The following is a 114360-nucleotide window of genomic DNA, read 5'->3' on the forward strand; positions in this document are numbered from 1 at the left end:
AGCGCCCGCAGGAGGTAGGAGTCGAGCACCAGGCCGGCGTCGTGATGCCGCTCCGACAGGGCTCGCAGCCCGCCGGCGAGCAGCCAGTACTGCTGCACCGACGGCTCGTGCTCCTGCGCGACCAGCCGGTCGGCGGCCTCCAGCATCACGGTGCCGGCCGTGTACATGCCGTAGTCCTGGCTAATGGCGCGGGCGTACGCCCCGATGGTCTCGACCTGCGTCACGGTGTCGAGCCCCATTCCGGGCCGCGGGCTGCGGCCGGTGTGGAACTGCACGTCGACAGCCATGAACGGCTCCAGCCGCGCCCCGAACTTGGACGATGTGCGCCGCACCCCCTTGCCGACCCCGCGCACCTTGCCGTGCTCGCGCGTCAGGAACGTGACGATGCGGTCCGCCTCACCCAGCTTGTGGGTGCGCAGCACTATCGCGTCGTCTCGGTACAGGGGCACGTAGCCATTCTGCCCCTAGTCACCGACACTCCGGCACACCCCCGCGGGTCGAGCCTCAGCGCTCGACGAACCGCGTGCCGTCCGGCGTCAGCTCCGGCTCCCACACGAACCGGTGGATCACGTGCTTCTCCAGGACGCTGCGCACGATCAGCGCGACGGTGCCCCAGATCACGAAGAGCAGCATCGTCTGCAGGAAGTTGTTGCCGATCTGGCTGAACCCGGTGAGCGCCAGCGTGGGGATCAGGAACATCAGGCCGAGGAACGCGGGCAGCAGGTGCACGCCGATCCACTGGACCACCGACAGCAGCTCGATCCGGCGGTCGGCAACCACGCCGTGGTAGTCCATCACGTTGACGACGTGGTCGGCGCGCCACTTGGCGACGTGCCGGGCGACCGTCCACTGCGCGTCCCGCGCGTCCAGCGCCGAGCTGCCCGTCGGCAGCCAGATCCCGAGGATCTGGTGGATCTCGGCGGGGGTCAGGTAGCCCTTGTCGAGGATGGTCAGGCTGTGCACGGGCGGCTGCCGGGTGTTGGTCGGCAGCACGAGCGCGGCCAGGAACAGCAGCACGCCGCCGGTCCCGAGCAGCCCCACGAGTGCGCCGGGGAGCCAGGGCAGGAGCAGGGTCGCGGTGGCGAACGCCAGAGCGCCGAGGAGCGCGCAGATGATGCGGTTCTTCATGGTCATGGTGAGTAGGACTTTACCGGCATCTCGTCGTGCGCTGGGGCGATAGGTCCGTTTCGAAACCTAAGTTCCGGCCGCACCCGAGGTTCAGAAGAACACCGTGTCCCGCTTGCCCAGCGGGCGGCACACGAGCCACCAGGCGACGACCTGCAGCGCGAGGATCACGGGCAGCACGACGAGCGCCACGACGCCGAGCGAGGCCATGGCCTCCGCGGAGATCCCGCCGTCGACCAGCCGGGGCCACGCCGCGATCGCCGTGCCCACCACGGGAGCCGCGATCATCACGGTGGTGACGATCACCGGCACCGGTCCGGTGCGGCGTAGGCGCCACGCGACGACGGCGTCGCCGTGCAGCCGCGTCACCACGACCGCCACGATGCCCAGGGCCAGTGCGGCCAGGCCGCTCCCCCAGGCGACGCCGAGCAGCGCGCCCCAGCTTCCGGCGAGCGTGATGCTCGCCACGACGAGCACGACGTCCCACACGTCCCGCCAGACGTGCCCGGGACGCCTGCTGCGCAGCCAGATGCCGGCGTCGCGCAGCGCCCACGACGCGATGAGCGTGATCGCCACGGGATACCCCGCGTTCAGCAGGTCCGCCTCGGCGTGCGGGAACACGCCGATCAGCACCCCGAGCCCGGCCACGAGCCACACCTCTCCCGGCAGCAGCAGCGGCCCGACGGCGGCCAGCACCACGCGCCGCTCGGCCGGCTCGCGTCGCCGGGCGCCGCCGTCCGGGTCACGCTCCTGCAGCAGGGTCGCGCCGGCACCCTGGACGGCGCCGTCGAGCACCACCCAGCCGACGAACAGGACCGTCAGGAAGACCGCCCAGGTCGCGGCGTTCATCGGGCCGCCTCGGGCTCGGGCTCGTCGCGCGGCATCTCGACGACGCCGGAGGCGCCGACAGCTCCGGCGACGCCACCCACCGGGACGGCGCCGAAACGGAGCAGGACGTCCGCACTCGCGCCGTCGTCGCGCAGGACGTCGCCCGCCTCGGCGCCCAGCACCAGGCGGTCGGTCCCGGCGCGGGCGAGCCGGCCCAGCACCCACCAGTCGAGCACCGCGAGCGTGACCATGAGCCCCACGAGCAGCACCAGCGAGGCGAGCACCGCGCGGCTGGACTGGTCGGAGGTCACCTCATCGACCCGGAGCACGCCCTGGATGATCCACGGCTGGCGGCTCAGCTCGCGCACGAGCCAGCCCCCGATCGCCACGACGAACGGCAGGGGCAGCAGCGCGGTGAGCGTCGCGTAGAGGGCGCGGCGGCCACGCATCCGGAACATCGCCCCGGCGATGAGCAGGAACGGAAGCACGAGCGCGCCGAGGAAGACGAGGTCGGCGGTCCGCATCATGATCTCGAGCAGGACGCCGACCGCGACGTTCGCGTCTACGGCTCCGCCCGCGTCGAAGTACTCGAACTGCGCATAGCCGAACGATTGCGCGAACAGCGCGCCGACCACGCCGGTCCAGATGCCGGCCCGCATGGAGTGCCGCCACAGGTCCTCGTCGGGGCCGGTCGGCAGTCGGAGGCCTCCGCCCCTACGCCGCAGGTGCCACGCCGATACCCCGACGAGCACGAACCCGCCGGCCATCAGACACGCCCCCACGACGTGCAGGCTCGACAGCAGCGCCGCCGGGTTGGTGATCATCGCGCCGAGATCCGTGATGCGCGCGACCGGTGCGTCCGGCGGGCCCTCCAGCACGAACCCCACGGGGTTGCGCAGGAATCCGTTGGCCACCATCACCACGAACGCGGACACGTAACCCGTGAGCACCACCGCCCAGAAGATCGCGGCGTGCAGGGCGCGCGGGAACAGGTGCCAGCCGAACACCCACAGCCCCAGCAGCGTCGACTCGATGAAGAACGCGACGAGAGTCTCCACGGCCAGGGGGGCGCCGAAGACCTCGCCTGCGACGTCGAGCAGGCCCGGGAAGTGGAGGCCGAACTGGAGCTCCAGCACGATCCCGGCCGCGATGCCGAGCGCGTAGTTCACCAGGTAGATCTGGCCCCAGAACCGGGTCGCGTTCTCGAAGACGAGCGCCCGGTGGTCCTTCGCGCGTGCCCACCGCGTGTTGAAGATCGCCACGACGGGGCCGAGACCCAGCGTGAGCAGCACGAACAGGAAGTGGACAGCAGCGAGCAGCGCGAACTGCAGGCGAGCGAGTTCAGTGGCGTCCACGCTTCCGAGACTACGTAGCGGGACCGGTCACGGCGAGACGATTCGGGCAGGATCGGGGAAACCCCAGGGAGAACCCCGAACCCGCTGGTAGGGCTGCCCCTACCAGCCCTCGGCCGAGACCTTCAGTCCCGGTGGTCGACGTCGTTCCCGCCGCCCAGGTCCGTGCAGTCCACCGCCGCCGCGGCATGGGCGCGGAGGTACGGTCCCGCGCCGGTGTCGCCGTGCACGGCGGCGGCCAGCGCGTCCCAGTGCGTGCGGCCCACCAGCACGGGGTGCCCCGGTTTGCCGCCATAGGTTGCGCGGGCGAGCGCGCGGCGGGCGGCGTCCCGGTCCGGCGCCGTCCCCAGCACCCGGCGGACGGCGTCGGCCCGCAGGCCGGGCAGGTCCGCGAGGGAGACGACGGCGGCATCGGCCGCGGTCTCCGCGACCGCCGTGAGGCCGGTGCGCAGCGACGCCGCGATCCCGCTCGCCCAGTCCGCCGCGATCACGGACGTGGCGTCGGCAGGCACCAGCTCCTCGGCCTCCCCGGCCCGCGCCCCGAGCACGACGACGACGTCCCGGCATCCGCCGTCGAGCAGCGCCCGGCAGGCGAGCTGGACCCACGGGACGCCGTCGTCATCCCGGGCGAGCGATTTGGGCATCCCGAACCGGCTGCCGGCCCCGCCGGCGAGCACCACCCCGACGGCCGCGACGCTGTCCATGCGCAAGCCTCCCCGCTCAGGTGCGCCCGTACCTCGCCAGGACGAACGACTCGACGATCTGCGCCAGCAGGTACAGAGCGAGCGACGCGAGTGTCACCACCAGCACACATGCCCACACCAGGTTGTTCTCGGACCGTCCCACGGCGTTGACGACCATACTGCCGATCCCCTTGCCGGTGATCAGCCACTCCGCGAGCAGGGCGCCGGTGATCGCACCCGGCACCGAGATGCGGACGGACGCGAACAGCGCGGGCAGCGCCGACGGGAACGCTACCCGGAACAGCAGCGACAGGGGTCCGCCGCCGTACACGTGCACGACATCGGACATCTGGGCGGACACCGAGCGCAGCCCCTGCACGACGTTGACCAGCGCCGGGAACAGCACCACGATCCCGGAGACGACGGCGACGCGGACCAGCTCGTCGGAGAACAGCAGCCGGATGATCGGCGTGAGCGCGATGAGCGGCACCGCACGCAGGATGAGCGCGACAGGCATGACGGCGGTCTCGACCGGCCTGGACAGGACGATCAGGGCCGCCGCGACGATGGCCGCGAGCATGCCGGCCACGAAGCCGATGGCGGCGTCGCCCAGCGTGACGCCGAGCGCCGTGGCGATCTCCGCGCGGGTCTGGGCGGCGTCGTCGGCCGCGAAGAGGAACTCGTAGACCTCGGCTGGTCCCTTGGCGACGAAGGTGTTGTCCACCAGCGCCACCGACACGACCCACACGACGGTGAGGACCGTCAGCATGAGCAGTGCCGTCCCGAGCGCCCTGCCCAGGCCCGCCGCGAGCGCGCGGCCGGTGCCCGCGGCGGCCGAAGCCCGGCCCGCGGCGGCCAGCCCAGCCCGGGCCGGCCCGGTCGAAAACCCGCTCATGCTCGTCCCCCTCCGGTCGACCACGGCACCGCGGCCCGGCCCAGCAGGCCGAACGCGGCGTACCCGATTCCCGCGACGAGCGCGCAGGCGAACATGATTCCCCAGGCGCGCTCGACCATGAGGCCCTGGCCTGCGGCGATGAGCGCCGGTCCGACGCCGCGGTCGACACCGCCGATGTACTCCCCGAGGATCGCGCCGAGGAATGCAGCCGGCGCGGCGATCTTCAGGGCGCTGATGATCTCCGGCAGCGCGGACACGAGCTGCACCGTGACGAGCTGCTTCCAGCGGCCGCCGCCGTACACGCGCACGACGTCGAGCGCCGCCCGGTCCGCGGACCGGAAGCCGAGGACCGCCCCGACGACGGTGGTGAAGAACACCGACAGCGCCGCCAGCACCACCGCCGTCGGCGAGGGATCGCCCGAGTCCGGCGGGCCCAGCACGATGTACAGGATCGGCAGGATCGCGATGGTCGGCACGCAGTAGCTGATGACGGCGATCTGCGAGATCACCGGCTCCAGCCGCGGCGTGAGCAGCACGAGGGCCGCGAGCACGAGCGCCAGGCCGTTGCCCCATGCGAAGCCGATCAGCGCCTCGACGACGGTCCCGCCGAAGTTGTTCGCGTAGAACGCCCAGCCGTCGGCGGCGTACTGGCGCAGCACGCCGGGCGGCGTAGGCATCGACGAGCCGTCGAAGACCGTGACCGCGAGCAGCCACCACAGCGCGACCAGGCCGGCCAAACCGGCCGCGCCGCCGAGCCAGGCGCGGGTGCGGTCAGGCATCGCCGGCCGCGCTCTCGGAGTCCTTCGTCGCGCTCTCCGCGACGTCGGCGGCGGCGTCCGGCGCGGCGTCGGCTGCGGCGTCCGGCGCGAACAGGAGCTCCGACGCGCGGTCGTGCAGAGCGTGAAACTCCGGGCTGCGCATCATCTCGGGCAGACGTGGGCGCGGCAGGTCGACCTCGATGATCTCCTTGATCCGGCCGGGGCGCGGGCTCATGACCGCCACCTGGTCGGACAGGAAGATGGCCTCCGAGATGCCATGCGTGACCATGAGGGTGGTGGCCGGCTTCTCGGTCCAGATGCGCAGCAGCTCCAGATTCAGGCGCTGCCGGGTCATGTCGTCGAGGGCACCGAAGGGCTCGTCGAGCAGCAGCACCGAAGGCTTGACCACCAGGGCGCGCGCGATCGACACCCGCTGCCGCATGCCGCCGGACAGCTGGCCCGGCTTGGCCTTCTCGAAGCCGCTCAGGCCCACGAGCCGGATCAGCTCGGCCACCAGCGCGCGGTCGACGGGCTTGCCCGAGACCTCGAACGGCAGCCGCAGGTTGGACTCGACCGAGCGCCAGGGCAGCAGGGCGGCGTCCTGGAACGCGATCCCGAGCTCGTGTCCGGCGCGGAGCTGCTTGGGGTCCTTGCCGTCCACCTTCGCGGTGCCCGACGTCGCTGGCTCGAGCCCCGCGAGGATCCGCAGGATCGTGGACTTGCCGCAGCCGCTGGGGCCCAGCAGCGACAGGAAGCTGCCCTGGTCGGTGTGCAGCGTGACGTCGTCGAGCGCGGTGACCGTCTTGCGGCCCGAGCCGAACGTCTTGGACAGGCCTGCGATGTGCAGGCCGGTGCCGGCCCCACGCTCCTGGGCGGGGCCGGCGCCGGTCGTGGCTGTGCCGGGGTGGGCGACGGTCTGGTCGGTCACCATCAGCCCTTGAGCTCGGGCTTCTCTGCCAGCAGCTCCTCCAGGAGCGACAGGTCGAAGACGTCCTCCTGGGCGACGTCGATACCGGCCGCCTCGAAGGTCGCCATGTTCTGCGCCAGGAGCTCGTCGCTGATGGTGAAGATGCCGTTCTCGGCGGTCTCGTCGGTGTTGACGAGCTCCTCGCACTGGACGGTGTTCGTCTCGATCTCCTTGTCCAGGTCGAGGTCCTGGTCGGCGCCGTACTCCTCAACGGCGAGCTTCGCGCTCTCCTCCAGCTCCGCGCAGGCGTCCGTCCAGCCCTTGATCTCGGCCTCGAGGAACGCCTTGACCACCTCGGGACGCTCGGCGATGGTCTCGTCGGTGGCGATGATCGACTCGGCGACGAACGGCAGGCCGTTGTCGGCGAAGGGCAGGTTGGTGACCTCGATCCCCTGCGACGTGACGGTGATCGACTCGTTGGTCAGGTACGCGAGGAAGCCGTCGACCTCGCCGTTGACGAGTGGCTGCGGGTCGTACTGCACCGGCACGATCTCGACGTCGTCCTCCGTGAGCCCGTTGGTTGCCAGGAGCGCGGCGAACAGCAGGCCGTTGCCGCCGTCCTGCACGCCGATCTTCTTGCCCTTCAGGTCCTCGATGGTCTCGATGTTCGCGCCGTCCTTGAGGGACAGGATCGTGAACGGGTTCTTCTGGAACGTGGTGCCCACGATCTTGAGGGGAGCGTCCTCGTTCGCGACGACCTGGCCCAGCGTCACGGCGTTGCTGATGCCGAAGTCGGCCTTCCCGGAGGCCACCAGGTTCTCGGTGGCGCCAGGGCCCGCGTTGAACGTGACGTCGCCGAAGCCCGCGTCCGTGTAGTAGCCCTTGCTGTCGGCCATGAACTCGCCGGCGAACTCCGCGTTCTTGATCCAGGAGAACTGGACCGTCAGATCACCGAGGTCCTCCCCCTCAGCGGGGGCATCGTCGCCGGAGGCACACGCCGCGAGAGCGAGCGAGGCAGCGGCCGCGACGGCCGTCAGGCGCAGCGCGCGCCCGGGACGGGAAAGCATCATGAGTGGTTCTCCTGTTGTGCTGGGTGGGGTGAGCCGAAACCCGTGTTTCTCACTCGGAGGACGCTAGGGACGCGTGATTTCGCGCCCGGCGTCCGCCGGTTACGCAGTCGTAAAACGTGGGGGCGCTACCGGATCGTTACCGGGCAGCCGCCTGTGGCGAACGGCGGCGACGCCGTCCGGCGGCATGCGCCGCGATCAGTACGGGGTGCGCGCGGTGTACGCCTGCCACGCCTCGAAGGGTTCGCCCGCGCGCGCGATCCGGAGCTCGACGACGGGGTTCGGCCACGTCGCCCGGTCACGTTCGAGCAGCTCGTAGAACTCGCGGTCGTCGAAGCCCGCCCGCTCGGCGTCGTGCCGGTCCGCGGCGAACACCACGCGGTCGACGCGGGCCCAGAGCGCCGCCGACAGGCACAGCGGGCACGGCTCGCACGACGCGTAGAGCGTGGTCCCGGCCAGCGAGAACGCATTCAGCGCGCGGCAGGCGGCCCGGATCGCCACGACCTCGGCGTGCGCCGTCGGGTCGAGGTCGCGGGTCACGCGGTTCCCGGCGGCCGCCACCTCGACACCATCGCGGACGACGACGGCCCCGAACGGGCCACCGCCGTCGGCCACGTTCTGGCTGGCGACCTCGATGGCACGGGCGAGCCAGGTCTCGTCGTCGCCGCTCACGGCCGCCCCGGACGGGGCTCCGGACGTCTCCATAGGACTGATCACCCTTCGATGCTCGCACCGCCGGATTTCAATCGCGTTCCCAACAGGTCACCCAACCGAAACACTTGTTTCGCCCGCGGTGCCGCGGGCCACGAGACCGGCCTGAGCTCGGTCGGTTGCACGGGCCTTCCCGTGAGTTCGGTCGGTTGCTCTGAGATCGGTCCATCGTTTGACCGATCTCGGTGCAAGGGACCGATCTCAGAGATCCGGCTCAGCAAGGGACCGATCTCAGTACCAGTGTGCTCACCCGATACCGTCACCGGCATGGATACCGCCGCCATCTACGCACACTTCGCCGAGAGCCAGGCGCTGAACGGCGGGTCCCCCATCTACCAGGACTGGGCGCGCGGCGTCGCCGCCGATCCGGAGGTGTGCGCGCTGCTCGACGGCCTTCCCGAGCCCAAGCGGCAGCCCAATCTGCTGTTCGCGGCGGCACGGTTGGTGGGAGCGCCGTCGGACGGCTGGGCCTCGGTGCGGCCGTGGCTGCTGGCCGCGTGGCCCGACGTCGAGCGCACGATGCGTACCCACGCGACCCAGACCAACGAGCCGCGGCGCTGCGCGACGCTCCTGCCGACCCTCGCGGCGATCGACGGGCCGATCGCGCTGATCGAGGTGGGCGCGTCCGCGGGGCTGTGCCTCTACCCCGACCGTTACTCCTACGTGTACACGGCGCCCGACGGCGCCCGGACCCGCCTCGACCCGGCCGGCGGCCCGAGCGAGGTGCTGCTGCCCTGCGCCATCGAGGGGCCGGTCCCCACGCGGATGCCCGAGATCGTGTGGCGCGCCGGCCTCGACCTGAACCCGCTGGACGTGCGCGACCCGGCCGACCTCGCCTGGCTCGAGGCACTCGTCTGGCCCGAGCACACGGACCGGATCGAGACGCTGCGCGCGGCCGCGCGCGTGGTGGCCGCCGCCCCGCCGCGGCTGGTCACGGGCGACCTGCTGGAGGTCCTGCCCGACCTGGTCGCCGATGCACCCGCCGACGCCACCGTCGTCGTGCTGCACTCGGCAGTGCTGGTCTACCTGACGGCCGCGGACAAGGCCGCGTTCGCCGCCACGATGGCCGACCTGCGGCGAGCCCGCGGGGCCGTCTGGCTCAGCAACGAGGGCTGGACCGTCCTGCCCGACGTCGCCGCGCGGCTCCCCGAGGGCCTCTCGCCCCAGTTCATCCTGGCCCGCGACGGCGAGCCGGTGGCGCTCACCGACCCGCACGGCCGCTCGGTCCGGCTGCTGTAGGACCGGGTGGTCGGCGCACCAGCTCCCACAGCCGGTCCCGCTGCATCGGCAGGTCGTGCGGGCGGACTCCCGTGGCGTCCGCTATCGCGTTCGCCAGCGCCGGGGCGACCGGGTTGTACGGTGCCTCGCTCATCGACTTCGCGCCGCGGGGCCCGAGGCGGTCGAACGTATCGGCGAACAGCACCTCGGTGTCCGGGATGTCCGCCACCTGGGGCGCCCGGTAGTGCCGCAGGGTGCGCGTCAGAACGACGCCGTCCCGCACCACCATCCGCTCGGTGAGTGCCGACCCGAGCGCCTGCGCCACCCCACCCTCGATCTGCCCGCGCAGCTGCTCGGGGTTGATCACCACGCCGGCGTCGGCGGCCTGCACCGACTGGAGGATGCGCACCTCCCCCGTCTCGCGATGCACCGCCACCCGGAACCCGTGCACGTTGAAGGCAACGGACCGAGGCGACCCGTCATGGGTCGCTTCAGCAAACACCTCCCCCTTGGCTGTGAGCGTGATCGTTGCGCCTTCGTGTCCGGGTTTAGGCGCAATGTTCGCGCCCACAACCAACGGGGTGGGGGTTTTCAGGTGGGCGCGGAGGGCTGCTGCCGCCTTGTGGACCGCCAGGCCCGCTACCACCGAGCCCGCCGAGCCGAAGGCGCCCGTGTCGTAGCCGGCCGTCGCCGTGTCCGACGGGCGCACCCGCACCCTCGACGTCGGCACGCCGAGCTCCGTGGCCGCGATCTGCGCGTGCACCGTGGTGGTGCCGTTGCCGAACTCGGCGGTCCCGACGTCGACCACGAAGTCGCCGTCGTCTGCCACGCTGACCTTGGCGTGCGTGAAGTGCCCGCGGGGCGGGATGGTCGCGATCATCGCGAGCCCGACGCCACGTCCCTCGGCCCAGCCGTCCGGGGCGACGTCGCCCCGCCCCGAGGCGAGCGCATCCTCGACGAGGTCGAGGCACTGGTCCAGCCCGTAGGACCCGTACTCCAGGTCGCCGTCCACCGGCCGCCCGACGACGAACGGGTCGCCCGGGCGGATCACGTTCCGCCGCCGCATCTCCACCGCGTCGATGCCGAGCCGCACGGCCAGCTCGTCGATCGCACCCTCGATCGCGAACTGCACCTGCCCCAGCCCGTACCCGCGGAACGCCCCTGACGGCAGGTTGTTCGTGTAGACGGATTCGGCGTCGACCCGCTTGTTCGGGGCGCGGTAGACGGCCATGGACTCGTGCACGCCGTGGAACAGGACGCCGGGCGCGTGGTTGCCGTAGGCGCCGGTGTCGGCCAGGACGTCGATCGCGAGCGCCGTCAGGGTGCCGTTCTCGTCGGCACCCGCGCGGACGCCGACCCGCATCGGGTGGCGGCACGGCACCGTGGTGAACTGCTGCTCGCGCGTGAGCTCCCACTGCACGGGCCGGCCGGTACGCAGGGCGGCGAGCGCCACGACGTCCTCGACGAGCAGCTCCTGCTTGCCACCGAACCCGCCGCCGACGCGCCCGGCCACCACGCGGACCCGGTGTTCCGGGAGGTCCAGGAGCCGGGCGAGCTCGTCGCGCACGAGGAACGGCACCTGCGTGGAGGTGCGCACGTGCAGGACATCGCCCTCCTCGCCGCCCGGCGCGAGCCAGGCGCGGGCGCCGTGCGTCTCCATGGCGACGTGGTTCACGCGGTCGGTCGTCCAGGTCCCGCTCACGGTGGCGGCGGACGCGGCGAGGGCGGCGTCGACGCCGTCGTGCCCGGGTTCGGCGTGCTCCTCGTGGATCTGCACGACGACGTTGCGGCCGGCGTCCGCGACACGGTGCTCGGCCGCCGTCCGGCCCGCGTGCAGCAGGGGCGCACCCGGCTGCCGCGCGGCTTCCGGGTCGAAGACGGCGGGCAGCGTCTCGTACTCGACGTCGATCAGGGCGAGCGCCTCGCGCGCCTGCCTGGGCGTCTCGGCCACGGCGACTGCGACCCGCTGGCCCACGAACCGCAGGACCGGGTCGAGCATGCGGGTGTCGTCGGGGTCGTCGAGTCGGTTCTCGTGCCGGGCGGTCGAGTAGAGCGTGCCGGGGACGTCGTGATGGGTGAGCACGAGGTGCACGCCGGGAGCGCCGCGGGCTGCCGTCGCGTCGATGTGCGTGATGCGGGCGTGCGGGTGGGGGCTGCCGAGCACGGCGACGTGCAGCAGGCCGGGCGGTGCGGGCTCGTCCAGGGTGTAGGGCTCGCGGCCGCTGACGATCCGGGCGGCGGCCGGCGCGACGACGGCGCGGCCGAAGGCCTCCCCCGGCTCTGCCACCTCGGTGTTCACGCGGCCGGCGAGGGCGTCCCGGATGGACCGGTACCCGGTGCACCGGCAGAGGTTCCCCTTGAGCGCCTCACCTACCGAGCTCGCCGAAGCAGAGCGCCTGTCCGGGCCTGCCTGGTCCCGCCCGGGCGACTCGGACAGGCGCTCTACTTCGCGGCTCCCGGCGACCGTGCAGACCATGCCCGCGGTGCAGAACCCGCACTGGAAGGCGGCGGCGTCGACGAACGCCTGCTGCACCGGGTGCAGGGCCTCCGGCTCGGCGTCGGGGTCGCTGCCCGGGCCGTACCGGCCCAGCCCGGCGGCCGTCACGACGTCGGCGTCCACGGCCCGGTGGGCGGGGATCAGGCAGGACTGCACGGGGGCGCCGTCGAGCAGCACCGTGCACGCGCCGCAGTCGCCCGCGTCGCAGCCCTTCTTCACCGCGGTGGTGCCCTGTTCACGCAGGTAGGTGCGCAGGCACTGGCCGGGGCGGGGCTCCGCCGCGACGTCGGCGCCGTCGATCCTCATGCCGCGCCGCCCAGCTCCTCGAGCGCTTCGTGCGCGAGGCGCCGCGTCATCGCGGCACGCCACTCGCGGCTCCCGTGCGTGTCCTCGTACCAGGCGCCAGTGCTGCCTATCCAGTCGATCCAGCGGTCCAGCATGTCGTGGTCGCGGGCGTGCAGGCTGAGCGGCGCCGAGACCGATGCGGTCACCGTGATCCTCGGGGCCGGCTCGCCGGCCCGGCCGGTCACCATCGCCGCGGTTCGGCCGGTCGGGGTCAGGGACGCCCGCCGGAACATCGTGCGCTGCCCGAGCACGGCCGCGGGAACCCGCACCTCCCGGAGCACCTCCCCTGGCGCCAGGCCCACGCGCCCGGCGCCCGTGACCAGGTCTGCCACGGCCACCTCCCGGGACCCGGCGGGCTGGCTCGAGCCTGTCGAGGCCTCCGGCGTCCAGACGACCGCCACAGCCGAGAGCGCCGCGAACAGCCCGACCATCGACCCGGCAGGCAGCCCCAGCGCGAGGTTCCCGCCCACGGTCGCGGTCCGGGCCACCTTCCCGGAGAGCGTCAGGGCCGACACACACTCCCCCACGATCCCGAGCCCGCGGTACGGCCCGTCGGACGACGCCCCGAGCCGCCCGGGCCCAGCCAGCAGCTCCTCCAGCGTGCACGTCCCGGCCACCCGCAGCCCCGCCCCGTCGACGGACCACGGCTCCCAACCCATCCCCGTGAGGTCCACCAAGCCGGTCACCCCGGCGGGCACCGGCTCGGAGTACAGGAACGTGCCGCCGCCCAGGAACGCCTCGCCGGGCCGCAGCACGCAGTCCGCGCGCGACCGGGCCACCCGGACCGTGTCGATGTCGATGTCCATGGAGCGCCGGTCACCCCTCGTCGATCTCGCGCAGCAGTGCGTACCGGGCGTCTATCGCCTCGACGCGCTCGGCCGAGCCGTCGAGCACCTCGTGCACCCGGTCGGACAGGACCGCCGTCACGCTCACCGGCGCCACCATCGAGTCGAAGGCGCCCTCGGTGGTGATGGGGCACTCGATCCACCAGGTCACGCTGCCGGCCAGGTGCCGCAGGCTGGAGTCGGCGAGCAGGAGCACGCGGACGCCGTCGGCCAGCAGGGACTCGACCATCGCGGCCACCTTGAACGCGTGCCGGCGGATCGAGACCACCACCACGACGTCCTCGGGGCCGAGCCCCACGAGGTCGTCCGCGAGCGACTGCCCGGGGCCGGGCGCGAGGTGCACCCGCCCGCGCACCTGGATCAGGTTGCGCCGCAGCTGGGTGGCGGGGCCGAGCGACCCCCGGCGTCCGACGACCACGACGTCGCGCGCGGTCGCGAGCGCCTCGGCCACCTCGTCGAGCATGGCGTCGTCCAGCGAGGAGTAGATCTTCTCCAGGTTCTTGACCTCCTGCTCCAGCCGTTCGCGCAGGCCGGGCGAGGGGTCGACGGCGATCGGCAGACCGCGCCCCCGCTGGGCGCGCAGGTGCTCGCGCAGCCCCTCGAAGTCGTCGTAGCCGAGCTTGCGGAACAGGCGGCTCATCGTCGCCTTGGACACCCCGGCGAGCGCCGCGAGCTCCGTGGCGCGGTAGGTCCCGAGGTCACCGAGGTGGTCCAGCAGGGCGTCGGCGGCCCGCCGCTCCTGCGGGGACAGGTCGCGGTAGCCGGCCGCTATGCGGTCCTCGAGCGGCGTGGTGGTCGGCGACGTCATCGGGCCTTCTCCCCCACGGTCTCGACGGGAGGCATCGGGTGCGCGCGGGCGAGCGCGAGCACCGCCGCGGTGTACGCGTCCAGTGCCGCGCCCACGTCCTCGGGCTCCACGTGCTCGTCCGGGTGGTGGCTGATCCCGTCGCGGCAGCGCACGAACAGCATGCCGACATCGGTCACCGCGTCCATCGCCATGCCGTCGTGCCCGGCGGGGCTCCACAGCCCCAGTACCTCGCCCGGCGTGGTCCCGGTTGACTCCGCGATCCCCGTTGCCACCGCGGCCTTCATCCGGTCGGCGCAGGCGGTCGACGGCGCCCGATGGGTCTCGGCGAACTCGAAGGTCACGCCCCGCTCCCTGGCGATCTCCCGCCCGGCCGCCGCGATCTGCTCCCAGAGCTCGTCGCGGCCTGCGTCGGTGCGGCCACGCAGGTCGAGCGTGAGCTCCGCCCGGCCGGGGATCACGTTGACGGCGCCGGGCTGCACGTGGATGTCGCCGACGGTCGCGAGGCAGTCCGTGGCCTTGGCCAGCTCCTCGATCCGGGTGACGAGGTGCGCGGCGGCGACCAGCGCGTCCCGGCGTCGGCTGAACGGCGTGCCGCCCGCGTGCCGGGCCTCGCCCGTGATGGTCAGCACGAACCGCAGCGCCCCGGCGATCGTGGTGACGTACCCGAGCGGCAGGTCCCGGGCCTCCAGCACCGGCCCCTGCTCGATGTGCGCCTCCAGGTAGCCGACCAGGTCCTCGGGGCGGCGGGCGGCGTCACCCACGCGCTCCGGGGCCAGCCCGAACCGCGTGAACGCCTCGCGCAGGGTCACACCGTCGGCGTCGGCCGTCTCCCACCACGCGGGGTCCCACTGTCCCGACGCCGCACAGCTGCCCAGCAGGGCCTTGCCGAACCGGGTGCCCTCCTCGGCGGAGAACCCCACCACCTCCAGCGCGAACGGCAGGGGCATGTCGCGCAGCCGGTGCGCGACGGCGATAGCCAGCACCACGCCGAGCATGCCGTCGTACCGGCCGGCGTCGGGCACGGTGTCCAGGTGCGATCCGAGCACGAGCGCGGGCTCACCCCGGGTAGCCGGTCGCTGGGGCGTGCCGTCTGCGGCACGACGGCCCCAGATGTTGCCCGCGGCGTCGGTCTCGGTGTCGAGCCCGGCGTCGCGCATCCAGGCCTGGACCGCAGTGTTGCCGGCGGAGTGCTCGGGTGACAGGTAGACGCGCTCGAGCGCGTCGGGCCGCGACGAGTGGCGAGTCAGGTCGTCGCACCGGGCCATCACCCAGTCGGTGGTACCGATCTCCGGGACGGGCATGTCGGTCACAGGCGTGCCTCCTTGTTCGCGGCGAGAACGGGGTCGTGTTCCGATGCGGGCGCCTGCGGTACCTGACCCCGTTCTCGATCGGCGTCGTACGCGCCGAGCGCGGCCTCGACGCCGGCTCCCGGCAGGGCGGCGAAGCCGGCTCTGCGCAGCTCTGCCTCCAGGGCTGCCAGGGTCGTGAGCACCGTGTCCCGGCGGGCGTTGAAGCCCATGGTGCCGATCCGCCAGACGACGCCGTGCAGCGGGCCGAAGGACGTGCCGATCTCGATGCCGAAGTCGTCCAGGAGCGCGCCGCGGACGGCGTCCCCGTCCACGCCGTCGGGGATGCGCACCGCCACCACGTTGTGCATCTTGTGCCGGACGTCGCCGAAGACCTCCAGGCCGAGCCCGCGCACCCCGGCCAGCATGGCCGCGCCGTGCTGGGCATGCCTGGCGACGGCGGTCGCCATGCCCTCGGCGGTCAGCACGCGGGCGCACTCGCGCGCCGCGTAGAGCATCGAGGTGGCCTCGGTGTGGTGGTTGAGGCGCCGCGGCCCCCAGTAGTCCATGATCTGCGCGAGGTCGAGGTAGTTGGACACGATCGGGGCGCCGTGCGGCGCGACGTCGTCCGCCGTGCGGATGCCGGCCTCGACGTGCTTGCGCAGGTTGATCGCCGCCGCGGCGGCGGGCGAGAGCGTCACGGGCGCGCTGCCCGACGGGCCGCCCAGGCACTTCTGGAGGCCCGCCGTCGCCGCGTCGATGCCCCACTCGTCGGTGTGGAACGGGTTGCCGCCGAGCGTGGCGGTGGCGTCGACGTACAGCAGGGCGTCGTGCTCGTGGGCGATCCGGCCCAGCTCGGCGAGCGGCTGGGCCATGGTCGTCGAGGTGTCGCCGTGCACGACGGCGACCAGGCGCGGCCGGACGCGGCGGACGGCGTCCTCGATCTGCCCCGGGTCGAAGACCGTGCCCCACTCCGTCTCGATGGTGTGTACCTCGGCCCCGGCGCGGGCGCTGATCTCCGCCAGCAGGTGCCCGAACCGGCCGAACACCGGGACCAGCACCCGGTCGCCCGGCTCCAGCAGGGACACCAGTGCCGCCTCGATGCCGGCGCGCGAGGTGCCGTCCACGAGGAAGGTCTGCTCGTTCGCGGTGTCCCAGACCGTGCGCCACAGGGCCATGGCCTCGGTCATCGTGTCGGTCATGAACGGGTCGAACTGGCCCACCAGAGGCGCGGCCATGGCACGCAGGACGCGCGGGTCGGCGTCGACGGGCCCGGGGCCCATCAGCAGCCGGGCGGGCGGATGTATCTGAGTCACGCGTCTCTCCTCAAAAGCGCCCCTGACATCGTTGAGTGCGGGATCTTCACCCTGTCCGGACCCTCTGACGGGGCGAAGACCCCGCACTCAACGGCGCCGGTGACGGTCAGGCCGTCGTAGGCGCTGATCTTGTTCTTGTGCGCCATCTCCGACGCGCGGAAACTGGTCGTCGCGTCGGGGTCATAGACGATCAGGTCGGCGGCGGCACCCTCGGCGATCACGCCCTTCGGACGCCGGCCGCGGTCCAGGCCGACGAGCGCAGCGGTGTTCGCGGAGGTCCAGCGGGACACGTCGGCGAGGGGCACGCCCCGGCGTCGGGCGGCGTCGGCCAGGGCGAGGAATCCCGCCTGGAGGCCGGAGATGCCGCCCCAGGCCTGCTGCAGGTGGGCCTCGCCCGCGGCCGCGCCCCGGTACTTCTCCTCGGCCGTCGCCGGCGAGTGGTCGCTGACCACGCAGTCGAGGATCCCGGCGCGCAGGCCGTCCCACAGCGCGTCCTGGTTGCCGCGGTCCCGGATGGGCGGGCAGCACTTGAACGCGGCGTCGCCGTCGGGGATGTGCTCGGCGTCGAACACGAGATAGTGGTGGCAGGTCTCGGCCGTGACCGGCAGGCCTTCCTCCTTGGCTTCGGCGATCAGGTCGAGCGCCCGCGCCGAGGACAGGTGCAGCACGTGGGTGCGCGTCCCGGTCTCGCGGACGGCGTCCAGGAGCCCGGCGATCGCCGCCGTCTCGGCCTCGTCCGGGCGGGAGAGCAGGAAGTCCGCGTAGGCGCGGCCGCTCTCATGCGGGGCCGCTGCCAGCGCCGCCGGGTCCTCGGCATGGACGATGAGCAGGCCGCCGAACCGCGCGATCGGGTCCATGGCGTCCAGGAGCTCGGCCGGGCCGAGCGGCGGGAACTCGGGCACTCCCGAGTCGGCGAGGAAGCACTTGAAGCCGAACACGCCCGCGTCCCAGAGGGGTTCGAGGTCGTCGGCGTTGCCGGGCACTGCACCACCCCAGAAGCCGACGTCGCAGTGCAGCTCGCCCCGGGCGCGGACGGCCTCGGCCGCTGCGCGCTTGGCCTCCAGGGCCGCGACCGTCGTGGTGGGCGGCAGCGAGTTGAGCGGCATGTCGACGATCGTGGTGATCCCGCCGAGCGCCGCCGCGCGAGTCGCCGAGGCGAACCCCTCCCAGTCGGTGCGGCCGGGCTCGTTGACATGCACGTGCGTGTCGACGACGCCGGGCAGCACCACCTTGTCGCCGAGCTCGACGGTCTCGCCGACGACGCCGGCTCTGGCCGGGTCAGCGGAGCCCCACCAAACCTGGTGGATCCTGCCGTCCTGGACGCTCAGGACAGCGGGCTGCAGCTCGCCCTCGATCAGTACGCGCTCGGACGCGAGGACCAGGGTCGGCGTCGGGTCTCCCGGTGTCCCGCCGAGGATGACGTCGTCGTCCGAGATCATACGAACCCCCCGATCGTCGCCCAGACGGGGTGCTCGACGCCGTCCTCCGAGCGCTGGACCGCCGCCTCGATGAGCCCGTAGGGCCGGTCCGCGGCGAAGAACACCTCGCCGGGGTTGTCGAGGCCGAACGGCTCCAGGTCGACGAGGAAGTGGTGGTTGTTGGGGCAGGACAGCCGGATCTCGGCGATGTCGTCGAACGCCTCCAGCACCGCCTTGCCCATCGCGAAGACGGTCTGCTGCAGGGCCAGGGAGTGCAGCTCGGCGAAGGTCGCCAGCAGGATCGAGCGGACCGCCGCGAACCGCTCGTCGTACTCGGCGGGGCCCGCGGTCCCGGCGAACGACGGCGCGTAACGCCACCAGGCGGTGACGTCGGTGGCGAGGATGCGGTCGTCGACCTCGGGGAGCGTCGTGTACCGGTCGCGCGGGAATCCGGAGAACTCCGACCCCGTGGACTTGAGCACCGTCACGTCGCGCAGCCCCGCCAGCACGGTCCGGCCCGAGTCGTCGGCGTGCACGAGCGCCGTCCGCCGCTCGGCTGCGCCGCGGACGAACGCGTGGTCATGGCCTCCCTCGGGCCCCGAGCCCGCGCCGGTCGCAATGCGCTCCCAGCCGTACTGCTCGGCGAGCCAGCGACCACCCGTGACCTGCGGCTCGGCGAGGAAGTGCCGCGCGAGCCGCAGCAGGAACGTCTCCGGCGAGCCGACACCGTCCCGAGCGAACGCGTTCATCGTGTTCTTCTGCGTGTCGGTGGCGATGACGCCGGTGTTGTCCCCGGTCTCGTGCGTGGCACGGAAGTCGCCGCGGAGCTGCGAGGTGACGTTCAGGTCGGTGATGCGGTGCCGTGCGGTGTCACGGTCGACGCGCAGCAGCCGCACCTCGGCCTTGCCGTACTGGTTGGGTCCCAGGACTATCGACATTCAGCTCCCCCGGTAGGTCGTGTAGGCGAACGGGCTCAGCAGCAGGGCGACGTGCGTGTGGTCGGGCCCGAGCACGACGTCGAGCACCACCTGCCCGAAGAACGTCTCCCGGTCCTGCGCCCCGAACCAGTCTCCGACGGCGAAGGTCAGGACGTGCCGGCCGGGCGTGACCTCACCCCAGGAGATGCGGCCGTCGGCGTCGGTCTGCGCCTGCCGGTCGCCTAGCGTGACCGCCAGACCGGCGGCCGGCAGGCCGCGGGCGGCGTCGAGCACGTGCGTCGAGGCGGTGCTCACGACGTCGCCTCGGCGGGTGCGGCGGCCGGCTCCTCGATGAGCGCCTCCAGTCGCAGGAGCGCGATCTGGCGCAGCTGCTCGGCGGTCACGAGAGCCTCCGTGGCGGGGTCGTTGGCGAGGCGCTCGGTCAGGTTCGCGAGGATTTCATCAGCCGTGCGGCCGGCGGCACGCACCAGGAAGATCCGGCCGAACTTCGTCTCGTACGCGACGTTACCCTCGGCGATCCGGGCGGCCGTCTCCTCGGCGGCCGTGGGCTGCTCGGTGCGGGACAGGCGCGCCTCGGTGCTGTCCCCCGGCGCGCGCTCGCCGATCCGCGGGTGATGCGCGAGCGCGGCGTCGACGTCGGACGCCGTCCAGTCCGCGGCGGCGCGCATCGCATGCAGCAGCAGGGAGTCGCGGCAGCGGTACGGCCGGCCGGCCACGACGTCGTCGACCCACGCGCCGATATCGGCGCACGGGCGGACGGTCGCAGCGGCGTCCGCGGCGGGCAGGGCGTTGAAGGTCGCGAGGTCCACGGGGACAAACCTAGTTTCAATCTGTCCTGTGCGGTGAGACACGCGTTTCAGATGGGTAAAAACTTCCGTAGAGACCGCTGGGCTCCTGGGCGGTCACGATGTCGGGCCGCGTGGCGAGCAGGTCCGGGGTGGCGCGCGGGTCGACCGCACCGGAGACGATGTCGCCCAGGTTCAGGACGAGGCCGACCCCCTCGGCGTCGATCGCGGCGAGGACCGCCGCGCGCGCCGGTGCGTTGCCATGGACGTCGGAGAGGACGGCGATGCGGGTCGTCCGCGCAGGTTACAGGCGCGGCTGGCACCTGGGCGGGCACCCAGGACGGCGCCCGTCCGGGGTTACCCCGCCCCTACCGGACGTCGTGCGGCATCGTCTCCGACGTGCCGGGCTGCTCCAGGACTCGCTTGCGGGCGGGCCATACCGCGATCAGCAGACCGAGCACCGCGCTGCCGAGGTGCAGCCAGTTGTCGGCGTCGTTGATGTTCAGGTAGTTGATCTCCGGGTTCTCGACCGCGTACAGCCCGTAGACGAACGCCGCGCCGTAGCCGAGCAGGAGGAGCCAGCCGAAGGTGCGCGCAGTGGCGGACGTGACCCAGAGACTGACACCCAGGATCCCGATCACGAGGTGCACGACGTTGTGCAGCGGGTTGACGGCGAAGCCCAGGAGCGTCCGACTCTCGTCGTGCTCCATGAACCCGCTGAACCCGGTGACGATGAAGCCGGCGGCACCGACCAGCAGGAAGACCACACCGACGATGAGGGCGAGCCATTGATGGGCGCCGTGGGCGCTGCGAGGAGCTGTGGAGTGCGCCATGATCCTTCTCCCGTCCATCCGTACTGTGTTTCCACAGTCACGCTGTTCGGGGCCACTCGCACGCTGTTCAGGCCCCGATTCGGCCCGCCAGCCCCAGCAGCGCCCGGTCCGACCCGGCCGGCCCCACGAGGCACGCCCCCGCCGGGAGCCCGGACGCCGTCCCGACCGGCACCGAAACCGCGGGCAGCCCGCCGATCCCGGCGATGCAGGTCAGCAGCATCGTGGCCTCGCGGGCGGCCTCCGCCTCGTCGGGAAGGGGCGCGACGGTCGCCGTCGACGGCAGGACCAGCACCCGCTCCCCCAGCCGCTCCCGGATCTCGTTCCGCGCCCGGCGGACGGCGGCCTGCGCGTCCTGGGCCTCCACCGCGCCGACGGAGCGCGCCCGCTCGAACCGCCCGCGCACCGCCGGCCCGAGCGTGTCCATCCGGTCGGCGAGCCAGTCCCCGTGCACCTCCCACGCCTCGGCGGCCTGGAGCACCTGGAACGCCGCGAGCCAGGCAGGCTGAGGCGCCCAGTCCGCCGGTTCGGCCCCGGCATCCCGCGCGAGCTGCCCGACGGCGTCGCGCACCTCCGGCGTGGCCAGGGCGAGCAGGGCGTCGCTCAGCACGAACGGGGCCGGGTCCGGGAGCGCCGTCGTATCGCCTGGCAGCAGCACCTCTCCCACCCGGGCCAGCGTGGCGGCGTCCCGGGCGAGCCACCCGACCGTGTCGAACGAGGGCGCGAGCGGCAGCAGCCCACCGTCCGGCACGACGCCGTGCGTGGGGCGGATGCCCCACAGCCCTTGGTAGGCGGCGGGCACGCGCACCGAGCCGCCGGTGTCGGTCCCGAGCGCGACGCTCGCCTCGCCGGCCGCGACAGCCGTCGCCGGGCCCGACGTCGACCCGCCGCTGATCCGGCCCGGCGCGCGCGGGTTGGGCGGCGTGCCGTAGTGGGCGTTCGCGCCGGTCAGCGAGTACGCGAACTCCTCGGTCTGCGCGATCCCCACGAGCGCGGCCCCGGTGTCCAGCAGCCGGCCGACGGCGTCGGCGTGCGCCTCCTCGACGGGCGCGGCAGCGAGCCAGGCCGGGTTCCCGGCGCCGATCCGCTGCCCGGCAACGGCGAACAGGTCCTTGACGGCCACGGTCTCGCCGTCGAGCACGCCGGAGCCGGTCGGGGCCGTCAGCGGGCCGGGCTCGGGCCGGACGCGCCACACGCTGGGATCAAAGGTCATGCGCCCATGCTGCCAGGGCCGCCGGCCTTCCCCGGGCTCACACTCACCTCCCCGCGAAGTCCGCCTTGCGGATCCGCGCGTGCACGCCCTTGACCACGTCCACCACCTGGGAGATGTCGAAGTCCGTCGCCGCCGACAGGTATGCGTAGGCATACGCCGGCGACATCCCGTGGCGGGCCTCCAGCAGCGCGATGGCGGCCCGCACGCAGTTCTGCACGGCGACGTCGAGGTCGACGTCGAGCCCGGTCGGGACCAGAAACTCGGCGGTCTCGGCGAGCGGCCCGGCCAGTCTCCCGAACTCCGCCACGGCGTCGGACGCCGGGATCAGGTCGAAGCGCAGCCGCGCCCGCAGGGATGCCTCGAAAGCGGTGAGCGCCACCTCGCCGTCGCCCTGCGCGAAGTGCGGGTCACCGACGTAGGCGAGCGCCCCGGCGACCTGCACGGGCAGGTAGAGCGTGGCCCCGGCGACCAGGAGGTTGATGTCGATGTTGCCGCCGAACGACCCGGGCGGCACAGAGTGCGGGCGCTCGTCGCCCGCGGCGGCGACCCCCATGATGCCGAGGAACGGGTGCAGGTCGAAGCTCACGGTCCGGTCCGAGCCCTCGAACAGCGGCAGGCTCCCACGCCCCGCGCCGTCGGCCCACGAGTCGACCTCGGCGAACACGCTCACGGCGTCCGCGCCGCGCGCGGGGTACTCGTGCGGCAGGGCGCCGCGGCCGTGCCGGTTGGAGATCACCCCGTACGGGACCCGGGGCTCCGTCGACAGCACTCTGATCGCGAGGAGGTCGCCCGGCTGAGCGCCGCGGACCTCGATCGGCCCGGTCACCACGTGTCCGCCGTGCGCGCCCGGCACGCCGGGCAGGCCCGGTAGGCGCTCACCCAGGCGGGAGCGGCGGGAGGTGGCCAGCTCGACGGCGTCGGCCAGGACGGCGTCCTGTGCGACGCCGCGCTCCGCGAAGTACGCGAGCGGGTCGCCCCCCTGGTCCTCGAGGATGCCCTCGTGGGACAGGGTGTCGACCAGCACCTCCTGCCCCGGGTCGACCGCCAGCACCGCACTGTCCGCCGCGCAGGGCAGCCGCCCCCAGTACGCGGTCTCGACGGTGGTGGGCAGATAGGCCGCCCCGTCGGGGACGTCGCTGCCGGGCTGGAGGATGGTCTGCTGGTGCACGGGCCGAGGGTACACATGCGACGGCGCCCGCCCCCGGCGTCGCTCACTGCCGCGGGACCATCCCGGCCTGCCCGTAGACGGTGCGCAGGTAGGCGAGCAGCTCGTCGGCGCCGGGCGGCTCGGGGCGCAGCAGCCGGTACATGATCGCCCCGACCGTCATGTCGATCAGGGCCTCGACGTCCGTGTCGGCGGGCAGCACGCCCTCATCGACCGCCCGGGACAGCACCGTGTGCATGGTGCGCCGCAGAGGCAGGATGTGGTTCTCCCAGAAGGCCGCCATCAGGCCCGGATGCGTGACGCTGGAGCCGAAGAGCTGGGCGAGCATCGCCCGGTAGCCCGGTTCGGCGAGCGTCCGTGCGGCTGCGGGCAGGGCGTCGGCGAGCGCCCGGGAGACCTCCGCGTACGACAGGCCGTCGAGGTCGTCCGCGCCCGGGTTCGGGATCTCGCCGCGGGCGGACTCGACGGCGGCCGCGATCAGCTCGTCCTTGCTTCCCCAGCGCCGGTACACGGTGAGCTTGCCGACGCCGGCCCGCCGCGCGATCTGCTCGATGCTGGTCCCGGCGTGGCCGTGCTCGGTGAACAGCTCGAGCGCCGCCGCCAGGATCGCCTGGTCGGTGCGCGGGTCGCGCGGCCGGCCACGCCCCCGGGTCGGTTCGACGGCGGTCACCGGGCACGCCCGCTCTGCAGGACCCCGGCGAGCCAGGGCGCGGCCGCCGCCGGGTCCGTTCCGCGCCAGGCCAAGTGCCCGTCCGGGCGCACGAGCCACGCCTCCGGGACGCCGTCGGTACGGGTGAGCCGCGCCGGCTCGACGCCGTCCCGGCGTGCCGCGGCCTGGTTGCCCCATCTGGCCACGGGCCCGGCCGCATCACCCGACGCCGGCACGAGCAGCGCCCACTCCCCGCCCAGCTCGGCGTGCAAGCGGGCCGGGCTGCCGTCCGCGCGGACGCAATCGAGGTTCGGGACGCGGTCGCCCACGCAGATCCGGCGGCCCAGCCGGGCAGCCATACGCTCGGCCCGCCCGACCCCCAGCGGCCCCGACCGGTAGCTCACCCCGAGCTGGGAGGCGGTGAACGTGGCCCAGCGCTGCAGCCACGGCTGGTTGAAGATCCGCCCGCGCCGCCACAGGTCGCCGCGACCGTCGGCGTCGGGCATCGGCATGGCGCCGAGCATCCCGGCCGGGTGGACCCAGCCCGAGGTCCCGACCCGGTCCACGTCCCAGTCCAGGTACACGTCGGCGAGGAGGAACCGCTCGCTCAGGCGGACGCCGGGGGCGCTGATGCCGGCGGCGTCGCGGACGGCGCTGCCCGTCCCGTCGCATCCGACGATCCACCGAGCCCAGGCCCGCGGGACCCGCTCCGACCACGAGCACGTCGGTGATGCCGTCGTCTGTCGTGTCGTCTGCTCCTTTTATTAACGGACCGGTACCGTTAACAAAATAACGCCAGGCCGGCCGCGACCGGAAGCCCTAGCCGGACGGCGCGAGCAGAGCCCGTGCCGCCGCACGCGCCGTGGCGAACGCGTCCGGCTGGGCCCGGGTCGTGTGCGCGACCAGCGCCCCCTCGTAGAGCAGGTGGACCTGCGCGCCGAGCCGCTCCGCGTCGGGATGGCCCGCATCGCGCAGCAGTCCGGTGAACGTGCCGAGCATGTACTGCTTGTCGGCCAGGATCACCGCATTGCCGGGGTGCGCCGTCCCGCCGATCTCGCCGTGGGCGTTCACGAACGCGCAGCCGCGCATGTTGGCGTCGGCCCACTCCTCGGCGATCTCCAGCGCCGCCAGCACCTGGCCGGCGCCCGGCTCGAGACCCGCGGAGTCCCGCGCCGCGAGACGCTCGGTGAACCACGTCGCCCAGCGCTCGTGCCGTCGCGTCAGGTAGGCGGCGACCAGCGCGTCCTTGGAGCCGAACCGGTCGTAGAGCGTCTTCTTGGTGACGCCCGCCTCCTCGGCGATCAGGTCGACGCCGACGCCGCGGATGCCGCGCTCGTAGAACAGCTCGCCGGCCGTGACCAGGATCTTCTCGCCCGCCGGCGTGTGCGGGTTGGGGCCGCGTCGCGGCATGAGATGCCTCCGTTCGTCGGGTGCACTGCGAGTATACCGACCTGTATGGTTACCTGGCGACCATGCGAACGAGCCTCCTCCGACACCTCGCCCCAGCCCTGCTCGTGGTGATGTGGAGCTCCGGCTTCGTGGGCGCCACCTTCGCCGCACCGGTCGCGCCCGCCACGACCACCCTCCTGTGGCGCTACGTCGCCGCTGCCCCGCTCATGGTCGTCGCAGTCCTGGTGCTCGGCCGCCGGTACGGGCCGCGCTACCTGCGCCGCGAGGCGATCCTCGGCGCGCTCGGCCAGGCGGGCTACCTCTACGGCGTCTTCCGCGCCGTCGAGGAAGGACTCCCGGCGGGCAACGCGGCCCTGCTCGCCTCGCTGCAGCCCGCCCTGGTCGCCGTCGTCCTGTCGCGCTTCGGCCGGCGGGGCGGACGCCGCCAGGCGGCCGGCCTGGCGATCGGCTTCGCGGGAGTCGCGCTCGCTGTCGGCCCCGACGCCGTCGCCGGGGCCGGCGTGGAGGGAGCGCTCTGGGCGCTCGGCGGCATGCTGTCGCTCTCGGCCGCCGCCGTGCTGGGCGACCTGTGGCCCGCGCCCGAGGAGCACGACGTCCTCGACTCCCTGGCCGTGCAGAGCGTGGTCGCGCTCGGATTCTTCCTCGTGGTGGCGCTCGCGAGCGGTCAGGCCGTGCCACCCGCCGACCCGACGTTCTGGCTGGCGGTCGCCTGGCTGGTGGGCCTGGCGTTCCTGGGCGGTTACGGCATGTACCTGTACGTGCAGCGCACGCGCGGACCGGTAGCCGTGAGCACGTGGCTCTACCTGACCCCGGCGGTGTCGGCGGCGTGGGCCTGGGCCATGTTCGGGGAGCGGCTGCCGCTGCTCACGGTGGTGGGGTTCGTCGTCAGCCTGGCGGGCGTGCTCGTCGTCCGGCCCGCACGCCCCGGTAGCGGGCCGGGGCAGGGCTCACGCAGGACGCCGGACGCCGCGCCCGCCTTGACAGATTGGTAACCTTAGGGTTACCAATAGTCCATGGACGTCTTCGCCGCGCTCGCCGACCCGGTCCGCCGCGACCTGCTCCGGCGGCTCGCGGCGGGCCCGGCCCGCGTGGTCGACCTGGCGTCCGCCCACCCGATCAGCCGCCCCGCCATCAGCAAGCACCTCCGCGCCCTCGGGGCGGCCGGGCTCGTGGTGGCCGACGACGTCGGCCGGGAGCGGCACTACCGGCTCGACCGAGCCGGGCTGGTGCCCGTGTCCGCGCTCCTCGCCGAGCTTGCGCCGGCCCCGCCGGTCAGCGACCGGGCGTTCGACGGGCTGGAGCTCGAGATACGCCGTACGGGCCGGGACCGACAGGCCGCCGAGCGGTCGCAGCAGCCGCAGCACATGGACGACGAGGAGACAGCATGAGCACCGGCACCACCCCCACCGGCCGCAAGGAGCAGCGGGCCGGAAGCACCTATGTGGTCCTGACCCGCACGTTCCGCGCGCCGATCGAGGACGTGTGGGCAGCGGTCACCGAGCCCGACCGCCTGGCCCGCTGGATCGGCCGCTGGACCGGCGACCCGGCGACCGGGAAGGTGCAGGTCCACATGCTCTACGAGGGCGAGAACGTGGAGCCGGAGGAGTACGAGATCAACACGTGCGACGCCCCGACGCGCCTAGAACTCACGTCACACATGGCGTACGACGAGGACACGCCGGCGACCTGGCACCTGGAGCTCGACCTGGCCGAGGCGGACGGCGTCACCACGCTCACGTTCGCCCAGTCCATGGACGATCCCGCCATGGCCGAGAACGTGGGGCCGGGCTGGGAGTACTACCTCGACCGGCTCGTCGCCGCCGAGACGGGCGCCGATCCCGACGCGCTCGACTTCGGCGACTACTACCCGGCGCTGGCCGACCACTACCGCGCGCTGACCACCTGACCGGCCCGCGAGCAGGTCACGAGGTGCAGCCCCAGCGGGCCACGTGGTGCCAGACCTTCTTCAGGTCCTGCGGATGCTGTTCCCCCGCCCGAACGGCCTCGCCGATCACCCGGGCGTCCAGCCACCCGTCCTTCGTGTGCCCGACGGCGACCGTCCGGGCCACGTCCACGATCTCCGGTCCGCGGAACCCGGGGCGCGTCGCCAGCTGATCCACGTGCAGCCGGAGCCCGTGGTGCCACTCGACGCCGACGCCGAGCGCACGGGCGGCGTCCGCCACGGGAGTACCGCGGTAGCAGGGGTCCAGGGCGATCGCGTCGACGTCGTCGGGCAGGGCGATCGGGCCGTGGACCTGGGCCTCGACGTAGTCGTCGAGGAGGTCGTGCGCGCCGGCCGCCGTGTCGGCGTCGGCCAGTGCGACCAGGGGTGCGGGATCGCTCGCAGCGAGGTGCTCGGGCTCGACCGAGGAGTCCGGATAGCAGAACGTCGTGCGGCCCAGCACGTGCGGCCGGAGCCGCAGGTGGGCGGACCCGAAGCGGATCGCGCCGCCCACGGCGCGGCGCCGGTGGTTCAGCGCCCCGTAGCGCGGGCGCTCGTGCGGCGGGGCGGCGTCGTACCGGCCGTCGAACATGCGCCGCTCCCAGCGCCACCGGTCCCCGCCCTGGTGCGCGGTGAGACCACCGTTGCTCGTGCCGGTCTCGAACTGAGAGCGCCAGACGCGGTCGTGCGCGAGGCGCTCGATCAGGGTCTCGCTCCCGTCGGCGACCAGCCGGTCGGGGTGGAAGATGATGGTGACCAGCCAGTCCATGCCAGGAGGCTAACCCGGCGGCAGATTCCGGCGGACCGGGAAACCGGCCGCCAGCGAACGCTGTCGACCCGATCGGTGTACAACAGAAGTAGCCGGTTGCCAACGGCGGCGCCGGCCAGAGCCGGAAGGGTTGCGATCATGCCGAAGTTCATGGACGTGCACCACGGGATGCACGGCATCACTCCCGAGGCCCTGAGAGCCGCACACCAGGCGGACCTCGACATCCAAGCCGACGAAGGTGTCGACTTCCAGAAGGCGTGGGGCGACCCCGACTCCGGGATGGTCTGGTGCGTCTCGGAGGCGCCCAGCGCGGAGGCGGTCAAGCGCATCCACGAGCGCTCCGGCCACCCGACTACCGAGGTCTACCCGGTCCCGGTGGAGGCCTGACCGACGGCCCCACATGTCGGACGCTCAGGTCACCGAAGTGACCTGAGCGTCCGACATGTGCTTGCGCGAGCTCGGGCTCGGGTCAGTCAGCCCTGAACCTCGAGCATCCGGCGGCGAGCGCGGATCATCGCCGCGCCCGCGGCCGTGAGGATGAGCCCGGCGCCAACGGCTCCGCCGAGCTGGCTACCGGTCTCCGCGAGCGCACCCGGCGCCTGCGCCTCGCCGTCGGCGCCGATCGGCGCGACGGGGTTGACCCCGGTACCTGCGTCCGAACCGCCGCCGATCGGCACGATGCTGCCGTCGTCGGAACCGTCGTCCCAGCCACCGTCGCCGGAGCCCCCGTCGCCGGAGCCGCCGTCACCAGGGCCGCCGTCACCCGGGTCTTCTCCGCCCGGGTTGTTGGCGTACGAGGGGCTCTCGAGGAGGTCGTCCACGACGCCGTCCTCGCCGCCGACCCCGCCGATCACGCCGGGCACGTCGCCGCCGCCGAGGTCCTCACCGATCGAACCGACGTCGTTGATGATCTCGGAGGCCACGTTGTCGGTCACGCCCTGCTCGGGCCCGTCGGCGCCCAGGACGTCGTCCACGGCACCGTTCTCGCCGGCCACGGAGTTGACCGCGCCGGTGACGCCGCCCAGGACGTCCTCAACAGGACCGCCGTCGTTGGCCGCGGTCGGGGCCGCCTTCGTGGCGACGACCTCGGTCGACGCGTCCGACGCGCCGCCCGTCACACCCGTCACCACGTCGTCGACGGCGCCGTTCTCGCCCGCCACCGAGTCGACGACTCCGGTCACACCCTTCACGGTGTCGTCGACGGCGCCGTCCTTCTTGGTCACCTGATCGACGGTGTCGGTCACCTGGTTCAGCGTGCTGTTGACAGCACCGTCCTCACCGACGACCGCGTCGACCGTGCCCGTGAGGAGACCACCGAGCCCGCCCGTCGACTGGCCGACGTTCGACGTGCTCTCGTCGGCCGCCGACGCGGACATCGCGCCCGCGACGAGCAGACCGCCCGCGACGATCGCGGTCGGCAGCGCACGGCTGACAAACTTCCTCTTCATGTGTCCCCCTGTATCTGGTATCACTGGGTAATCTGGCGTCTGGAGCAGACGAATTCACTTTGGCGGATATGTCGGGTGAATTCAAGGATATAGGGTATCTTTCCTCCATGATCGTGCCAGGCTCAGGGGCAGCCCCGCAGATCCACCCGCTCGAACCGAACGACCCGCAGGAGCTCGGTGGTTATCCGCTTCTCGGCCGTATCGGCGCCGGTGGCATGGGAGTCGTCTACCTCGCAGAAACCCGTACCGGCCGGAAGCTGGCCCTCAAGGCCATCCTGAAAGAGTTCGTCCAGGACCCGGACTTCCGCACCCGCTTCCGCAGAGAGGCGGCCGCGGCCATGAAGGTCCGCGGCCGGTTCCTCGCCACCCTGATCGATGCCGATCCGGATGCCGAGCAGCCGTGGCTGGCCATCGAGTACGTGGAGGGCCCGTCGCTCACCGCCGTCGTGCAGGCTCAGGGCCCGCTGCCCGAGCCCGACGTGCGCACCATGCTGGCCGGCGTGGCGGAGGCCCTGCGGGCCGTGCACGCGGTCGGCATCGTGCACCGCGACCTCAAGCCGTCCAACATTTTGCTCGGCCAGGACGGCCCGTTCGTCATCGACTTCGGCATCGCCCAGGCATCCGACTCGACGGCGTTGACCCGTACCGGCCTGAAGGTCGGCACGCCGTCCTTCATGGCCCCCGAGCAGATCCGCGGGAGCCTGGCGACACCCGCCGCCGACGTCTGGGCGCTGGGCGCCGTCGCGCTCTACGCGGCGACCGGGCAGCGCGCGTTCGGCGAGGGCGACACCACCGTCGTGTACTACCGGGTGGTCCACGAGGCTCCCGACCTCAGCACCTGCCCCGCGTGGCTCCTCCCCCTCGTACAGGCCTGCCTGTCGAAGGATCCCGACGCGCGACCGGGCCTGCAGGAGGTGATCGACTTCCTGAACGGGGTCGCGGCTGACCACCGGACCGCGACCACGAAGATCGTCCCGGGGCCGGCGGTACCCGATGCTCCCCTGGACGACGACGCGACCACGCTGCGGGACAGCGACGACGACGCCACCGTGCTGAAGGTTCCGGTGCAGCCCTCTCCGACGGAGCCCGCGCCGGAACCCGAGGCACCGCCCGCCCGGCGCTGGCTGTCCCGGCCGCTCACGTGGATCGCGGCGGCCGCGGGGCTGCTCGTCGTCGGCGGCGTCACCACCGCCGTCATGCTGGGCGTGCCCTCCGGCAGCCCTGGGGCCGATCCCACGGGATCGGGGTCGGCCTCCGCATCGGCGGAGGCGTCGCCGGCGGCCATCGACGAGTGCCTGGTGGGCAGGTGGCGGCTCGAGGAGCTGACCCAGCAGGCGGACCTCGGCGGACAGACCGTCGAGGCCTCGGGCTTCGAGGGACGCGTGACGGAGTTCCAGGCCGACGGCACCCAGCTCGTGAACTACGACGACGCCGAGCCGCTGCGCGCCGAGACCTCGGCCGGCGAGTACACGGAGACCTGGACCGGTACGGCCACGTACCCGGTGCGGACCAGCGGGAGCACCCTCACGGCCACGGGCGTGGACTTCAGCGACGTCTCGGTCGTCAAGGCACTCGCCGGGGAGAGCGCCGAGTACCAGCCCAGCGGCGGCGTCCCGGCGGTGGAGTACACCTGCGACGACACGACCTACACGGAGCAGGGCGCCCGCGAGTACGAGGCGACGTACACGAGGATCGACTGACCCCGCCGAGGTAGAACCCTGGCGAGGTAGAACCAGGGCGAGGTAGAACCGCTGCGGTTCTACCTCGCCAGGGTTCTACCTCGGCGCTCTTGCGGGTCAGCTGGCCGTGCGTTCCGCTCGGTTGACCGCCGAGACGATCGCCTTCAGGGACGACAGGGTGATGGACGGGTCGATGCCGACGCCCCACAGGACCTCGTCGCCCACCGCACACTCGACGTACGCCGCGGCGCTGGCGTCGCCACCCTCGGACAGGGCGTGCTCGGTGTAGTCCAGCACCCGTACGTCGACGCCCACCTGCGCGATCGCGTTGACGAACGCGTCGATGGGCCCGTTGCCGGTGCCGGTCAGGGTCAGCTCCTGCCCGCGGTCCAGCACGTCCACCTCGAGGGTGTCCTGCTCGCCCTCCGCCGACACGGCACGCGTGCCGCGCAGCGTGAGCCGGCCCCAGTGCTCCAGGCCGGGATCCGCGCCCTCCTCGACGGGCAGGTACTCGTCGGTGAAGATCCGCCAGATGTCCGCGCCGGTCACCTCGGTCCCCTGGGCGTCGGTCACCTTCTGCACGGCGTGGGAGAACTCGATCTGCAGTCGGCGGGGCAGGTCCAGCTTGTGCTCGCTCTTGAGCAGGTAGGCCACGCCCCCCTTGCCGGACTGCGAGTTCACCCGGATGACGGCCTCGTACGAGCGCCCGACGTCGCGCGGGTCGATCGGCAGGTACGGCACGCCCCAGTCCAGGTCGTCGACGCCGACGCCGGCCGCTTCCGCGCGCCCCGCCATGTGCTCGAAGCCCTTCTTGATGGCGTCCTGGTGCGAGCCGGAGAACGCCGTGAACACCAGGTCACCCACGTAGGGGTGCCGCTCGTGCACACCCATCTGGTTGCAGTGCTCGACCGTCCGGCGGATGCCGTCGATGTCATGGAAGTCGATCTGTGGGTCGATCCCCTGCGAGAACAGGTTCATGCCCAGGGTCACCAGGTCGACGTTGCCGGTGCGCTCGCCGTTGCCGAACAGGCAGCCCTCGATGCGGTCGGCGCCGGCCAGGTAGCCCAGCTCGGCCGCCGCGACGGCGGTGCCCCGGTCGTTGTGCGGGTGCAGCGACAGGATGACGTTCTCGCGGTGGGCCAGGTGCCGGCTCATCCACTCGATCGAGTCGGCGTACACGTTGGGCGTGGCCATCTCGACGGTCGCGGGCAGGTTGATGATGACCTTGCGCTCCGGCGTCGGCTCGAAGACCTCGATGACCTCGTTGCAGATGCGCACCGCGAACTCGAGCTCGGTGCCCGTGTACGACTCCGGGGAGTACTCGTAGTAGATCCGCGTGTCCGGGACGGTCTCCTCGAGCTTGCGGCACAGCTTGGCGCCGTCGAGCGCGATGTCGACGATGCCGTCCTGGTCGGTGCGGAAAACGACCTCGCGCTGCAGCACCGACGTCGAGTTGTACAGGTGCACGATCGCCTGCTTGGCGCCCGTGATCGCCTCGTAGGTGCGCTCGATCAGGTGCGCACGGGCCTGCGTGAGCACCTGGATGACCACGTCGTCGGGGATCCGGTTCTCCTCGATGAGCTTGCGGACGAAGTCGTAGTCCGTCTGGCTCGCCGACGGGAAGCCGACCTCGATCTCCTTGTAGCCCATCGAGACCAGCAGCTCGAACATGCGGAGCTTGCGCTCCGGGTCCATCGGCTCGATGAGGGCCTGGTTGCCGTCCCGCAGGTCGACGGCGCACCAGCGGGGCGCCTTCTCGATGCGCTTGGCGGGCCAGGTCCGGTCGGGCAGCTCGAGGTGGATCTGCTCGTGGAACGGCCGGTACTTCTGGGTCGGCATGCCCGACGTCTGCTGCGGGTTGTCTTCGATGATCCCGCCTGCTGCGCCGTACACGGCTGTCTCGTGAACTCCGCCGGGGGTGGTGGCGGTGATGCTGTTCTCCATCATGTGTCCTTCGCTCGGTGAGGTTGGCCGGCACACCAAGCCTCCGCGACGAGGGACCGACCTGTCTAGGCCTCGTCGCGGCAGCGAAGGAGAAGGCTCACCGTGATACGCACGCGGTCACTGTACCCCCGAACGTGACCCGAACCACCAGCCACGCCCACGATCCGGACGTGTCAGACGCACAGGTCATCAAGTGACCCATGCGTCTGACACGTCGGGGGTCAGCGGCGGCTGCGCAGCGCCGCGTCGACCTGCGGGTCGCCCAGCGCTCCCAGCCAGTCCAGCAGCGCCGGGTAGGTCGACGGGTTGGCGGCGACCTGCGGCCGCAGGTGGGGCGCCTCCTGCACGATCTTCGCCAGGTCCGCCAGCGGGGTGGCCGGGTCGAGCGCCACAGCGGCGGTCCACCTGCCGCCCACGGGCGGCAGCACGGCGGTGTGCCCGGACTCGGAGCCGTAGTCCGACGCCGCGGCGCCCTGCCCTTGTGTCTGCCCCTGTCCGACGGCGACCGGCCGGGTCACCTGCTCCTGGCCCTCGTCGACGGCGTCGGGCCCGGCCGACGAGGCCTGCACGGCCGACTGGCCGCCGGTCGCCGGCCGGATGCGCGCCGTCTGCTGCCCGGAGGCCACACGCTGGACGTGCGCACCCGGCTGTGCGGACGCCACGGGCGTCGCACCGGAGCGCACCGGGGGCATCTTCGCCGTCTCGCCCATCGAGGGGCCGGCGGGCGCGCCCGCCGCCGGCATGTCCTCGACGGTGCGCATCGAGCTGAGCGGGACCTCGCCCGACGCCGGCTCGGCGGCGGACTGCACGGGGACCACACCGCGCTGGGCGGCTGCCGCACCCGCGACGGTGCGCACGGCGCCCGTCGAGCTGACCCGGCGAGGCTCCGCAGGGCGACGCAGCTCGGGGGCGGGCCGCACGGGCTCCTCCGGGAGCGCCGCCGGCGCCACCTTGTCACCCTTGGGCCGCGGCGGGGCCCACACGTAGGCCTGGCTGCGGTCGACGTCGGCGTCCCCGCCGATCCCCGCCGTCTGGAAGTGCTCGCGCACTGCCTTGGGCACCATCAGCGCGGACGCCGCGACGATGGGCAGGCCGAGGGCCATGAGCAGGTCACCGAGGTTCACGCCGAGGCTCGCCCCCGACGTCGCGATGACGACGACGAGGCCGAGCACGCCGGCGATGACCGCCGCGCCGACGGCGGGCACGTGTCCCGTGCCGGGGTCGCGCTGCAGGGAGCGCCGGGCGAACCAGGCTATGCCGGCCACGATGACGCCGAGCACCAGCCGCACGACGAGCGTCACACCGGCGCCGGCCCCGAAGCCGGGGTCGATGAGCTGCACCAGGGCGGCGAGCGCGCTGCACACCGCGAGCAGCACGATGACGTCGAACGCCCGCATCGCCACCCGGACCCAGACGCCTGCCGCACGCTCGGTGCTCTCGTCGTCCTCGGCCTCGGGGTCGCGGCGCACGGCGGGCGCACCGGCGATCGCCGCGGCGAGCGGGAGCAGCACCAGGCCGAACCGGCTGGGGTCGGTCACGCCGGGGCGCATGGACTCCAGGCCGGTCAGCGAGTCGCCGGACGTGAAGATGAAGAGCAGCGCGAGCACGATCCCGGCGGCGACCAGCACCAGCCGCGAGGGCCGGTCGTGCCGCACGGTGCCACCCACCAGGAGCCACGCCAGACCCAGCACGAGGACGAGCCATACGGGCGAAAGCAGGCGTTCGCCCAGCGTCGCGCCGTCGGCGAACTCCGCGAAAGCAGTGGAGAGGACGGCGCCCACCCCGATCAGCACGCCGACGCCGGCGATGCCGAGCCGCCAGGCGCGCACCACCGCGCCGTCGTGCTCGATGGGGCCGATCTCGCTGTCCCGCGGGGTGGCCGCGAGCGCCGCGCCGGCGAGCGCGAGGCCCAGGCCGGTGCCGACGCCCGCGCCGCTGCGCAGGTCGAAGATGAGGTGCAGCAGGCCGATCACGGCCAGCGGGAGCCCGGCGAGCAGGCGTGCGCGGCGCGTCGAGTGCACGGTCCAGGTGGCGGGTAGCACCGCCCAGCGCGCGAGGTACGGCAGGGACAGGGAGGCGAGGGACAGGGCGACGGCAAGGACGACCTCCACCCGGTCCGCGGAACGGTCGGCGACGTTCCACGGCAGCGCGAGCGACACGAGCAGCGCGATGGCGGCGATGGCGTCCCGCACGTAGTCCGCCACGGCGATGTTGGCGAACGGACTGGCGTCTTCGGCGCTCTCGGGCGCGGCTCCGTCCGCGCGCTCGGCCGCGGCTCCGTCGGCGTGCTCGGCCGCGATCGTGGCGACGTACGCGTGGTCGAGATTCTCGGTCGGCGCGCCGTTCGCGTCCTGCGCGCCGTCGCCCGAAGTTCTCTCGTCACGCTCGGAAGCGTGCTGGTCCATCATCCGTTCACTCCTCGATAACGCCGCTGGTCGAGACTGGGGAAGTGTGGTTGGCGGCGCAGGGTCCCCGACGTTTGTACCCGCTCGGAACAGAACCTGTCAGGCTGAACGACGGCGAGTCCGGTCACACCTGCATTTCTGCGCACGTCCATCACATTCGGCGTGGGTAGAACACCACTGTCGGCGCCAGCCGACAGCTCGTCGAGGTCACAGGAGAAAGCAGTGGACTCAACTGCCGCACCGGCACCCCGCACCTGCGACGTCTGGCTCGTTCCGGTCCGACGCCGCGAAGCCTGGACACGCCTGCTGACCGTACCGGATCGGGAGCACCTCGTGGGCCTCGACGATACGGCCACCGAGGTCCACCTGACGTCGCGGGCCGCCCAGCGGCTGATCCTGTCGCGCTACCTCGGGATGGCGCCTGAGGACGTCGTCGTGGACCGGTCGTGCGACCGCTGCGGCGACCCGCAGCACGGGCGTCCGCACGTCCCGGGGGCGGTCCTGGACTACTCGGTGTCGCACACGCGCGCGTGGCTGATGGTGGCCGTGGTGGGCGATGGCCGGGTCGGCGCGGACCTCGATGCCCGTCCCGCCGACCACGACCTGGACGACCTGGCGGCCGCCGCCCTCTCGCCGGCCGAGCGGCGCGCCTGGCGGCGGGTCCCCGCCCCCGACCGGGCCGACGCCCTCCTCGCGTACTGGACGCGCAAGGAGGCGACGACCACGCTGACCGGGCACGGGCTGACGATCCCGCTGCGGGACCTCGACGTGACCGGGCCGCGCCCGACCCTGCTCACGAGCGACCCGTCGGTCCGGCTCCCCCATCCCCGGCCGTACCTGACCCACGTGCCCGCGCCGGCCGGCCACAGCGCGGCGCTGGCGACGACCACGCACGTGGACCAGATCCGCCACCTGCGCCTCCCGGACGCGGTCCCCGACCCCACCGCCCTGCCGAAGCCGGGTAACCGCATCCCCCGCACCCCTGCCCTCCTCACGCCGAGGTAGAACTCTGGCGAGGTAGGACCTGAGCTGGTTCCGTCTCGCCCTGGCCCTACCTCGCCAGAGTTCTACCTCGCCACAGTTCTACCTCGGCGGGGTCAGATGCCTAGCTGGTAGGCGCCCCAGTAGGCCAGGGTCACCAGCAGCGCCGTCGCGCCGAGGACGGTGAGCCAGAAGCCCGTCGAGACGACGACGGCGATCGGCCGGGACGCCGTCGCCCGCGAACCGGTACCGGCCTGCGGAGCGAGCTCCGCGCCCGGGGTGAGCACCACGTGCCCTCGCAGGTCCCGGAGCCTGTTGAGCAGCAGCGCCGCGGCCACGACGGCGACGATGCCGAGCAGCCGCACGCCGATCCAGCCGCCCTGCACCACCAGCGCGTCCTTCTGATAGTCCATCGCGAGCCGCGCGACGACCGCGAGGTAGGCCACGAGGCCGACCGTGGTCGCCGCCGCGCCCACGCCGAGCCCGGCCAACGGTGCGCGCAGGCCCGGGGCGAGGCGCACGCCCTGGCGACCGGAACGACGTCGGGCGAGGCGGCCCGCGAGCGCCACCCCGCCCAGGAGCAGCGGCCCGACGACGACCAGCCCGCCGGCGGTGACGACCACCCCGACCAGCCAGTCGCCGTCGCCGTACCAGTGGGGCTGCGGCACGGGGGCCGCGAGGTAGAGCTGCTCGGGCTGGGCGCCCGCGACCTGCGGCGGGGCCGACGCGGTCCGGGGCAACCCGAGCACCCAGTCGGCGACGTCGGCCGCGAAGTCCGGGTGCAGCACCAGGCCGTCGGGTGTCTCGACGTTGATGCCGTGGTTCGCGTCGTCGTAGATGCGCACGGTGACGTCGTCGGCGTCCTCCAGGAGCTGCCGCGTGCCCTGTTCGAGCGGCATCGAGGCGTCCTTCGTCCCGTAGACGGCAAGGATCGGGTCGTCCTGCTCCTTGAGCCACGGCCGGACGTCGAAGTCCGCGTACTCGAAGCCGCCGCCGGGCAGCTTCATGCCCACCGCGCGCGGGATCGCGCGGAAGACGCCCGCCGGCACGTCGGTGTTGCGCAAGTAGTTGTCGACGGCGTACGCGGCCTGCTGCCGGGGCGGCACCACCGGGGCGGAGACCAGGATCTGGAAGGCGAGCCGGGGGTCCTCCACCATCATGACCGGTGACACCCACGCGCCCTCCGACTCCGCGTACAGCCCCACCTCGTCCGGGTCGACGCCGGGGACGTCGCGCAGGTACGCCACCGAGTGGGCGTAGTCGAGCGCCATGGCCTCGTAGTCGCGGTGCCGCGTGGAGTAGTTGTCCAGCCGCTTGTCGGGCACGAGCGTGGTGATCCCCGCACTCGCCAGCGCGGTCGCGGCCAGCGTGAACGCGTCGACGGCCTTGCCGGTGCCGGCGCCGTGCACGAACACGATGCCGGGCCGGTCCTCGGCGGGCTCGCCGCCGGAACGCCCGCCGGGACTGCCGGGCTCGATCGGCTCGCGGAGCAGCCCGCCCACCTCGATCCCGTCGGCCAGCGGGATCGTCACCGGGGACTCGCGCACCTCGTAGTCACCGGGCGCGCCGGAGTCGGCCAGGGCGCCGCCGATCGCCGTCGAGTCCGTGGCGGGACGCAGGTGAGCGGTGACGGGCGCCGGCTCCCAGGCCGGGCCCGCGACAGCGCCGGTGACGGCGAGCGCGACAAGGATTGCGGCGGATGTGGCGACCGTTCGGAAGAACACCTTCGGATGCTACGCCCGACGATCCGCCCAGCGCCCTTCGTCGAGTGCTGGATCCTCGCCCTGTTGCCGCGGCCGAACGGGCGAGGATCCAGCACTCAGCGGGGTTCGGGCGGGCGGGACGCCAGCATCTCGTCGGTGTCCCAGGTCAGCGCACCCGAACGCAGGTCCGCGACCACCCCGCGCACCCACTCCAGCTCGGCGCGCGTGGTCGCCACGAGGTGCTCGTGCTCGAGCAGGAGCACCCGGGCCAGGCCCCACTCCGCCGCGGACGCCGCCTCGCGCTCCGCCTGTTCCAGCACGGCCTCGAGTGCCGTCGCACGCTCCGCGAGCCGGTCCCGCACGAGGTCCGGCCCGGTGATCGCGAGCACCGCCAGCACCGCCCGGAACTCGGGGAACTCACGCGCCGGTGTGGCCAGGGCGGCGTCCATCCAGCGGCGCAGGGCCTCGCGGCCGTCGGCGGTCAGGGCGTAGACGATCCGGGCGGGCCCGGTGTCGGCCGCCAGCTTCTCGTGGACCTCGATGAGACCGTCGCGGAGCAGCCGCTCGATCGTCTGGTAGACGCTGTTGCTGCGCGCCACGTTGACGACGTCGTCCTTGCGCCGCATCTTGATCAGCCGCTGCATGCGGTAGGCGTGCATCGGCTCCTCGGCGAGCAGCGCCAGCAGCACCATCGCGAGCGGCGAGCGCGGCCTGGAGTCCTGGGTCACGGCGCCCAGCCTAAGCGGGTCGTCAGCTCGAAGAGCCTTGCCATCTTATGGTTACCCATTTTATGGTGGCCCCATGAGAGCAATCATCATCGGAGCGGGCATCACCGGACCCGTGACCGCCATGGCCCTGCAGAAGGCAGGCATCGACGCGACCGTCCACGAGGCGTACGACCGCACCGCGGACGGCGTCGGCGCCTACCTCACCCTCGCCGCGAACGGCCTGGCCGCACTCCGCGTGCTGGGCATCGACCATCGCGAGCTCGGCGGCTTCGACACGCCCGCGCTGGAGCTGCGCGGCGCGTCGGGCCGCGTCCTGACCCGCCTCGCCATGAGCCGCGACGACGACGCCGGCACGGTCAGCCAGACCGTCCGCCGCTCGGACCTCTACGTCCGGCTCCGCGACGAGGCGGTGCGCCGCGGCATCCCCATCGAGTACGGCAAGCGCTTCGTCAACACCACCACGCTGCCCGACGGCGGAGTGGTCGCCTCGTTCGCGGACGGCAGCACCGCCCAGGGCGACCTGCTCATCGGGGCTGACGGCCTGCACTCCCGCGTTCGGGAGATCCTGGACCCGAGCTGCCCGCCGCCGCGCTACACCGGCCTGCTGAACACGGGCGGCTACGCCTCCGGCGTCTCGGTGGACACGCCGCAGGGTCTGTTCACCATGACCTTCGGCAAGCGCGCCTTCTTCGCCTATGCGAACCGCGGGCCGGGCGACGTCTGGTGGTTCGCGAACGTGCCGCGCGCCCGTGCGGCGACGAGCGACGAGCTCGCAGCCTGGACCCCGGACCGCTGGCGCGCCGAGCTGACGCGCCTCTTCGCGGACGACGACGGTCCCGCGCTGGACCTGATCGCCGCCACGCCGGACATCGTCCCGCCGTGGAACACGCTGGACCTGCCGACCGTGCCGGTGTGGCACCGCGGCCCGATCGGGCTGATCGGCGACGCCGCGCACGCCATCTCTCCGACGTCGGGCCAGGGCGCCTCCCTGGCGATCGAGGACGGCGTGCTGCTCGCGCGGTTCCTGCGCGACCACGACGGTCCCGCCACCGCGTTCGCGGCGTTCGAGGCGTCGCGCCGCGGGCGGGTGGAGAAGCTGATCGCCCAGGCGAAGCGCACGTCGAACCAGAAGATCCCGAACCCGTTCACCCGGCTCGTGCGCGACCGGCTGATCCTGCCGCTCGTGGGCAGGGCCGCCGCCCGGACCACCCGCGACTGGGTGACCGACTACCGGATCGACTGGGACGCGCCGGCGGACCAGGCTCCGTTGCGGGCGTGATCGTCGCGGGCGTGATCGTCGCAGCTTCGTACCCGGTCACGGCTGCGTCAGTACACCTCCGTACCCGACGACCGCGCCCGCTCGTAGCGAACCGGGAGCGCCTGCGGGTGCCGCACCCAGGGCGACGGGACCCACGCCAGGTAGTGGTCCTCGACCGCGAGCTCCAGGTCCAGCTCGGTCAGCAGCCGGTTGATGGCCACGCGCGCGATGATCCGCGCCTGCCGCGATGCCGGGCAGCGGTGCGGCCCTACGCCCCAGGCGAGATGTGCCCGGTTGCCGACCTCGTCCCACGTGTCGCCGGTGTGCACCCGGGGGTCCTGGTTCGCCGCGGCCACGGCCATGATCAGGGCGTCGCCCTCGCGGACCAGCTTCCCGTCCAGCTCGACGTCCTGCATGGCGTACCGCGGCAGCGGCGGGTTCGCGACGGGCGCCTCACGCCAGAGGACCTCGTCCAGCGCGTCGTCGAGCGCGATCCGGCCGCCGGTCCAGCGCGCAGCGAACCGCTTGTCCGTGAGCAGGAGCCGCAGGGTCAGCGCGATCCACGCGGTGAGGAACTCGCTCGCCGCGATGAGCGGCAGCGACATGGTGTCGGCCACCTCACGGTCGTCGTGGAAGCTCTTGTGCCGCACGAACGTCGAGGTCAGGTCGGCCCCGCCCGTGGCCCGCCGGTTCCGCACGTGCGCCATCAGGTTGCGCCCCATCCGGTCGCGCGCCTCGGCGGCCTGGCCCGTGTGGTCCATGATGTGCGCCGAGTCGACCATCATCTGGTCGGCGGTCCTCTGGTCGAACCCGAACAGCGCCGTGACGGCGAGGAAGCCGACCTTCTTCGACCAGTCCCGCACCAGGTCCGCCTCGCCGCTGGGCCCGAGCTCGTCGATCAGCCGCATGCTGACCTCCTCGACCTGGGCCACCACGGTCTTCTCGGACAGCGCGGCCAGCCCGTCGTCCAGGGGCTCGCGCAGCCGGCGGCGCTTCTCGCCGTCGCTGTGGTACGAGGAGCTGCGCGGCTCCCGCGGCGAGATCCCGAGCATGGCCGAGCGCTCCGACAGCAGCCCGTCGTAGTGCCAGCGCCAGTTGCGGGGATCCCGGGAGAACTGCGCCTCGTCCCGGGCGATGTCGCAGATCTCGGCGTGGCCCATCACCAGCCACGCCGGCACTCCAGGCTCCATGTCGACGGGTGCCACGACGCCCCATCTAGCCCGCAGGACGTTGTAGATCTCCTGGGAGTCCGCGCCGCCCGTCGTCGCCGACAGCGGGGTGAGCCCCTTCAGGCCCGCGAGCTCGACGGGAGCCGTCCGGGCGGCCACTCTCTCCATGGCACCATCCCAACACAGTGTCCGGATTGCCCGTAATCCTGGCTGCGATATCCCGGGACGGGTGGTCCGAGGCGGCCCCGTCAGGCCGCGGTCCGCGCCGAACCGCAACCTGGAAATCCTCTCTCGGACGCCAGGCCCGCCGAACCGCAAGTTGTCCGTCCCAGCAGTCGGCGAGCCGAAGGTTGCACGTCACTACCGGGCTCGGACGACCTGCAGCCTTCGGTTCGGCGTCGGCACGAGAGGGATGGACGCTCAACGTTCGGTTCGGGGTCAGGGCGCCCGCGGAGCACTGCCGTCGGGCGGGACCTGTCACTGCTGTCAGGACGAATCTGTCCGACGCGCCCGGTCAGAACCCCAGGCGCCGGAGCTGCTTCGGGTCGCGCTGCCAGTCCTTGGCGACCTTCACGTGCAGGTCGAGGTAGACGCGCTGGCCCAGCAGCTTCTCGATGCCCTGGCGCGCCTCGGTGCCTACGGTCCGCAGCCTGGACCCGCCGCGCCCGATGATGATCGCCTTCTGGGAGTCGCGCTCCACGAACAGGTTGACGCGGACGTCCAGGAGCGACGGCTTGCCCTTCGCCGGGTCGCCGGACCCCTCGCGCTCGACGATCTCGTCGACGACCACCGCCAGCGAGTGCGGCAGCTCGTCGCGCACGCCCTCCAGGGCGGCCTCGCGGACGAGCTCGGCGACCATGACTGCCTCCGGCTCGTCGGTCAGCTCGCCGCCCGGATACAGGTCCGGCCCTTCGGGCAGGTGCGAGATGAGGACCGCCTCGAGCTCCTCGACCTGGTAGCCGTCCTTCGCGGAGACAGGCACGATGTCGTCCCACTCGCGGTCCACGGACCGCGCGAGCTGGTCGACGGCGACGAGGTGCTCCATGAGGTCGTTGCGCGGCACGAGGTCGGCCTTCGTCACGACGGCGACGACGGGCACCCGCCGGCGGCCCGTCATCAGCTCGGCGAGCTGCGCCGCGATGTAGCGGTCGCCGGGGCCGATCTTCTGGTCGGCGGGCAGGCAGAACGCTATGACGTCCACCTCGGACAGCGTGTCCCGCACGAGGTCGTTGAGCCGCTCCCCCAGCAGGGTCCGCGGCCGGTGCAAGCCCGGCGTGTCCACGAGCACGAGCTGGGCGTCGTCCCGGTGCACGATCCCGCGGATCGTGTGCCGGGTGGTCTGCGGCCGTGCCGACATGATCGCGACCTTCTGCCCCACCAGCGCGTTCGTCAGAGTGGACTTGCCGGCATTGGGGCGGCCCACCAGGCAGGCGAACCCGCTCCGGTGTTCCGTGGTCTGGTCGCTCACGAGGTCACTTCCTTCTGGTCACGCTTCTGATCACGGTGGTCCTGCTGATCGGGACCACCGTTGCTGTCTTCAGGCTCGGCCGCCTGCTCCGTGCGGTGCACGAGGATCGTCGAGATCTGCTTGCGCCGGCCTTCCACCCGCTCCGCCTCCAGGTGCACGCCGCCGACCTCGACGGACGAGCCGGCGAGCGGCACCTTGCCCAGGACCTTGGCGAGCAGGCCACCGGCGGTGTCCACGTCGTCGTCGTCCAGGCGCAGGTCGAACAGGTCGCCGAGCTCGTCCACGGGCAGCCGGGCCGGCACGCGCAGCACACCCCCGCCGAGGTCCTCGACCTCCTGGACGGGCACGGTGTCGTGCTCGTCGGTGAGCTCACCCACGACCTCCTCCAAGAGGTCCTCGATGGTCACCAGACCGGCCACGCCACCATACTCGTCGACGACGAGCGCGATGTGGCTGGCCGAGGCCTGCATCTCGCGCAGCAGGTCGTCGATCGGCTTGGACTCGGGCACGAACACCGCGTCGCGAGCGACGTCGGCCGCGGGGCGCTGCGACGGCTCGCGCGCGACACCGCCGGCGTCGCCCACGGGCCAGTGCACCGCGGCGACGACGTCCTTCAGGTAGGCGACGCCGACGACGTCGTCCACCGACTCGCCGATCACGGGTACCCGCGAGAAGCCGGACCGCAGGAACAGGCGCAGCACCCGGTCGAGCGAGGTGTCGGCGGTGACCGTGACCATGTCGGTACGGGGCACCATGACCTCACGCGTGATGGTGCCGCCCAGCTCGATCACCGAGCGGATGAGCTCGCGGTCGGACTCCTCGAAGGCGCTGCTCTCCGAGAGGCTCTCCCCGACCCGGTCCGCGATGTCGCGCAGCTCGGCCTCGGTGGGCGGCGACGGGTCGTAGCGCGGCACCGAGAACCGGGTGAGCCACGCGACCGCGCGAGAGACGGCGGTCAGCGGGCCCACCAGTGCGAGCAGCACGGCCACCGGCCTGCGGAAGCCGAGCGCGCGCGGCGACACCCGCACGAAGATGACGCCGATGACGACGCCCACCACGAGCGCGATGAGCATCACCGGGAGCTCGTTCGGGACGTTCTCGCCCGGGATCATCTGCTGCACCAGCAGGGTCCCGGCGGCGATCGCGACCACCTCCGACATGACGCGCACGAGCGCGAAGGAGGCGACGATCGCCGTCGGGTCGACGACGAGCGCCTGGGCGCGCCGGATACGGGCGGCGCGCTCCGGGTCGGGTGACCGTCCGAGCTCCGCCTCGGCGAGCGCCTCCGTCAGAGAGGCGCGGGTGACGCGCAGGAGCGCGGCCTCACCGGCCGAGAGCAGGCCCGCCAGCGAGAGGCCGACCAGCATGACCAGGGTCAGGAGCAGGACGATCACGCCGGTCACCGAGTGGCGAGGAAGGTCAGGAGCAGCTTGCGCTGGAGCGCGAACATCTCCTTCTCCTCCTCCGGCTCGGCGTGGTCGTAGCCGAGCAGGTGCAGGATCCCGTGCGTGGTCAGGAGCAGCAGCTCCTCGGTGGTGGAGTGGCCGGCGGCCTTGGCCTGGGTGACCGCGACCTCCGGGCACAGCACGATGTCGCCGAGCGTGCCGGCGGGCGTGACGTCCCCGTCACGCCCGGGCCGCAGCTCGTCCATCGGGAAGGACAGGACGTCGGTGGGTCCGGGCTCGTCCATCCACTGCACGTGCAGGTCGGACATGACGGTGGTGTCGACGAAGATGATCGACAGCTCCGACTGCGGGTGCACCCGCAGGGCGTCGAGCACGAAGCGGCCGAGCGCGGCGAACTCCGCCTCGTCGACCTCGAACCCGGACTCGTTGTTGACCTCGATGCTCACCGGCGCTGCCTCTTGTTGCTCCCCGGACGGTGGTCCTGCGGCTGGCGGCCCGGGCGGCGGTCGTCCGTGAGCACGTCCCAGCGCGCGTAGGCGTCGATGATGTCGCTCACCAGCCGGTGCCGCACGACGTCGGACGACGTGAGGCGACAGAACTCGACGTCGTCGACGCCCAGCAGGATGTCCTCGACGACGCGCAGGCCCGAGGTGGTGCCGCCGGGCAGGTCGACCTGCGTGGCGTCGCCCGTGATCACCATCTTGGAGCCGAACCCGAGGCGGGTCAGGAACATCTTCATCTGCTCGGTCGAGGTGTTCTGCGCCTCGTCCAGGACGATGAAGGAGTCGTTCAAGCTCCTGCCCCTCATATAAGCGAGAGGAGCTACCTCGATGGTGCCCGCCTCGATCAGCTTGGGCACCTGCTCCGGGTCGACCATGTCGTGCAGCGCGTCGTACAGCGGGCGCAGGTACGGGTCGATCTTCTCGGACAGCGAGCCGGGCAGGAACCCGAGCCGCTCCCCGGCCTCGACGGCGGGGCGCGTGAGGATGATCCGGTTGATCTGCTTGGCCTGCAGCGCCTGCACGGCCTTGGCCATGGCGAGGTAGGTCTTGCCGGTACCCGCCGGGCCGATGCCGAACGTGATGGTGTTCGTGTCGATGGCGTCCACGTACGCCTTCTGCCCGACCGTCTTGGGGCGGATGGTGCGGCCCCGGTTGGACAGGATGTTGAACGTGAGGACCTCGGCGGGGCGCGAGGCCGACGCGTCGCTCAGCATCGCTACCGAACGCTTTACGACCTCGGGAGTGAGCTGGGTGCCCGCCTCGACCACCTCGATCAGCTCGTCGAGCAGCTGGGTGACCAGGGCCACGTCGCCCGCCGGTCCGTTCACTGCGATCTCGTTGCCACGGGCATGGACGTCGACGCCGGGGAAGCCCTCCTCGACGGCCCGCAGCACCGAGTCCCGGCTCCCGAGGAGCGCGACCGTCGGGATGTGGGCCGGGACGACGATCTTGTGCTCGATCCGGGTCTGGGACTGTGTGCTGGGCGTAGTTGTCATGAGCCGGCCCCGCGGGCCGATCCGCTCCTTTGTGCGGTAGGGATGACGACAGCCCCATCCTATCGACCTGACCGGGCCGCGCCACGGTCTTTCCACGCCGGTCGATCACGCGAAGCCCGGGAGCTCGCCGCCCGCGAGCAGGTGGGCGTGCACGTGGAAGATGGTCTGCCCGGCCTTGGGCCCCGTGTTGAAGATCAGGCGGTACTGGCCGTCCCCGAGCTCGCTGGCGACGCCGTCCGCAAGCGCGATCACGCTCGCGAGCCCCTCGGGATCCGACGCCGCGAACGCCGGGACGTCCGGATAGTGCTCCTTCGGCGCCACGAGCACGTGCACCGGCGCCTTGGGCGCGATGTCCCGGAAGGCGATAGCGGTGTCCGACGACTCCACGACGTCCGCCGGGATCTCTCCCGCCACGATCTTGCAGAAGAGGCAGTCAGGGCTGTCCGAACTCGTCATGCTTCGCAGGCTACCGGCGGACGCCGGTCAGCGACTCCCGCAGGCCCGCTCGCAGGCCCCGGACGGGACTTCGCCATGATTTTCCATACCGTTACATAGTTCGAAATGCCTGGGTGAAAGGGATGTGGGAGAGTTTGCGGCATTCGATGGAGATTGGCGTACTGCAGCACCGTTTCGCAGCGGTCCATCCTGCCGGGTCCCGTCGTCGCTCGCACACCACACACAGCAGTCAACTGGAGGTTCGCGTGGGTTGGTTCATCGCCCAATCGCTCGCATTCATCATCATCGCGGCCCTGATCGGCCTCGCGATCGGCATCTGGATCGGCTGGCTCGTCTGGGGCCACCGCGCCAAGGGCAAGCACGCCGCGGAGCGGGCCGAGGCCGCGTCGCACGCGAGCTCGGCCGAGACCAGCACCGGCACTGCCGCGGACGGGACGCCGGACGCCGAGACCGCCGTCGCCTCCGACACGGTGCTGCCGGTCGCCGACAGCGCGTCGGAGGCCGACGAGGCCACGATCGCCGTCGGGACCGTGACCGCCGTCGACGCCCCCGCTGACGCCGACGGAGCCGGTGACGACGCTGCCGACGCCACCGGGACCGGCACCGCGGACGGTGAGGCTGAGGTCGAAGCCGCCGAGTCCGACGTGGTCGCCGAGGCCGAGGCCGTCGCGCGCAAGGCCGCCGAGGCGGACCGCGCGGCCAAGGCCGCCGCCACGGCCGAGGACGACGCGCCCGCCGCTCCCGAGACCCCGGACGACCTGCGGCGCATCGAGGGCATCGGCCCGAAGATCGCGTCCGCGCTGGTGGCCGCCGGCTACCCGACGTACGCGAAGATCGCCGCCGCCACCGAGGACGAGCTGCGCGAGGCCGTCGCGGGCCAGGGCATCAAGTTCGCGCCGTCGGCCAGCAGCTGGGCAGACCAGGCGCAGTACCTGGTGGACAGCGACGCGGACGGCCTGGAGGAGTACCAGGACTATCTCGTTGGCGGCCAGGAGCGGCGCGCCAAGTTCGACGAGAAGGTCGACTACGCCGACGTCGACGAGATCGAGGGGGCCGGCGCCAAGGCCGCGGCGCTCGCCGAGGACGAGGCGGAGGCCGCCGCGGTCGCCGAGTCGGCGCCCGAGCCGGGGCACGCCCCCGAGCCCGAGCCTCAGGACCTGCAGCGGATCGAGGGCATCGGCCCGAAGATCGAGACGGCCCTCGAGTCGGCCGGCTACACGACCTACGCCAAGATCGCCGGCGCGAGCGAGGACGAGCTGCGCGCGGCGCTCACCTCGGCCGGTATCACGTTCGCCCCGGCCGCAACGAGCTGGGCCGACCAGGCGCAGTACCTGGTCGACGGCGACGAGGACGGCCTGCGGGAGTACCAGGACTACCTGATCGGCGGTCAGGACCGCGCCTCGAAGTTCAAGGAGAACGTCGACTACGCCGACGTCGACGAGATCGAGGGGTCCGACGCCAAGGCCGCGGCACTCGCAGAGGACGAGGCGGAGGCGGCCGAGGCCGCCCCCGAGCCCGAGGCCGCCCCCGAGCCCGAGCCCGAGCCGCAGAATCTGCGCCGCATCGAGGGCATCGGCCCGAAGATCGAGGCCACGCTCAAGTCGGCCGGCTACACGACCTACGCCAAGGTCGCGGCGGCGTCGGAGTCCGAGCTGCGCGGGGCGCTCGCCGACGGCGGCATCAAGTTCGCCCCGGCCGCCGCGAGCTGGGCCGAGCAGGCCAAGCTCCTCGCGAACGGCGACGAGGACGCCCTGCGGGAGTACCAGGACTACCTCGTCGGCGGCCAGGAGCGGCGCGCGACGTTCAGTGAGCACGTCGACTACACGGACGTCGACGAGATCGAGGATGCCGACGCGAAGGCCGCGGCGCTCGCCGCTGACGAGGCGAAGGCGGCTGAGGGCGGCACCGAGCCGACCGGGTCCGAGGTCAAGGCATGAACCTGCGGACGGTTCTCCCGCCGGTGATCGTCGCGGTCCTCGGGCTCGGCGCGCTCAGCGGTGTCCAGGGCACGGGGTTCCGCGAGCAGATCGAGTCGAAGCTGACGGAGAGCGCGCAGGGGGCCCTCTCCGCGGCTGGGCTCGACGGGGTCGAGGTCGAGCTCACGGGCCGCGACGCCGACGTGACCGCATCGACCGACGCCGAGGCGCTCACCGCGGCCGACGTCGTGGCCGGCGTCGAGGGCGTCCGCACCGCGGTGGCGTACGGGCCGGACGGCCCGGCGTCGGCGGACATAAGACCGGCAGAGGCGACCATCTCGGAGAGCGATCCCGAGAGCACGCCCGCCGAGGACGTGACGGACGACGCCTCCGACGCGGCGACGCCCTCGCCTGAGGCGAGCGACCCGCCGTCCGACAGCGGGACGACGGACGACGAGACCGCCGAGCCCGAGGACGAGGAGCCGGTGCGCGAGCCCACGCGCGAGGAGCGGGAGCAGGCCCAGGAGGACCTGGTCGAGATCCCGAACATCACGTTCGTCACGGACAGCGCGCGCCTGACCAAGGACGGCCGCCGGGTCGTCCGGGAAGCCGCCGGGGTGCTCGAGGAGCACCCGGAGGTCGAGGTCCGGATCGAGGGGCACACCGACTCGGTCGGCACGCCGTCGCACAACCAGCGGCTCAGCGAGCGCCGCGCCGAGGCAGTGCTGGACCGGCTGGTCGAGCTGGGCGTCGATCGCGACCGCCTCACGTCGAGGGGTTACGGCGAGTCGGACCCCCTGGTGGTCCCGAGAACCTTCGCGGACCTGGAGAAGAACCGCCGAGTGGAGTTCAAGGTCCAGTAATTGGTTGTGGGCGTGATCGTTGCGACTACCTGCCCGTTCTAGGCGCAACGATCACGCCCACAACCAAGGACCTCAGGGCCAGCGGTTGAGGCGGGTGCTCAGGAGAGCGATCGCTACCGGGCCCGCGGTCGACGTGCGCAGCACGTGCGGGCCCAGTCGGGCCAGCACCGCGCCCGCATCCTTCAGCTGGGCCACCTCGGCCTCGGAGATCCCGCCCTCGGGTCCGACGAGGACGAGCAGCTCGCCGGCGTCGGGCAGCGGCACCGACGCGAGGCCTGTCGTCGCCTCCTCGTGGAGCACCACGACGGCCCCGCCCGCCCCGACGACCTCGCGGGCGCGCGCGGCGAGCTGCTTGGTGGTCAGCGGCATCTCGACGCCGGGGATGCGGCACCGGCGGGCCTGCTTGGTCGCCGCGCGCACGGTGCTGACCCAGCGCGCCCGCGACTTCGCGGCCCGGTCCCCGCGCCAGACGACCACGGAGCGGTCGGCCTGCCAGGGGATGATCGCGTCCACACCGACCTCGGTGGCGGCCTCGATGGCCATCTCGTCCCGGTCGCCCTTCGCGAGGGCCTGGACGAGCGTCACGACGACGGCGGGCGCCGGCTCGACGTCCACCTCCTCGACCCGGAGGTGCACCTCGGCGCCGGCCACCGACTCGACGACGGTCCGCAGGCGTACCCCCGCGCCGTCGACGACGTCGATCCGCTCCCCGGGGCCGCGCCGCTGGACGACGCCGGCGTGCCGACCTTCCGCGCCGTCGAGCACGTAGACCGAGCCCGCGGCGTACCCGGAGAGCGGATGGGCGGCGGACGCCTCCGCGAGAAAGACTGGCGCGCTCATCGGCCGGCGGTCAGCGGCCGCTGAGCTTGTCGCGCAGGCGCGAGAACACACCGCCGTGCACCGACGCGAGGCGCGACTCGGGCCGCTCCTCGCCGCGCAGGACCGCGAGCTGCTGCAGGAGCGCCGTCTGCTCCTCGTCGAGACTGGTGGGCACCTGGACCTCGATGTGCACGTTGAGGTCGCCACGCCCGGTGGAGTGCAGGTGCCCCACGCCGAGGCCCTTGAGGGTCATGACCTGGCCGGGCTGCGTGCCAGGGCGCAGGTCGATCTCCTGGAGCCCGTCGAGGGTGTCGAGCTCGAGCACGGTGCCGAGCGCGGCCGCCGTCATCGGCACCTGGAGGGTGCAGTGCAGCTCGTCGCCGCGCCGGACGAACGTGTCGTGCGCGCGCTCCCGGATCTCGACGTACAGATCGCCGGCGGGGCCACCACCGGGGCCCACCTCGCCCTGTGCGGAGAGCTTGATGCGCGTGCCGGTGTCGACGCCGGCGGGCACGTTCACCGAGATGGTGCGGCGCGAGCGCACCCGGCCCTCGCCGGAGCAGTCGGTGCACGGCTCGGGGATCACGGTGCCGAAGCCGCCGCAGGCGGAGCACGGCTGGTTGGTCATGACCTGGCCGAGGAAGGAACGGGCCACCCGCTGTACGGAGCCACGGCCGTGGCAGACGTCGCAGGTGCGCGCCGAGGTGCCCGGCCGCGCGCCGTCGCCGCCACAGGTGTTGCACACCACCGCGGTGTCGACCTGGATCTCGCGCTTGGCGCCGAAGACCGCCTCGGCGAGCTCGAGGTCGAGCCGCACCAGCGCGTCGTTGCCGCGCCGGGCGCGCGGGACGGGCCCTGCGGGCTGCCCGCCGCCGAAGAAGGTCTCGAAGATGTCCTGGAAACCGAACCCGGCACCGAACCCGCCGCCCGCGCCACCACCCGGTGCGGTCGGGTCCACGCCCATGTCGTACTGCTGGCGCTTGTCCGGGTTGGAGAGCACCTCGTACGCGCGCGCGACATCCTTGAAGCGGTCCTCGCCCACATCACCGGCTACGTCGGGGTGCAGCTCGCGGGCCAGCTTGCGGTATGCCTTCTTGATCTGCTCGGGCGAGGCGTCGCGCGAGACACCGAGAATCTCGTAGTAGTCGGTCACAGGTCTCTCTTCGTGGATGAGGTGAGTAGTCAGCTGGGCAGCACTCGCGACAGGTAGCGCGCGACGGCGCGCACCGCGGCGATGGTGCCCGGGTAGTCCATACGGGTGGGGCCGATAGAGCTCAGGATCGCGACGGTGTCGCCGTCGGACGAGCCGTAGCCCGACGTGACGACCGAGGTCTCCGACAGGCCGGCCAGCCGGTTCTCGTGGCCGATGCTCACGGCCACCCCGGCGTCGTCGGTCATGTCGGTGAGGAGACCGAGCAGGACCACCTGCTCCTCGAGCGCCTCGAGCACGGGCCGCAGGCCCTGCTCGAACCGCATGCTCGACCGTGCCAGGTTCGCCTGGCCAGTCAGCACTATGCGTTCCTCGCTCTCCTCCGTGAGCGCCGCCGTGACGACCTCGGCCACGGCGGTGGCCAGCGCCCGGTGCTCGTCGGACATCGCCTCGGTAACCCGTGCGAAGGCGCTGCCGATCTCGGTGAGGCGGTGCCCGGCGGCCGCGGCGTTGAAGCGGGCACGCAGCTCGCCGAGCGTCCCGTCGTCCAGGCCCACCGGTGCGTCGAGGAAGCGCTGTTCCACCCGTCCCGTGTCCGTGATGACGACGACGAGGAGCCGCCCCTCGGCCGTCGGGACGAGCTCGAGGTGCCGCAGCCCGGACCGGCGCAGCGACGGGTACTGCACGACGGCGACCTGGCCCGTCAGCTGGGCGATGAGCCGCCCCGCCCGGGCCACGACGTCGTCCAGGTCGACCGCCTCGGACAGGAAGGTCTCGATGGCGCGCTTCTGGGGCATGGTCAGGGGCCGCACCTCCGCGAGCTGGTCCACGAACAGGCGGTAGCCCTTGTCGGTGGGGATGCGCCCCGCCGACGTGTGCGGCTGGGCGATGAGCCCCGCCTCCTCGAGCGCCGCCATGTCATTGCGCACCGTGGCCGGGGAGACGCCGAGCTGATGGCGCTCCGTGAGTATGCGGGATCCGACGGGCTCCCGTGTCCGGACATAGTCCTCCACGATCGCTCGCAAGACATCGAGCCTGCGTTCTTCGCTCACCGCGCTCACCTCCGTCCCAGATAGAACGTCCGGGACCTGCACCCGGGTTCCGGCCCGCGCTCCAGCACTCTCGCCGACCGAGTGCCAATCCTACGCGGCACACGCCAGGGGCCAAGTCCCCGGTCCACCGCGGGCCCTCCGCGCACTGGCACCGCGGCCTGTCGGAGGCGCAGATGATGGTTGGATCCGTCCCATGACGACACAGGCTCCCGCCCCCGGCCGTAGGCGGCGTATCGCGCGGATGGCGGTCGTACCGCTGGCGCTGATCGCCCTGCTCGCGACGGCCGGCGCGGTGTACGAGGGTGTCGCAGCGCGCGACGACGTGACGCGGTATCCGATGCCGGGGCGGATGGTCGACGTCGGCGGGCACCGGCTGCACCTGCACTGCACGGGAACGGGCGAGCCCACGGTCGTGCTCGAGGCGGGGCTGGGTGAGTCCTCGGCCGGGTGGGCGACGATCCAGGAGCGGCTGGCCGGCGACCGCCGGGTCTGCGGCTACGACCGGGCCGGCTACGCGTGGAGCGAACCGGGACCGGGCCCGCGCACCGCCGGGCAGGCGGCCGACGAGCTGCACGCCATGCTGCTGGCATCCGGAGAGCCAGGGCCGTATGTCTTCGTCGCGCACTCGTACGGCGGCCACGTCGTCCGCCTGTACGCGGACCGCTGGCCCGACCGCACCGCCGGCATGGTCCTGATCGACGTCAGCGACGAGAACGCGACCACCGCCCTGACCGCCGCGAGGGTGCCCCTGACAGCTCAGTTCGCGGTCCAGCGCGGCGCCGCCCACCTCGGTGTCATCCGGCTGTTCGGTGCCGTGCTGGTTCCCGACGACGCACCAGCCCCGACCCGGCAGGCGGTACCAGTGGTCTACGGCCCCGGGACGCTGGCGACGGCCGGCGCCGAGGTGGGCGCCGGCGTCGACAGCGCGGAGCAGGTCCAGGGCGGCGCCAGTCCCGGCGCCTGGGGCGACCGGCCCACCACCGTCATCGCCGCAGGCGGCCAGCCGGAGGCGGCGGTGGAGGCGCTGCGTCGCGTGGCCGAGCAGTCCAGCCGGGGATGCCTCGTGGTCGCCGGCACCACCGACCACTACGTCCACTACGCCGAACCGGATCTGGTCGTGAGCACGGTGCGAGACCTCGGCGAATCAGGCTGCTGACGCTCTGCGGGCGCGTGTCAGACGCACTGATCACTCGGATGACCTGTATGTCTGACCCGTTCGCGAGGCTCGCCGCCCGCTGATAGGGAGATGCCTTAGGTGCCTCGGGCCGGCCCTGCGAACCCGCTCCCGAAGATGCGGCGACCGCCCGATCCGCCGGAGGTACCTCACAGACGAATCTTGAGTCATTGCCGGCGAGGGGCCGGCATCGACCAGGAGGCATCACGATGTTCGGATTCACCGACTTCTCCGAGTACCGCAGGAACGAGCAGGACCTCGATCGCAGGAACGAGCAGGCGCGGGTGGCACGCGAGCAGCGGGACACCGCCCGCCGGCAGGCCGCCGAGCGCCGCGCCACCGAGCGCGCCGCCCGCACCAAGCAGGCCGACGCCATCCGCCCGCGCGCCGCCTGACCGCCCGCGTCCCGGCGGTGCGCCATGTTGACCAGCAACGATGAACAGCGGAACGACCACAGGACCGGCATGGGACGATGAGCCCATGCCGGTCCCTCGTGCGCGCCTGGTGGGTCGAGCTCGCGAGCTCGGCGCACTGACGGCCGCTCTCGACGACGTCCGCTCGGGCGCCAACCGCACCATCGTGATCGCCGGCGAGGCAGGCATCGGCAAGACCCGCCTGCTCGACGAGCTCACCGCACGCACCGACGGCGTCACCGTCGTCACCGGGCAGTGCGCCGACGAAGGATCCGGGCCCCTCCCCTACGCGGCCCTCGCCGGCCTCCTGCAAGGAGTCGTCCAGGCAACGGGCCCCGACGCCGTCATCAACGCGGCCGGACCCGCCGCGGGTGCCCTGTCCGCGATAGCGCCCCAGCTCGTCGCCCCGGCGTCCGACGCCGGAGCAGACCGCATCCCCGAGGTCCTCGCCGACCTGCTCACCGGCCTCGCGGCCGACCGGCCAGTCGTCGTGGTCATGGAGGACCTGCACTGGTCCGACGACGTCACCCGCGCCGTCACCCTCCGCCTCGCCCGCACCGCGCCCCCGGGCATGCTCCTGCTGCTCACCTACCGCAGCGACGACGTCGGACGCGCGCACCCCCTGCGCACCCTCATGGCCGAGCTCGACCGGGCCCGCCTCACCACCCGCCTCGACCTGTCCCGCCTGGGCGAGACCGAGGTCCGCGAGATGGCGCAGGACCTGCTCGACGCCGGCCTCGACGCCGAGTCGCTCGCCGACCTGACGGACCGCAGCGAAGGCGTCCCCTTCTACGTCGAGGAGCTCGTGGGCTTCCTCGGCACCGACCTGCCCGACTCCCTGCGCGACATCCTCCTGCTGCGCTACTGGAACCTGAGCCGCGAGGCCCAGGCGCTGTGCCGCGTGGTCGCGGCCGCCGGTCCGCGCGTCTGGTACGACGTGCTCGACGACGTCCTGGCCGACCCCGCGACAGGGTTCGGACAGCGCGTCGTCCCGAACGCCGGCGCCGATCCCGAGGAGACGGCTCGCGAGGCGGTAGAGGCGCAGGTCCTGGTGGTCACCCACGTCGGGTACGCGTTCCGGCACGCCCTGGTCCAGGAGGCCGTGTACGCCGAGCTGCTGCCGGGCGAGCGCCGCCGTCTGCACGCCGCCTACGCGCAGGCGCTCGAGCGTGCCCTCGTCCGGCGCGCCCGGTCGGTCGCGAAGCTGTCCCGCATCGCCGACCACTGGTGGCGCGCGGGGATGCTCGACAAGGCGCTCGCGGCGGCCGTCGTCGGGCACCAGGCGGCTGCGGACGGCGCTGCGGCGTCGACCGCCGTCGCGCTGGGCGAGCGCGCCCTGGAGCTCTGGGAGCAGGTGCCCGACGCCGAGGCCGTGGCCGGCCTGCCCCACCACGAGCTGCTCCGCACGGTCGCCGAGTCGCTGCGGGGTGCCACCCGGACCACGCGCGCCCTCGCCGTGGCGCACGAGGCGATCGCCGAGTGGCCCGCCGACGACCCGGCGGGCCTCGCAGGCATGCTCTCCGACACGGCGCTCATCGCGGGCCACGCCGGCTCGGACGAGGGGCCGGAGCTCATCGAGCGGGCCCTCGCGCTCGTGGAACCCGGCCGGGACGACGCCGTGCGCGGCCACCTCCTGATGCTGCAGGCGCGTCACGCCATGCTCGACGGGAGGCCCCGCGAGGCGATCGAGGCCGCGACGGCCGCCCACGACGTCGGCAGCGCGATCGGCAGTGCCGGAGTCGTGTCCGTCGCCCTGAACCTGCGGGGCGTGAGCCGGGTTCAGCTCGGCGACACCGGGGGCTTCGCGGAGATCGACGCCGGCCGGGCGGCGGCCGAGGACACCTGGCACGGACTCAGCCGGTACTACATCAACGGGTCGGACGTCCGGCTCCTCGTGGGCGACTGGGCCCGGGCGGCGGAGATCGCCCAGGAAGGGGTGGGCGCCGCCCGCCGGTACGGCTCGTCCGAGGGGTCCCGGATCATGATCGAGGGCAACCTGGCCGAAGCGTGGCTCGGGCGCGGCGACTGGGCCGAGGCCGCCGCCTGGTACGAGCGGACGGTCCCGCCGATCCCCGACAGCGTGTACTCCGTCTACCTCAGCGACCGCCGGGCCTGGCTCATGATGTGGCAGGGGCAGGTGGAACAGGCGCAGGCCGAGGCGCGCCGCCGAGCGACGACCTGGGAGCGGTTCGGGCGCCTGGAGGAACAGATCAGGTCACGCACGAGCATGACCCTGGCGGAGCTCGCGCTGCTGCGCGACGAGCCGGCCGAGGCCCTGGAGCGCATGTCGGTGGTGGTCGCCCCGGACCACACGCGCATCCCGGCCTATGACCTGCCGCAGCTCGCGGTGGCCGCCCGGGCGATCGCCGACCTCCGCGCGACCGGCCAGGACGCGGACGACGCCCCCTACCGCGCAGCCCTCGCCGAGTGCGGGCGCTGGCCGACCTTCCCCGTGTGGTCGGCGCTGTTCGAGGCGGAGCTCGGGACCGGCCCGTGGACCGCCGTCGCCGACCTGCCGAGCCCGGGTCCCGCGCACCTGCGCCCGTACGCGCTGTACCGCGAGGGCGCGCGGCTGCTGGAGGCCGGGGACCGGACCGGCGCCCGGTCGACGCTGGGGTCGGCCGTCGCGGAGGCGGAGAAGATCGGGGCGGGGCTGATCGTCCAGCGTGCGCAGGGGCTCCTCGACCGCGCGGGGCTCGCTGGCCAGGCCCGGAAGACCGAGCCGACTGACGCGGCGGAGCGCCGTCGCGCGCCTGCCGAGAACCGCCCGGAGCGGGCCGCAGGGCCGGGCAGCGGCCTGGACACGCTCACCGCCCGTGAGCAGCAGGTTCTCGTCCTGGTGGCCGAGGGCCTGACCAACGGGCAGATCGCCGAGCGGCTGTTCATCTCGGCCAAGACCGCGTCGGTGCACGTCTCTGCGATCCTGCGCAAGCTGGACGTGTCGACCCGCACGGAGGCGGCCCTCCTGACCCGCCGCCGTTGAGTGCTGGATATTCGCCCTTCGATGACACTCCGAGGGGCGAAGATCCAGCACTCAACAGGGTCGCGGATCTAGGCTCACCGGGTGGTCGACGAACGGTATGGGTCCGATGTGTTGTCCCCTCAGTTTCCTGGCGCGCAGCGGGGGCGGCGGCCGACGTCGCAGCCCACTCCCGCCGAGCCCGGCCTCGTGGTCGAGGAGGTCGAGACCGGCTGGGTAGGCGCCGTCGTGCGCGTCGAGAAGTCGGGCGGCATGCACGTGGTGGTCCTCGAGGACCGGCGCGGCCGCACCCGCACCTTCCCGCTCGGCCCGGGATTCTGGGTCGAGGGCAAGCCCGTGGTGCTCACCGCGCCCGTCCTGAACCGGGCCCCCGCCAAGCCGACGCGTACGGCGTCCGGCTCCGTGGCGGTGCACGGCGCCCGGGCGCGCGTGGCGCGCGGCAGCCGCATCTGGGTGGAGGGCAAGCACGACGCAGAGCTCGTCGAGAAGGTCTGGGGCGACGACCTGCGCGTCGAGGGCGTGGTGGTCGAGATGCTCGACGGCGTGGACCACCTCGCCGAGCGCCTCGCCGAGTTCGCGCCCGACGCCGAGCGCCGCGTCGGCGTCCTGGTCGACCACCTGGTCCCCGGCTCCAAGGAACAGCGCCTCGCCGACGAGGCGCTTCGCGGCGTCCCCGCCGGCACCGTGCTGGTGCTCGGGCACCCCTACGTCGACGTGTGGCAGGCGGTCCGTGCCGAGCGCCTCGGGCTGGACCGCTGGCCGGTGATCGACCGGGGCACCGAGTGGAAGCTCGGCATCCTGCGTTCGCTGGGCTGGCCTGCCGAGACACAGGCCGACGTCGCCCGCGGCTGGCAGCGCATCCTCGGCACGGTGCGCGACTTCCGGGACCTCGACCCCGCCCTGCTCGGACGGGTCGAAGAACTTATCGATTTCGTGACCACGTCGTAGGCCACCTCGCGGGCCGCAGCCTCTACCGTTGGACACATGTCCGAGAACCCGCAGGAGCCGCAGCCTCCTCAGCAGCCCGGTCCGCCGCCACAGCAGCCGCAGCCGGGTCCGGCCTACGGCTCGCCGCCGCCTGGTCAGTCGCCGTACCAGGACCAGTCCCAGCCGGCGCAGCCGCAGCCGGGTCAGCCCCAGCAAGGACCCGCCTACGGCGGGCCCTACCAGCCGCAGCCGCCCCTCAGCCCCTCGGACGAGCGTATGTGGTCCGTCCTCGCCCAGGTCATCCCGTTCGTGCTGGGGTTCATCGCGCCCCTGGTGGTCTGGCTCGTGTTCAAGGACCGCAGCCGGTTCGTGGACCAGGAGGCGAAGGAGGCCCTGAACTTCCAGATCACCGTGGTCATCGCGCTGATCGCCGCCGCGATCATCACCGGCGTCACGTTCGGCATCGGCGGGATCGTGTACCTCGTGTTCATCGCCCCGATCGTGTTCATGATCATGGCGGCCGTCGCGAACAGCAGGGGCGAGCCGTACCGCTACCCGGTGAACATCCGCTTCATCAAGTAGCCCACCCCGCCGAGGTAGAACCCTGGCTCGCCAGGGTTCTACCTCGCCAGGGTTCTACCCTCGGCGTTGGGGTCAGACCGCGGGTGCGCCGTAGGCCGCCGGGCCGGCCGCGGCGGGGCCGGCCGACACCGGGCCGCCCGTGATCCGGCGGAACGCGTAGGCGAGCGCGAGCACCGACAGCGGGATCGTGACGAACAGGCCGAGCCCGCACAGGATCGCCCCCACGATGTTGATGCCCAGGAGCGCGAGCTCGAGCAGGAACACCGGGCCGAAGTTCTGCCCCACCAGGCGGAACGACGAGGTGAAGGCCTGCCACGCGTTCTGGGCCTTGTCGACCACGCCGTGGTACGTGAACGGGGCGAAGATCGCCAGCGCAATGAGGCCGAGCCCGCACAGGAGCAGGCCGACGAAGCCGGCAACCATGAGCAGGAGCGCCGCGAGGATGATCATCCCGTAGGTGTTGACCTTGAAGAGCGTGCCCCAGGTCGCCTTCTCGCCGGAGACCTCGCGCAGCGCGGCGTTGATCCCGAGGGCGCCGAGGATCGAGGTGAGCAGCGAGCCCACCAGGCCGAGCAGCGAACTGCCGGCGGATACCCCGGCCGCCGCCTCGGTGCTGATGTCGCCGCGCATCGCGGCCTCGTTGATCTCCTGGTAGTCACCGATCGACCCGGCGTTGAAGATGCCGCCGACCACGAACGTGAGCAGCACGAACAGCACCCAGAACAGCCAGTTCCCCTTGAACCGGTCCCACCCGAAGCTCAGCGCCTCACCCACGCGGAACGGGCCGGACGGCTGCGTCCCGTACGGCCCCTCGGGGCCGCCGTAGGCGGGCGGCTGGCCCGCGCCACCATAGGCGGGCGGCTGCGTGGGTCCGCCGGCCGGCGGCGTCGGGCCACCCGACGGCGGCGGGGTCGGCCCACCGGCGGGCGGCGGCGTCGGGCCACCCGACGGCGGTGTCCCACCGCCCTGGTTCTGCTCGTACGGGCTCTGCGGCGTGTTCTCACTCATGTGGTTCCCCTTGGCTGGTCAGTGGTCCGACCCAACCTTCACCTCTTCTCCGCATCTGCGCATGTGCAATTGCCGAGTTGTTACCGGGGAATCAGGCGTGGACCGGCTCCCCGGTCCACCGCTGGACGAGATAGGCCCCCACCAGCAGCATCGCGGGTGCGACCACGACGAGCCCGATCCCGCACGTGAAGATCGACGCGAGGGCGAGACCTGCGAAGATCGCGAAGACCGCGAGCGCGGCCCCGAGGTGGGACAGGACGAGCCCGGCGCCGCCCGCGAGCGCCCGGCCGAAGCCCACCCCCTTCAGGATCAGGAACGGCACCGGCAGCAGGAGCAGTGTGAACACGACCTGCACGAGCCAGCCGACCATGGGCACGACGGTGCTGGCGAAGCCGAGGGCGCCGGTGATCACCGCGTACCCGAGGAGCCCGCCGAAGCCGCGCAGGGCGAAGAAGTCGCGGAAGCGCACCGAGCGCTTCCGCGTGGCGGCGAGCGCTCCTGCGTACAGCAGGGCCTGGAGCAGGAAGCAGATCCCGGTGCCTGCGGCAGCGAGCCCCTTGGCGGTGAGGGTCTGGCCGGCGGCCTGCGCGGCGTCGATCGCCGCTGGGTCCGTCGCGTTCAGCAGGCCGGCCAGGGCGGACGGGCTGAACATCAGGACGACGGCGAGCTGTGCCACACCGAGCAGCAGGCTCATCAGCACCCAGATGCCCCACCTCGCGCCGAACGCGCTCCAGGCCCAGCGCCACGCGTTGCCGACCGTCGCGGGCTCGCCGTCGTCGGGCCGGTGCTCCGCCCCCTGGATGTCGGAGTACTGCGGGAATCCCGGCTGCGGGGTCTGGTGCCCCTGCTGGTAGCCGGATGCGGGGGCCTGCTGGTACCCCTGGGACTGGCCCCAGACACCGGGCTGCGGGTCGCGCTGCTCCGGCTGCTGCTGGGGCTGGTAGTCGGGCCGGCCGTACGGGTTGGCCGGGCGGCCGTAGGGGTCGCGCGGGCCGTACGGGTCGACCGGCTGAGGTTCCTGCGGCCGGGGGTCCTGCCCGTACGGGTCCTGTGGGTTCCAGCCGCCGTAGGTGTTGCTCATGCGCGTGCCCCTTGCCGGGCGGGCTGTGCCGCCTCCGTAACGGTGTGAATCGGCACAAGATATCGACGATTTCGCCTACTGTGCAAACAAACTATTCGGCACTCCGGAGGAGATTTCCGGAGCTGAATTTCAGGCCGTCAGGTCGCGTACGACGGCGTCGGCGAGCAGGCGGCCGCGCCGGGTCAGCACGGCCCGCCCGGGCACCCCGCCGACGCTGTGCTCGCTGCCGCCACCGACCGCGGCGCGGCCGTCGAGCAGACCGCGCGCCACGAGCCCCGCCACGGCGGTGCGGCCCGACGGCGTCAGCACGCCGAGGTCGAGGCCCTCGCGCAGCCGGACACCCAGCATCACGCGCTCAAGGTGCGCCTCCTCGCGAGTGAGCAGCTCGCGACCGGCACCCGGGCTCTGCCCGGCCTCCAGCCGCGTCGCGTAGGCACGGGGATGCTTCACGTTCCACCAGCGGACGCCGGCGGGTGTCTCGGTCCCGACCGACCGCGCGGCCGGTGCCGACACGTAGCTGTGCGCGCCCGGTCCGATGCCCCACCAGTCGTCGCCGCGCCAGTACCCGATGTTGTGCCGGCACTCGTGTCCCGGACGGCCCCAGTTCGACACCTCGTACCAGCGCAGGCCGGCCTCGGTGAGCAGTTCGTCGACGAGCTCGTACTTCGTGGCCTGGTCGTCCTCGGAGGGCAGCGCCACCTCGCCGCGCCGCACCTGGGCGGCCATCTTCGTCCCTGGCTCGACCACCAGCGCGTACGCCGACACGTGGTCGACGCCGGTGGCCAGCGCGGTCTCCACGCTGGCGCGCCAGTCGTCGAGGGACTCGCCGGGCGTGCCGTAGATCAGGTCGAGGGACACGTCCAGCCCGGCGTCCCTGGCCCACTGCACGACGTCGGGGATGCGCAGCGGGTCGTGGGTGCGCTCCAGCGTCGCCAGGACGTGCGGCATCGCGGACTGCATGCCGAACGAGACGCGCGTGAACCCGGCGTCGGCCAGGACCCGCAGGGACTCGGGCGTGACGGAGTCCGGGTTGGCCTCGGTGGTCACCTCGGCGGCGGGAGCCAGGCCCCACGCGTCCTTGATGCCGCCCAGTACGCGTGCCAGGTCCTCGGCGGGCAGCATCGTCGGGGTGCCGCCGCCGAAGAAGACGGTCGAGACCTCGGCGGGCGCGCGGCCGGCGTCCGACAGGACCTTCGCGGCGAGGTCCACCTCGCGCAGCGCCGTCGTGGCGTATTGCGCCTGGTTCGCCCCGCCGCCCAGCTCGGACGCCGTGTAGGTGTTGAAGTCGCAGTAGCCGCACCGCACGGAACAGAACGGCACATGCACGTACACGCCGAACGCCCGGTTGGTTGTGAGCGCATTCGTTGCGACTACGTGTCCCGTTTTAGGCGCAACGATCCCGCTCACAACCCCCGGGTGGAGCCAGGCGGGGAGGGCGCCGTCGGTGGGGACCGGTTCGCCGGAGGGAAGTGCGGGCACTACTTCTTCTTGTCCTTGGGGGCAGCTGAGTCGGAGGAGAGCGCGGCGATGAACGCGTCCTTCGGCACCTCGACGGAGCCGATGTTCTTCATGCGCTTCTTGCCCTCCTTCTGCTTCTCCAGCAGCTTGCGCTTACGGCTGATGTCACCGCCGTAGCACTTGGCGAGCACGTCCTTGCGCATGGCGCGGATGGTCTCGCGGGCGATCACGCGCGCGCCGATGGCGGCCTGGATCGGCACCTCGAACTGCTGGCGCGGGATGAGCTCCTTGAGCTTGGCGGTCATCATGACGCCGTAGGAGTACGCCTTGTCGCGGTGCACGATCGCACTGAACGCGTCGACCTGCTCGCCCTGCAGCAGGATGTCGACCTTCACGAGGTCGGCGGACTGGTCGCCGGTCGTGTCGTAGTCGAGCGACGCGTAGCCGCGGGTCTTGGACTTGAGCTGGTCGAAGAAGTCGAAGACGATCTCGCCGAGCGGCAGGTGGTAGCGCATCTCGACGCGGTCCTCGGACAGGTAGTCCATGCCCTGCAGGTCGCCGCGCTTGGACTGCGCGAGCTCCATGACCGCGCCCACGAACTCGCTCGGGGTGAGGATCGTCGCCTTGACGACGGGCTCGCGGACCTCCTTGATCTTGCCCCCGGGGAACTCCGACGGATTGGTCACCTCGACCGTCGTGTTGTCCTCCATCGTCACCTCGTAGATGACGTTCGGGGCGGTCGAGATGAGGTCGAGGTTGAACTCGCGCTCCAGGCGCTCGCGCACGATCTCCAGGTGCAGCAGGCCCAGGAAGCCCACGCGGAAGCCGAAGCCGAGCGCCACCGACGTCTCGGGCTCGTAGTTGAGCGCGGCGTCGCTGAGCTTGAGCTTGTCCAGGGCGTCACGCAGCACCGGGTAGTCGGAGCCGTCGATCGGGTACAGGCCCGAGAAGACCATGGGCTTGGGGTCGCTGTAGCCGGCGAGCGCGGTGGTCGCGGGCTTGGCCGCGTTCGTCACGGTGTCGCCGACCTTCGACTGGCGCACGTCCTTCACGCCCGTGATCAGGTAGCCGACCTCGCCGACGCCGAGGCCCTTGGTCGGGTGGGGCTCTGGCGAGCTGACCCCGATCTCCAGGAGCTCGTGCGTGGCGCGCGTCGACATCATCGCGATCTTCTCGCGCGGGTTCAGATCGCCGTCGATCACCCGCACGTAGGTCACGACGCCGCGGTAGGTGTCATAGACGGAGTCGAAGATCATGGCGCGCGCCGGGGCGTTCGCGTCGCCGACCGGGGCAGGGACGCGCTGCACGATGCGGTCGAGCAGGGCCTCGACACCCACGCCCGTCTTGCCGCTGACCTTGAGGACGTCCTCCGGGTCGGTGCCCACGAGGTTCGCGAGCTCCTCGGCGTACTTCTCCGGCTGCGCCGCAGGCAGGTCGATCTTGTTCAGGACCGGGATGATCTCCAGGTCGTTCTCCATGGCCAGGTAGAGGTTGGCCAGGGTCTGCGCCTCGATGCCCTGGGCGGCGTCGACCAGGAGGACCGCACCCTCGCACGCGGCGAGCGAGCGGGAGACCTCGTACGTGAAGTCGACGTGCCCCGGGGTGTCGATCATGTTCAGGGCGTACGGCGTCAGCACGCCCGCGTCGTCGGCCAGGGCCCACGGCATGCGCACCGCCTGCGACTTGATGGTGATGCCGCGCTCACGCTCGATGTCCATCCGGTCCAGGTACTGCGCGCGCATGGCGCGCGCCTCGACCACGCCCGTCAGCTGGAGCATGCGGTCGGCCAGGGTGGACTTGCCGTGGTCGATGTGCGCGATGATGCAGAAGTTGCGGATCAGCTCGGGCGCGGTGGCGTTCGGCTGGATGCGCGCCGTGAGCGCAGGACCGGGGATGGGCAAAGCGTTCTCGCTCCGTCGTCAGGGTGGTGGTCAGGGTAGGCGGGGCCAGCAGCCATTCTCCCACGTCCCGTGCGAGCGAGGCGCGGTCGTGCCTACGGTCGGGGAGCAGCGGTCCCGACCGGAGGAGGAGAACCATGCCGCACCTGACCAGCAAGCAAGTACTGGTGCTAGTGACCAACTACGGCGTCGAGCAGGACGAGCTGCTCGTGCCCGTGCGCCACCTGCGCGATCACGGCGCCGTGGTGACCGTCGCTGCCGTGACCGGGGACGACGTCCGGACCCTGGTGGGTGACGAGAAGCCCGGCGAGTCCGTCAAGCCGGACACCACCATCGACGCCGTCGACCCGGCGGGCTTCGACCTGCTGCTCGTGCCCGGCGGCACGATCAACGCCGACACGCTGCGCCTGCAGCCCCCTGCCATGTCGGTCGTCGAGGCGTTCACCTCGTCCGGACGGCCGGTCGCGGCGATCTGCCACGGCCCGTGGGCGCTGGTGGAGGCCGGGAAGGTGTCCGGGGCGACCCTGACGAGCTACCCGTCCCTGGCCACCGACGTCCGCAACGCGGGCGGCACCTGGGTGGACCTGCCGGTGGTCCGGGACGACGGCGCGGGCTTCCCGCTGATCACGTCCCGCATCCCGAAGGACCTCCCGGACTTCCTGCAGGAGGTCGACACGGTTCTCGAGGCTCGCTGAGTGCGGGATATTCGCCCCTCTGACCCGTCTGCCGGGGGCGAATATCCCGCACTCAGCGGAGGCGGTCAGGCCTGGGCCGCCGTCGTGCGCGGCAAGAGGCGGCGGAGGACGTCGGCGAGCGTGACCACGCCGTAGCCCGCGCCCGGGCCGTCGTCCCGCGACACCACCGCGAGGTGGTTGCCCGTCTCCCGCATGCTCGTCAGGGCGCTGTGCAGCGGCACGTCCGCGGCGAGCTCGAAGACGGGCCGGGTGACGTCCGCGACGGGCGCGTCGTCGGCCAGGAGGAGCGTGTCCCGGACGTGCACGACGCCGTCAGGCCGCCCGCCCGCGCCCTGCACGAGGATCCGCAGGTGGCCGGAGGCGCGGGACGCCTCCTGCACCTCTGCGGCCGTCGCCCCCTGCCCCACAGCGGACGGCGCCGCGTGGCCGGCGAGCAGGTCCTCGACCGTCAGGCGGCGCAGGTCCAGCGCGCCCGAGAGCTGGTCGGAGTAGGCCACCGAGAGCGCCCCGACGCTGGCGGAGTGCTCCACCAGGTGCCGCAGGTCGTCGGGCCCTTGCCCGGACGCCACCTGGTCCGCCGGCTCGACGCCGATCCGCCGCAGGCACCAGTTCGCCGCGCCGTTGAGCGCCAGGAGCGCCGGCCGGGTCACGACCATGAACGCCCGCATCGGGAGCGCCAGCATCGTGGCGCTGGCCTCGGGGTGGGCGATGGCCCATGACTTGGGTGCCATCTCCCCCACGACCAGGTGCAGGAACGTCACGATGACCAGCGCCAGCACGAAGCCCGCGACGTCGGCCGCCCAGTAGGGCGCGCCCCACGTCTCGAACACCGGCGTCAGCCAGTGGTGCACCGCGGGCTTGGTGATGGCGCCCAGCGCCAGCGTGCATACGGTGATGCCGAGCTGTGAGCCCGCCAGCAGCACCGTGAGCTCGCTCGAGCTGCGCAGCGCGGCCCGGGCGGAGCGGCTGGTGGACGCCGCGTCCTCCAGGCGGTGCCGCTTGGCCGCGAGCAGCGCGAACTCCACGGCCACGAAGAACGCGCTCAGCGCGATGATGAGGACGGTCGCCGCGAGGACGACCCAGGGGTTGCTCATCGGGTCTCCTCGGTCTCGGCGGCCGTCAGGGCCTCGGCGACGGTGACCCGGACGCGGGACGGCACGTGCCGCTCCACCTCGAGCACCTCGATCCGGAGCACCTCGTCCGCGTGCGGCTCCTGCGCGACCAGGTCGGCCGGGTCGGCGGGCAGCCCGACGTCGACGACGTCGCCGGCCGCGAGCAGCGAGCCGTGCGCGGCGATCGCGAGACCCGCGATCGTCTCGTGGTCACCGTCCGGCAGGTCGCGGTCGACGGCCCGCTCCACCTCGTCCAGGTGGACGTCGCCGGCCATCACCCACACCCCGTCCGACGCCGCGGTCACGGGGTCGATCTCGTCGTCGTGCTCGTCGGTGATCTCGCCGACCAGCTCCTCCGCGAGGTCCTCCACGGTGAGCACACCGGCGAACCCGCCGTACTCGTCGACGACGCACGCCAGCTGGTTGCGCGTGGCCGACAGCTCCCGCAGGGCGTCGGGCAGGGCCATCGCCGTGGGCAGCACGAGCGCGGGGCGCAGCAGGTCCGTGACCGACGTCGTCCCGGGGCCTGCCGAGAGCAGGTCCGCCAGGTGCACGACGCCGACCACCTCGCCGTCGTCGTCGACCACCGGGTAGCGGGAGTGGCCGCGGCCCATCAGCTCGCGCACTTGCGCGAGCGTGTCGCCGGATTGCACGACGCCGACCCGGGCGCGCGGGATCATGGCGTGCTCCACGTCCTGCCGCGGGAAGTCGAGGATGCGGTCCAGCAGCACCGACAGGTCCCCGGGCAGGTCACCGCTCGCGCGCGAGTCCGCGACGATGTGCTCCAGGTCGCGGACGGTCGCCGAGTGCTCGACGTCGTGCACCGGCTCGATGCGCAGCAGCCGCAGCAGCGCGTTGGACGCGGCGTCGAACACCTTGATCAGCCAGCCGAAGACCGCGAGGTAGACAGTGGTCGAGCGCGCGAGCCACAGCGCCACCGGCTCCGGCCGCGCGATGGCCAGGTTCTTCGGGACGAGCTCGCCGAACAGCATCTGCACGAGCGTCGAGAACAGGAGTGCGAGCACCGTGCCCACCGCGATGCCGATGCCGGTAGGCACCCCGACGCCGCCGAGGGCCTCGCCGAGCGCCTCACCGACGAGCGGCTCCGCCACGTACCCGACGAGCAGTCCCGTGACCGTGATGCCGAGCTGCGCCCCGGACAGCATGAAGCTGGTGCGCCGGGTCACGCCGAGCGCGCGCCGCGCCCCGGCGTCGCCGGCCTCCGAACGGGCCGCGAGACGGGCGCGGTCCACCGCCATGTACGCGAACTCCTGCGCGACGAAGTAGCCCGTCGCGACGGTGATCACCAGGATCACCACGACGCCCAGCAGGAGAGAGATCACCCAGCTCAACGCCACCACCTCCGCCCGGCGGGGTTACGGCGTACGGCTGGGCAGGGACTATGACAGTCGGCGTCCATGATCCTTCGCGAGATGTGGTGCGGTTCGGTTGCGGCCCGAGGGTCTCCGGCCGGATGCCCAGGTGGGTCATCGCGTGGAGAACGACGGACACGCTCCTACAGTTCCATGGCGGGCGGGGGACGTCATCCGGAGCGCCGGAAATGTGGGCGGCGCTGCCGATCGTGCCGTAGCCGTTACTCGACCCGCGTGATCTCCACGGTCACGGCGAGCGTCGAGGAGCCCGCGCCGGCGTAGACGCCCTTGAACGGCGGCACGTCGCCGTACTCGCGCCCGCGCCCGACCACCACGTGGTCGCCGCCCACGAACTTCCGGTTCGTGGGGTCGTAGCCGACCCACTCGCCGGTCCACCACTCGACCCAGGCGTGCGACTCGCCCTGCACCGGCTCGCCGATCCCGGCGTCCGGCTCGGGGTGTACGTAGCCGGACACGTACCGCGCGGGGATGCCGACCGAACGCAGGGCGCCGAGCGCGAGGTGCGCCATGTCCTGACACACGCCCTTCCGCGCCTCCCACGCCTCGTCCGCCGGGGTGTGCACGGTCGTGACGCCGGGCACGTACTCGAGCCGGTCCCGGACGGCGAGGCAGATCGCCTCGGCCGCCCCGTCGGGATCCAGCCCGCCGGCGGCCGCCAGGGCGAGCGCCGCGAGGTCCGACGGCGGCATGGTCACGGGCGACTCGGCAAGGAACGCCGCGTGCGCGTCCAGCACGGGCTCGCTCGCCAGGTCCTCCCAGCCGGGGACATCACCCGCGGGACGGCCGCCCGCCGAGTACCCGGAGGCCTCCACCAGCGCTTCGGCCACGATCTGGAGCTGGGTGTGCGGACGCAGGATCTCGAACGCGGTCACGCTCGTGCCCCAGTAGTCGGTGTGGCTGGCGGACCAGGTGGTGGGCGACGTCGACAAGGACGCCGAGCGCACCGTCTGGCGCGCGTCGTGGACGGGGCGCATGCGCGCCTGGTTGTACGAGTCCGTGACCGGTGACGCGTAGTCGAACAGGGTCGTGTGGACCACCTTCAGCAGCGTCACAGCGCCTCCTCCACCCAGGCCGTCGTGGCCACCGCCGGAAAGTACCGGTGCTTGATCGCGCCGCTCGCCCGCGTGCACGCCACCTGGACACGCTCCATGGTGTCCGGCAGGTCGGTGAGCAGGTCACCGAGCCGGGCGAACTCCAGCTCGGAGCGCATGATGCCGAGCGCCCGGCGGGCGTCGTCCGACACGGCGTGCCGGCCCTCGACCGGCTCCAGCTCGCGCAGGGCGCGCTCCGCGGCGTGCAGCGCGTAGACGATCGACCTGGGGAACAGCCGGTCGAGGATGAGGAAGCCCGCGGCGTCGGCGTCGGACGCCCGGCCGCGGTAGGTCCGCAGGTAGGCCTCGTACGCGCCGCAGGACCGCAGCAGGGTGTTCCACCCGGGCCCGCCCGTACCGAGGCGGGCCTGGGTGGTGATCAGACGCGCGGTCATGTCGGCCCGCTCGATCGCCTGACCGAGGACCATGAAGTGCCACGTCGAGTCCCGCGGCGTCGCCGACTCCATGAGCCCCGCGACGACGGCGGCCCGCTCCCGCACCCAGGAGAAGAACTCGTGCGGCCCCCGGCGCGCGTGCGACGGGAGCGTGTTGCGCGTCGTGTTGAGGCACTCCCACAGGTCGGTGGAGACGATCTCGCGCGCCCGGCGGGCGTTCTCCCGCGCCGCGAGCAGGGACCCGGCGATCGAGGACGGGTTCTCCCGGTCGTGGGCCAACAGCCGGAGCACGGTGTCGCGGTTCACCTCGCGATCGCCGGGGCCCGCCGGGTGGTCCATGATCGCCAGCAGCGACCGGCAGGCCGTGGCCTCGTCCGCCCACGGGTCCTCCGACAGCATCTGGACGTGCACGTCGAGGATCCGCGCCGTGTCGTCGGCGCGCTCGACATACCGCCCGATCCAGAACAGCGACTCCGCGATCCGGCTCAGCATGCGGCACCTCCGGTTGCGGTGGTCGAGCTCGTCGAGACCTGCTGTTGCTGTTGCTGTTGCTGTTGCTGGTTCGCCGCGACGTCGTCCGGGTTGGTCGCGCGGGGCACGCCGGCCGGCGGCGTCGTCGGCCGGGTGGCCGGTCGGCTCTCAGCAGAAACGGCGACCACCGGCCGCGGACCGGCGTCCGACTCCAGCACCCAGGTGTCCTTGGACCCGCCGCCCTGCGACGAGTTCACGACGAGCTGTCCCTCCGGGAGCGCGACCCGGGTGAGCCCGCCGGGCAGCACCCAGACGTCGGAGCCGTCGTTCACGGCGAAGGGGCGCAGGTCCAGGTGGCGGGGCCGGAAGGCGCCGTCGACGAACGTCGGCCCCGTCGAGAGCTGCACCACGGGCTGCGCGATCCAGCCGCGCGGGTCCTCGACGATCCGGGAGCGGACGGCATCGATCTCGGCGCGGGTGGCCTGCGGCCCCACCACGATGCCCTTGCCGCCCGAGCCGTCGACGGGCTTCACGACGAGCTCGTCCATGCGGTCGAGCACCTCGGCCCGGGCGTCGGGCTCCTCCAGCCGCCAGGTGTCGACGTTCGCCAGCACGGGCTCCTCGGCGAGGAAGTAGCGGATGAGGTCGGGCACGTAGGTGTAGACGAGCTTGTCGTCGGCCACCCCGTTGCCGAGTGCGTTCGCGAGCGTGACGTTCCCGAGCCGCGCGGCGTTCACCAGGCCGGGCACGCCGAGCATGGAGTCGCCCCGGAACTCGACGGGGTCGATCCACTCGTCGTCCACCCGCCGGTAGATGACGTCGACCCGGCGCGAACCCTCGGTGGTTCGCATGTAGACGCGGCCGCCCTTCGTGTACAGGTCGCGGCCCTCGACCAGCTCCACGCCCAGGAGCCGGGCCAGCAGGCTGTGCTCGAAGTACGCGGAGTTGTAGACGCCCGGGGTGAGCACCACGACAGTGGGGTCGGGGACGCCGTCGGGCGCGCTCGCGACGAGGGCGGCCAGCAGCCGCTGCGGGTAGTCGACGACGGGCTGCACCCGCAGCCGGCCGAACAGCTCGGGGAACGTGCGGACCATGGCCCGGCGGTTGCTCACCACGTAGCTCACCCCCGACGGCACGCGGACGTTGTCCTCCAGGACGCGGTACTGGCCGGCCTCGTCGCGCACCAGGTCGATGCCGCTCACATGACAGCGGACGCCGCCCGCCGGCTGGATGCTCGCGGCGACCCGCTGGAAGTCGGAGCTGGACTGGATGAGGCGTTGCGGCACGACGCCGTCCTTGACCGCCTGCTGCGGGCCGTAGACGTCGTCGAGGAACGCCTCCAGGGCGCGGACCCGCTGCTGGACGCCCAGCGCGATGTCGGTCCAGTCGTCCTGCTCGATGACGCGGGGCACCACGTCCAGCGGGAACGGGCGCTCCTCCCCCGCGAAGTCGAACGTGACGCCCTGCGCCAGGTACGAGCGCGCCAGCGCGTCCGCGCGCGACGCGACCTCGTCGGCGGTGAGGCCGGTGAGCCGGCCGTGCACCTGCTCGTAACAGGACCGCAGCGTGCCGTCGCGGTCCAGCATCTCGTCGAAGGCCTGCTGGAGGGGGTATCCATCGAACAGGTCTGTCATGGCCGAACTGTATGGCGATGGTCAAGACATGCCGGTTCCGGTTGTGTTTCCAACCGGTGTCGGCCCGGCGGTTCGACGCCGGCCGCGGTCCCTGCCCCTCAGCCCTCGACGACGGCCGCGACCCGCGCCTGGCTGGCCAGCGCGAACTCGGGCCAGCGGTCCCAGTAGTAGGGCAGCGCGATCGTGGCCTCGACCAGCATCCAGCCCTTGCCGCGCGCCCAGGCGTCGCCGGGATCGGCGAGCCCGTCGGTGGCCGCCGCCCGGAAGGCGGCCCGCTCCGCGCCCGCGAACTGGGTCCAGGCGGGGATCAGGTCGGCGGCCGGGTCGCCGATGCCGATGGTTCCCCAGTCGATGACGGAGGTCATGCGCCCGCCGTCGGCCAGCAGGTTTCCGGGCAGCAGGTCGCCGTGGATCCAGTACGTGTCCGACGCCGGACGTGCATCGAGCGCCTCCTCCCACACCTTTGTCACGGCGGGGCCGTCGATACGGTCGCCGGACGCTGCGACGGCGGCGCGGACGGCGTCGTCCAGCCGGGCGAGCGGGACGCCGCGGGAGGTGCCGGTCACGAGCGGCCCGCCCTCGGTGCTCACCGTGCGGAGCGCGGCGACGAACTCGCCGAGCTGCCAGGCTGCGCCGGTTCCCAGCTCACCGAGCGCGGGTGAGGCGCCGTCGAGCCAGGGTGTGACCGACCAGCGGAACGGGAAGCCCTGGCCGGGCTCTCCGACGGCCTCGGGTACGGGAAGCCGCAGCGGCAGATGCGGGGCCAGACGCGGGAGCCAGCGGGCGTCGCTGAGCGCCTGGTCCTGGGCCCAGGCGATCTTGGGCATGCGGACCAGCAGCTCGTCGCCCAGCCGGAAGAGGTGGTGGTCGGTGCCGCCGGCTGGCCCCGGCGTCACGGGGAGGTGCGCCCACTGCGGGAACTGTTCGGCGATCAGGCGGTGGACGAGGTCCGGGGTGGATCCGACCTCGTCGTCGTGCAGGCTCATCCGCACACGGTGACACCACCCCACCCCACCAGGCCACGTCTTTGTTGTGGGCGTGATCGTTGCGCCTAAAGCGGGCGTGAAACCGCAACGATCGCGCCCACAACAAACGGGACCGATGAGTTACGCGTGGCCCCGCCGTCGGACCGGGCATGACTGAATTCGCGACCACCAGCCAGGGCGACCGCGTCGCCTACGACCTGCGCGGCGGTACCGGACCTGCCGTCGTCTTCGTGACGGGCGCCGGGCCGGACCGGGCCGATGACCCGATCACCGCCGAGACCGCGCAGCGCACCGCCGACGCGGGCCTGACCACCGTCACGTTCGACCGGCTGGGGCGCGGGGAGAGCCTGGCAGTTGGGAGCCTCGACCTCGACCGGGAGCTGGCGGCCGTCGCCGCGATGATCGACGTCGCGGGAGGTTCGGCGGTGCTGGTCGGGCACTCGTCCGGGTGCTCGGTGAGCCTGCGGGCCGCCGCGGCCGGGCTGCCCGTCGACGGCCTCGCCCTCTGGGAGGCGCCCCTGGGCGACCCCGCTGCGACGACGCAGGCGTGGACCGACGAGATCGAGCGCCTGCTCGACGCCGGAGATCACGAGAACGCGATGCGGCACTACATGAAGGACATGCCGCCCGAGTGGCTCGCCGGCATGGAGTCGTCCCCGGCCTGGCCGATGATCGCCCTTACCGTCGCCGCCTACCGCGCGGACGCGCAGTCGCTCGCCTGGGCACAGCACGCGCTGGAGGACGGCACGCTCGACGTCACGGTCCCCGTGCTCGCGATGTACGGGGTGGAGACCTTCCCCGAGATGCCCGTGGCGGCGGCGAGCATCGTGGCGGCCGTGCCGAAGGGCACCGACAAGGAGATGCCGGGAGCGATGCACAGCTGGGAGCCGGAGCCGATGGCAGCCGAGCTGGCGGAGTTCGCCCGACAGTGTGCCGGGTAAGTCCTGGATGCGCGGTTCACCCGTTCCGGTACGGTTCCGGACGTGAGCTTCGCATCTGACAACAGCTACCCCGGCGACTACGAGGGTGACGTCCACCCGATCTACAACCCCGAGCTCGACGGCGACCCAGACCCCGGCGAGGTCGTCTGGACCTGGGTGCCGTACGAGGAGGACCACGCCCAGGGCAAGGACCGCCCCGTGCTGCTCGTGGGCAAGGACGGGCCCTGGCTGCTCGGCCTGCAGCTGACCAGCCAGGACCACGACCGCGACGCGCTGCAGGAGGCCCGGGCCGGCCGCATCTGGATGGACGTCGGCACCGGCCGCTGGGACAGCACCGGCCGCGACTCGGAGGTCCGCATCAACCGGGTCATCCGCGTCGACCCGGACGACGTGCGCCGCGAGGGCGACATCCTCGCGGAGGATGTCTTCAACGACGTCGTGAAGTACATGGACCGGGCGCTCGACCTCACCTGATCCGGGCGTTCCGCGGCTCGGGCGCCCGGCGTCGGGGCGCGGCGTCCGGCGTCGGCCGCCCGGCTCGGGGGCCGGCGCCGGGCTACCCTGCCTGCGTGAACCAGAACCCGTGGATCAAGCTGCTCGGCGACGTCGTCGAGGCCGTGGCGCGTGCCGCCTTCGACCAGGACGATCGCCGCCCGAGCGGCGACCGCTCCGCCCCGGGACCGAAGCCGCGGACGCCTCGTCCGCCGTCAGGCCGGAACCTCCCCGAGACCGACGGCTACCCCGGCGACTTCGTGGGCCGGGTCACGCCCGTCTACCGGCCGGAGATGGACGGCGAGCCCGATCCCGGCGAGATCGTCTGGTCGTGGGTCCCGTATGAAGAAGATCACAGCCAGGGCAAGGACCGCCCGGTGCTCGTCGTGGGCAACGACGGGCCCTGGCTCCTCGCGCTGCAGCTGACCAGCCAGGACCACGACCGCGACGCCGAGCAGGAGGCTCGCGCGGGCCGCACCTGGATGGACATCGGCACCGGCGCCTGGGACCGTTCGGGCCGCGCCTCCGAGGTGCGCCTCAACCGCGTGATCCGCATCCACCCGGACGCCGTCCGTCGCGAGGGCGCCATCCTGGACAAGGCGGTCTTCGACCAGGTGGCGTCAGCCCTCTGACCCTCCGACGTGTCCGAGTGGCTAGGGCTGGATCGAGACCGCGAGGAACGCGGCCAGCAGCACCAGGTGCACCACGCCCTGCAGCGTGTTGGCCCGGCCCGGCGCGATGCTCAGCATCGCCGTCACCACCGAGACCGCGAGCAGCACCATCTGGACCGGTTCGAGGCCGAGAGTGAGCGGCCCGCCCATCCAGATCATCGCCACCGCGATGGTGGGGATGGTCAGGCCGATCGACGCCATGGCGGAGCCGTAGGCGAGATTCAGGCTGACCTGCACGCGGTCGCGCAGGGCGTTGCGCACGGCGGCTATCGACTCGGGCGCGAGCACGAGGAACGCGATCACGACGCCGACCAGGCCGTAGGGCAGGCCGGCCGCCGTCACCCCGTACTCGATGGTGGGCGAGAGCATCTTGGCCAGGAACACCACCGAGACCAGCGCGACGACCAGCAGCCCGAGGCTGAGCCACGCTTCCTTGACGGCCGGCGGATCGGCGTGGTCGTCGCCGTCCTCGTCGCGGATGACCCCGGTGACGCGCCCGTACCGGTCGCTCGTGACCGGCAGGAAGAAGTCGCGGTGCCGCACGGTCTGCGTGAACACGAACGCCCCGTACAGGACCAGCGACGCCACCGCGGCGAAGCCGAGCTGGAAGGGTGTGTAGGCCCCGTCCGGTGCGGAGGTCGTGAAGCGCGGCAGCACCAGGGTCACCCCGGCCAGGGCGATCACGGTGGCGAGCGCCGAGCCGGTGCCCGACGCGTTGAAGCTGACCAGATGGTGCTTGCTCGCGCCCACGAGCAGGGACAGCCCCACGATCCCGTTGACCGTGATCATCACGGCGGCGAACACGGTGTCCCGGGCGTACGTGCTGGCGGCGTCGCTGCCGCTGCTCATCAGCATGAGGATCAGCCCGACCTCGATCACGGTCACCGCGACCGCGAGAATGAGGGAGCCGAACGGCTCGCCGACCCTGTGCGCAACTACCTCGGCATGGTGCACCGCCGCGAGCACGGCACCGACGAGCGCCGCGCCGATCGCGGCCAGGACCACCGGATGCTCATGGTTGCTCCACGTGACCACGAGGAGCGCCGCGGCAAGGATCGGAACCACCACGGTCCACTGGAAACGGCCCCTCAGCGTGGTGGTAGTCATGAGGCGAATTCTAAGGTGCCTCGTCAGAGGTTCTTTTGCCGACGGCGGGCGTAGCCGGTGTCACACCGGACCGGCCGTACGACGCGGCGAGGGCTCTGGTAGCCTTGGAGGTCGCGTGTCCGCCCAGGTCGGCGGGCACAGTCTCAGTTCCTCTCCACGGGTCCCCACCCCAGTCCCGGAACTGCGACCGCCCTCTACGACCTATCCGCTCGCCGTCAGGCGAACACACCAGGAAGTCCCATCGTGGCAAACATCAAGTCCCAGATGAAGCGCATCAAGACGAACGAGAAGGCTCGTCTGCGCAACAAGTCCGTCAAGTCGGAGCTGAAGACCCACGTGCGCAAGGTGCGCGAGGCCGTCGCAGCCGGCGACAAGGAGACCGCGACGGTCACCCTTGCCACCGCGTCGCGCAAGCTCGACAAGGCTGTCGCCAAGGGCGTCATCCACGCGAACCAGGCTGCGAACCGCAAGTCGGCTCTCGCGAAGTCGGTCGCCGCTCTCTGAGCACCCCTAGAAAGACGCCGTCGGTCCCCGTGGGACGGACGGCGTCTTTCTTGTTGCGTTGAGTGCTGGATTTTCTCCCCACGGACGCCTTCGGAAGGGCGAAGATCCAGCACTCAACGGGGTCGGCGGGAGCGGGCAATCGTCATGACCGCGCGTTCCACCGCGAAGACCGTGTCCCGGGCCTCGCCCTTGACGTCGGCATCAGCCTGCGCGACGGCGGAGATCGCCGCCGCCAGGCCCTCGGGCGTCCAGCTCCGCAGGTCCTTGCGGGCGCGGTCCACCTGCCAGGGCGCCATGCCCAGGTCCCGGGCCGAGAGCCCGCCGCCACGCATCGACGCGACCTTCGCCAGGTTGCGCAGGCGCAACGCCAGGGCCGCGACGATCGGCACCGGGTCGAGGCCCGTGTCCAGCGCGTGCCGCAGCAGCGCGACGGCGCCGCCGGCATCGCCTGCCACCGCGGCGTCCGCGACCCGGAAGCCCGTGGCCTCGACGCGGCCCCCGTAGTACTTGTCGACCGTGGCGGCCGTGACGGTGCCGGTCGTGTCGGCGATCAGCTGGGAGCAGGCCGACGCGAGCTCGCGCAGGTCGTTGCCGAGCGCGTCGACGAGGGCGCGCACGGCCTCGGCGTCGACCCGGCGGCGGGCCGCCCTGAACTCACCCGTGACGAACGAGGCCTTCTCGCCGTCCTTCGTCACGGGCTCGCACACCATGACGGGCGCGCCCGACCTCGTGATCGTGTCGAGCATCTTCTTGCCGCGCTGCCCGCTGCCGTGCACCACCACGACGACGGTCTCCTCGTCCGGTGCGCCGACGTACGTGATGAGGTCGGCCATCAGCTCCTCGGTGCCGGACTCCGTCGACCGGACCACCACGACCTTGGCCTCGCCGAACAACGACGGGCTCGCGGCGACCAGCAGCTGGCCCGCCCCGTACGTGGCGCCTTCCAGCTCGACCTTCTCGACCTCCGGGTCGCGCTCTCGTGCGAGCCGCACCACGCCGTCGACCGCCCGCTCGGTCAGGAGCGGCTCGGCGCCGCGCACGAGCACGACCGGGGCGAGCGTGGGCTCGTCCCAGCTACGGCCGGCGGGAGGTGGGGCGGTACGGCGCTTGGTTGCTGGAGGCACGGACACAGCCTGCCACGCACCACCGACAATCCGAGGAGGCGCGGCCCCCTACTCCCAGAGCAGGTCGGTCAGCGCCATCCGGCCCCCGTCGGTCCACGCGTTCGCGACGACGCACGCACCCGCCTCGGCGCAGTCCGCCGCGCCCCCGGCGACGAGCTCGACCTCCCGCTGGACGGGAAGCCGGGCGACCACCGTTCCGGCCCGGTCCGCGACGACCCGCTTGCCGTCGTCGTACAGGCAGTTCTCGCCGTCGACGCCGCCGTCCGGACCCGCGGCGCACTGCACGATCCGCACGGCCGCGCCGGGCGCGTAGCCCTTCCCGGTCACGGTGACCCGGCCGCCGTCGTCGCCGAACACCTGCTCGGACAGCTCGAGCGTCGGCGCGTCCGGCGGCTCGGCGCCGTCGGGCAACGGGGCGGCCGCGGCGGCCAGCACCCGGTCGGACAGGTCCGCGACGGCCAGCGAGCACGGGTCGCCCGTGCAGTCGACCTCGGACACCGAACCGACGTTGACGAAGGCTCTCGGCTGTCGTGTCGCCGAGATCTCGCCGTCGTCGTCGGCGACCACCTGCTCGCTGGTCGACATGTCGCACTCGTCGAGGGCGCTCGCCCCCGGCGTCGTACCGGCCGTGCACTGGACCAGGTACTGGTTGCCGCCCGTGTAACCGGCGCCGCGCACCAGCCAGGCGCCGCCCGCGGAGCGGACGGTGAGGGTGGGCTCGGCGTTCTGCCCCTCGGGGTCCCGGTCCCCGGGTCCGTCCGACGACGTCGCTCCGCCCTCGGGCGTACTCGTCGCCGCGGTCTCCGACGGCGATCCGGACGGGTCAGGCTCCACCGGGGCCGCTGTGCAGGCCGCGAGCAGGACGACGGCGGCCGCGACGACGGCGCCCGCGACGACCCGGCGCGCGCGCGTCACGGGTAACCCAGGTAGACGTCGACGCCGAGGCCGATCCGCCAGGACCAGTCGGCGCGGTTCCGCATCCAGCTCACGCCCTTGTCCCACACGTGGTACTCCTGCTCGAGATAGCAGGCCACAGCGTTGGTCTGGTTGAGCTCACCGAGATCGGTGCGGTACCGGCGGACGTCGTTGGTGCCCGGGCTGCTCGCGCCGATGCGGGTCTTCATCACCTGCGCGCACTCCCTGCCCGCCGACGACACGTACATCACCTGGGTGCCGTACCGCTCCGTCGAGAACCCCGACTCGCAGGCCTTGCTGATCGCGTTCGAGTGCAGAGGTACGTGCAGGTCCGCGCCCACCCGGTTCGAGTTGGCGATGTTCGCCCTGGTCAGACCGTTGCCCCGTACCACCTTGTAGCCCCGTTCCAGCAGGTTCATATGGTCCGGGTCCCGCTGGGTGGTCGCCGACACCGCCAGCGAGTAGGCGTTCGCGTTCTCACTGAACCCGTCACAGCCGGTGTTGGTATGGCACAGGGTGTCGCCACGGTCGTGGCACGCCTCGGACAGGTAGACGACCTTGCCGTTCCACGTGTCCGGCACGTAGGTGACGTCGGCGGCGGCGGCCGGGGCAAGGGCGAGCAGCCCGCTCCCGACGAGCACGAGGGCCGCGAACGCGGACAGCAGCCGACGGAACGTCGCGCGCATCGTCATCCCTCAGTCCAGCTCGATCGGCAGGTCGGTCGACGCGCACATGTCGCCGCCGGTCGCGTACGCGAAGGCGAGGCAGTCCCCGTCGAGCGTGAACCTCACCGAGTCGATGGCCCCGTTGCTGTGCGCCGTGAACAAGAGCGCCTGCCAGACGTCGCCCGGGTCGACGTCGGCGTGCGCCAGCGCCCGCTCGAACCCGGCGGCGACGTCGACCGTCGCCTCGCCCTTGGAGATCCGCACCTTCGTGGACGGCAGGTCGGCGCCGGGGAGGTAAGAAGCCAGCACCTCGTCGACCGCCTTGGCCAGCGTCGTGGTCGACGGTCCGCCCTTGACGGTCCGCGCCGTGGCGTGCACGCCCTCGTTCGGGCCGCAGCCCAGGTACGGCGTCGTGGCCCCGTTGCCGGAACGAGGCCCCTCGGGGATCTCCGGGCACTCCTCGGCGGGCGGCACCGGGTCGTCGGCGACCGCCTCGGCATCGAGCTCGGCGCGCTCCTTGCCCGGCTTGCTCTCCATCCCCGCCACCACGACCGTCCAGCCGTCCAGCACCTCCGCCGACTCGTCGAGCCAGGCGTCCGCCGCCGCCGGATCCTGCGCCACGTCCACGTGGACCACCTGCTCGGTCTCTGAGACGTCGGTGACCACGGACTGGCCCAGGAGCTCCTCCTGCTGCTGGAGCTGTGCGGCCGCCTGGCCCTGTCCCGCGGCGCTGAACGCCGCCGCCGGAACGAGCAGAGCCGCCGCCGCGGTGACCGCGATGGTCCTGCGATACCGCCGGACAGTCAGCTTGAGATCAACCACGAAGCCCCCCTCGTACGTGATGACGGAACTCTCCGACATCACCCACGGTAGGCCCGCGGCCAGGATCCGCAACGTTTCGCAAGACGTGGCGTCACCCTGCGGTCGCCCAGGTCAGCAGCCCGCCAGGGACACCTCCCCACTGCGCACGACCAGCGCCGTCATACCGCACTCGTCGGTCCGGACGACCGCGGCACCGACGCCCGAGTAGAGGTCGAGCGCCTCGTCCGTCGGGTGACCGTACTCGTTGTCCCGGCCCGACGAGACGAGCGCCACCGCCGGGCGCAGCCGCTCCGCCAGAGCGCGCGACTGAACCGCCGAGCCGTGATGGGCGACCTTCACGACGTCCGCCGGACCGACCAGCGGAACCAGCTCCGCCTGGCCCGCGTCCTCCAGGTCGCCGAGCAGCACCACGTACAGCCCCGCGATCCGGGCCGCCAGCACGACGCTCGAGTCGTTGGCCCCCTCGTCCGCACCCGCCAGCAGCACCTGCCAGGCGAGAGTCCCGGCCGTGCCCCGGTCCCCGGCGCTCGCGGCCCGCACCGGTACACCGGCGGCGGCCAGCGCCGACCCGGTCGCCGCCGCGTTCGCTGTTGGTTCCGGCACCGGGGACACGAGCGCGGCCGCCACCTCGCGGCCCGCCAGCACCGGCCCGAGGCCGCCCACGTGGTCCGCGTGGAAGTGGCTCAGCACGAGCAGGTCCACCTGGGTGACCCCGAGCCGGTCGAGGCAGCGGCCGGCCGCCGGCCCGTCCGGCCCCACGTCCACCACGACGGCCGACGCCGGTCCCGTGCGCAGCGCCACCGCGTCCCCCTGCCCGACGTCGCACATCGCCACCTGCCAGTCCTCCGGCATCCCCGAGCGGGCGACGAGGCGCGGCACCGCTACCGCGACCACCAGCGCTGCCGCCGCGGCCGCCGCCACGAGCGCGACGAACCGTCCCCGGGAGAGCCGTCGCCGTCGGGCCGCGAGGGCCTCGCGCAGGCTCGAGCGCACCGCCGCCCGCCACGACTCGGGCCAGCCCGGGCGGGGACCACGGCGCAGGACCGCCCACAGGACCAGCCCGGTGAGCACGGCCAGCAGCAGCGCCCCCACCGGTCCGCCGAGCCACGGGACGGTTGCGCCGGGGAGCGCGGCACACCAGTGCGCGACCGTCGCGATCCACCATGTAGCACCGCTCGCCGTCCATGCCACGAAGCCGGCGACGACCGGGAGCCCCGGCGCGAGCAGCGTCGCGGCCAGTCCCAGGACAGTGGCCGGCACCAGCGCGGGGGCCGCGAGCAGGTTCGCGAGGACCGACACCGTGGACACCGACGGGTCGAGCAGCACCAGCACGGGTCCGCACGCGGCCTGCGCGGCGAGCGGTACCGCGAGCGCGAACGCCGCCGCGTCTCCGGTCCAGGGCCCCAGCCGCGCGGCGAGAGGCGCCGCGAGCAGCACGAGGCCCGCCGTCGCCGCCGCGGACAGCGCGAAGCCGAACGAGCGCGCCAGCCACGGGTCGACCACCAGCAGCCCGACGACGGACGCCGCGAGCGCCGGGACGGACTGCGACGGACGCCCGAGCGCCACGCCCGCCAGGGCGAATGCCGCCATCACTGCTGCGCGGAGCACGGCGGGCTCGGGCCGGACCAGCGCCACGAAGGCGAGGGACGCTACGGCCACGAGGGCCACCCTGATCGGTCTCGGCAGCCGGGCGATGGAGCAGAGCAGGGTCAGGACGGCGACGACCACGGCGAAGTGGCCACCTGACACGGCGGTGATGTGAGTCAATCCAGAAACCTTCATCTCCTCGGCGAGGTCGTCGGGCAGGCGTGAGGTGTCGCCGATCGCCGCGCCGGGTACCAGCCCGCGCGCCTGTGCGGACAGCGGGTCGGTCACGTCGAGGAGGGCGGTGCGGTGGGTGTCGAGCGCACGTAGGGCTGACGGCGGAGCGCGGATCTCGCGGGCGCCGTCGCCGGTCAGCCGGGCCGCCTCGGCCGCACCGAGGTCCGCGGGCCGCAGCGTGCCGGACACCGTGACGGTCGCTCCGTACCGGGGCGCGGTCGTGGAGAGCACCCCGACATGGGCGCGTGCGCGCGAGCTGACGCCTCGGGCGTCGACCCCGCGGGCGGCCAGCACCCAGCGGTACTGCTCCGCGCCGGGCGTGAAGGAGAACGGCTCCGGCTGGGCGACGACTACGCCGGTGAGCGTCACGGTCACCCGCTGCTGCGCGAGGTCGGTGAGCGGGGCGCGCCCGGACAGCTGGACGTGCGCGGATGCCGTGACCGCGAGGACGCAGGCCGCCGCCAGGGCGGCATGCGCGACACCAGGCCAGGTGGCACGCCCCATCAGGGCCCTCACCGCGATATCCAGGCAGGCCCCTACGACGAGGGCCGCGGCCACCCACGTGACGGAGCCGCTCCACGTGAGGCCGGGACCGGTCAGCAGCCACGCCGCCGCCCAGACCGCCAGGGCGGCCGGGACCATCCGTAGGTCGGTCATGGTCCCACCCGCGCGCTCTCGCGGATCTCGTCCAGCGTCGCCGGGCCGATGCCCGGCACATCCTCCAGCTCGTCCACGCTCGCGAACGGCCCGTTGGCCTCGCGCCACTCGACGATCGCCTGCGCGATCGACGGCCCGACGCCGGGAAGCGCCTCCAGCGCCACCGCGTCCGCCGTGTTGATGTCGACGGCGCCGCCCGCCTCGGGTGTGCCGCCCGGAGCGATCTGGCCGCCGTCGGCCGGCGCCCCCGCACCGGGAACCGTCTCGCCGGGTTCCGGAACGTACAGCTGCTCGCCGTCGACGACGCTGCGGGCCAGGTTCAGGGCCGTCAGGTCGGCCTTGCGGGTCGCGCCCCCGGCGGCCTGCAGCGCGTCGGCCACGCGGGCGCCGTCGGGCACGGTGACGAGGCCCGGCTCGGACACCGCGCCGACCACGTGCACCAACAGGCCGCCGTGGGCCGATGTGCTGGGAGCCGGGCCCGCGCCGGGCGGTGTCGAGCCCGGGGCGCTCTCGGCGAAAGGGCTCGCCGACTCGCCCGAGGATTCCTCGCCCGCCGCGACCGACGTCAGTGGCTCCGCGCCGTCGCCCGCGCCCAGCGAGAACGCCGCGACGCCCAGCCCGAGCAGGAGCACCGCGACGACGGCGACCACGGCCGTCGTACCCGTCAGGGCCCACCGGTGCGTACCCTGCTCGGCCCGTGGGTCGGTCGGGTGACCGTGCGCCGCCGCGTAGGCCGCCGCGACGCCCGAGGTCGATCGCCGGGCACGGAGCCGTGCCACGAGCTCGTCGGCGTCATCCCGGGCGTCGTCTACCTGGGCTTGGTCCCCGGCCCCGTGCACCGGGCTGAACGGCCACGGGTCGGCTGGTCGCTCTCGCGCGGTCTCTGGCTGCATGGCTCAGGACGCTATGCGGGTATCGGAGCCCCGCGACGACGCCAGCGGCCCGCCTGTGCACGGGCGCCGAAAAACGTCCCCTGTGGTCACCCTCGCGCCCGCACCGGGCCGTCGCAAGGGTCTGCGTGCTCGGCCAGTGAAAATGCTCCGACGGCCACCGATGAGTTCTCCACGACGTCGGCGTCGGACCTGGCAGAGCGCGCCACAACCCGTACGGCACCCCGCGGACCGGGCCACGCGACACAGACACAGGAGCGACACGATGACCGACAAGAAGACCTTTACGCTCGACGTCCCGGGCGCAGTCCTCACCTACGACGTGCGCGAGGCCGCGACCCCTACCGACGAGCCGCCGCTGTTGCTGATCGGCCTGCCAATGGGCGCGGAGGGCTTCGCGACCCTCGCGGGCCACTTCGCCGACCGGACCGTGGTGACCTACGACCCGCGCGGCGTCGAGCGCAGCACGCGGGAGTCGAGCACGGACCTGCCCGGGATCTCGACGCACCGTGACGACGTGCACCGGATCATCGAGGCCGTCGGCGGGGGCCCGGTCGACCTCTTCGCGTCCAGCGGCGGCGCCGTCGTGGCGCTAGACCTCGCCGCGGCCCACCCTGGGAACCTGCGGACCGTCGTCGCGCACGAGCCGCCGCTGCCGACGGCGCTGCCGGACCGCGACGCCATGGTCGCCGCGATGCGGGACATCTACGACACCTACCAGGCCAAGGGCTCCGGGCCCGCCATGGCGAAGTTCATCGCCCTGGTCATGGCCGAGGGCGAGCTCACAGCCGACTACGCAAACCAGCCGGCGCCAGACCCGGCGATGTTCGGCCTGGCGACCGAGGACGACGGCTCCCGCGACGACCTGCTGCTCGGCGTCAACATGCTGACGATTCCCCCGTTCGAGCCGGCCTACGAGACCATCAGGACCGGCACACTGCGCGTCGTGATCGGCGTCGGCGCGGACTCGGACAAGGGCGTCGCCGGTCGGTCGGCCATCGCGGCCGCGGCGCTGCTCAGTGCCGACCCCGTCGTCTTCCCCGGTGGCCACGGAGGATTCAGCGGCGGCGAGTACGGCCAGCCGGCCGACAAGCCCGTCGAGTTCGCGGCGAAGCTGCGCGAGGCCCTCGCCGGCTGAGCCGCCGGGCGGCCTGCCGCGCTCAGTGCGTGTGGTCGCCCAGGTCCGCGACGACGACGGCGAGTGTGCCCGGGCCGACGTGCACTCCGAGCACGGCGCTGAGCGGCGTCACCTCGACATCTGCTCGCGTACGGGTGTGCAGGCGCCCGGCGAGTGCCTGGGCCCGGTCGTGGGCGCCGAAGTGATGCACGGCGACCACAGGCCGCTCCGCCTCGGCGACGTACCCGGCGGCCTGCTCCAGCAGGCGTTCGGCCCCGGCGGCGCGGGTGCGAACCCGCTGGGACAGCTCGACCGCGCCGTCCGACAGCTGCAGGATCGGCTTGACGCCCAGGACCGTGCCGAGCGCCGCCGCCGGTCCGGACAGGCGTCCGCCGCGGCGCAGGTGCTCCAGGGTGTCGACCACGAACAGGGCGTGCGCCGTCCCGGCGACCTCGATCGCCCGCGCGGCGACGTGGGCGGCGTCGGCCCCGGCGGCGGCGCACTCGGCAGCGGCTCGTGCGGCGAAGCCGAGGCCCGCCGCACCGGTCCGCGAGTCGACGGCGCGAATCTGCAGGGGCGACCGCGCAGCGGCGGTGCCGGCCGCGCCGACCGTGCCGGACAGCGCGCCCGAGAGGTGCACCGACACGATGGAGCGAGCGCCCTCGTCACCCAGTCTGCGGTAGACGGCGGCGAATGCCTCCGGAGGCGGCTGGGAGGTCGTCACCCGCTCGCCCTCGGCGACGAGCTCGGCAAGCCGTTCAGGGGTGATGTCCGCACCCTCGGCGTAGGCGTCGTCGCCCACGAGGACGCGCAGGGGCACCACCGCCAGACCGCCCGCCTTGCCCGCGGGCAGGCAGGCGGTGGAGTCGGTGACGACCCGCACCTCCTGGGGTGCCGGGCGGGATGAACGACGTCGGGTGCGCATGACCGCGCCACTCTATCCGCGCGAGGGACCAGGCACTGCCCACCCCCTCGTTGAGTGCTGGACTTTCGCCCCTCTTCGGCAAGAAGGAGGGCGAAAGTCAGCACTCAACGGAGGGTCAGGCGGGGACTATGTTGACCAGGTTGGGGGCGCGGACGATCACCTTGCGGACGCCGCGGCCGTCCAGGAACTTGACCACGTTCGGCTCGCTGAGCGCCGCCGCCTCCAGATCCTCCGCGGAGATGTCCGGGGCGACCTCGAACCGGGCGCGCACCTTGCCCTGGACCTGGACCACGCAGGTCACGGTGTCCTGGACCAGGTACGCGGGATCAGCGGCCGGGAACGGAGCGTGCGCCAGCGACTCCTCGTGCCCGAGCCGGGACCACAGCTCCTCAGCGATGTGGGGCGCGATGGGCGCTGTCATCAGGACCAAGGGCTCCACGGCCGACCGCGGCACGGACGACAGCCCCGTGAGGTGGTTGTTCAGCGTGATGAGCTTGGCGATCGCCGTGTTGGGCCGCATGTTCTCCATCTCGACGCGGACGTCGGCGATGGTGCGGTGCACGGCCCGCAGGGTGGCGGTGTCCGGCTCGTCGTCCGTCACCGTGAGCTCGCCGGTCTCCTCCGAGACGACGTTGCGCCAGAGCCGCTGCAGGAACCGCTGCGAGCCGACGACGGCGCGCGTGTCCCACGGGCGCGACAGGTCCAGCGGGCCCATCGACATCTCGTAGACACGGAACGTGTCTGCGCCGTACTGCTCGTACATGTCGTCAGGGGTCACCACGTTCTTCAGCGACTTGCCCATCTTCCCGTACTCACGGTTGACGGACTGGCCCTGCCAGCTGAAGCCGGCCTGCTCGTCGCCCTCTACCTCTTCGGCCGGCACGTACTGGCCGCGCGAGTCGGTGTAGGCGAAGGCCTGGATGTAGCCCTGGTTGAAGAGCTTGCCGAACGGCTCGATACCGCTCACGTGGCCCAGGTCGAACAGGACCTTGTGCCAGAACCGCGCGTACAGCAGGTGCAGCACCGCGTGCTCGACGCCGCCCACGTAGAGGTCGACGCCGCCCGCGGGACCGGACGTCGGGTTGTGCTGCGGCCCGAGCCAGTACTGCTCGAGCTCCGGGAGCGCGGCGGCCGCGGTCTCCGTGGGGTCGAGGTAGCGCAGGTAGTACCAGCACGACCCAGCCCAGTTGGGCATCGTGTTGGTGTCGCGGCGGTACTTCTTGGGCCCGTCGCCCAGGTCGAGCGTGACGTAGACCCAGTCGTCGTTGCGGCCCAGCGGTGCCTCGGGCTCGGAGTTGGCGTCGTTCGGGTCGAAGGTGCGCGGCGCGTAGTCCGGCACCTCCGGCAGGTCCACGGGGAGCATCGCGTCCGGGATCGCCAGGGGGCGGTCGTTCTCGTCCCAGACCACCGGGAACGGCTCGCCCCAGTAGCGCTGGCGGCTGAACAGCCAGTCGTTGAGGCGGTAGGTCGTGGTGCCCTCACCGATGTTCTTGCTCTCCAGCCAGGCGATGATCTTCGCCTTGGCCTCAGCCACGCCCAGGCCGTCGAGGGAGATCTCGTCGTTCGCCGAGCGCACGGCGACGCCCTCGCCCGAATACGCTCCCGCGTGGCCCTCCGGCAGCCCGCCGACGGGCTCCACCGTGTGGATCACCGGCAGGTCGTAGGCCTCGGCGAACGCGTGGTCGCGCTCGTCGCCGCCCGGCACGGCCATGATGGCGCCGGTGCCATAGCCCATGAGCACGTAGTCCGCGGTGAACACGGGGACCTGGGTGCCGCTGGCCGGGTTCACGGCGAGGTGCCCGGTGAACACGCCGGTCTTCTTGCCTGCGTCGGCCTGCCGCTCGACGGCGGTCTTCGCGGACGCCTCGCGGCGGTAGGCGGCGACGGCCTCGATCGGGGTGCCGTACCCGCCGGTCCACGCGGAACGCGTGCCGTCGGGCCAGTTGGCGGGCACCTCGTCGAGCAGCGGGTGCTCGGGGGCGACCACCATGAACGTGGCACCGAACAGCGTGTCGGGCCGGGTGGTGAAGACCTCGAGCGAGCCGCCGGCGCCTGCCGGGTCGCCCTCGGCGGTCCCGACGACGTCGAACCGCACGTTGGCGCCCACCGAGCGGCCGATCCAGTTGCGCTGCATCGCCTTGACCTTGTCCGGCCAGTCGATGAGCTCCAGGTCGTCCGTGAGGCGGTCGGCGTACGCGGTGATGCGCATCTTCCACTGGCGCAGGCTGCGCTGGAACACGGGGAAGTTGCCGCGCTCGGACCTGCCCTCGGAGGTGACCTCCTCGTTCGCGAGCACGGTGCCCAGGCCCGGGCACCAGTTCACCGGGGAGGAGTCCACGTAGGCGAGGCGCTGCGCGTCGATGACGTCGCGCCGCTCGAACTCGTTCAGGCGGGACCAGACGGCACCGCCGGTGTTGTCGCCGTCGTGCCCAGGAACAGGTCGCGTGCCCGCGGCCAGCTCCTCGCGCAGCTCGGCGATGGGGCGCGCGCGGCCCCGGCCCGAACCCGTCGAGGGCCCGGGACGCTCGGCGTCGGCGTCGTACCAGGACTCGAAGATCTGCAGGAAGATCCACTGCGTCCAGCGGATGTACTCCGGGTCGATCGTCGCGAAGGTGCGGCGCGAGTCGTGGGCCAGGCCGAGGCGGCGCAGCTGGCGCCGCATGTTGACGATGTTGGCCTCGGTGGTGGTGCGCGGGTGTTGCCCGGTCTGGACCGCGTACTGCTCGGCGGGCAGGCCGAACGCGTCGTAGCCGAGCGCGTGCAGCACGTTGTCGCCGCGCATGCGGCGGAAGCGCCCGGTCACGTCCGTGGCGATGTAGCCCAGCGGGTGGCCGACGTGCAGCCCCGCACCGGAGGGATACGGGAACATGTCCATGATGAAGTAAGGGTCGCCCTGCGCCGGGCTCCCGCCCGGCCCCGTAAGTCGCCCCTGCGGGTTCGCCGCATGGAAGGTTCCGCGCTCCTCCCAGACGTCCTGCCAGCGCAGCTCGATCTGCTGCGCGAGGGTCGGGGTGTAGCGGAAACGGGGCTCGTCCGAAGACGTGGTGCGCTCGGGTGCGTCGGGCATGGTCACCCGCCCGAGTCTACCGACCGACCGGGTGCTCGGCCCTCGGTCGTCCACAGGGTGAAGGTTCATCCGACATTCGCCCGCACCTCCCCCGAAGTTCTCTGCGCGGGTGCTCGAATTGCCCGCATGATGCCTTTGTTGCGAAAGGTCCTCGCCGCCAGCATCGCCGCCACGATCGTGTGGGTGGCCCCGACCGCCGTCTCCGCACTGCCCACCGACGAGTCCGGCTCCTCATCCGACGCCGACGCTGCCACCACCACGGCCGCCGCCGCCGGCAACGGCCCCGCCGACCACGTCGTCTTCTTTGCGCTCGACGGGTTCGACATCGAGTACCTCGACCTCGTCCGCTCCGGGGAAGCGCCCATGCCGAACCTGCAGCGCCTCCTGCGCCAGGGCAGCGTCACCACCTCGACCGGCACGATGACCTCGATCACCAACCCGTCGTGGTCATCGGTCGCGACCGGCGCCTGGCCCGAGACGCACCGCAACACCGCCTACTGGTTCAACACCGAGACGAACACGGCCCGCGGCCAGCAGCGCGACCTCGCCGTCCCCACGATCGCGCAGTCGGTCCGCGAACAGGGCGGCACCGTCTTCTCGTCGCAGTGGTTCATCCTGCAGAACTACGGCGTCACCTTCGGCGACCCCGACGGCCTCTACACCCAGCCGGGTGGCGACTGCGCCCGCCGCACCGACGACGCCGTCGCCGTGCTGCGCGGTGAGCCCGTCAGCTCGGGCGGGCAGATGGTGGCCACGAACGGCATCCCCGAGCTCATGACCGTCTACTGCGACACGCTCGACGCGATCGGGCACGAGGGCGGCGACATCGACCCGCGCATCCCCGCCACCCTGACGGAGCTCGACCGGCAGCTCGGGCGCATCGTGGAGGCCACGAAGGACGCCGGCATCTACCGACGTACCGCGTTCGTCGTCACGGGCGACCACGGCATGACCACCTTCGACAAGGGGTTCGCGGCCGAAGGGCTCGCCGCGATCGAGGCGGCGGGCTTCACCCCGCAGGTCCTCACGAGCGGCCAGTCACCGGCTCCCGGGACCGACGTCGCGATAGTCGTCGGCGGCGTCGCCGACGTACGGATCGTCGGTGAGCGGGCGGGCGACCGGGCCGCCGTCGGGCAGCTGAAGGCCGCCCTGGAAGGACTGCCGCAGGTGCGGAACGTCTTCGACAAGTCGGACCAGGCCCGCATGCACATGAGCCCGAACTACGGCGACCTGATCGTCGAGCCGAAGCCGGGCTGGTCGTTCGGCGCCACGCCCGCCGGCCCGGTCGGGCGGCACGGCGCGACGACGGAGCTGCGCGTGCCGCTGGTGCTGACCGGCGCGGGTGTCCGGCCGAACGTGCACCCCTGGCGCCCGCGCCACATCGACATCGCGCCGACGATCTCGGCACTGCTGGGCTACGCGCCGCCGTCGGGCAGCGAGGGCCGGGTGCTACGCGAGTCGCTGCGGCGCTGAGCTGAGCAGCCGCTGCGCCGCGGGTGAGAGTACGAGAACAAAGTGTTGCTGTGCGTAGACGATGTCCCCGCACAGCAACACCCTGGGCGGACTACCTGTCTTGCTGGCCTCGCGCGTCCCAGGAAATCTCGATCCCGACGGCGCGGCCGCCGTGCTTCCGGGGCCGGCCGAGCAGCAGGACGAGCGTGAACAAGCGAAACCTGTTTCCATACTTGACGGTCATCGCGCGCTTCGTGGTGCGCAGCTCGGACGGCGGGAGCACCCTTGCGCGTCCGCGGCGCCACTCGCCGTGGGGCACGCCGTCGAAGTCGGAGGGCGCGACCTCGACCCGCGGGTCCCGCCGCATCCGCCGAACCTTCCAGGAGCGCTCGGGTGTGTACCCGTAGAGACGGCCTCCGTACGGCGCCAGCCAGATCGGCGTCACCACCCCGGATCCGTCGTTGCGGAAGCTACGCAGCGCAAAGTATTCGTCGGCGGGACGGTCACGGCGCGCCATGTTCGGAGTGTGACCACGGTCGTCGCGAGTCGTCAACGAAACGCGCGACCTCGCATCTATGGATATCCCCTCTCGCGAAGCACCTCTATCTCTATGCGTCTAAGGCGTTGGTCGTCAACACCGAGACGAGGAGCACTACGCCCCGACGCCTACCTGATGAGCGGCGTCATCGCCGAGCCAGAGGCCGTCCTGGAACTTCGCGATGCCATGCGCACGTTGCTGCTGTCCACGGAGAAGAAGGGTCATCGGCGGAACGACACGGAGAAGCGTCACGATGCAGTGATAGACACAATCGGCACATTGCCGGTCGAATCGATCGTCGTTGTACGGCTCAGTGGTCCAGGGGAGAAGGATGAACTCAAGCGACGTAAGTGCTTCGAGACCTACATCCAGGCGCTGGTTGACCTCGGCTGCTCGCCGGCCGCAGACATGATGCGAGCCCCGGGCCCTGTCGTCCGGCAGGATCTCCCGAGGCTCACTGCCGCAGCCACCTCAATGGTGCGGCTCGCTGAGAAGTTTACAACGTGGTTCATAGGGGTCAGCACGTTCCGTCGCGTCGAGCCTCATTGGCATACGCGTCAGAACGAAGCCACCAGGTCCGAACCCACAGAGAGCATCAGCCAGGCCACGGCCGCGACGTAGCCGATGACCAGGATGATGGCGTGGTTCCCCACGACCGCGTCGCGCAGGCCCTCGCCCACCCGCAGGTCACCCGACCGCACGCCCCGCACGATCTGGTACCAGAGCAGCGGCCACATGATGGTCCAGACGACCATGCAGTAGGGGCACAGCGCCACGATCACGTGGAAGCTGGTGAACATCAGGAAGAAGATGAGCGCCTGGCCCAGCACGGTCCCGACCAGCAGCGACATCCAGTACCAGCGCGGCAGGCGGGTACCGAGCAGCAGCATCACTCCCGTGGTGATGACGACGGGGAACGCCGCGACGCCGATGTACGGGTTCGGGAAGCCGAGCAGCGCGCCCTGCCACGAGTCCATGGCGGCACTGCAGGTCACGAACAGGTTGATGCTGCAGGACGCCGTCCGCTCGGGCTCGACGAACGCCAGGTACTTCTCCCAGGCGAGGGCGAACGAGGCGATGAACCCGATGCCGCCGAGCGCCACCAGGAGCAGCCCCATGGTCCGCGCGCCGAACGGCGTGCGGTCCGGTGCTGCGGCGTCGTTCGGGTCGCTGATCGCGCTGTCCGACGACGTCGTGGTCGCCCCAGTCTCAGTCACTTGACCAACGTTACCGGCGCAGGCTGGGACATTGCTGAATTCCGGGTCACAGAACTGTCTCCGCCGACTGGTGCACAACCCTCTGCCGCCCGAACGCCAGGATCATGCCGAGCCCGAGCACGGTGACCACCACGCCGGCCCAGGCCGGCGCGAGGTAGCCCCAGCCGGCGTCGATGACGACGCCGCCCAGGAACGCCCCGGCCCCGTTGGCCACGTTGAGCCCGGCATGGCACAGCGCCGCGCCGAGCGAGGCCGCGCCCGGCGCCAGGTCCATGAGCCGGGTCTGGAACGCGAGGCCCAGGATCTGCGACGTGACGCCGAGCAGGAACAGGGCGGCCAGCGCGGGCACGACCCAGGCGCCAGTCAGGGCGAACAGCACCAGCGAGACCGCGGTCGCCACGAACCCGATGATCACGGCGCGCAGCACGCCGCGGTCGGCGAGCCGGCCGCCGATCTGCGTGCCCACCGTCATCCCGACGCCGAACAGGGCCAGCACCCAGGGCACGGCCCCGCCGGGCAGGCCGGTCACCCCGGTCATCGTGGGTGCCACGTAGGTGTAGACGGCGAACATGCCGCCGAAACCGATGGCGCCCGCCACGAAGGCGAACCACAGCGGCGCGTTCCGCAGGGTCGCCAGCTCGGTCCGCACCGAGCGGCCGGCGCCGCCCGCACCCGCCGCGACGAGCCGCCACAACCCCAGCAGCGTCAGCAGCCCGAGCGCTCCGATCAGCACGTACGACGTGCGCCACCCGAAGACCTGCCCCACCCACGTGGACAGCGGGACGCCCACGACGTTCGCGATGGTCAGGCCCGTCATCATGGTCGCGACCGCCCGCCCGCGCTGGGCCGGCCCCACGACGGCCGCCCCCACCGCCGCGCCGACGCCGAAGAACGCGCCGTGCGGCAGGCCCGCGAAGAACCGGCCGACCACCAGCCAGCCGATGTCGGGCGCCGCGGCGGACAGCACGTTCGCGAGCGTGTACGCGCCCATCAGCACGAGCAGCAGGCGCTTGCGCGACATCCGCGCCGCCGCCACGGTCAGCAGCGGCGCCCCGACGACGACGCCGAGCGCGTACGCCGTGATGGTGTGCCCCACCTGCGGGTCGGTCGCCCCGAGGTCGGCGCCGATGTCGGGCAGCAGGCCCATCGCCGCGAACTCGGTGGTGCCGATCGTGAAGCCGCCGACGGCCAGCGCGACCAGCGCGGGCGCCGCGCGGCGCATCGACGCGGCAGCCGAGGCCTGGTCCGGGGCACTCTGCGGAGAGCTGGTCGCCATGGGGATCTCCAGGGTGTCGTATCGATTCGGGGAGGACCGTCGGCGACACCGGCGACGAGCTGGGGGAACGAGGAGAGACTACTCCTGAGACACCCAGACGCGGGAGGCCGCCAACAGACCGAGATCGGCCACCCGCTCGTCCCCGCCGGGCGACGCGGCGCCGTCCCCGCCCTGCCCCGGCGTCGGACACGTCCAGGACACCGCGACCGTGCCGGCGAACTCGCGCCGCGTCGTGACCTCTACCCGCATGTCCAGGTCCAGGCCGAGCTCAGCGAGGTAGCGCAACGCCTCGGGATCCGCGTCGGAGATCCGGACCACCGTGCCGGCATCACCGGCGTGCATCGACGACAGCGGCACGGCGGACGGCCGCACCACCGTGCCGTCAGCGCTCGGGATCGGGTCGCCGTGCGGGTCACGCGACGGGTTGCCCAGGCGCTCCGCCATCCGCTCCACGAACACGTCCGAGACCGCGTGCTCCAGCACCTCCGCCTCGTCGTGCACCTCGTCCCAGCCGTACCCGAGCTGGTCAACGAGGAACGTCTCCAGCAACCGGTGGCGACGCACCATCACCAGCGCCAGACGCCGGCCGTCGTCGGTCAGCCGGATCGCCCCGTACCGCTCGTGCTCCAGCAGGCCCTGGCCGGACAGGCGGCGCACCGTCTCCGACACCGTGGAGGCGCCCACACCCAGCCGGTCGGCCAGATGCTTGGTCGTCACCTTCTCGTCCGACCACTCCTGGGCCGACCACACCGCCTTCAGGTAGTCCTGGGCGACGGGCGTCAGCTCGGCCGGGTCGGTTGCGATCTCCACGCCCCGAGCCTAGTTCCCCTGGGGCGACGACGACGGGGACGGCCCGATACCGGACAGCACACCGTCGGGAACCTCGTCGGGCAGCGGGACCGCCGGAGGCACCGGCTGCCGCTCGCTCACCATCGCCTCCCCCTCCGGCGTGACCTCGACCAGCTGCCAGTCCACGAACCGCCGGCTCTCCGGGTCGAACCGCAGCACCGTCATCTCGGACGAGTCGCGCAGCGGCCCCACCGACGTGGCGCCCTTCGTCGCACCACCCGTGCTCGCGTTCACGTACCGCACGCCGTACCCCACGACGTCCGGGCCGATCCGCTTGTGCATGTGCCCCGAGATCTGGAACGGCACACAGCCCGACTCCAGCGCGGCGTCACCGACGGCGGGCTGGTGGATCAACAGCAGGTCCACCCGGTCCTCGGCCGTGAACCCCCCGAGCCCGACCTCCCCCGCCGCATCGCATGCCACGTCCCGCAGCCGCTCCCCGGCCTCCTCAGGTGTCTCCTCTCGCGCGATCACCGTGCCGCCGCCGATCCGCGTCTCCAACGGGTCCCGGTCACCCAGGATCCGCACGCCCTCCACCTCCACCACGTCGCCGTCCAGCACGATCTGGCGGTTGGCGAGCTCCGTGGCCGTCGTCAGCCGCGAGTCATGGTTGCCGTCCGCCACGACGAACGGGACGCCGTCCGGCACCGCCGAGGCGAACGAGTCCACGCAGACCGACTCCACGCTGGTGCCGTTGATCGTCGTGTCGCCCGCGTTGAGCATCACGTCCGGTCCCAGGCGGTCGGCGAGATCACGAATCAGCGGCGTCATACCCGTGTTGCAGTGCAGGTCCGAGACCAGCAGGAGCGTCACATAGCCGGTGTCGTCCGGGCTCTCCGACCCCGGCACACCCGCCGCACCCTCAGCCGCCTCCTGCTCGGCGACCCGCGCGTCCCACGCGGCCAGCAGCTCCTCCCGCGCCCCCGCGTAGAACACCTCGTTCGCCTGATACGTCTCCACCAGCTGGCCGCTGTACGTGTCGATCACCCCCGCCAGCCGGCCCGTGATCCGAGCCCCCTCCAGGGCCGTCCCCTCGAAGACCGGCGACGCGGGCAGCGACGCCCGCTCCTCCGGGCCGGCGCTCGCGGTGGCGGTCCCGGCCACCAGCACGACGACGAGCACGGCGCCGGTGATCTCCCAGGTGCGGGCGGCGAGCGCCCGGGCGAGGTCCCGCCGTCGGGCCGGACCGAGCAGGGCCCGCACGCCGAAGCCTGCCGCCACGACGAGCAGCGCCGCGGCACCCGTACCGCGGACGGCGTCCCAGACGAGCGCCCACACGACGGTCTGCACGGTCTGCTGCGGGCTGTCGAAGAACTGGAGGTATCCGTCGAGGTCACCGGCGAGCGCGTCGAAGCTGGCCGTGTCCACGGCCGAGAGGTCGGCGGGGATCTCGTGCACGGTGATCCGCACACCGAGGGTGAGCGGTAGCGGGGAGTCGGTGACGACGGTGCCGAGCGGGCCGAGGTCGGCGACCAGCCGGTCGTCGGCCGTGACCGCGTACGTGGCCTCGTGCGGGCCGAGGCTGAGGTCCGCCTTCGCGGTCGTGACGCCGTACGTCAGGCACGCGAGGGCCGCGGCGACGCCGGCGAGGGTCCAGCGCAGCCAGCGGGGCGGTTCGGTGCGATTCATCCCCTCCACCCTTTCATGCGCCCGCTGTGCTCACCTGCTCCGTCTGCCCGACGCCGCCTGCCGGCCGCCGGACGCCCGGTTCGTCCGCCCGACGCCCCTCGACACCGCCACGGCTCGGCGCGGCTGCCGTCGGCTCGGCGGCCGGGACGGCACGATGGCCTGCATGTTCGTGCTCGAGTCGGTCTGGCGCCCGGCAGCCCCCGCGGCGCGGGTCTGGTCGGTGCTCGCCGATTCCCGGTTCACCTGGCCCGACTGGTGGCCCGGGCTGACCGCGGACTCCACCCGTCCCGTCGTCGGGCCGGACGGGCTGGCCGCGCCCGGGGCGTGGGCCCGGCTGCGGGTGCGCAGCCCGCTCGGGTACGCCCTGCGGTTCCGGCTGGATCTGACGCAGGCGGCGGCGCCGTCCGACGGGGAGCCGGGCCGGGCGCGGCTGGACGTCTCGGGTGACCTGGCGGGACTGGCGCAGGTGACGGTGTCGGGGGTCTCGACGGGCTCGACCAGCGAACGCTCGACCAGCGAGAGCTCGACGGGCGGCAGCTCGACCGAGGTCCTCCTCGTCTGGCAGGTCTCCCCCGTCCCGGCCTGGTTCCGCGCCACGTCCCGGCTCGCCCCCGGACCGCTCGCCTGGGCGCACACCCGCGTGATGCGCACCGGCGAACGAGGCCTCGCGGCGCGGCTGCGGGAGTGATCCGGCGGGCGCCGCGCCCGGCGGTTAATCAGGCCAGCAACGGACCCAGCTCGACCGCGGCGGGCGCGAGCCGGCCATCGACCTCGGCTGCGCCGGGCATCCTGTCCTCGATCGCGACGAGAACCAGACCGGCGACCGGCCGGCCGAGCTCGTCGAGGATCGTGGTGCCGAAGGCGGCCCATCTGTCGGCCCCACGAGCGGCCGACCTCGCTCCGGTGGCCAGCTCGCCACAGACGCCGTCGACGACCTCGCGCACCCCTGGTTCGGGAACGAGCGGGAAGTCGGGGTCCTCGTCGACCACCGCGCGGACCACGCCGTCGAGCCGGATGAGATGGATCCCTCCGCGCAGCCCGGCGCGCAGCCGGTCCAGCACCAGCCGCGCCGCGAGCGGCGGCCGCGGCGCCGGTGGCGGGAACAGCGCGGCCACGCGACGGCCGAGCGCGAACCCGCGCAGGTCCGGCAGCCGGACGAGGTACTCGTCCTCGGTCAGCACCTGCACCAGGCGATACGTCGTCGCGCGGGACAGGCCGAGGGCGGCGGAGATCTCCTGCCCGGTCACGCCGGCCCCGGACGCCGCCACGCACTCGAGTACCTGCAGGGCATGCCGCACCGCCCGCGGCTGACGCCCGCGCAGATCGGCCTCGCCGCCTCCGACGTCGTCGGCGCTGCCCGCCGCGCTTCCGTCCGCAAGCCCGAGCAGCCGTGCGGCCGCCTCCGGACTGCCGAAGATGGGGCGGCTCATCAGGCGACCGCCGAGCCACCGGACGAGCCCGAACCATCCGACGGGCCCGAACCAGCGGGAGACCGCGGCGATCGCGCCCGGACGTCCGCGCGCCCGCCACCGAGGAGGTCGGTGACGACGGCCTCGTCGTGCACGCCCAGGCGAGCCCTCAGCCGGGGAAGCCGCCCGAGCCGGGCCAGCCCTGCCGCGACGCCGACCGCCAGCAGCGCCAGGAATGCCCACACCCCCGCCTGGCGGGACGTGTCGCTCTGGACCACGAGCATGACGACGAGCGAGCAGGCCAGCAGCGTCGCGGTACCCGCGGCGAGCACGACGGGGCGCCAGGTCACCTCGCCGATACGGCGCAGGAAGGTCGGGACGGCAGCGCACACCAGCACATAGGCGGTGATGTAGCCGCCGGCGGACACGACGAGGATCGCCTGCATCGCGGACCACAGGTCCGCGCTGAGCAGCATTGCCGCGACCGGGACGAGCGTCACCACCGGCATCGTCACCGCCAGCGCCCGTGCGGGGGTGCCGTGCACGGCGTGCGCCACGCCCAGCGACCGCGGCGCCAGCCCTTCGCGCCCCATGGTGAACAGCACGCGCACCAGTGCGGTCGACGAGGCGATGGCGCAGGCGAAGAACGACGCCGTGATGCCGACGTCGAGCACCGGGCCCGCCCAGCTCACGCCGTACGCCGCCGCGAGTTCGTTGGCCGGGGAGCGGGCGCCGGCGAGGTCGAGGCCGAGACCGGAGTACCCCACGAGCTGGCTCGTCGACGCGCCCAGGTACAGCAGGCCGGACCCGAGCGCGGTCCAGGTGACGGCACGCGGGACGGCGCGGAACGGGTGCCGCGCCTCCGCGCCGAGCGTGGCCGCGGACTCGAAGCCCACGAACGCGGTGAGCGCGATCGCGGTGCCGACCGCCACGTCGGCCGGCCCGGTGCCTGGTTCGGGGAGCGCGGCTCGGACGGCGGACGCAGGCCCGGCGTGCATGAGCATCGCGAGCACGAGGACGGCGAGGAGCGCCACGGAGACGACCTCGACGACGAGCGTGACCCGCGCCGAGCGACGAATGCCGCGCAGGAGCACCCACCACACCGCCGCGCCCATGAGGAGCACGACGACGAGCGCGGGGGCCGCTCCCGACGCCAGGGCCGGGACGAACCTGCCGATCAGGATGTGCGCGTACGAGCCGCCGCCGGCCAGGGAGAACATCGTGATGAACCCATAGCCCAGCAGCATGGCGACCCCCGTGATCACGCCGGCGCGCGCGCCGAGGCCGCGCACGACGAACGTGTACAGCGAACCGGTCGCCGCGATCCGCCGGGTGAACTGGTTGACGCAGGCGGCGACCGCGACCGCGAGGACGAGCGCGACGGCGAGGGCGAGCGCCGTCGCCCCGCCGGCCACCGTGGCCACCAGGAGCGGCATCGTCGTCGCCGCGGCCGACGGCGCCACGGCCGACAGCGACTGCGCCACCACGTCGGTGAACGGCAGCGAGCGCCGGGCGAGGCCGTGCACCGGGGACCGGGTCCCGACGACGGGCCGGCTCGCCCGCACCGGAGACGTGGCTGCGGTCATGGTCGCTTCCTCCGTCCTCCAGCGTCGTCCGGCTCCTCCGGGTGAGTGCGCGGGAGCCTAACAACGGCCTGTTGCGCCGACGGCCGGGCAGTGTTTCGGCGGTGTGACCCTCAACGAGACACGGCTGCCGGCGGCGTCTCGGCCGCCTCCGACCAAGGTTTACGGGCCCGAGACCCCGGAGCAATCGCCGCCCCGGAGCCTGGTGGACGTCCCGCTCGATCCCCCGTCCCGCCGTCTGTCACGCCCCTGGAGGTTCCATGTCCGCTTCGATCCGGACCGGCTCGTCGCCGGCCGACGCAGGCCCCGTCCCCGCCCCGCGCGCACTCACCGGGAAGCTCGGCCCGCTCGCGATCGTCTTCATGGTGGTCGCCGCCGCGTCGCCGCTGACCGTCGTCGGCGGCGCCGCCCCGCTCGGCATCCTGCTCGGCAACGGCGTCGGGTTCCCCGCCCTCTACGTCGTCTCGGGCGTCGTCCTGCTGCTGTTCTCGGTGGGTCTGGCGGCTATGACGCGTGTGGTCCCGCGGCCGGGCGCGTTCTTCACGTTCGTCGGCTACGGCCTGGGGCGGCGGGCCGGCCTCGGCGCCGCCTACCTCGCGCTGCTGACCTACACCACCATCCAGGCAGCGGTGTACGGGTACATCGGATACATCTTGTCGGGCACGTTCGCCCAGCTGGGTCTGCCGGAGCTGCCCTGGTGGCTGTGGGCCCTGGCGGTCGCCGCGCTCGTGGGAGTGCTCGGCTACCGGCACATCGACCTGTCGTCCAAGGTGCTGGGCGTCCTGCTGATCGGCGAGATCGGCATCGTGCTGGCGGTCGTCGCCGGCGTCGTGCTCACCGGCGGCGACCAGGGGCTGTCCCTGGAGCCGTTCGAGCCCGCCAACGTGTTCTCCGGCTCCCCGGCCGTCGGGCTGACGTTCGCGATCGCCGCCTTCATCGGCTTCGAGGCCACGGCGATCTTCCGCGACGAGGCGCGCGACCCGGCCCGCACCATCCCGCGCGCCACCTACGCCGCCGTCATCGGCATCACCGTGTTCTACACGCTCGCCTCGTGGGGCCTCGTCATGGCCTGGGGCCCCGACCACGCCGTCGACGTCGCCGCCGCCGACCCGGGCGGGATGATCCTGACGACGACCGCGAAATACCTGGGCACGGCCGGCGAGGTGATCATCAACGTCCTCCTGATCACCAGCATGTTCGCCTGCGTGCTCAGCTTCCACAACGTCATCACGCGCTACCAGCACACGATGGCGAACGCCGGCCTGCTGCCCGGCGCCGTGGGCGCCGTGCACGCACGGCACCTGTCCCCGCACCTGTCGTCGCTCCTGCAGTCGGCCACCACCGTGGCGCTGGTCGCCGTGTTCGCGCTGGCCGGCCTGGACCCGGTGCTGGAGGTCTTCACCTGGTTCGCCGGCGTCTCCACGCTCGCCATCGCGATCCTCATGGCGGTCACGAGCCTGGCGATCATCGTCTGGTTCCGCCGCACCCGACAGGACGCGCGGGCCTGGAACACCGTGGTCGCGCCGGCGCTCGGCCTCGTCGGCCTGGTCGGCTCCGCGGTCGCGATCGTCGCGTACTTCCCGCTCCTGGTGGGCGACGTCGACGCCGCCGGAAACCAGCGGTTCGGCGCGACCAGTGCCGTCCTGCTCGCCGTCATCGTGCTCAGCCCCGTCGCCGGATGGGTGCAAGCGGTAGTCCTGCGCCGCCGTCGGCCCGAGACCTACGCCCGCATCACCGAGGCCATCGGCTGACGCCGGGCCTTCGAGAGGAGAACACCATGACTGCCACGCACACCATCGCCCCGACCTCCACCACCACCCATCCGCTGGCCACCCTGTCCGCCGACGAGATCACGGCCGCGGCCGCCGCCGTCGGAACTGCGGGCCTGGTGGAGGAGACCACGCGCTTCGTCTACGTCGGGCTGCTCGAGGCGCCCAAGGCCGCCGTCCTGGCTTGGGAGGCCGGCTCTGGAGCCTTGCCGCCCCGGCAGGTGCGGGTCCAGCTCCTGGACCTGGCCACCGGCGTCCAGCACGACGTCGTCGTGGACGTGACCGCGGGTGTCCTCGTGTCCCAGGACGTGCTCGACACCGCCGAGGTGGGCCAGCTCGCGATCCTCGACGAGGAGTTCGAGATAGTTCCCGAGATCGTCGCCGCATCGCCCGAGTGGCTGGCCGCCCTGGCCGAGCGCGGCCTGGACCCCGACACGGTCGTCACGGTGCCGCTGTCGGCGGGCGTCTTCGGCTACGAGGACGAGGTCGGCAAGCGGATGGCCCGCGTCTTCGGGTTCCGCCAGGACCACGCGGCCGACCACCCGTGGGCGCACCCCGTCGACGGCCTGGTCGCGTACGTGAACCTCACGACGCGCGAGGTCACGCGCGTGATCGACCACGCCGTCGTGCCCGTGCCCGCCGAGCACGGCAACTACACCCGGCCCGACCTGGCGGGCCCGCCCCGCACCACCCTCAAGCCGATCGAGATCACGCAGCCGGAGGGCCCGTCCTTCCAGGTGTCCGACGACGGCCTGCTGACGTGGGAGGGCTGGCAGGTGCGGGTTTCGTTCGACGCGCGCGAAGGTCTGGTGCTGCACCGCATCTCGATCGACGACGCGGGCGAGCAGCGTTCGGTGGCCTACCGGGCGTCGATCTCCGAGATGATCGTGCCCTACGCCGACCCGTCCCCCACCCGGTTCTGGCAGAACTACTTCGACACCGGCGAGTACCTGTTCGGCCGGTACGTGAACTCGCTGGAGCTCGGCTGCGACTGCCTGGGCGAGATCCGCTACCTCGACGCCGTCCTCGCCGACGAGCAGGGCCGGCCCCGGGTCGTCGAGAACGGCATCTGCCTGCACGAGGAGGACTACGGGGTGCTGTGGAAGCACTCCGACATCTTCACCGGGATCAACGAGACGCGGCGCCAGCGCCGCATGGTCATCTCGTTCTTCACCACCGTGGGCAACTACGACTACGGCTTCTACTGGTACCTGTACCTGGACGGCACCATCGAGTGCGAGGCCAAGCTGACCGGCTTCCTGTTCTCCTCGGCCTACCCGGGTCCCGGGCCGGACGGCGAGCCGTACCCGTACGCGTCCGAGGTCGCCCCCGGCCTGGGCGCTCCTTACCACCAGCACCTGTTCTCGGCCCGGCTCGACCTGGACGTGGACGGCACGGCCAACGCCGTCGACGAGGTGGAGGCCGTGCGCGTACCGACGGGCGAGGGCAACCCGTTCGGCAACGCGTTCACCGCCAGGCGCACGCGCCTGACCTCCGAGGCCGACGCCGCGCGGCGGGCCGACGGGTCAGTAGGCCGCACCTGGCACATCAGCTCGACCGAGCGCACCAACCGTCTCGGGCGCCCGACGGCGTACGTGCTGCAAGCCCAGGACACCCCGACCCTCCTGGCCGCCGACGACTCCTCGGTCGCGTCGCGCGCCGCGTTCGCCACCCAGCACGTGTGGGTCACGCAGTTCGCCGACGACGAGCGGTATGCCGCGGGCACGTACGTCAACCAGCACGCCGGCGGCGGCGGACTGCCCGCGTGGCAGGCCCAGGACCGGCCGCTGGACGGGCAGGACGTCGTGCTCTGGCACACCTTCGGCCTCACGCACTTCCCGCGGCCGGAGGACTGGCCGGTGATGCCCGTGGACTACGCGAGCTTCAAGCTCGCGCCCTACGGGTTCTTCGACCGCAACCCCACGCTGAACGTGCCCGCGTCCGCCTCGGCGCACTGCGAGCCGGCGGCAGGGGCCGCGTCCGCGGACCGGTGCTGCGGCGGGGCGCACGGCGGCGAGCCGTGCCAACACCAGCACGGCGCGTGAGCGCGGCGGTGCTCCACGCCCTCGCCCTCGGGCCGGCGGTGCTCGCGGTCGCGTGCACCCCGGCCCGCGGCCGGGGCGGCCGCGTCGCCCTCACGACGGGGCTGCTCATGCTCGTCGCGATGGCTGACCTGGCACTCGTCCCCGGCGGGCTGCCCGGCCTGGCCTGGACCGCGGTGCTCCTCGCGGCCGCGGTAGTGCTGGCCGGGACACTGCGGCACGCGCCGGATGCCGGCGCGGGCTGCCGCGGGCACGTGCTGCACGTGGGCTGCCTGCTCGCGATGGCGACCCTCACCGCGGCGATGGCCGGGCCGGCGGCCGGCGAGCCGGCCGCGGCGGTGCGGCACCACACGACCGGCGCCGACACCCTCACGGTGCTCGGGCTGAGCGCGGCCGCCGCCTTCGTCGTCGCGAGCTGCGTGGCCGCAGCCGGTGCCGGACCGCGGACGGCCGACCGCGTGGGTGCCCTGGCCGGCGCGGGTTCGGTGGCGCTCATGGCGGCCGCCGTCGTGGCCTGAGGACGGTCTACCCGGTCTTGCGGCGGGACTTCTTCGGCTCGGCGCGGGACTTCTTCGACTCCGCGACGCTGCGCTTGAGCGCCTCCATCAGGTCGACGACCTCGGCGCCCTCGCCCGCCTCCTCGGCCGCCTCGCCGAACGTCGCCGCGGTGTCGATGGCCTCGCCGGCCTCCAGCTTGGCGTCGACAAGCTTGCGGAGCTGCACCTGGTACTCGTCCTCGTAGTCCTCGGGCGTGAAGTCGGCCTCGAAGCTGCTGACGAGCTGGGACGACATCGCAAGCTCCTTGTCGGTGACCTTCGCGGGCTCGTCCAGGGAGGGGAACGCGGCCTCGCGGATCTCGTCGGCCCACAGGAGGGTCTGCAGCACGAGCACCTCCTCGCGAACGCGCAGAGCCGCCAGCCGGGTGCGCTGCCTGAGCGCGAACTTCACGACGGCGGTGCGGTCGGTCTCCTCCAGCGTGCGGCGCAACAGCACGTACGCCTTCGTGGACTTGGAGTCGGGCTCGAGGTAGTACGTGCGGTCGAACATGATCGGGTCGATCTGCTCACTGGGCACGAACTCGACGACGGAGATCTCGCGGTCGCGCTCGGCGGGCAGCTCAGCCAGGTCCTTCTTGGTGAGCACCACTGTGCGCTCGCCGTCGTCATAGGCGCGGTCGATGTGCTCGTACGGCACCACCTCGCCGTCCACCTCGCACACGCGCTTGTACCGGATACGTCCGCCGTCGGCGTCGTGCACCTGGTGCAGCGGCACGTCGTGGTCCTCGGTCGCGCTGTACAGCTTGACCGGAACGTTGACGAGGCCGAAGGTCACGGCACCCTTCCAGATCGCCCTCATCCTTCTATAGTGCGCCCCAAGCGCACTACATGCCCAGGTTTTCGGTCTGGGCCGACGGACCGGGAAACCCCGGGCTGCGTCAGAGACCCGCGCGGTCCAGCTTCGCGCAGAGCTCCGCGTTGGTGGGCTCCACGAGCTGCTCACCGTCCGGGAAGACCAGCACCGGGATGGTCTTTCGCCCGGTCAGCGCCTCGGCCTCGTCGGCACGGGCGGGCTGTGCGGCGAGGTCGACGTAGACGTAGTCCACGCGGCGGACGTCGAGCACCGCCTTGCTGCGGCGGCAGTCGCGGCACCACTCGGCGCCGTAGACGGTGAGCTGTTCAGGTCGGGCGATCGACGAGACGCTGCCGGCGGTCGCCCGGGGCGCTGCGAACGCGTCGATCGCGTAGTCATCCGAAATCACTCGCGCGAGCCTAGCGGAGCCGGCACCGCGGCAACGACCACGTCCACGTGATCTCTGCGACCCCTGGGCACGGGAACGCGACCGGCGGCACGATGGTGTGATGGCGTCCACGCAACAGACGGTCAGTGTCGACGGGCATCGCCTGCGCCTGAGCAACCTCGACAAGGTCCTGTACCCGGCGTCGGGCACCACCAAGGGCGAGGTGCTGCACTACCTGACGCAGGTCGCGTCCGTGCTCCTGCCGCACGCCGCCAACCGCCCGGCGACGCGCAAGCGGTGGCCCGACGGCACGGGCGGGCAGATGTTCTTCCAGAAGAACCTCGACGCCTCCACCCCGAGCTGGGTCAAGCGCCGCAAGATCCAGCACAAGACCTCGGCCAACGACTACGTGCTGGTCAACGATCTCGCGACCCTGACCTGGCTGGGCCAGACGGCGACCCTCGAGCTGCACACGCCGCAGTGGCAGTTCGGCCGCACGGGGGCACACCTCGACCCGGACCGCCTCGTGCTGGACCTCGACCCCGGCCCCGGTGCGGGCCTGCCCGAGTGCGCGCAGGTGGCCCGGTGGGCGCGCGAGATCCTGCAGGGCATGGGTCTGGAGCCGTTCCCGGTGACGTCCGGCTCGAAGGGCATCCACCTGTACGCGGCGCTCGGCAAGGCGCAGGACACCCGCCTCGACTCCGACGCCGTGTCCGCCGTCGCGCACGAGCTCGCCCGCTACCTCGAGGCCGAGCATCCCGACCTCGTCGTCAGCGACATGAGCAAGAAGCTGCGGCCGGGCAAGGTCCTGGTCGACTGGTCGCAGAACAACGCGAACAAGACCACTATCGCCCCCTACTCCCTGCGCGGGCGCGACCGGCCGTGGGTGGCCGCGCCCCGCACTTGGGAGGAGCTGGAGGACCCGGACCTCGCCCAGCTCGACGCCGACCAGGTGGTCGCCCGCATCGAGGCCGACGGCGACCTCCTCGCCCCGCTCCTGGAGGGGCACCTCTCGGCCCTGGAGCCGACGCCGGAACGCCTGGCCACCTTCGAGAAGCTGGGGACCTATCGGTCCAAGCGCGATCCCGCCAAGACCCCAGAGCCGTTCGGTCCTGACGCCGAGGCCGACCACGCGGCGGACGCCGGGGCCGAGCCCACCTTCGTCATCCAGGAGCACCACGCCCGGCGCCTCCACTGGGACTTCCGCCTGGAGCACGACGGCGTGCTCGTCAGCTGGGCGCTCCCCCGCGGCGAGCCCACCGACCCGGCCAAGAACCACCTCGCCGTGCAGACGGAGGACCACCCGCTGGAGTACGGCTCCTTCGAGGGCACCATCCCGGGCGGCGAGTACGGCGCGGGCGAGGTCACGATCTGGGATTCCGGCACCTACGACCTGGAGAAGTGGCGGGACGACGAAGTGATCGTCACGCTCCGTTCCGCTCAGCGCGGGACCCGCCGCCTTGCCCTGATCCGCACGGGCGGCCGCGACGGCGACGCGGAGAACAACTGGCTCATCCACCTGACCAAGTCCCAACCAGGCTCCCCCAAACCGTTGAGTGCTGGATCTTCGCCCCCTCCAAGGGCGAATCAGGAGCGAAAAGCCAGCACTCAGCGGGTGTGGCGGGCGATGCTCGCCACTTCCGCCTCGGCCGGCGAGCTGTACGACCCGGACCAGTGGATGTTCGAGATGAAGTGGGACGGGTTCCGCGCTCTCGTCCACGTCCCCGACACCGAGACCGTGCGCCTGGTCAGCCGCTCCGGCCAGGACCTCACGGTCACGTTCCCCGAGCTGCGGGCACTCGCGGGCCAGGTGGATCCCGCCCGCCTCCCCGTGGTGCTCGACGGCGAGATCGTCGCCCTCGACCGCGACGGCCGCCCCGACTTCCGGCGCCTCCAGCTGCGCGCCAACCTCCGCAAGGAGCGCGACGTCGCACGCGCCCGGGCCCGCGTCGAGGTGGACCTCATGCTCTTCGACGTCCTGCAGGTCGAGGGCGACGACGTCACCGACCGCCCGTACGCCGAGCGGCGCGAGCTGCTCGAGTCCCTCGTCACACCGCACGCCCCCGTGCACGTGCCGCCCGCGTTCGACGGCGACCTCGACGCCGCCCTGCGCACCTCGCGGACCCTGCGGCTGGAGGGTGTCGTCGCGAAGCGCCGTACCTCCACCTATGCGGGACGACGCTCCCGGGAGTGGCTCAAGATCAAGCACAGCGCCATGCAGGAGGTGGTCATCGTGGGCTGGCGGCCGGGCCATTCGAACGCCTCGGTGATGGGCTCCCTGCTCATGGCCGTCCCGGACCACGGGGCGGACGGCGACGGCCTGCGCTACGTCGGGCGGGTCGGGACGGGCTTCACCGAGCGGGAGCGCCGGGAGATCACCGCGCAGCTACGAGGTATGACGCGCAAGGCGCCCGCCGCGTTCGGCATCCCGGCGGAAGACGCGTCGGACGCCCAGTGGGTGACGCCCAAGCTGGTGGGCGAGGTGACGTACGCCGACTGGGCCGAGGGCAGCGGCGGCGCGTCGGGCGAGCGGCGCATGCGGCACTCCGTCTGGCGCGGCTGGCGCCCGGACAAGTCGCCCGACGACGTCGAGGTGGAGCTGCCCGGTCAGGTCTGACCGCTTGGCACACTTTTAGTGCCATTCCCCCCGTTCTGCGGCCTACGGACGTACCGTGTTGTCGACGGACGGAGGACACAGATGTTCAGCCACCCCAGGCGTCTGGCCGCATCGACGGCCATCCTGGCCGCGCTCGCGCTGGTCACGGCCCCGGCGATCGCCGTCGCCGTACCCGGTACGGCCCCCGGCGGCTCCACCGCACGGCAGCTCACCCACGGGCTGCGCGACCCCTTCCCCCAGATCAAGCTCCCGGACCGCATCAACCTGCCCGACGGCTTCCAGCCCGAGGGCATCACGACGGCCGGCCCGGTCGCGTGGTTCGGCTCGCTGGCCGACGGCGACATCTACCGCGCCGACCTGCTGAAGGGCGATGGCGAGGTGATCGACCAGGGCCCGGGCACGCCGTCGGTGGGACTCACCGTGGACGCGCGCGGCCGCCTGTTCGTCGCGGGCGGCACCGGCGGCGACGCGCGCGTCGTCGACGGACGCTCGGGCGAGGTCCTGGAGACCTACGAGCTCGGCGGCGCGTTCGTGAACGACGTCGTTCTCACCGACGACTACGCCTACTTCACCGACTCCCAGCGCCCGGTGGTCCACCGCATCCACCTGGGGCCGGGCGGCAGGCCCACCAACACCTTCGACGAGCTGGCCCTGCACGGCGACTGGGAGCAGGTCGACGGGTTCAACGCGAACGGCATCACGACGTCGCCCGACGGCAAGGCTCTCCTGGTGGTGAACTCGACGACCGGCGGCCTGTTCCGGGTGGACCCGGACGACGGGCACGCCGACCGGGTGGACCTCGCCGACGCCGAGCTCACGAACGGCGACGGGATGCTGCGGGTCGGCCGCACGCTCTACGTCGCGCAGAACACGCAGAACCAGGTCGCGACGGTGCGGCTCGACCGGGCGGCGTCCGAGGGGACGGTGGTGCAGACCCGGACCAGCGACGACTTCGACACGCCCACCACGATCGCGCGCTTCGCCGGCGCGCTGTACCTGCCCAACGCCCGGTTCACGACGACGCCGCAGGACGACACGGAGTACTGGGTCACGCGCCTGCCGCTGCACTGATCCGGACCGCGCCGCCGCACCCGTCCGGCGCACACGGAATACCCGCGTGCGCCGGGCGTTGTCGCTCGCATGCGAGCAATCACCTATTCGGAGTTCGGCGGCGCCGACGTCCTCGAGCTCACCGACCAGCCCGACCCGCACATCGGCCCCGACACCGTGGTGGTCCGCGTGAAGGCCGCCTCGGTGAACCCGGTTGACTGGAAGATCCGCGAGGGGCGGCTGCAGGGCCTGATCGACGTGCAGCTGCCCGCGATCCCGGGCTGGGACGTGGCGGGCGTCGTCGAGCAGGTCGGCCTGGACACCCCCGAGTTCCGGGCGGGTGACGAGGTCTACGGCTACGTGCGCAAGGACACCGTGCAGGGCGGCACGTTCGCCGAGCTGGTCGCCGCGCCCGTACGCACCCTGGCCCGCAAGCCGGCGTCGCTGAGCTTCGAGGAGGCGGCGGCGGTGCCGCTCGCGGGCCTCACCGCCTACGAGGCGATACAGCGGTCCGGCGTCAAGGCGGGCCAGACCGTGCTGGTGCACGCGGCGGCCGGCGGCGTCGGCGCGTTCGCCGTGCAGATCGCCCGGGCGCTGGGCGCGCGCGTGATCGGTACCGCGAGCGAGGCGAACCACGAGTTCCTGCGTGGCCTCGGGGCCGAGCCCGTCACCTACGGCGACGGCCTTGCCGACCGGGTTCGCGCGATCGCGCCCGGCGGCGTCGACGTCGCCCTCGACTTCGCCGGTGGCGGCTCGGTCGCCGTCAGCGCCGAGCTCCTGGCCGACGGCGGCGCCATCACCTCGATCGCCGACCCGACGGCCCGCACGGAGCACGGCGGGCAGTACGTGTGGGTGCGCCCGTCCGTGTCGGGTCTCGACGCGCTCACCGCCCTGTTCGACGCCGGCCAGCTGTCCGTCGAGATCGCCGAGGTCTTCGACCTGGCCGAGGCCGCGGCCGCGCACCGGGCCAGCGCCACGGGCCACACTCGCGGCAAGTTGGTGGTCCGGGTCTAACAGGCGGGTCCGGCATGGTCGGCAAGACGTCAGGTGATCGGCACCTCGGAATGCCGATGACCTGACATTCTGCCGACCACCCGCGAGCATGCCGGGCTCAGCCCGGGGAAGAGCGGCCGTGGCGCCAGTAGCCCACGAAGTCCACGTGCGTCTTGGGTACCCCACGCTCCCCCACCAGGTGCCGCCGCGCGCCCGTGGCCAGCGCCGACTCGCCGATCGCGAACGCGTAAACCTCGGGGCCGTACCCCGCCAGGTCCAGGCCGCGCAGCGCGGTGAGCGCCGCCTGCCCCGGGACGGCGTGCGGGTCGGCGTCGGACCGCACCACCCACCGGAGCTCGACGCCGGACGGCGTCCGGAACTCCTGCCGGTCCCCGGCCGTGGGTACCTCGACAACCGCGACGCCGCGGGCGTCCTTCGGGAGGGACTCGCAGATGCCGGCGACGGCGGGCAGCCCGGACTCGTCGGCGACCAGGAGCGTCCAGTCGTGCGCGTGCCGCGGGTTGTAGGTGACGCCCTGGTCGAGCACCCCGACGCGCATGCCCCGGTCGGCGGCCTCGGCGAACCCGGCGCCCGGCCCGGAGCCGTGTGCGTCGTCCGCGGCCGGGTCGGCAGGGCTCGCATGGAGCACGAAGTCGACGTCGATCTCGTTCAGGTCGGGCCGCGCGGAGCGGACGGTGTAGTTGCGCACCCACGGCCGCCGGGGCTTCGGGGTGGCGAGGTACTCGGCGTACCAGAGCCCTGACGCGCGCGTCGGCAGGCGCAGCATGTCCTGGCCCGCACGGGGCAGGAAGAGGCGGAACCACTGGTCGTACCCGGTCGGCGTGAACCGGGCGAACTCCTCACCGCCGAGGGTCACCCGGACCATGTTCGGCGTGATCCGCTTGGCGTTGACGACCTCGGCCAGCACCACGTGCGGATCGACCGCTTTGCGCCCCTTGTATGCCATGCACTGAGGTTAGGCACACCTAAGTCGGTTTGACGAGGGTCTCGTTCGGATCTGCCCCGCGCACGTTCCGGACACCCACCAGGGAGAGCACCCCGCCGAGGAAGAGCAGGGCCGCCGTCACGACGAGCGCCCGGTGGAACGAGGCGACGTCGAGCACGCCGCCGGTGATGATTCCCGCGAACGCCACGGTCACCAGCCCGGCCACACGTGCCACCGCGTTGTTGACCGCGGAGCCGATGCCGGCGTCGTGCGTCGGGACGGCGCCGAGGATGGCCGCCGTCAGCGGCGCCACGGTGATCGCGAGGCCGAGCCCGAACACGAGCTGGCCGGGGAGCACCTGCGTGGGGTAGAAGGCGGTCTCGTCCATCACGAGCATGAGGAGGAATCCCACCCCGGCCACTATCGGCCCCACCGACATGAACAGCCGCGACCCGTACCGGCCCGAGAGGGTGCCGAACCATGCGGACAGCGCGATCATCGCGAACGTCGTCGGCAGCTGCGCCACCCCTGACCACGTGGCGGAGTACCCGGCGACCTGCTGCAGGAAAAGCGTCAGCATGAAACCGCCCAGCGAGAACGCCCCGTAGATCGCGAAGGTCGCCAGGTTGCCCCACGCGAAGTTCCCCGACTGGAACAGGCGCAGCGGCAGCATCGGGTCCGCCGCCCGACGCTCGTACAGCACGAACCCCACCAGCATCGCAGCCCCCGCGACGATGGACACCAGGATGACGGGCGAGGTCCACCCGAGCCGCTCGCCCTCGATGAGCCCGAACACCACCCCCGCGAGTCCGAACGCCGCCAGCGCGGCACCCGGGATGTCGATCCGCCGGCCGGGTTCGCCCTCCGCGGCCGGCACGCCACGCAGCAGCCAGAGGGTCAGGGCGATGACGGGCACGTTGATCCAGAACACCCAGCGCCACGACACGAAGTCGACCAGCATGCCGCCGATGAACGGGCCGACGATCATCGCGGCGGTCGTCCACGAGGTCCACCGGCCGATCGCACGGGCCTGCGCCTCGCCACTGAACGTCGCCACGATCAGGGCGAGCGAGCTCGGCACCAGCAGCGCGCCCGCGACACCCTGCAGCGCGCGGGCGATCACCAGGACGGGGCCGGTCGGCGCGAGTGCGCACAGCACCGAGGCGGCGGCGAACCCGACGAGACCGGCCGCCAGCACCCGGCGGCGCCCGTAGACGTCCGACACCGAGCCGGCCACGAGCATCAGCGCGCCGAGGGTCACCAGGTACGCGTCGACCACCCACTGCTGCAGGGCCAGCCCCTCGGCACCCGGGCCGCCGAGCTCGCGCGCGATCGCGGGCAGCGCGACGCTCACCACCGTGCCGTCGAGGAACGACACGAAGGAGCCGAGGATGGCGACGAGGAGCACTCGTCTCTGGAGCGTGGTCACGGGCACACGCTATGCCCAGCGACCGACACTCGCCCCGCCTTCCGCAGTCTGCTTCGTCCTGGACCGAATGTCCGGCACGATCGGTTCATGGACCTGACGATCCGGCCCGCGACCGGCGACGACGCGGCCGTCTGCGCGGACATCTACGGTTTCTACGTGCGGCACACCCACATCAGCTTCGAGTCCGAGCCGCCGGGGACCGAGGAGATGGCGCACCGCATCGCGAGCTCTTCGGCCCACCACGCGTGGCTGGTCGCGCAGGAGGCGTGCGACGACGTCGTCGGATTCGCCTACGCCGCGCCGTACTCGTCGCGCGAGGCGTACCGCTGGGCCGCCGAGTCCAGCGTGTACCTGGAGGCGGGCCGACGCCGGACCGGGGCGGGCCGGGCGCTGTACGAGGCCCTCTTCGAGCGGCTCGCCGAACGCGGCTACCGCCGTCTGGTGGCCGGCCTCGCCCTGCCGAACGACGCCAGCCTCGGCCTGCACGTCTCGCTGGGGTTCGAGGTGGTGGGCACGTTCCGCCGGATCGGGTGGAAGCACGGCCAGTGGCGCGACGTCATGCGCCTGCAGAAGGACCTCGCGCCCGGCCTCGGCGCCGCGCCGCCCACGGGAGAGCCCGCCTGACCAGGCAGCCCTGGCCACGGAGCCCTGCCGCGGGGTCCGGCTGAACTACCCGCTCGACCGACCGCCGTCAATTCCGCGCTGCGATCATCACGTCCGGCCGGTCCACGGCAGGATCCGTCCATGGACAGCATCGTCCGCGTCGCGACACCAGACGACGCCGCAGCCTGCGCCGGGATCTACGCCCCCTTCGTCGCCGACTCGGCGGCGACCTTCGAGACCAACCCGCCGGACGCGCGCGAGATGACGCGCCGCATCGAGCGGTTCTTCGGCCGGGAGACCTGGCTCGTGCTCGAGCGGGACGGCGTGGTGGCCGGCTTCGCCTACGCCAAGCCGTTCGCCGACCGCCCCACGTTCCGCTGGACGCTCGAGACCAACGTCTACGTCGCGGCCGACCACCAGCGCACCGGTGGCGGACGCCTGCTCTACGACACCCTGCTGACACGGCTGGCCCGCCGCGGCTACCACCGCGCCGTCGCCAGCATCGTGCTGCCGAACGATCCAGCGGTCGCGCTGCACGAGGCGGCCGGCTTCCGCCGGGCCGGCACCTTCGAGAAGATCGGCTGGAAGCTCGGCCAGTGGCACGACGCCGTGCTCTTCCAGCGCGACCTCGTGCCCGACGACGGGATCACCCCCGGAGACCGCACCGCCGACGGCGAGCTACCGGGCCTGCTCACGCCCGAGCCGCTCGAGGTCACGCGCACGCCCCTGCTCCGCCCCCACCCGGCTGAGGACCAGGTCGCCTACTTCGGCGACTGATCCCCGCCCACGGGCTCGCGGGCACCCGGTCACGTTTCGGGCTCGCAGGCGTGCCCTCCCGTTGCCTATGGTCGTCCGCATGAGCCTCACCGTGCGCCGCGTCGAGTACACCGACCAGCCGGAATACACGCGACTGGGCGGCGAGGCGTTCGGCACCCCCGCGGGCGGCCGCCCGGCCCCCACCCGCGAGGAGTGGGACGCGGCGGGCTTCCGCGAGTGGGGCACGTTCGACGACGGGGACCTGACCGCCCGCCTGCGCGTCTATGGCTTCACGTCGTGGTTCCACGGCGCGCAGGTCCCGACTGCGGGCGTGGCCGGGGTCGCGGTCGCGCCTGAACGGCGTGGCTCGGGTCACCTGGCGCGCCTCTTCGGCGCCGCCCTCGACGAGGCGCGCGACCGCGGGGAGGTCATCTCCACCCTGTTCCCGACGGCGCCCGGCATCTACCGCGGGCTCGGCTACGACGTGGTCGGCTCGTTCGACGACGTCGACGTCCCGCTGCAGAACCTGAGCCGCGTGGCGGCGCCCGACGGCGTGGTCACCCGCCGGGCGAGCGTCGCCGACTACGACGCGGTGGTCGCCGTCCACCGCGCGTGGGCCGCCGCCCAGAACGGGCCCGTCTCGCGGGCGGAGAAGCCGTTCTGGACCCCGCCGGAGAAGTTCTTCGCCGACTACACGGGCGTCACGCTGGCCGTCGACGGCTCGGGCGACGTCGTCGGCTTCGCGAGCTGGATCCGCGGCGAGGGGTACACGCCCGCCACCGCCGTCATGGAGGTCGACGACCTCATCGCCCTGACGCCCGGCGCCGCCCGTGCCCTGTGGCGCACCGTCGGCAGCTTCTCGTCGGTGGTCGGCACGGCGCGCGTGTCGACGTCGGGCCTGGACCCCGCGTGGCTGGTGCTGCCCGACCTGACCGCGACGGTGCACGCAGCCCACCCCTACATGCTGCGGATCCTGGACGTGGCCGGCGCGCTGGGCGGCGTGGAGTCGCCGCTCGAGGGGGCGCAGGTCCCGTTCGCGGTCCGCGGCGCGCGGGATCTCGCGGGCGCCTGGACCCTCACGGTGTCCGACGGCGTCACTCACCTCGCGCGCGACGCCGTCGCGATCGAGGACGCGCACCACGTGCGGCCGGTGCTGAGCCCGAACGGGCTGGCGCTGCTGTACGCGGGCGCCCAGTCCGCCGCGAACCTGCGAACGGCGGGCCACCTGACCGGCGCCCCCGGCCACGACGCCGTCCTGAGCGCCTTGTTCGCGGGCCGCCAGCTCCACGTCCGCGACTACTTCTGACCGCTCCTTGCTGTGGGCGCAGCCGTTGCGACCACCTGCCCGGTTCAGCCGCAACGGTCACGCCCACAACAAGAGCCCCATACTTGGGGCCGTGGATATTCCTGTCGCCTGGTCCGTCGTACTGATCGTCACCGCTCTGTGGAACCTGCTCATCTGGCCGCGGTTCCGGCAGCGCATCGTCGCCGATCCCCGGTCGCGCGACGCCGACGGCCGCGCCACGAAGTTCCTCACGGTGCACAGCGTCCTGATCGCGGTCTCGCTTGCCCTGGCCCTCGCGGTCGGCGTCCTGGGCATCGTCACCCTGCTCTGACACGTCGCGAGTTGTCGCCATACCTGGAGGTAGGTATGGTGCAGGGCATGACAACAGCCAGCACACGCGAACGCCTCATCGGCGCCGCGCAGGATCTCTTCGCCGTCCAGGGCGTCGGGGCCACGAGCCCGCGCGCGGTGCTGGCGGCCTCCGGCGTCGGGCAGGGCAGCCTCTACCACCACTTCCCCACCAAGCACGATCTCGCGGTCGCCGCCGTCGGGGCCACCGTGGACGACGCGCTCGCCCAGGCCATGCGCACGCTGGGCAGCGACTCCCCCGCCATCGAGCGCCTCGCCGCCTACCTCGAGCGGCCGCGCGACGCCTTGGCCGGCTGCAAGGTCGGGCGACACACCTCCGACCAGGCGGTGATGGACGACGACGGCCTGCGCGACGTCCTCAACGCCTACTTCGTGCGACTGCTCGGCGTCATCACCCAGATCTTCCGCGAGACCGGCCTGACCGACGACGTCGCCCGCGACCGCGCACACGCCGCCCTCGCGATCATCCAGGGCGGGTACGTCCTCGCCCGCGCCACACAGGACCCCGATGCACTCACCGCCGCCGTGCGCGGCTTCGTCGGCCTGCTGACCCAGAAGGAGACCACGTGACCTTCCGCGAGCGCCTGCGCGCGCTGCCCGCCTTCCCCCGGCCCGGGCTGCCGGACCTCGACACGGAGGCGGCCCCGTCGTCACCGCACGAGCTGTTCGCGACCTGGATGGACGAGGCGATCGACGCCGGTCTGCTGCTCCCGCACGCGGCGACGCTCTCGACCGCGGACGCCGCGGGGCACGTCCACGCCCGCGTCCTGCTCCTCAAGGATCTGACGGCGGACGGCTGGTGGTTCGCCTCGCAGTCGACGAGTCCGAAGGGCCGCGACCTGGCGGCGAACCCGCACGCCGCGATGACCTTTCTGTGGCCGGAGCTGGGCCGCCAGGTCAAGGTGACGGGCAGCGCGGCGTCGGCCGGGGTGGATGCGAGCCGGGCGGACTTCCTCGCGCGGTCCGACCTCTCGCGCGCCGTCGGCCTCGTGAATCACCAGAGCGAGCCGCTCTCCTCCATGGCGGAGTACGAGCGGGCGTTCGCCGAGGCGCTGCGCGCCGTCACCGCCGATCCCGAGCTGGTGGCCCCGGACTGGACCGCCTACGTGCTCGCCCCGACGGAGGTCGAGTTCTGGCAGGCGCCGGACGACGGCCCGCACGTCCGCCTGCTGTACCGGGCGGACGCCGACGGCTGGACCACCGGCCTGATGTGGCCCTGACGCCTGACACTTGCTGACCGATATCGCTCCGACGAAGGACAACCGTGACCACGAGCACCGCCCACGTCCCCCACGCCCTCGCCGACTCGGCGGCCGGGCTCGACGCCCTGCTGGACGCCGTCGGGCAGCTGACCGACGAGGACCTCGCCGGGCCGTCAGCCCTTGCGGGCTGGACCCGGGGGCACGTCCTGTCGCACGTCGCGGGAGTGGGCGGCGCGATGCTCGGCCAGGCGCGGGCCGCCGAACGCGGCGAGGTGGTCCCCGTCTACGCGAGCCAGGAGGCCCGAGACGAGGGGATCGAGGCCGGCTCCGGCCGTACCGTCGCCGAGCACCTGGCGGTGCTGGACGCCCTCCGCGACGACATGGCGCGGACCTGGCCCGAACCCGGCTCGTCGCTCTGGGACGCTCCGAGCGGGTACCGGGGCGGGCCGTTGTCGGGCTGCCTGCTCGGCTGGTGGCGCGAGGTGCGGATCCACTCGGTCGACGCGCTCGCCGGCACGTCCCGGCAGGTCGGGTACGAGACGTGGGACGACACCCTGTGCGCTCACCTGCGCGAGTTCCTGGCGGTACGGCTGCCCGACGGCGTGTCCGTGGACGGCGTCGCCGGCGACCCCCGCGACGTCACCGCGTGGCTGGCCGGGCGCGTCCCGGTGACGCCGCTGCGGGGCGACCTGCCCGAGCTGGGGCCCTGGCCGTCAGCGCTCCCGGCGAGGTGAACGCGTGGTGAAGGCGGCGCGGACGACGCGAGTGAGGGAGGTCACGGAACACAGCGCGTGATTCATGCCACAGCGCTCGTTCCGCTTTTCACAAGCCCGCTAATGTTCTTGACGTGACTTCTTACCTCCAGACAGCCCCGCGTCCCTCCGAAGA

At 72.6% G+C, this 114360-nt stretch carries 109 protein-coding genes (2 of these 109 running past the window's edge); 38 read left to right on the forward strand and 71 right to left on the reverse strand.

Annotated elements, in window-relative coordinates; translation table 11 throughout:
* From recO to EW117_RS05470, 10 genes are all read right to left on the reverse strand, one after another.
* On the reverse strand, window positions 1-449 hold the 5' portion of the coding sequence (recO, locus tag EW117_RS05425) for a DNA repair protein RecO (protein WP_129784490.1). The gene continues 298 nt to the left of window position 1, outside the view; 449 of the gene's 747 nt are visible here — the first part of the coding sequence; its start codon is at window positions 447-449; its stop codon lies off the left edge, out of view.
* A 55-nt stretch (window positions 450-504) separates the two neighbouring features.
* On the reverse strand, window positions 505-1134 hold the full coding sequence (locus EW117_RS05430; protein ID WP_129784492.1) for a hypothetical protein: 630 nt from the start codon (window positions 1132-1134) through the stop codon (window positions 505-507).
* Window positions 1135-1218: 84 nt separating this feature from the next.
* A complete protein-coding gene (locus EW117_RS05435) occupies window positions 1219-1974 on the reverse strand; it encodes a cytochrome d ubiquinol oxidase subunit II (protein WP_129784494.1) in 756 nt (251 codons plus the stop codon).
* A complete protein-coding gene (locus tag EW117_RS05440) occupies window positions 1971-3308 on the reverse strand; it encodes a cytochrome ubiquinol oxidase subunit I (protein ID WP_129784496.1) in 1338 nt (445 codons plus the stop codon). Before EW117_RS05440 ends, EW117_RS05435 begins: the two co-directional genes overlap by 4 nt.
* A 122-nt stretch (window positions 3309-3430) precedes the next feature.
* Window positions 3431-4009 carry a nucleotidyltransferase family protein gene (locus EW117_RS05445; protein WP_129784498.1) on the reverse strand — a complete coding sequence of 193 codons (579 nt, stop codon included), beginning with the start codon at window positions 4007-4009 and terminating at the stop codon, window positions 3431-3433.
* Between the two features lie 16 nt (window positions 4010-4025).
* Window positions 4026-4883, reverse strand: coding sequence for an ABC transporter permease (locus EW117_RS05450; RefSeq protein WP_129784500.1), 858 nt, complete (start codon window positions 4881-4883; stop codon window positions 4026-4028).
* Complete coding sequence (locus EW117_RS05455; RefSeq protein WP_129784502.1) at window positions 4880-5662, reverse strand: ABC transporter permease; 783 nt, start codon at window positions 5660-5662, stop codon at window positions 4880-4882. The genes EW117_RS05450 and EW117_RS05455 overlap by 4 nt, the downstream gene beginning before the upstream one ends.
* Window positions 5655-6488: an ABC transporter ATP-binding protein gene (locus EW117_RS05460; RefSeq protein WP_242504121.1), complete on the reverse strand. Its 834-nt coding sequence runs from the start codon at window positions 6486-6488 to the stop codon at window positions 5655-5657. Before EW117_RS05460 ends, EW117_RS05455 begins: the two co-directional genes overlap by 8 nt.
* Window positions 6489-6571: 83 nt before the next feature.
* Window positions 6572-7618 carry an ABC transporter substrate-binding protein gene (locus EW117_RS05465; RefSeq protein ID WP_129784506.1) on the reverse strand — a complete coding sequence of 349 codons (1047 nt, stop codon included), beginning with the start codon at window positions 7616-7618 and terminating at the stop codon, window positions 6572-6574.
* Between the two features lie 195 nt (window positions 7619-7813).
* Entirely contained in the window at window positions 7814-8332 is a 519-nt protein-coding gene (locus EW117_RS05470; protein ID WP_422890282.1) for a nucleoside deaminase, read from the reverse strand.
* Between the two features lie 261 nt (window positions 8333-8593).
* Between EW117_RS05470 and EW117_RS05475 the strand changes: the two genes are divergently transcribed.
* Window positions 8594-9565 carry a DUF2332 domain-containing protein gene (locus EW117_RS05475; protein WP_129784508.1) on the forward strand — a complete coding sequence of 324 codons (972 nt, stop codon included), beginning with the start codon at window positions 8594-8596 and terminating at the stop codon, window positions 9563-9565.
* Here the strand turns inward: EW117_RS05475 and EW117_RS05480 are convergent.
* From EW117_RS05480 to EW117_RS05555, 16 genes are all read right to left on the reverse strand, one after another.
* Complete coding sequence (locus EW117_RS05480) at window positions 9528-12347, reverse strand: molybdopterin-dependent oxidoreductase (protein WP_129784510.1); 2820 nt, start codon at window positions 12345-12347, stop codon at window positions 9528-9530. The genes EW117_RS05475 and EW117_RS05480 overlap by 38 nt on opposite strands.
* Complete coding sequence (locus EW117_RS05485; RefSeq protein WP_129784512.1) at window positions 12344-13192, reverse strand: FAD binding domain-containing protein; 849 nt, start codon at window positions 13190-13192, stop codon at window positions 12344-12346. Before EW117_RS05485 ends, EW117_RS05480 begins: the two co-directional genes overlap by 4 nt.
* Window positions 13193-13202: 10 nt before the next feature.
* Window positions 13203-14039, reverse strand: coding sequence for a MurR/RpiR family transcriptional regulator (locus EW117_RS05490; protein ID WP_129784514.1), 837 nt, complete (start codon window positions 14037-14039; stop codon window positions 13203-13205).
* Window positions 14036-15340, reverse strand: a complete 1305-nt coding sequence (locus EW117_RS05495) for an allantoate amidohydrolase (RefSeq protein ID WP_129784909.1) — start codon at window positions 15338-15340, stop codon at window positions 14036-14038. Before EW117_RS05495 ends, EW117_RS05490 begins: the two co-directional genes overlap by 4 nt.
* Window positions 15341-15345: 5 nt before the next feature.
* Window positions 15346-16608: a pyridoxal-phosphate-dependent aminotransferase family protein gene (locus EW117_RS05500; protein ID WP_242504122.1), complete on the reverse strand. Its 1263-nt coding sequence runs from the start codon at window positions 16606-16608 to the stop codon at window positions 15346-15348.
* A gap of 29 nt (window positions 16609-16637) precedes the next feature.
* Window positions 16638-18080, reverse strand: coding sequence for an allantoinase AllB (gene allB / locus EW117_RS05505; RefSeq protein ID WP_207211762.1), 1443 nt, complete (start codon window positions 18078-18080; stop codon window positions 16638-16640).
* Window positions 18077-18997 carry a factor-independent urate hydroxylase gene (gene pucL, locus EW117_RS05510; RefSeq protein ID WP_129784516.1) on the reverse strand — a complete coding sequence of 307 codons (921 nt, stop codon included), beginning with the start codon at window positions 18995-18997 and terminating at the stop codon, window positions 18077-18079. The genes allB and pucL overlap by 4 nt, the downstream gene beginning before the upstream one ends.
* A complete protein-coding gene (locus EW117_RS05515; RefSeq protein WP_129784518.1) occupies window positions 18998-19291 on the reverse strand; it encodes a hydroxyisourate hydrolase in 294 nt (97 codons plus the stop codon).
* Complete coding sequence (uraD, locus tag EW117_RS05520) at window positions 19288-19806, reverse strand: 2-oxo-4-hydroxy-4-carboxy-5-ureidoimidazoline decarboxylase (protein ID WP_129784520.1); 519 nt, start codon at window positions 19804-19806, stop codon at window positions 19288-19290. The genes EW117_RS05515 and uraD overlap by 4 nt, the downstream gene beginning before the upstream one ends.
* A gap of 16 nt (window positions 19807-19822) precedes the next feature.
* Complete coding sequence (locus tag EW117_RS05525; protein WP_129784913.1) at window positions 19823-20068, reverse strand: metallophosphoesterase family protein; 246 nt, start codon at window positions 20066-20068, stop codon at window positions 19823-19825.
* A gap of 82 nt (window positions 20069-20150) precedes the next feature.
* Window positions 20151-20615, reverse strand: a complete 465-nt coding sequence (locus EW117_RS05530) for a DUF4383 domain-containing protein (protein WP_129784522.1) — start codon at window positions 20613-20615, stop codon at window positions 20151-20153.
* 67 nt (window positions 20616-20682) lie between these two features.
* Complete coding sequence (locus EW117_RS05535; RefSeq protein ID WP_129784524.1) at window positions 20683-21825, reverse strand: amidase; 1143 nt, start codon at window positions 21823-21825, stop codon at window positions 20683-20685.
* 43 nt (window positions 21826-21868) lie between these two features.
* Window positions 21869-22993: an acetamidase/formamidase family protein gene (locus tag EW117_RS05540; RefSeq protein WP_242504100.1), complete on the reverse strand. Its 1125-nt coding sequence runs from the start codon at window positions 22991-22993 to the stop codon at window positions 21869-21871.
* Window positions 22994-23036: 43 nt separating this feature from the next.
* A complete protein-coding gene (locus tag EW117_RS05545) occupies window positions 23037-23660 on the reverse strand; it encodes a TetR/AcrR family transcriptional regulator (protein WP_129784528.1) in 624 nt (207 codons plus the stop codon).
* Window positions 23657-24319, reverse strand: a complete 663-nt coding sequence (locus EW117_RS30050) for an aromatic-ring hydroxylase C-terminal domain-containing protein (protein ID WP_129784530.1) — start codon at window positions 24317-24319, stop codon at window positions 23657-23659. The genes EW117_RS05545 and EW117_RS30050 overlap by 4 nt, the downstream gene beginning before the upstream one ends.
* Before the next feature lie 139 nt (window positions 24320-24458).
* On the reverse strand, window positions 24459-25049 hold the full coding sequence (locus tag EW117_RS05555; protein ID WP_129784532.1) for a TetR/AcrR family transcriptional regulator: 591 nt from the start codon (window positions 25047-25049) through the stop codon (window positions 24459-24461).
* A 62-nt stretch (window positions 25050-25111) separates the two neighbouring features.
* Between EW117_RS05555 and EW117_RS05560 the strand changes: the two genes are divergently transcribed.
* Genes EW117_RS05560 through EW117_RS05570 form a run of 3 tightly spaced genes read left to right on the forward strand, consistent with a single transcriptional unit; the run spans window position 25112 to window position 26955 of the window.
* Window positions 25112-26041 (forward strand): DMT family transporter, encoded by a 930-nt coding sequence (locus EW117_RS05560; RefSeq protein ID WP_129784534.1) that lies wholly within the window; start codon window positions 25112-25114, stop codon window positions 26039-26041.
* A gap of 21 nt (window positions 26042-26062) precedes the next feature.
* On the forward strand, window positions 26063-26437 hold the full coding sequence (locus EW117_RS05565; RefSeq protein ID WP_129784536.1) for an ArsR/SmtB family transcription factor: 375 nt from the start codon (window positions 26063-26065) through the stop codon (window positions 26435-26437).
* The gene (locus tag EW117_RS05570; RefSeq protein ID WP_129784538.1) at window positions 26434-26955 is read left to right on the forward strand and encodes an SRPBCC family protein; all 522 of its coding nucleotides are present in this window, start codon (window positions 26434-26436) and stop codon (window positions 26953-26955) included. Before EW117_RS05565 ends, EW117_RS05570 begins: the two co-directional genes overlap by 4 nt.
* 16 nt (window positions 26956-26971) lie before the next feature.
* On the opposite strand, the gene EW117_RS05575 is transcribed toward EW117_RS05570, so the two are convergent.
* Complete coding sequence (locus EW117_RS05575) at window positions 26972-27760, reverse strand: DUF3626 domain-containing protein (protein ID WP_129784540.1); 789 nt, start codon at window positions 27758-27760, stop codon at window positions 26972-26974.
* Window positions 27761-27898: 138 nt separating this feature from the next.
* Here EW117_RS05575 and EW117_RS05580 point away from each other — a divergent pair, with 138 nt between their 5' ends.
* A complete protein-coding gene (locus EW117_RS05580) occupies window positions 27899-28147 on the forward strand; it encodes an SCO4226 family nickel-binding protein (protein ID WP_129784542.1) in 249 nt (82 codons plus the stop codon).
* 86 nt (window positions 28148-28233) lie between these two features.
* Here EW117_RS05580 and EW117_RS30465 read toward each other — a convergent pair whose 3' ends face one another.
* Window positions 28234-29208 (reverse strand): hypothetical protein, encoded by a 975-nt coding sequence (locus EW117_RS30465; protein WP_129784544.1) that lies wholly within the window; start codon window positions 29206-29208, stop codon window positions 28234-28236.
* A gap of 107 nt (window positions 29209-29315) precedes the next feature.
* Here EW117_RS30465 and EW117_RS05590 point away from each other — a divergent pair, with 107 nt between their 5' ends.
* Entirely contained in the window at window positions 29316-30908 is a 1593-nt protein-coding gene (locus EW117_RS05590) for a serine/threonine-protein kinase (protein ID WP_165362503.1), read from the forward strand.
* 96 nt (window positions 30909-31004) lie between these two features.
* On the opposite strand, the gene leuA is transcribed toward EW117_RS05590, so the two are convergent.
* Both leuA and EW117_RS05600 read right to left on the reverse strand, forming a co-directional pair.
* Entirely contained in the window at window positions 31005-32834 is a 1830-nt protein-coding gene (gene leuA, locus EW117_RS05595; RefSeq protein ID WP_129784548.1) for a 2-isopropylmalate synthase, read from the reverse strand.
* 218 nt (window positions 32835-33052) lie between these two features.
* Window positions 33053-35239, reverse strand: coding sequence for a DUF7937 domain-containing protein (locus EW117_RS05600; RefSeq protein ID WP_129784550.1), 2187 nt, complete (start codon window positions 35237-35239; stop codon window positions 33053-33055).
* A 219-nt stretch (window positions 35240-35458) separates the two neighbouring features.
* Here EW117_RS05600 and EW117_RS05605 point away from each other — a divergent pair, with 219 nt between their 5' ends.
* Complete coding sequence (locus tag EW117_RS05605; protein WP_129784552.1) at window positions 35459-36241, forward strand: 4'-phosphopantetheinyl transferase family protein; 783 nt, start codon at window positions 35459-35461, stop codon at window positions 36239-36241.
* A gap of 92 nt (window positions 36242-36333) precedes the next feature.
* On the opposite strand, the gene EW117_RS05610 is transcribed toward EW117_RS05605, so the two are convergent.
* The gene (locus EW117_RS05610) at window positions 36334-37941 is read right to left on the reverse strand and encodes an alpha/beta hydrolase family protein (RefSeq protein WP_129784554.1); all 1608 of its coding nucleotides are present in this window, start codon (window positions 37939-37941) and stop codon (window positions 36334-36336) included.
* Window positions 37942-38036: 95 nt separating this feature from the next.
* Complete coding sequence (locus EW117_RS05615) at window positions 38037-38648, reverse strand: PadR family transcriptional regulator (RefSeq protein ID WP_207211764.1); 612 nt, start codon at window positions 38646-38648, stop codon at window positions 38037-38039.
* A gap of 73 nt (window positions 38649-38721) precedes the next feature.
* On the opposite strand from EW117_RS05615, the gene EW117_RS05620 reads away from it, so the two are divergent.
* A complete protein-coding gene (locus tag EW117_RS05620) occupies window positions 38722-39927 on the forward strand; it encodes an FAD-dependent oxidoreductase (RefSeq protein WP_129784556.1) in 1206 nt (401 codons plus the stop codon).
* Between the two features lie 47 nt (window positions 39928-39974).
* On the opposite strand, the gene EW117_RS05625 is transcribed toward EW117_RS05620, so the two are convergent.
* From EW117_RS05625 to EW117_RS05650, 6 genes are all read right to left on the reverse strand, one after another.
* On the reverse strand, window positions 39975-41243 hold the full coding sequence (locus EW117_RS05625; RefSeq protein WP_129784558.1) for a cytochrome P450 family protein: 1269 nt from the start codon (window positions 41241-41243) through the stop codon (window positions 39975-39977).
* A 346-nt stretch (window positions 41244-41589) separates the two neighbouring features.
* Window positions 41590-42543: a GTPase Era gene (era, locus tag EW117_RS05630; RefSeq protein WP_129784560.1), complete on the reverse strand. Its 954-nt coding sequence runs from the start codon at window positions 42541-42543 to the stop codon at window positions 41590-41592.
* Window positions 42540-43937 (reverse strand): hemolysin family protein, encoded by a 1398-nt coding sequence (locus EW117_RS05635; protein ID WP_242504101.1) that lies wholly within the window; start codon window positions 43935-43937, stop codon window positions 42540-42542. The genes era and EW117_RS05635 overlap by 4 nt, the downstream gene beginning before the upstream one ends.
* Window positions 43938-43942: 5 nt before the next feature.
* Complete coding sequence (gene ybeY, locus EW117_RS05640; RefSeq protein ID WP_129784564.1) at window positions 43943-44395, reverse strand: rRNA maturation RNase YbeY; 453 nt, start codon at window positions 44393-44395, stop codon at window positions 43943-43945.
* Window positions 44392-45447 carry a PhoH family protein gene (locus EW117_RS05645; RefSeq protein WP_129784566.1) on the reverse strand — a complete coding sequence of 352 codons (1056 nt, stop codon included), beginning with the start codon at window positions 45445-45447 and terminating at the stop codon, window positions 44392-44394. The genes ybeY and EW117_RS05645 overlap by 4 nt, the downstream gene beginning before the upstream one ends.
* A 105-nt stretch (window positions 45448-45552) precedes the next feature.
* Window positions 45553-45903 (reverse strand): histidine triad nucleotide-binding protein, encoded by a 351-nt coding sequence (locus tag EW117_RS05650; RefSeq protein ID WP_129784568.1) that lies wholly within the window; start codon window positions 45901-45903, stop codon window positions 45553-45555.
* Between the two features lie 245 nt (window positions 45904-46148).
* Here EW117_RS05650 and EW117_RS05655 point away from each other — a divergent pair, with 245 nt between their 5' ends.
* Together EW117_RS05655 and EW117_RS05660 are read left to right on the forward strand one after the other, a co-directional pair.
* Window positions 46149-47840 carry a helix-hairpin-helix domain-containing protein gene (locus tag EW117_RS05655; protein ID WP_129784570.1) on the forward strand — a complete coding sequence of 564 codons (1692 nt, stop codon included), beginning with the start codon at window positions 46149-46151 and terminating at the stop codon, window positions 47838-47840.
* Window positions 47837-48682, forward strand: a complete 846-nt coding sequence (locus EW117_RS05660) for an OmpA family protein (protein ID WP_129784572.1) — start codon at window positions 47837-47839, stop codon at window positions 48680-48682. The genes EW117_RS05655 and EW117_RS05660 overlap by 4 nt, the downstream gene beginning before the upstream one ends.
* Before the next feature lie 72 nt (window positions 48683-48754).
* On the opposite strand, the gene EW117_RS05665 is transcribed toward EW117_RS05660, so the two are convergent.
* Genes EW117_RS05665 through hrcA form a run of 3 tightly spaced genes read right to left on the reverse strand, consistent with a single transcriptional unit; the run spans window position 48755 to window position 51703 of the window.
* Window positions 48755-49522: a 16S rRNA (uracil(1498)-N(3))-methyltransferase gene (locus tag EW117_RS05665; protein ID WP_129784574.1), complete on the reverse strand. Its 768-nt coding sequence runs from the start codon at window positions 49520-49522 to the stop codon at window positions 48755-48757.
* Window positions 49523-49532: 10 nt separating this feature from the next.
* Complete coding sequence (gene dnaJ / locus EW117_RS05670) at window positions 49533-50654, reverse strand: molecular chaperone DnaJ (protein WP_129784576.1); 1122 nt, start codon at window positions 50652-50654, stop codon at window positions 49533-49535.
* A 29-nt stretch (window positions 50655-50683) separates the two neighbouring features.
* On the reverse strand, window positions 50684-51703 hold the full coding sequence (gene hrcA, locus EW117_RS05675; RefSeq protein ID WP_129784578.1) for a heat-inducible transcriptional repressor HrcA: 1020 nt from the start codon (window positions 51701-51703) through the stop codon (window positions 50684-50686).
* A 193-nt stretch (window positions 51704-51896) separates the two neighbouring features.
* Between hrcA and EW117_RS05680 the strand changes: the two genes are divergently transcribed.
* The 5 genes from EW117_RS05680 to EW117_RS05700 all read left to right on the forward strand — a co-directional run bounded on the left by EW117_RS05680 (window position 51897) and on the right by EW117_RS05700 (window position 57779).
* A complete protein-coding gene (locus EW117_RS05680) occupies window positions 51897-52859 on the forward strand; it encodes an alpha/beta hydrolase (RefSeq protein ID WP_129784580.1) in 963 nt (320 codons plus the stop codon).
* A gap of 227 nt (window positions 52860-53086) precedes the next feature.
* Entirely contained in the window at window positions 53087-53272 is a 186-nt protein-coding gene (locus EW117_RS05685) for a hypothetical protein (RefSeq protein WP_129784582.1), read from the forward strand.
* An 85-nt stretch (window positions 53273-53357) separates the two neighbouring features.
* The gene (locus tag EW117_RS30470; RefSeq protein ID WP_165362505.1) at window positions 53358-56273 is read left to right on the forward strand and encodes a helix-turn-helix transcriptional regulator; all 2916 of its coding nucleotides are present in this window, start codon (window positions 53358-53360) and stop codon (window positions 56271-56273) included.
* An 81-nt stretch (window positions 56274-56354) separates the two neighbouring features.
* A complete protein-coding gene (locus tag EW117_RS05695; protein WP_129784587.1) occupies window positions 56355-57218 on the forward strand; it encodes a DUF3097 domain-containing protein in 864 nt (287 codons plus the stop codon).
* Window positions 57219-57254: 36 nt separating this feature from the next.
* The gene (locus EW117_RS05700; protein ID WP_129784589.1) at window positions 57255-57779 is read left to right on the forward strand and encodes a DUF4870 domain-containing protein; all 525 of its coding nucleotides are present in this window, start codon (window positions 57255-57257) and stop codon (window positions 57777-57779) included.
* A gap of 72 nt (window positions 57780-57851) precedes the next feature.
* On the opposite strand, the gene EW117_RS29310 is transcribed toward EW117_RS05700, so the two are convergent.
* From EW117_RS29310 to lepA, 4 genes are all read right to left on the reverse strand, one after another.
* Window positions 57852-58787: a hypothetical protein gene (locus EW117_RS29310; protein ID WP_165362507.1), complete on the reverse strand. Its 936-nt coding sequence runs from the start codon at window positions 58785-58787 to the stop codon at window positions 57852-57854.
* A gap of 91 nt (window positions 58788-58878) precedes the next feature.
* Window positions 58879-59868, reverse strand: coding sequence for a YybS family protein (locus EW117_RS05710; protein WP_129784591.1), 990 nt, complete (start codon window positions 59866-59868; stop codon window positions 58879-58881).
* Between the two features lie 129 nt (window positions 59869-59997).
* Window positions 59998-61347 carry a radical SAM family heme chaperone HemW gene (gene hemW / locus EW117_RS05715; protein WP_129784593.1) on the reverse strand — a complete coding sequence of 450 codons (1350 nt, stop codon included), beginning with the start codon at window positions 61345-61347 and terminating at the stop codon, window positions 59998-60000.
* Complete coding sequence (gene lepA, locus EW117_RS05720; RefSeq protein WP_277986449.1) at window positions 61347-63227, reverse strand: translation elongation factor 4; 1881 nt, start codon at window positions 63225-63227, stop codon at window positions 61347-61349. The genes hemW and lepA overlap by 1 nt, the downstream gene beginning before the upstream one ends.
* Window positions 63228-63361: 134 nt before the next feature.
* On the opposite strand from lepA, the gene EW117_RS05725 reads away from it, so the two are divergent.
* Entirely contained in the window at window positions 63362-63919 is a 558-nt protein-coding gene (locus EW117_RS05725; RefSeq protein WP_129784595.1) for a DJ-1/PfpI/YhbO family deglycase/protease, read from the forward strand.
* 65 nt (window positions 63920-63984) lie between these two features.
* Here the strand turns inward: EW117_RS05725 and EW117_RS05730 are convergent, their stop codons facing one another.
* From EW117_RS05730 to EW117_RS05755, 6 genes are all read right to left on the reverse strand, one after another.
* Window positions 63985-65013 (reverse strand): hemolysin family protein, encoded by a 1029-nt coding sequence (locus tag EW117_RS05730; protein ID WP_129784597.1) that lies wholly within the window; start codon window positions 65011-65013, stop codon window positions 63985-63987.
* The gene (locus EW117_RS05735; RefSeq protein ID WP_129784599.1) at window positions 65010-66383 is read right to left on the reverse strand and encodes a hemolysin family protein; all 1374 of its coding nucleotides are present in this window, start codon (window positions 66381-66383) and stop codon (window positions 65010-65012) included. Before EW117_RS05735 ends, EW117_RS05730 begins: the two co-directional genes overlap by 4 nt.
* Before the next feature lie 242 nt (window positions 66384-66625).
* Complete coding sequence (locus tag EW117_RS05740; RefSeq protein WP_207211765.1) at window positions 66626-67477, reverse strand: transglutaminase family protein; 852 nt, start codon at window positions 67475-67477, stop codon at window positions 66626-66628.
* Window positions 67474-68403, reverse strand: a complete 930-nt coding sequence (locus EW117_RS05745; protein WP_129784601.1) for an alpha-E domain-containing protein — start codon at window positions 68401-68403, stop codon at window positions 67474-67476. The genes EW117_RS05740 and EW117_RS05745 overlap by 4 nt, the downstream gene beginning before the upstream one ends.
* Window positions 68397-70016, reverse strand: coding sequence for a circularly permuted type 2 ATP-grasp protein (locus tag EW117_RS05750; protein ID WP_129784603.1), 1620 nt, complete (start codon window positions 70014-70016; stop codon window positions 68397-68399). Before EW117_RS05750 ends, EW117_RS05745 begins: the two co-directional genes overlap by 7 nt.
* Before the next feature lie 98 nt (window positions 70017-70114).
* On the reverse strand, window positions 70115-71002 hold the full coding sequence (locus EW117_RS05755) for an aminoglycoside phosphotransferase family protein (protein ID WP_129784605.1): 888 nt from the start codon (window positions 71000-71002) through the stop codon (window positions 70115-70117).
* 149 nt (window positions 71003-71151) lie between these two features.
* On the opposite strand from EW117_RS05755, the gene EW117_RS05760 reads away from it, so the two are divergent.
* The 3 genes from EW117_RS05760 to EW117_RS05770 all read left to right on the forward strand — a co-directional run bounded on the left by EW117_RS05760 (window position 71152) and on the right by EW117_RS05770 (window position 73067).
* Window positions 71152-71943: an alpha/beta fold hydrolase gene (locus EW117_RS05760; protein WP_129784607.1), complete on the forward strand. Its 792-nt coding sequence runs from the start codon at window positions 71152-71154 to the stop codon at window positions 71941-71943.
* 42 nt (window positions 71944-71985) lie between these two features.
* On the forward strand, window positions 71986-72417 hold the full coding sequence (locus EW117_RS05765; RefSeq protein ID WP_129784609.1) for a type II toxin-antitoxin system PemK/MazF family toxin: 432 nt from the start codon (window positions 71986-71988) through the stop codon (window positions 72415-72417).
* A 95-nt stretch (window positions 72418-72512) separates the two neighbouring features.
* Window positions 72513-73067, forward strand: a complete 555-nt coding sequence (locus tag EW117_RS05770) for a type II toxin-antitoxin system PemK/MazF family toxin (protein WP_129784611.1) — start codon at window positions 72513-72515, stop codon at window positions 73065-73067.
* A 21-nt stretch (window positions 73068-73088) separates the two neighbouring features.
* On the opposite strand, the gene EW117_RS05775 is transcribed toward EW117_RS05770, so the two are convergent.
* Window positions 73089-74213 carry a calcium:cation antiporter gene (locus tag EW117_RS05775; protein ID WP_129784613.1) on the reverse strand — a complete coding sequence of 375 codons (1125 nt, stop codon included), beginning with the start codon at window positions 74211-74213 and terminating at the stop codon, window positions 73089-73091.
* A gap of 243 nt (window positions 74214-74456) precedes the next feature.
* Here EW117_RS05775 and rpsT point away from each other — a divergent pair, with 243 nt between their 5' ends.
* A complete protein-coding gene (rpsT, locus tag EW117_RS05780) occupies window positions 74457-74717 on the forward strand; it encodes a 30S ribosomal protein S20 (RefSeq protein WP_129784615.1) in 261 nt (86 codons plus the stop codon).
* 113 nt (window positions 74718-74830) lie between these two features.
* Here the strand turns inward: rpsT and holA are convergent, their stop codons facing one another.
* The 6 genes from holA to EW117_RS30070 form a co-directional block, all read right to left on the reverse strand.
* A complete protein-coding gene (gene holA / locus EW117_RS05785) occupies window positions 74831-75841 on the reverse strand; it encodes a DNA polymerase III subunit delta (protein WP_129784617.1) in 1011 nt (336 codons plus the stop codon).
* A 48-nt stretch (window positions 75842-75889) separates the two neighbouring features.
* Entirely contained in the window at window positions 75890-76756 is an 867-nt protein-coding gene (locus tag EW117_RS05790; protein WP_129784619.1) for a neocarzinostatin apoprotein domain-containing protein, read from the reverse strand.
* The gene (locus EW117_RS05795; RefSeq protein ID WP_165362509.1) at window positions 76753-77442 is read right to left on the reverse strand and encodes an N-acetylmuramoyl-L-alanine amidase; all 690 of its coding nucleotides are present in this window, start codon (window positions 77440-77442) and stop codon (window positions 76753-76755) included. Before EW117_RS05795 ends, EW117_RS05790 begins: the two co-directional genes overlap by 4 nt.
* Window positions 77443-77451: 9 nt before the next feature.
* The gene (locus EW117_RS05800) at window positions 77452-78282 is read right to left on the reverse strand and encodes a GerMN domain-containing protein (RefSeq protein ID WP_129784623.1); all 831 of its coding nucleotides are present in this window, start codon (window positions 78280-78282) and stop codon (window positions 77452-77454) included.
* Between the two features lie 72 nt (window positions 78283-78354).
* On the reverse strand, window positions 78355-80721 hold the full coding sequence (locus EW117_RS05805) for a ComEC/Rec2 family competence protein (protein WP_129784625.1): 2367 nt from the start codon (window positions 80719-80721) through the stop codon (window positions 78355-78357).
* Complete coding sequence (locus EW117_RS30070; protein ID WP_165362511.1) at window positions 80718-81614, reverse strand: helix-hairpin-helix domain-containing protein; 897 nt, start codon at window positions 81612-81614, stop codon at window positions 80718-80720. Before EW117_RS30070 ends, EW117_RS05805 begins: the two co-directional genes overlap by 4 nt.
* A gap of 262 nt (window positions 81615-81876) precedes the next feature.
* Here EW117_RS30070 and EW117_RS05815 point away from each other — a divergent pair, with 262 nt between their 5' ends.
* Entirely contained in the window at window positions 81877-82749 is an 873-nt protein-coding gene (locus tag EW117_RS05815; RefSeq protein ID WP_129784627.1) for an alpha/beta fold hydrolase, read from the forward strand.
* A 22-nt stretch (window positions 82750-82771) separates the two neighbouring features.
* On the opposite strand, the gene EW117_RS05820 is transcribed toward EW117_RS05815, so the two are convergent.
* Window positions 82772-83653 carry a DegV family protein gene (locus tag EW117_RS05820; protein WP_242504103.1) on the reverse strand — a complete coding sequence of 294 codons (882 nt, stop codon included), beginning with the start codon at window positions 83651-83653 and terminating at the stop codon, window positions 82772-82774.
* A gap of 115 nt (window positions 83654-83768) precedes the next feature.
* A complete protein-coding gene (gene leuS / locus EW117_RS05825; protein ID WP_129784925.1) occupies window positions 83769-86720 on the reverse strand; it encodes a leucine--tRNA ligase in 2952 nt (983 codons plus the stop codon).
* Window positions 86721-86858: 138 nt separating this feature from the next.
* Here leuS and EW117_RS05830 point away from each other — a divergent pair, with 138 nt between their 5' ends.
* Window positions 86859-88193 carry an alkaline phosphatase family protein gene (locus EW117_RS05830; protein WP_165362513.1) on the forward strand — a complete coding sequence of 445 codons (1335 nt, stop codon included), beginning with the start codon at window positions 86859-86861 and terminating at the stop codon, window positions 88191-88193.
* 91 nt (window positions 88194-88284) lie between these two features.
* Here EW117_RS05830 and EW117_RS05835 read toward each other — a convergent pair whose 3' ends face one another.
* Window positions 88285-88689, reverse strand: a complete 405-nt coding sequence (locus tag EW117_RS05835; protein ID WP_129784631.1) for a PPOX class F420-dependent oxidoreductase — start codon at window positions 88687-88689, stop codon at window positions 88285-88287.
* Window positions 88690-88845: 156 nt separating this feature from the next.
* Between EW117_RS05835 and EW117_RS05840 the strand changes: the two genes are divergently transcribed.
* On the forward strand, window positions 88846-89331 hold the full coding sequence (locus EW117_RS05840) for a hypothetical protein (protein WP_129784633.1): 486 nt from the start codon (window positions 88846-88848) through the stop codon (window positions 89329-89331).
* Here the strand turns inward: EW117_RS05840 and EW117_RS05845 are convergent.
* The 4 genes from EW117_RS05845 to EW117_RS05860 all read right to left on the reverse strand — a co-directional run bounded on the left by EW117_RS05845 (window position 89268) and on the right by EW117_RS05860 (window position 93681).
* Complete coding sequence (locus EW117_RS05845) at window positions 89268-89927, reverse strand: vitamin K epoxide reductase family protein (protein WP_129784635.1); 660 nt, start codon at window positions 89925-89927, stop codon at window positions 89268-89270. The two genes, EW117_RS05840 and EW117_RS05845, sit on opposite strands and share 64 nt — an antisense overlap.
* A 46-nt stretch (window positions 89928-89973) precedes the next feature.
* A complete protein-coding gene (locus tag EW117_RS05850) occupies window positions 89974-91203 on the reverse strand; it encodes an MFS transporter (RefSeq protein WP_129784637.1) in 1230 nt (409 codons plus the stop codon).
* Window positions 91204-91281: 78 nt separating this feature from the next.
* A complete protein-coding gene (locus tag EW117_RS05855) occupies window positions 91282-92013 on the reverse strand; it encodes a metal-dependent transcriptional regulator (protein ID WP_129784639.1) in 732 nt (243 codons plus the stop codon).
* 9 nt (window positions 92014-92022) lie between these two features.
* The gene (locus EW117_RS05860; RefSeq protein ID WP_129784641.1) at window positions 92023-93681 is read right to left on the reverse strand and encodes a metallophosphoesterase family protein; all 1659 of its coding nucleotides are present in this window, start codon (window positions 93679-93681) and stop codon (window positions 92023-92025) included.
* Between the two features lie 163 nt (window positions 93682-93844).
* Here EW117_RS05860 and EW117_RS05865 point away from each other — a divergent pair, with 163 nt between their 5' ends.
* Window positions 93845-94369 (forward strand): SRPBCC family protein, encoded by a 525-nt coding sequence (locus tag EW117_RS05865; protein WP_129784643.1) that lies wholly within the window; start codon window positions 93845-93847, stop codon window positions 94367-94369.
* Between the two features lie 28 nt (window positions 94370-94397).
* Here EW117_RS05865 and EW117_RS05870 read toward each other — a convergent pair whose 3' ends face one another.
* Entirely contained in the window at window positions 94398-95111 is a 714-nt protein-coding gene (locus EW117_RS05870) for a helix-turn-helix domain-containing protein (RefSeq protein ID WP_129784645.1), read from the reverse strand.
* Window positions 95111-96676: an APC family permease gene (locus EW117_RS05875; protein ID WP_129784647.1), complete on the reverse strand. Its 1566-nt coding sequence runs from the start codon at window positions 96674-96676 to the stop codon at window positions 95111-95113. The genes EW117_RS05870 and EW117_RS05875 overlap by 1 nt, the downstream gene beginning before the upstream one ends.
* Window positions 96677-96933: 257 nt before the next feature.
* On the opposite strand from EW117_RS05875, the gene EW117_RS05880 reads away from it, so the two are divergent.
* Genes EW117_RS05880 through EW117_RS05890 form a run of 3 tightly spaced genes read left to right on the forward strand, consistent with a single transcriptional unit; the run spans window position 96934 to window position 101002 of the window.
* On the forward strand, window positions 96934-98424 hold the full coding sequence (locus EW117_RS05880) for an APC family permease (protein ID WP_129784649.1): 1491 nt from the start codon (window positions 96934-96936) through the stop codon (window positions 98422-98424).
* Window positions 98425-98450: 26 nt separating this feature from the next.
* Window positions 98451-100487 carry a primary-amine oxidase gene (locus EW117_RS05885; RefSeq protein ID WP_129784651.1) on the forward strand — a complete coding sequence of 679 codons (2037 nt, stop codon included), beginning with the start codon at window positions 98451-98453 and terminating at the stop codon, window positions 100485-100487.
* Window positions 100463-101002 (forward strand): hypothetical protein, encoded by a 540-nt coding sequence (locus EW117_RS05890; RefSeq protein WP_129784653.1) that lies wholly within the window; start codon window positions 100463-100465, stop codon window positions 101000-101002. Before EW117_RS05885 ends, EW117_RS05890 begins: the two co-directional genes overlap by 25 nt.
* A gap of 7 nt (window positions 101003-101009) precedes the next feature.
* Here EW117_RS05890 and ku read toward each other — a convergent pair whose 3' ends face one another.
* A complete protein-coding gene (ku, locus tag EW117_RS05895) occupies window positions 101010-101840 on the reverse strand; it encodes a non-homologous end joining protein Ku (RefSeq protein ID WP_129784655.1) in 831 nt (276 codons plus the stop codon).
* Window positions 101841-101919: 79 nt separating this feature from the next.
* Window positions 101920-102243 carry a glutaredoxin family protein gene (locus tag EW117_RS05900; RefSeq protein ID WP_340641071.1) on the reverse strand — a complete coding sequence of 108 codons (324 nt, stop codon included), beginning with the start codon at window positions 102241-102243 and terminating at the stop codon, window positions 101920-101922.
* A 100-nt stretch (window positions 102244-102343) separates the two neighbouring features.
* Between EW117_RS05900 and EW117_RS05905 the strand changes: the two genes are divergently transcribed.
* The 3 genes from EW117_RS05905 to EW117_RS05915 all read left to right on the forward strand — a co-directional run bounded on the left by EW117_RS05905 (window position 102344) and on the right by EW117_RS05915 (window position 106903).
* Window positions 102344-104839: an ATP-dependent DNA ligase gene (locus tag EW117_RS05905; RefSeq protein ID WP_129784657.1), complete on the forward strand. Its 2496-nt coding sequence runs from the start codon at window positions 102344-102346 to the stop codon at window positions 104837-104839.
* A gap of 81 nt (window positions 104840-104920) precedes the next feature.
* Window positions 104921-105910, forward strand: coding sequence for an SMP-30/gluconolactonase/LRE family protein (locus EW117_RS05910; RefSeq protein ID WP_207211766.1), 990 nt, complete (start codon window positions 104921-104923; stop codon window positions 105908-105910).
* A 69-nt stretch (window positions 105911-105979) separates the two neighbouring features.
* Window positions 105980-106903, forward strand: a complete 924-nt coding sequence (locus EW117_RS05915) for an NADP-dependent oxidoreductase (protein WP_129784659.1) — start codon at window positions 105980-105982, stop codon at window positions 106901-106903.
* A 97-nt stretch (window positions 106904-107000) separates the two neighbouring features.
* Here the strand turns inward: EW117_RS05915 and EW117_RS05920 are convergent, their stop codons facing one another.
* Together EW117_RS05920 and EW117_RS05925 are read right to left on the reverse strand one after the other, a co-directional pair.
* Entirely contained in the window at window positions 107001-107849 is an 849-nt protein-coding gene (locus EW117_RS05920; protein ID WP_129784661.1) for a siderophore-interacting protein, read from the reverse strand.
* Window positions 107850-107868: 19 nt separating this feature from the next.
* Window positions 107869-109263 carry an MFS transporter gene (locus EW117_RS05925; protein ID WP_129784663.1) on the reverse strand — a complete coding sequence of 465 codons (1395 nt, stop codon included), beginning with the start codon at window positions 109261-109263 and terminating at the stop codon, window positions 107869-107871.
* Between the two features lie 81 nt (window positions 109264-109344).
* On the opposite strand from EW117_RS05925, the gene EW117_RS05930 reads away from it, so the two are divergent.
* The 8 genes from EW117_RS05930 to mqo all read left to right on the forward strand — a co-directional run.
* A complete protein-coding gene (locus EW117_RS05930; RefSeq protein WP_129784665.1) occupies window positions 109345-109881 on the forward strand; it encodes a GNAT family N-acetyltransferase in 537 nt (178 codons plus the stop codon).
* Window positions 109882-110001: 120 nt separating this feature from the next.
* Window positions 110002-110637 carry a GNAT family N-acetyltransferase gene (locus EW117_RS05935; RefSeq protein ID WP_129784667.1) on the forward strand — a complete coding sequence of 212 codons (636 nt, stop codon included), beginning with the start codon at window positions 110002-110004 and terminating at the stop codon, window positions 110635-110637.
* Between the two features lie 79 nt (window positions 110638-110716).
* Window positions 110717-111922, forward strand: a complete 1206-nt coding sequence (locus EW117_RS05940) for a GNAT family N-acetyltransferase (RefSeq protein WP_165362515.1) — start codon at window positions 110717-110719, stop codon at window positions 111920-111922.
* A gap of 91 nt (window positions 111923-112013) precedes the next feature.
* Window positions 112014-112232, forward strand: a complete 219-nt coding sequence (locus EW117_RS05945; RefSeq protein WP_129784671.1) for an SCO4848 family membrane protein — start codon at window positions 112014-112016, stop codon at window positions 112230-112232.
* A 47-nt stretch (window positions 112233-112279) separates the two neighbouring features.
* The gene (locus EW117_RS05950) at window positions 112280-112840 is read left to right on the forward strand and encodes a TetR/AcrR family transcriptional regulator (RefSeq protein ID WP_165362516.1); all 561 of its coding nucleotides are present in this window, start codon (window positions 112280-112282) and stop codon (window positions 112838-112840) included.
* The gene (locus EW117_RS05955; protein ID WP_129784675.1) at window positions 112837-113490 is read left to right on the forward strand and encodes a pyridoxine/pyridoxamine 5'-phosphate oxidase; all 654 of its coding nucleotides are present in this window, start codon (window positions 112837-112839) and stop codon (window positions 113488-113490) included. The genes EW117_RS05950 and EW117_RS05955 overlap by 4 nt, the downstream gene beginning before the upstream one ends.
* 44 nt (window positions 113491-113534) lie before the next feature.
* Window positions 113535-114206 (forward strand): maleylpyruvate isomerase family mycothiol-dependent enzyme, encoded by a 672-nt coding sequence (locus EW117_RS05960; protein WP_242504104.1) that lies wholly within the window; start codon window positions 113535-113537, stop codon window positions 114204-114206.
* Between the two features lie 113 nt (window positions 114207-114319).
* Window positions 114320-114360 carry the 5' end (the start) of a malate dehydrogenase (quinone) gene (mqo, locus tag EW117_RS05965; RefSeq protein WP_129784679.1) on the forward strand. 1456 nt of this gene lie beyond the right edge of the window, so the window shows 41 of its 1497 coding nt (coding positions 1-41); the start codon lies at window positions 114320-114322; the stop codon falls past the right edge of the window.

The organism is Promicromonospora panici (assembly GCF_900608595.1).
In the GTDB taxonomy this organism is placed as follows: domain Bacteria; phylum Actinomycetota; class Actinomycetes; order Actinomycetales; family Cellulomonadaceae; genus Promicromonospora; species Promicromonospora panici.

Coding starts and splice junctions, on each gene's coding strand:
- EW117_RS05430 (WP_129784492.1), bottom strand. CDS start 1,134: ATGACCATGAAGAACCGCATCATCTGCGCGCTCCTCGGCGCTCTGGCG.
- EW117_RS05435 (WP_129784494.1), bottom strand. CDS start 1,974: ATGAACGCCGCGACCTGGGCGGTCTTCCTGACGGTCCTGTTCGTCGGC.
- EW117_RS05445 (WP_129784498.1), bottom strand. CDS start 4,009: ATGGACAGCGTCGCGGCCGTCGGGGTGGTGCTCGCCGGCGGGGCCGGC.
- EW117_RS05450 (WP_129784500.1), bottom strand. CDS start 4,883: ATGAGCGGGTTTTCGACCGGGCCGGCCCGGGCTGGGCTGGCCGCCGCG.
- EW117_RS05455 (WP_129784502.1), bottom strand. CDS start 5,662: ATGCCTGACCGCACCCGCGCCTGGCTCGGCGGCGCGGCCGGTTTGGCC.
- EW117_RS05465 (WP_129784506.1), bottom strand. CDS start 7,618: ATGATGCTTTCCCGTCCCGGGCGCGCGCTGCGCCTGACGGCCGTCGCG.
- EW117_RS05475 (WP_129784508.1), top strand. CDS start 8,594: ATGGATACCGCCGCCATCTACGCACACTTCGCCGAGAGCCAGGCGCTG.
- EW117_RS05480 (WP_129784510.1), bottom strand. CDS start 12,347: ATGAGGATCGACGGCGCCGACGTCGCGGCGGAGCCCCGCCCCGGCCAG.
- EW117_RS05485 (WP_129784512.1), bottom strand. CDS start 13,192: ATGGACATCGACATCGACACGGTCCGGGTGGCCCGGTCGCGCGCGGAC.
- EW117_RS05490 (WP_129784514.1), bottom strand. CDS start 14,039: ATGACGTCGCCGACCACCACGCCGCTCGAGGACCGCATAGCGGCCGGC.
- EW117_RS05495 (WP_129784909.1), bottom strand. CDS start 15,340: ATGCCCGTCCCGGAGATCGGTACCACCGACTGGGTGATGGCCCGGTGC.
- EW117_RS05500 (WP_242504122.1), bottom strand. CDS start 16,608: ATGGGCCCCGGGCCCGTCGACGCCGACCCGCGCGTCCTGCGTGCCATG.
- allB (WP_207211762.1), bottom strand. CDS start 18,080: ATGATCTCGGACGACGACGTCATCCTCGGCGGGACACCGGGAGACCCG.
- pucL (WP_129784516.1), bottom strand. CDS start 18,997: ATGTCGATAGTCCTGGGACCCAACCAGTACGGCAAGGCCGAGGTGCGG.
- EW117_RS05530 (WP_129784522.1), bottom strand. CDS start 20,615: ATGGCGCACTCCACAGCTCCTCGCAGCGCCCACGGCGCCCATCAATGG.
- EW117_RS05535 (WP_129784524.1), bottom strand. CDS start 21,825: ATGACCTTTGATCCCAGCGTGTGGCGCGTCCGGCCCGAGCCCGGCCCG.
- EW117_RS05555 (WP_129784532.1), bottom strand. CDS start 25,049: ATGCCGCGACGCGGCCCCAACCCGCACACGCCGGCGGGCGAGAAGATC.
- EW117_RS05560 (WP_129784534.1), top strand. CDS start 25,112: ATGCGAACGAGCCTCCTCCGACACCTCGCCCCAGCCCTGCTCGTGGTG.
- EW117_RS05565 (WP_129784536.1), top strand. CDS start 26,063: ATGGACGTCTTCGCCGCGCTCGCCGACCCGGTCCGCCGCGACCTGCTC.
- EW117_RS05570 (WP_129784538.1), top strand. CDS start 26,434: ATGAGCACCGGCACCACCCCCACCGGCCGCAAGGAGCAGCGGGCCGGA.
- EW117_RS05575 (WP_129784540.1), bottom strand. CDS start 27,760: ATGGACTGGCTGGTCACCATCATCTTCCACCCCGACCGGCTGGTCGCC.
- EW117_RS05580 (WP_129784542.1), top strand. CDS start 27,899: ATGCCGAAGTTCATGGACGTGCACCACGGGATGCACGGCATCACTCCC.
- EW117_RS30465 (WP_129784544.1), bottom strand. CDS start 29,208: ATGAAGAGGAAGTTTGTCAGCCGTGCGCTGCCGACCGCGATCGTCGCG.
- EW117_RS05590 (WP_165362503.1), top strand. CDS start 29,316: ATGATCGTGCCAGGCTCAGGGGCAGCCCCGCAGATCCACCCGCTCGAA.
- leuA (WP_129784548.1), bottom strand. CDS start 32,834: ATGATGGAGAACAGCATCACCGCCACCACCCCCGGCGGAGTTCACGAG.
- EW117_RS05600 (WP_129784550.1), bottom strand. CDS start 35,239: ATGATGGACCAGCACGCTTCCGAGCGTGACGAGAGAACTTCGGGCGAC.
- EW117_RS05620 (WP_129784556.1), top strand. CDS start 38,722: ATGAGAGCAATCATCATCGGAGCGGGCATCACCGGACCCGTGACCGCC.
- EW117_RS05625 (WP_129784558.1), bottom strand. CDS start 41,243: ATGGAGAGAGTGGCCGCCCGGACGGCTCCCGTCGAGCTCGCGGGCCTG.
- EW117_RS05645 (WP_129784566.1), bottom strand. CDS start 45,447: ATGACAACTACGCCCAGCACACAGTCCCAGACCCGGATCGAGCACAAG.
- EW117_RS05650 (WP_129784568.1), bottom strand. CDS start 45,903: ATGACGAGTTCGGACAGCCCTGACTGCCTCTTCTGCAAGATCGTGGCG.
- EW117_RS05660 (WP_129784572.1), top strand. CDS start 47,837: ATGAACCTGCGGACGGTTCTCCCGCCGGTGATCGTCGCGGTCCTCGGG.
- EW117_RS05665 (WP_129784574.1), bottom strand. CDS start 49,522: ATGAGCGCGCCAGTCTTTCTCGCGGAGGCGTCCGCCGCCCATCCGCTC.
- EW117_RS05680 (WP_129784580.1), top strand. CDS start 51,897: ATGACGACACAGGCTCCCGCCCCCGGCCGTAGGCGGCGTATCGCGCGG.
- EW117_RS05685 (WP_129784582.1), top strand. CDS start 53,087: ATGTTCGGATTCACCGACTTCTCCGAGTACCGCAGGAACGAGCAGGAC.
- EW117_RS30470 (WP_165362505.1), top strand. CDS start 53,358: ATGCCGGTCCCTCGTGCGCGCCTGGTGGGTCGAGCTCGCGAGCTCGGC.
- EW117_RS05700 (WP_129784589.1), top strand. CDS start 57,255: ATGTCCGAGAACCCGCAGGAGCCGCAGCCTCCTCAGCAGCCCGGTCCG.
- EW117_RS29310 (WP_165362507.1), bottom strand. CDS start 58,787: ATGAGTGAGAACACGCCGCAGAGCCCGTACGAGCAGAACCAGGGCGGT.
- EW117_RS05710 (WP_129784591.1), bottom strand. CDS start 59,868: ATGAGCAACACCTACGGCGGCTGGAACCCACAGGACCCGTACGGGCAG.
- EW117_RS05725 (WP_129784595.1), top strand. CDS start 63,362: ATGCCGCACCTGACCAGCAAGCAAGTACTGGTGCTAGTGACCAACTAC.
- EW117_RS05730 (WP_129784597.1), bottom strand. CDS start 65,013: ATGAGCAACCCCTGGGTCGTCCTCGCGGCGACCGTCCTCATCATCGCG.
- EW117_RS05745 (WP_129784601.1), bottom strand. CDS start 68,403: ATGCTGAGCCGGATCGCGGAGTCGCTGTTCTGGATCGGGCGGTATGTC.
- EW117_RS05750 (WP_129784603.1), bottom strand. CDS start 70,016: ATGACAGACCTGTTCGATGGATACCCCCTCCAGCAGGCCTTCGACGAG.
- EW117_RS05755 (WP_129784605.1), bottom strand. CDS start 71,002: ATGAGCCTGCACGACGACGAGGTCGGATCCACCCCGGACCTCGTCCAC.
- EW117_RS05760 (WP_129784607.1), top strand. CDS start 71,152: ATGACTGAATTCGCGACCACCAGCCAGGGCGACCGCGTCGCCTACGAC.
- EW117_RS05775 (WP_129784613.1), bottom strand. CDS start 74,213: ATGACTACCACCACGCTGAGGGGCCGTTTCCAGTGGACCGTGGTGGTT.
- EW117_RS05795 (WP_165362509.1), bottom strand. CDS start 77,442: ATGCGCGCGACGTTCCGTCGGCTGCTGTCCGCGTTCGCGGCCCTCGTG.
- EW117_RS05800 (WP_129784623.1), bottom strand. CDS start 78,282: ATGTCGGAGAGTTCCGTCATCACGTACGAGGGGGGCTTCGTGGTTGAT.
- EW117_RS05805 (WP_129784625.1), bottom strand. CDS start 80,721: ATGACCGACCTACGGATGGTCCCGGCCGCCCTGGCGGTCTGGGCGGCG.
- EW117_RS30070 (WP_165362511.1), bottom strand. CDS start 81,614: ATGCAGCCAGAGACCGCGCGAGAGCGACCAGCCGACCCGTGGCCGTTC.
- EW117_RS05815 (WP_129784627.1), top strand. CDS start 81,877: ATGACCGACAAGAAGACCTTTACGCTCGACGTCCCGGGCGCAGTCCTC.
- EW117_RS05820 (WP_242504103.1), bottom strand. CDS start 83,653: ATGCGCACCCGACGTCGTTCATCCCGCCCGGCACCCCAGGAGGTGCGG.
- leuS (WP_129784925.1), bottom strand. CDS start 86,720: ATGCCCGACGCACCCGAGCGCACCACGTCTTCGGACGAGCCCCGTTTC.
- EW117_RS05835 (WP_129784631.1), bottom strand. CDS start 88,689: ATGGCGCGCCGTGACCGTCCCGCCGACGAATACTTTGCGCTGCGTAGC.
- EW117_RS05840 (WP_129784633.1), top strand. CDS start 88,846: ATGAGCGGCGTCATCGCCGAGCCAGAGGCCGTCCTGGAACTTCGCGAT.
- EW117_RS05850 (WP_129784637.1), bottom strand. CDS start 91,203: ATGGCGACCAGCTCTCCGCAGAGTGCCCCGGACCAGGCCTCGGCTGCC.
- EW117_RS05860 (WP_129784641.1), bottom strand. CDS start 93,681: ATGAATCGCACCGAACCGCCCCGCTGGCTGCGCTGGACCCTCGCCGGC.
- EW117_RS05865 (WP_129784643.1), top strand. CDS start 93,845: ATGTTCGTGCTCGAGTCGGTCTGGCGCCCGGCAGCCCCCGCGGCGCGG.
- EW117_RS05870 (WP_129784645.1), bottom strand. CDS start 95,111: ATGAGCCGCCCCATCTTCGGCAGTCCGGAGGCGGCCGCACGGCTGCTC.
- EW117_RS05875 (WP_129784647.1), bottom strand. CDS start 96,676: ATGACCGCAGCCACGTCTCCGGTGCGGGCGAGCCGGCCCGTCGTCGGG.
- EW117_RS05880 (WP_129784649.1), top strand. CDS start 96,934: ATGTCCGCTTCGATCCGGACCGGCTCGTCGCCGGCCGACGCAGGCCCC.
- EW117_RS05885 (WP_129784651.1), top strand. CDS start 98,451: ATGACTGCCACGCACACCATCGCCCCGACCTCCACCACCACCCATCCG.
- ku (WP_129784655.1), bottom strand. CDS start 101,840: ATGAGGGCGATCTGGAAGGGTGCCGTGACCTTCGGCCTCGTCAACGTT.
- EW117_RS05905 (WP_129784657.1), top strand. CDS start 102,344: ATGGCGTCCACGCAACAGACGGTCAGTGTCGACGGGCATCGCCTGCGC.
- EW117_RS05910 (WP_207211766.1), top strand. CDS start 104,921: ATGTTCAGCCACCCCAGGCGTCTGGCCGCATCGACGGCCATCCTGGCC.
- EW117_RS05915 (WP_129784659.1), top strand. CDS start 105,980: ATGCGAGCAATCACCTATTCGGAGTTCGGCGGCGCCGACGTCCTCGAG.
- EW117_RS05920 (WP_129784661.1), bottom strand. CDS start 107,849: ATGGCATACAAGGGGCGCAAAGCGGTCGATCCGCACGTGGTGCTGGCC.
- EW117_RS05930 (WP_129784665.1), top strand. CDS start 109,345: ATGGACCTGACGATCCGGCCCGCGACCGGCGACGACGCGGCCGTCTGC.
- EW117_RS05935 (WP_129784667.1), top strand. CDS start 110,002: ATGGACAGCATCGTCCGCGTCGCGACACCAGACGACGCCGCAGCCTGC.
- EW117_RS05940 (WP_165362515.1), top strand. CDS start 110,717: ATGAGCCTCACCGTGCGCCGCGTCGAGTACACCGACCAGCCGGAATAC.
- EW117_RS05950 (WP_165362516.1), top strand. CDS start 112,280: ATGACAACAGCCAGCACACGCGAACGCCTCATCGGCGCCGCGCAGGAT.